This window comes from Maritalea myrionectae DSM 19524 (assembly GCF_000423365.1).
Lineage (GTDB): Bacteria > Pseudomonadota > Alphaproteobacteria > Rhizobiales > Devosiaceae > Maritalea > Maritalea myrionectae.
Genome location: NZ_AUHV01000003.1, coordinates 1 through 111,245, shown reverse-complemented (window position 1 = coordinate 111,245; position 111,245 = coordinate 1). Strand labels below are relative to the sequence as shown.

At 52.3% G+C, this 111,245-nt stretch carries 122 protein-coding genes and 4 tRNA genes (1 of these 126 running past the window's edge); 64 read left to right on the top strand and 62 right to left on the bottom strand.

Annotated features, from left to right (window positions below; all coding sequences use genetic code 11):
• Both G549_RS0106485 and G549_RS0106480 read right to left on the bottom strand, forming a co-directional pair.
• Nucleotides 1–387: the 5' portion of a VOC family protein gene (locus G549_RS0106485; RefSeq protein ID WP_027834346.1), read on the bottom strand. 60 nt of this gene lie to the left of the window's left edge; only the first 387 of its 447 coding nucleotides appear in the window; it begins with the start codon at nt 385–387; the stop codon falls past the left edge of the window.
• Nucleotides 388–389: 2 nt separating this feature from the next.
• Nucleotides 390–899, bottom strand: a complete 510-nt coding sequence (locus tag G549_RS0106480; protein WP_027834345.1) for a MarR family winged helix-turn-helix transcriptional regulator — start codon at nt 897–899, stop codon at nt 390–392.
• Between the two features lie 71 nt (nt 900–970).
• Between G549_RS0106480 and G549_RS0106475 the strand changes: the two genes are divergently transcribed.
• Nucleotides 971–1,924 carry a DMT family transporter gene (locus G549_RS0106475; RefSeq protein WP_051213504.1) on the top strand — a complete coding sequence of 318 codons (954 nt, stop codon included), beginning with the start codon at nt 971–973 and terminating at the stop codon, nt 1,922–1,924.
• Between the two features lie 100 nt (nt 1,925–2,024).
• On the opposite strand, the gene flgH is transcribed toward G549_RS0106475, so the two are convergent.
• From flgH to flgF, 4 genes are read right to left on the bottom strand one after another with little or no spacing between them, the layout of a single operon-like run.
• Nucleotides 2,025–2,759 carry a flagellar basal body L-ring protein FlgH gene (gene flgH, locus G549_RS0106470; protein ID WP_027834343.1) on the bottom strand — a complete coding sequence of 245 codons (735 nt, stop codon included), beginning with the start codon at nt 2,757–2,759 and terminating at the stop codon, nt 2,025–2,027.
• Nucleotides 2,760–2,769: 10 nt separating this feature from the next.
• Nucleotides 2,770–3,726 (bottom strand): flagellar basal body P-ring formation chaperone FlgA, encoded by a 957-nt coding sequence (gene flgA / locus G549_RS0106465; RefSeq protein WP_027834342.1) that lies wholly within the window; start codon nt 3,724–3,726, stop codon nt 2,770–2,772.
• Nucleotides 3,727–3,741: 15 nt separating this feature from the next.
• A complete protein-coding gene (flgG, locus tag G549_RS0106460; protein ID WP_027834341.1) occupies nt 3,742–4,527 on the bottom strand; it encodes a flagellar basal-body rod protein FlgG in 786 nt (261 codons plus the stop codon).
• Nucleotides 4,528–4,550: 23 nt separating this feature from the next.
• Nucleotides 4,551–5,288, bottom strand: a complete 738-nt coding sequence (gene flgF / locus G549_RS0106455) for a flagellar basal-body rod protein FlgF (RefSeq protein ID WP_027834340.1) — start codon at nt 5,286–5,288, stop codon at nt 4,551–4,553.
• A 292-nt stretch (nt 5,289–5,580) separates the two neighbouring features.
• Between flgF and G549_RS0106450 the strand changes: the two genes are divergently transcribed.
• The 5 genes from G549_RS0106450 to G549_RS0106430 all read left to right on the top strand — a co-directional run bounded on the left by G549_RS0106450 (nt 5,581) and on the right by G549_RS0106430 (nt 11,886).
• The gene (locus tag G549_RS0106450; protein WP_027834339.1) at nt 5,581–6,075 is read left to right on the top strand and encodes a flagellar basal body-associated FliL family protein; all 495 of its coding nucleotides are present in this window, start codon (nt 5,581–5,583) and stop codon (nt 6,073–6,075) included.
• Nucleotides 6,076–6,084: 9 nt separating this feature from the next.
• Nucleotides 6,085–7,215 (top strand): flagellar motor switch protein FliM, encoded by a 1,131-nt coding sequence (fliM, locus tag G549_RS0106445; RefSeq protein WP_036221614.1) that lies wholly within the window; start codon nt 6,085–6,087, stop codon nt 7,213–7,215.
• Nucleotide 7,216: 1 nt separating this feature from the next.
• Nucleotides 7,217–7,675 (top strand): DUF6468 domain-containing protein, encoded by a 459-nt coding sequence (locus G549_RS0106440; RefSeq protein ID WP_027834337.1) that lies wholly within the window; start codon nt 7,217–7,219, stop codon nt 7,673–7,675.
• Entirely contained in the window at nt 7,672–8,442 is a 771-nt protein-coding gene (locus G549_RS0106435) for a MotE family protein (protein ID WP_027834336.1), read from the top strand. The genes G549_RS0106440 and G549_RS0106435 overlap by 4 nt, the downstream gene beginning before the upstream one ends.
• Nucleotides 8,443–8,607: 165 nt before the next feature.
• A complete protein-coding gene (locus tag G549_RS0106430) occupies nt 8,608–11,886 on the top strand; it encodes an ATP-binding protein (RefSeq protein WP_156905501.1) in 3,279 nt (1,092 codons plus the stop codon).
• A 13-nt stretch (nt 11,887–11,899) separates the two neighbouring features.
• Here G549_RS0106430 and fliP read toward each other — a convergent pair whose 3' ends face one another.
• Both fliP and G549_RS21245 read right to left on the bottom strand, forming a co-directional pair.
• Entirely contained in the window at nt 11,900–12,601 is a 702-nt protein-coding gene (gene fliP, locus G549_RS0106425; RefSeq protein WP_036221987.1) for a flagellar type III secretion system pore protein FliP, read from the bottom strand.
• Between the two features lie 112 nt (nt 12,602–12,713).
• Complete coding sequence (locus tag G549_RS21245) at nt 12,714–13,487, bottom strand: flagellar biosynthetic protein FliO (protein WP_051213503.1); 774 nt, start codon at nt 13,485–13,487, stop codon at nt 12,714–12,716.
• Between the two features lie 234 nt (nt 13,488–13,721).
• On the opposite strand from G549_RS21245, the gene flgB reads away from it, so the two are divergent.
• The 9 genes from flgB (at nt 13,722) to alaS (ending at nt 24,007) form a co-directional block, all read left to right on the top strand.
• Complete coding sequence (flgB, locus tag G549_RS0106410; protein WP_027834333.1) at nt 13,722–14,123, top strand: flagellar basal body rod protein FlgB; 402 nt, start codon at nt 13,722–13,724, stop codon at nt 14,121–14,123.
• Nucleotides 14,124–14,138: 15 nt separating this feature from the next.
• Nucleotides 14,139–14,558 carry a flagellar basal body rod protein FlgC gene (gene flgC / locus G549_RS0106405; protein WP_036221611.1) on the top strand — a complete coding sequence of 140 codons (420 nt, stop codon included), beginning with the start codon at nt 14,139–14,141 and terminating at the stop codon, nt 14,556–14,558.
• A 74-nt stretch (nt 14,559–14,632) separates the two neighbouring features.
• The gene (gene fliE, locus G549_RS0106400; RefSeq protein ID WP_027834331.1) at nt 14,633–14,953 is read left to right on the top strand and encodes a flagellar hook-basal body complex protein FliE; all 321 of its coding nucleotides are present in this window, start codon (nt 14,633–14,635) and stop codon (nt 14,951–14,953) included.
• A gap of 22 nt (nt 14,954–14,975) precedes the next feature.
• On the top strand, nt 14,976–15,242 hold the full coding sequence (gene fliQ, locus G549_RS0106395; protein WP_027834330.1) for a flagellar biosynthesis protein FliQ: 267 nt from the start codon (nt 14,976–14,978) through the stop codon (nt 15,240–15,242).
• A gap of 2 nt (nt 15,243–15,244) precedes the next feature.
• A complete protein-coding gene (gene fliR, locus G549_RS0106390; protein WP_027834329.1) occupies nt 15,245–16,018 on the top strand; it encodes a flagellar biosynthetic protein FliR in 774 nt (257 codons plus the stop codon).
• Nucleotides 16,018–17,103 (top strand): flagellar biosynthesis protein FlhB, encoded by a 1,086-nt coding sequence (gene flhB / locus G549_RS0106385; RefSeq protein WP_027834328.1) that lies wholly within the window; start codon nt 16,018–16,020, stop codon nt 17,101–17,103. The genes fliR and flhB overlap by 1 nt, the downstream gene beginning before the upstream one ends.
• A 146-nt stretch (nt 17,104–17,249) precedes the next feature.
• Nucleotides 17,250–19,814 carry a cell cycle histidine kinase CckA gene (gene cckA / locus G549_RS0106380; protein ID WP_027834327.1) on the top strand — a complete coding sequence of 855 codons (2,565 nt, stop codon included), beginning with the start codon at nt 17,250–17,252 and terminating at the stop codon, nt 19,812–19,814.
• Between the two features lie 268 nt (nt 19,815–20,082).
• The gene (recA, locus tag G549_RS0106375) at nt 20,083–21,186 is read left to right on the top strand and encodes a recombinase RecA (protein WP_027834326.1); all 1,104 of its coding nucleotides are present in this window, start codon (nt 20,083–20,085) and stop codon (nt 21,184–21,186) included.
• A 166-nt stretch (nt 21,187–21,352) separates the two neighbouring features.
• Nucleotides 21,353–24,007, top strand: a complete 2,655-nt coding sequence (alaS, locus tag G549_RS0106370; RefSeq protein ID WP_027834325.1) for an alanine--tRNA ligase — start codon at nt 21,353–21,355, stop codon at nt 24,005–24,007.
• Nucleotides 24,008–24,066: 59 nt separating this feature from the next.
• Here the strand turns inward: alaS and G549_RS19300 are convergent, their stop codons facing one another.
• From G549_RS19300 to G549_RS0106350, 4 genes are all read right to left on the bottom strand, one after another.
• Nucleotides 24,067–25,320 carry a DUF2254 domain-containing protein gene (locus G549_RS19300; RefSeq protein ID WP_051213502.1) on the bottom strand — a complete coding sequence of 418 codons (1,254 nt, stop codon included), beginning with the start codon at nt 25,318–25,320 and terminating at the stop codon, nt 24,067–24,069.
• Nucleotides 25,321–25,457: 137 nt separating this feature from the next.
• A complete protein-coding gene (locus G549_RS0106360) occupies nt 25,458–26,234 on the bottom strand; it encodes a head GIN domain-containing protein (RefSeq protein WP_027834324.1) in 777 nt (258 codons plus the stop codon).
• Nucleotides 26,235–26,343: 109 nt separating this feature from the next.
• The gene (locus G549_RS19295; protein ID WP_051213501.1) at nt 26,344–26,835 is read right to left on the bottom strand and encodes a GFA family protein; all 492 of its coding nucleotides are present in this window, start codon (nt 26,833–26,835) and stop codon (nt 26,344–26,346) included.
• Between the two features lie 137 nt (nt 26,836–26,972).
• On the bottom strand, nt 26,973–28,184 hold the full coding sequence (locus G549_RS0106350; protein ID WP_027834323.1) for an NADP-dependent isocitrate dehydrogenase: 1,212 nt from the start codon (nt 28,182–28,184) through the stop codon (nt 26,973–26,975).
• 107 nt (nt 28,185–28,291) lie between these two features.
• Between G549_RS0106350 and G549_RS0106345 the strand changes: the two genes are divergently transcribed.
• Together G549_RS0106345 and fabF are read left to right on the top strand one after the other, a co-directional pair.
• Nucleotides 28,292–28,804 (top strand): MarR family winged helix-turn-helix transcriptional regulator, encoded by a 513-nt coding sequence (locus G549_RS0106345; RefSeq protein ID WP_027834322.1) that lies wholly within the window; start codon nt 28,292–28,294, stop codon nt 28,802–28,804.
• Between the two features lie 313 nt (nt 28,805–29,117).
• A complete protein-coding gene (gene fabF / locus G549_RS0106340; protein WP_027834321.1) occupies nt 29,118–30,395 on the top strand; it encodes a beta-ketoacyl-ACP synthase II in 1,278 nt (425 codons plus the stop codon).
• A gap of 115 nt (nt 30,396–30,510) precedes the next feature.
• Here fabF and G549_RS0106335 read toward each other — a convergent pair whose 3' ends face one another.
• Nucleotides 30,511–30,939, bottom strand: coding sequence for a GFA family protein (locus G549_RS0106335; RefSeq protein WP_027834320.1), 429 nt, complete (start codon nt 30,937–30,939; stop codon nt 30,511–30,513).
• A 152-nt stretch (nt 30,940–31,091) separates the two neighbouring features.
• On the opposite strand from G549_RS0106335, the gene hpt reads away from it, so the two are divergent.
• Entirely contained in the window at nt 31,092–31,631 is a 540-nt protein-coding gene (gene hpt, locus G549_RS0106330) for a hypoxanthine phosphoribosyltransferase (RefSeq protein WP_027834319.1), read from the top strand.
• Here the strand turns inward: hpt and G549_RS19290 are convergent.
• The 5 genes from G549_RS19290 to G549_RS21240 form a co-directional block, all read right to left on the bottom strand.
• The gene (locus G549_RS19290) at nt 31,621–32,028 is read right to left on the bottom strand and encodes a ribbon-helix-helix domain-containing protein (protein ID WP_051213500.1); all 408 of its coding nucleotides are present in this window, start codon (nt 32,026–32,028) and stop codon (nt 31,621–31,623) included. The genes hpt and G549_RS19290 overlap by 11 nt on opposite strands.
• 71 nt (nt 32,029–32,099) lie before the next feature.
• The gene (locus G549_RS0106320) at nt 32,100–32,684 is read right to left on the bottom strand and encodes a DJ-1/PfpI family protein (protein WP_027834318.1); all 585 of its coding nucleotides are present in this window, start codon (nt 32,682–32,684) and stop codon (nt 32,100–32,102) included.
• A gap of 80 nt (nt 32,685–32,764) precedes the next feature.
• Nucleotides 32,765–33,100, bottom strand: coding sequence for a TfoX/Sxy family protein (locus G549_RS0106315; protein ID WP_027834317.1), 336 nt, complete (start codon nt 33,098–33,100; stop codon nt 32,765–32,767).
• Complete coding sequence (locus tag G549_RS19285) at nt 33,097–33,498, bottom strand: GFA family protein (RefSeq protein WP_036221607.1); 402 nt, start codon at nt 33,496–33,498, stop codon at nt 33,097–33,099. The genes G549_RS0106315 and G549_RS19285 overlap by 4 nt, the downstream gene beginning before the upstream one ends.
• A 20-nt stretch (nt 33,499–33,518) precedes the next feature.
• Nucleotides 33,519–33,938, bottom strand: coding sequence for a GFA family protein (locus G549_RS21240; protein ID WP_027834316.1), 420 nt, complete (start codon nt 33,936–33,938; stop codon nt 33,519–33,521).
• A gap of 65 nt (nt 33,939–34,003) precedes the next feature.
• Here G549_RS21240 and G549_RS0106300 point away from each other — a divergent pair, with 65 nt between their 5' ends.
• Both G549_RS0106300 and G549_RS0106295 read left to right on the top strand, forming a co-directional pair.
• The gene (locus tag G549_RS0106300; protein ID WP_027834315.1) at nt 34,004–34,567 is read left to right on the top strand and encodes a GNAT family N-acetyltransferase; all 564 of its coding nucleotides are present in this window, start codon (nt 34,004–34,006) and stop codon (nt 34,565–34,567) included.
• Between the two features lie 61 nt (nt 34,568–34,628).
• Complete coding sequence (locus tag G549_RS0106295; protein WP_027834314.1) at nt 34,629–35,441, top strand: RNA methyltransferase; 813 nt, start codon at nt 34,629–34,631, stop codon at nt 35,439–35,441.
• Between the two features lie 32 nt (nt 35,442–35,473).
• On the opposite strand, the gene G549_RS0106290 is transcribed toward G549_RS0106295, so the two are convergent.
• From G549_RS0106290 to G549_RS0106280, 3 genes are read right to left on the bottom strand one after another with little or no spacing between them, the layout of a single operon-like run.
• The gene (locus G549_RS0106290) at nt 35,474–36,361 is read right to left on the bottom strand and encodes a hypothetical protein (protein ID WP_027834313.1); all 888 of its coding nucleotides are present in this window, start codon (nt 36,359–36,361) and stop codon (nt 35,474–35,476) included.
• Nucleotides 36,358–37,245 carry an ABC transporter ATP-binding protein gene (locus G549_RS0106285; protein WP_027834312.1) on the bottom strand — a complete coding sequence of 296 codons (888 nt, stop codon included), beginning with the start codon at nt 37,243–37,245 and terminating at the stop codon, nt 36,358–36,360. The genes G549_RS0106290 and G549_RS0106285 overlap by 4 nt, the downstream gene beginning before the upstream one ends.
• A gap of 9 nt (nt 37,246–37,254) precedes the next feature.
• Nucleotides 37,255–37,608, bottom strand: a complete 354-nt coding sequence (locus G549_RS0106280) for a GntR family transcriptional regulator (RefSeq protein WP_027834311.1) — start codon at nt 37,606–37,608, stop codon at nt 37,255–37,257.
• Between the two features lie 330 nt (nt 37,609–37,938).
• Here G549_RS0106280 and rpsD point away from each other — a divergent pair, with 330 nt between their 5' ends.
• Nucleotides 37,939–38,556, top strand: coding sequence for a 30S ribosomal protein S4 (gene rpsD / locus G549_RS0106270; protein WP_027834310.1), 618 nt, complete (start codon nt 37,939–37,941; stop codon nt 38,554–38,556).
• Nucleotides 38,557–38,628: 72 nt separating this feature from the next.
• On the opposite strand, the gene sbmA is transcribed toward rpsD, so the two are convergent.
• On the bottom strand, nt 38,629–39,852 hold the full coding sequence (sbmA, locus tag G549_RS0106265) for a peptide antibiotic transporter SbmA (protein ID WP_027834309.1): 1,224 nt from the start codon (nt 39,850–39,852) through the stop codon (nt 38,629–38,631).
• A 197-nt stretch (nt 39,853–40,049) separates the two neighbouring features.
• Here sbmA and G549_RS21235 point away from each other — a divergent pair, with 197 nt between their 5' ends.
• Together G549_RS21235 and ttcA are read left to right on the top strand one after the other, a co-directional pair.
• On the top strand, nt 40,050–40,439 hold the full coding sequence (locus G549_RS21235) for a cupin domain-containing protein (RefSeq protein ID WP_051213499.1): 390 nt from the start codon (nt 40,050–40,052) through the stop codon (nt 40,437–40,439).
• Between the two features lie 65 nt (nt 40,440–40,504).
• Nucleotides 40,505–41,329 (top strand): tRNA 2-thiocytidine(32) synthetase TtcA, encoded by an 825-nt coding sequence (ttcA, locus tag G549_RS0106255; RefSeq protein ID WP_027834308.1) that lies wholly within the window; start codon nt 40,505–40,507, stop codon nt 41,327–41,329.
• Here ttcA and G549_RS19265 read toward each other — a convergent pair whose 3' ends face one another.
• Both G549_RS19265 and G549_RS0106245 read right to left on the bottom strand, forming a co-directional pair.
• Nucleotides 41,330–42,571, bottom strand: coding sequence for an MFS transporter (locus tag G549_RS19265; RefSeq protein ID WP_036221599.1), 1,242 nt, complete (start codon nt 42,569–42,571; stop codon nt 41,330–41,332). It lies immediately after the preceding gene.
• Nucleotides 42,572–42,680: 109 nt separating this feature from the next.
• A complete protein-coding gene (locus G549_RS0106245; protein ID WP_027834307.1) occupies nt 42,681–43,910 on the bottom strand; it encodes a multidrug effflux MFS transporter in 1,230 nt (409 codons plus the stop codon).
• Nucleotides 43,911–44,081: 171 nt separating this feature from the next.
• Between G549_RS0106245 and G549_RS0106240 the strand changes: the two genes are divergently transcribed.
• Complete coding sequence (locus G549_RS0106240) at nt 44,082–45,023, top strand: AEC family transporter (protein WP_027834306.1); 942 nt, start codon at nt 44,082–44,084, stop codon at nt 45,021–45,023.
• Here the strand turns inward: G549_RS0106240 and G549_RS19260 are convergent.
• From G549_RS19260 to purC, 11 genes are all read right to left on the bottom strand, one after another.
• Nucleotides 44,989–46,224, bottom strand: a complete 1,236-nt coding sequence (locus G549_RS19260; protein WP_051213498.1) for a multidrug effflux MFS transporter — start codon at nt 46,222–46,224, stop codon at nt 44,989–44,991. The two genes, G549_RS0106240 and G549_RS19260, sit on opposite strands and share 35 nt — an antisense overlap.
• 95 nt (nt 46,225–46,319) lie before the next feature.
• Nucleotides 46,320–46,781, bottom strand: coding sequence for a YtoQ family protein (locus G549_RS0106230; RefSeq protein WP_027834305.1), 462 nt, complete (start codon nt 46,779–46,781; stop codon nt 46,320–46,322).
• Complete coding sequence (gene grxD / locus G549_RS0106225; RefSeq protein ID WP_027834304.1) at nt 46,781–47,116, bottom strand: Grx4 family monothiol glutaredoxin; 336 nt, start codon at nt 47,114–47,116, stop codon at nt 46,781–46,783. Before grxD ends, G549_RS0106230 begins: the two co-directional genes overlap by 1 nt.
• A 97-nt stretch (nt 47,117–47,213) precedes the next feature.
• The gene (locus G549_RS19255; RefSeq protein WP_036221596.1) at nt 47,214–48,074 is read right to left on the bottom strand and encodes a GNAT family N-acetyltransferase; all 861 of its coding nucleotides are present in this window, start codon (nt 48,072–48,074) and stop codon (nt 47,214–47,216) included.
• Nucleotides 48,071–48,700 carry an HAD-IA family hydrolase gene (locus tag G549_RS19250; protein ID WP_051213497.1) on the bottom strand — a complete coding sequence of 210 codons (630 nt, stop codon included), beginning with the start codon at nt 48,698–48,700 and terminating at the stop codon, nt 48,071–48,073. Before G549_RS19250 ends, G549_RS19255 begins: the two co-directional genes overlap by 4 nt.
• 5 nt (nt 48,701–48,705) lie before the next feature.
• Nucleotides 48,706–48,936: a BolA family protein gene (locus G549_RS0106210; RefSeq protein WP_027834303.1), complete on the bottom strand. Its 231-nt coding sequence runs from the start codon at nt 48,934–48,936 to the stop codon at nt 48,706–48,708.
• A gap of 24 nt (nt 48,937–48,960) precedes the next feature.
• Entirely contained in the window at nt 48,961–51,168 is a 2,208-nt protein-coding gene (gene purL / locus G549_RS0106205) for a phosphoribosylformylglycinamidine synthase subunit PurL (RefSeq protein WP_027834302.1), read from the bottom strand.
• Nucleotides 51,169–51,858 (bottom strand): phosphoribosylformylglycinamidine synthase subunit PurQ, encoded by a 690-nt coding sequence (gene purQ / locus G549_RS0106200; RefSeq protein WP_027834301.1) that lies wholly within the window; start codon nt 51,856–51,858, stop codon nt 51,169–51,171.
• A 168-nt stretch (nt 51,859–52,026) separates the two neighbouring features.
• Complete coding sequence (locus tag G549_RS19245) at nt 52,027–53,106, bottom strand: acyltransferase family protein (RefSeq protein WP_036221593.1); 1,080 nt, start codon at nt 53,104–53,106, stop codon at nt 52,027–52,029.
• Nucleotides 53,107–53,546: 440 nt separating this feature from the next.
• Nucleotides 53,547–53,789, bottom strand: a complete 243-nt coding sequence (gene purS, locus G549_RS0106190; RefSeq protein WP_027834300.1) for a phosphoribosylformylglycinamidine synthase subunit PurS — start codon at nt 53,787–53,789, stop codon at nt 53,547–53,549.
• A gap of 22 nt (nt 53,790–53,811) precedes the next feature.
• Nucleotides 53,812–54,576, bottom strand: a complete 765-nt coding sequence (purC, locus tag G549_RS0106185; protein ID WP_027834299.1) for a phosphoribosylaminoimidazolesuccinocarboxamide synthase — start codon at nt 54,574–54,576, stop codon at nt 53,812–53,814.
• A gap of 262 nt (nt 54,577–54,838) precedes the next feature.
• Between purC and G549_RS0106180 the strand changes: the two genes are divergently transcribed.
• Both G549_RS0106180 and G549_RS0106175 read left to right on the top strand, forming a co-directional pair.
• A complete protein-coding gene (locus tag G549_RS0106180; RefSeq protein WP_027834298.1) occupies nt 54,839–55,165 on the top strand; it encodes a DUF1476 domain-containing protein in 327 nt (108 codons plus the stop codon).
• Nucleotides 55,166–55,265: 100 nt separating this feature from the next.
• Entirely contained in the window at nt 55,266–56,666 is a 1,401-nt protein-coding gene (locus tag G549_RS0106175) for an MFS transporter (RefSeq protein WP_027834297.1), read from the top strand.
• A gap of 6 nt (nt 56,667–56,672) precedes the next feature.
• Here G549_RS0106175 and G549_RS0106170 read toward each other — a convergent pair whose 3' ends face one another.
• Complete coding sequence (locus G549_RS0106170; RefSeq protein ID WP_027834296.1) at nt 56,673–57,224, bottom strand: RBBP9/YdeN family alpha/beta hydrolase; 552 nt, start codon at nt 57,222–57,224, stop codon at nt 56,673–56,675.
• Between the two features lie 129 nt (nt 57,225–57,353).
• Here G549_RS0106170 and G549_RS0106165 point away from each other — a divergent pair, with 129 nt between their 5' ends.
• Nucleotides 57,354–57,659: an ArsR/SmtB family transcription factor gene (locus G549_RS0106165; RefSeq protein WP_027834295.1), complete on the top strand. Its 306-nt coding sequence runs from the start codon at nt 57,354–57,356 to the stop codon at nt 57,657–57,659.
• Nucleotides 57,652–58,122, top strand: a complete 471-nt coding sequence (locus G549_RS0106160) for an SRPBCC domain-containing protein (protein WP_027834294.1) — start codon at nt 57,652–57,654, stop codon at nt 58,120–58,122. The genes G549_RS0106165 and G549_RS0106160 overlap by 8 nt, the downstream gene beginning before the upstream one ends.
• On the opposite strand, the gene G549_RS0106155 is transcribed toward G549_RS0106160, so the two are convergent.
• From G549_RS0106155 to rpe, 4 genes are all read right to left on the bottom strand, one after another.
• Nucleotides 58,119–58,997: an EamA family transporter gene (locus G549_RS0106155; RefSeq protein WP_027834293.1), complete on the bottom strand. Its 879-nt coding sequence runs from the start codon at nt 58,995–58,997 to the stop codon at nt 58,119–58,121. The two genes, G549_RS0106160 and G549_RS0106155, sit on opposite strands and share 4 nt — an antisense overlap.
• 256 nt (nt 58,998–59,253) lie before the next feature.
• The gene (gene purB, locus G549_RS0106150) at nt 59,254–60,558 is read right to left on the bottom strand and encodes an adenylosuccinate lyase (protein ID WP_027834292.1); all 1,305 of its coding nucleotides are present in this window, start codon (nt 60,556–60,558) and stop codon (nt 59,254–59,256) included.
• Complete coding sequence (locus G549_RS19240) at nt 60,555–61,727, bottom strand: MFS transporter (RefSeq protein WP_051213495.1); 1,173 nt, start codon at nt 61,725–61,727, stop codon at nt 60,555–60,557. Before G549_RS19240 ends, purB begins: the two co-directional genes overlap by 4 nt.
• 19 nt (nt 61,728–61,746) lie before the next feature.
• Nucleotides 61,747–62,433, bottom strand: coding sequence for a ribulose-phosphate 3-epimerase (gene rpe / locus G549_RS0106140; protein ID WP_027834291.1), 687 nt, complete (start codon nt 62,431–62,433; stop codon nt 61,747–61,749).
• Nucleotides 62,434–62,634: 201 nt separating this feature from the next.
• On the opposite strand from rpe, the gene G549_RS0106135 reads away from it, so the two are divergent.
• Complete coding sequence (locus tag G549_RS0106135; protein WP_027834290.1) at nt 62,635–63,372, top strand: cytochrome c biogenesis CcdA family protein; 738 nt, start codon at nt 62,635–62,637, stop codon at nt 63,370–63,372.
• 41 nt (nt 63,373–63,413) lie between these two features.
• On the opposite strand, the gene radC is transcribed toward G549_RS0106135, so the two are convergent.
• From radC to sfsA, 3 genes are read right to left on the bottom strand one after another with little or no spacing between them, the layout of a single operon-like run.
• A complete protein-coding gene (radC, locus tag G549_RS0106130; RefSeq protein ID WP_027834289.1) occupies nt 63,414–64,139 on the bottom strand; it encodes a RadC family protein in 726 nt (241 codons plus the stop codon).
• Nucleotides 64,140–64,970, bottom strand: coding sequence for a type I methionyl aminopeptidase (gene map / locus G549_RS0106125; RefSeq protein WP_027834288.1), 831 nt, complete (start codon nt 64,968–64,970; stop codon nt 64,140–64,142).
• Nucleotides 64,971–65,003: 33 nt separating this feature from the next.
• Complete coding sequence (gene sfsA / locus G549_RS19235; RefSeq protein ID WP_036221589.1) at nt 65,004–65,714, bottom strand: DNA/RNA nuclease SfsA; 711 nt, start codon at nt 65,712–65,714, stop codon at nt 65,004–65,006.
• Between the two features lie 62 nt (nt 65,715–65,776).
• On the opposite strand from sfsA, the gene G549_RS0106115 reads away from it, so the two are divergent.
• From G549_RS0106115 to G549_RS0106100, 4 genes are read left to right on the top strand one after another with little or no spacing between them, the layout of a single operon-like run.
• Nucleotides 65,777–66,550, top strand: coding sequence for a competence/damage-inducible protein A (locus G549_RS0106115; protein WP_027834287.1), 774 nt, complete (start codon nt 65,777–65,779; stop codon nt 66,548–66,550).
• Nucleotides 66,547–67,044 (top strand): xanthine phosphoribosyltransferase, encoded by a 498-nt coding sequence (gpt, locus tag G549_RS0106110; RefSeq protein WP_027834286.1) that lies wholly within the window; start codon nt 66,547–66,549, stop codon nt 67,042–67,044. The genes G549_RS0106115 and gpt overlap by 4 nt, the downstream gene beginning before the upstream one ends.
• 32 nt (nt 67,045–67,076) lie before the next feature.
• Nucleotides 67,077–67,505 (top strand): DUF2721 domain-containing protein, encoded by a 429-nt coding sequence (locus G549_RS0106105; protein ID WP_027834285.1) that lies wholly within the window; start codon nt 67,077–67,079, stop codon nt 67,503–67,505.
• Nucleotides 67,492–68,568, top strand: a complete 1,077-nt coding sequence (locus G549_RS0106100) for a hypothetical protein (protein ID WP_027834284.1) — start codon at nt 67,492–67,494, stop codon at nt 68,566–68,568. The genes G549_RS0106105 and G549_RS0106100 overlap by 14 nt, the downstream gene beginning before the upstream one ends.
• Nucleotides 68,569–68,666: 98 nt before the next feature.
• Here G549_RS0106100 and G549_RS0106095 read toward each other — a convergent pair whose 3' ends face one another.
• Both G549_RS0106095 and G549_RS0106090 read right to left on the bottom strand, forming a co-directional pair.
• Nucleotides 68,667–69,023 (bottom strand): hypothetical protein, encoded by a 357-nt coding sequence (locus G549_RS0106095; RefSeq protein ID WP_027834283.1) that lies wholly within the window; start codon nt 69,021–69,023, stop codon nt 68,667–68,669.
• Between the two features lie 40 nt (nt 69,024–69,063).
• Nucleotides 69,064–69,150 (bottom strand) — tRNA-Leu (locus G549_RS0106090).
• Nucleotides 69,151–69,294: 144 nt separating this feature from the next.
• Here G549_RS0106090 and G549_RS0106085 point away from each other — a divergent pair.
• Complete coding sequence (locus G549_RS0106085; protein WP_084634034.1) at nt 69,295–70,761, top strand: mannose-1-phosphate guanylyltransferase/mannose-6-phosphate isomerase; 1,467 nt, start codon at nt 69,295–69,297, stop codon at nt 70,759–70,761.
• Here the strand turns inward: G549_RS0106085 and G549_RS0106080 are convergent.
• Nucleotides 70,758–72,086 carry a UDP-glucose dehydrogenase family protein gene (locus tag G549_RS0106080; protein WP_027834281.1) on the bottom strand — a complete coding sequence of 443 codons (1,329 nt, stop codon included), beginning with the start codon at nt 72,084–72,086 and terminating at the stop codon, nt 70,758–70,760. The two genes, G549_RS0106085 and G549_RS0106080, sit on opposite strands and share 4 nt — an antisense overlap.
• 144 nt (nt 72,087–72,230) lie before the next feature.
• On the opposite strand from G549_RS0106080, the gene G549_RS0106075 reads away from it, so the two are divergent.
• Nucleotides 72,231–73,169: an ornithine cyclodeaminase family protein gene (locus G549_RS0106075; RefSeq protein WP_027834280.1), complete on the top strand. Its 939-nt coding sequence runs from the start codon at nt 72,231–72,233 to the stop codon at nt 73,167–73,169.
• Nucleotides 73,170–73,171: 2 nt separating this feature from the next.
• On the opposite strand, the gene G549_RS19230 is transcribed toward G549_RS0106075, so the two are convergent.
• Nucleotides 73,172–74,452, bottom strand: coding sequence for a TCR/Tet family MFS transporter (locus G549_RS19230; protein ID WP_084634033.1), 1,281 nt, complete (start codon nt 74,450–74,452; stop codon nt 73,172–73,174).
• A 191-nt stretch (nt 74,453–74,643) separates the two neighbouring features.
• Between G549_RS19230 and G549_RS19225 the strand changes: the two genes are divergently transcribed.
• Nucleotides 74,644–75,510, top strand: a complete 867-nt coding sequence (locus tag G549_RS19225) for a pirin family protein (RefSeq protein WP_036221954.1) — start codon at nt 74,644–74,646, stop codon at nt 75,508–75,510.
• Here G549_RS19225 and G549_RS19220 read toward each other — a convergent pair.
• Complete coding sequence (locus tag G549_RS19220) at nt 75,502–76,704, bottom strand: FAD-dependent monooxygenase (protein WP_051213493.1); 1,203 nt, start codon at nt 76,702–76,704, stop codon at nt 75,502–75,504. The two genes, G549_RS19225 and G549_RS19220, sit on opposite strands and share 9 nt — an antisense overlap.
• Nucleotides 76,705–76,730: 26 nt before the next feature.
• Nucleotides 76,731–76,976, bottom strand: coding sequence for a zinc-finger domain-containing protein (locus tag G549_RS0106055; RefSeq protein ID WP_027834279.1), 246 nt, complete (start codon nt 76,974–76,976; stop codon nt 76,731–76,733).
• Nucleotides 76,977–77,118: 142 nt separating this feature from the next.
• Here G549_RS0106055 and G549_RS0106050 point away from each other — a divergent pair, with 142 nt between their 5' ends.
• Genes G549_RS0106050 through G549_RS0106035 form a run of 4 tightly spaced genes read left to right on the top strand, consistent with a single transcriptional unit; the run spans nt 77,119 to nt 79,403 of the window.
• Nucleotides 77,119–77,880 carry an alpha/beta fold hydrolase gene (locus G549_RS0106050; RefSeq protein WP_027834278.1) on the top strand — a complete coding sequence of 254 codons (762 nt, stop codon included), beginning with the start codon at nt 77,119–77,121 and terminating at the stop codon, nt 77,878–77,880.
• 29 nt (nt 77,881–77,909) lie between these two features.
• Nucleotides 77,910–78,737: a serine O-acetyltransferase gene (gene cysE, locus G549_RS0106045; protein ID WP_036221583.1), complete on the top strand. Its 828-nt coding sequence runs from the start codon at nt 77,910–77,912 to the stop codon at nt 78,735–78,737.
• A gap of 12 nt (nt 78,738–78,749) precedes the next feature.
• Complete coding sequence (locus G549_RS0106040) at nt 78,750–79,127, top strand: hypothetical protein (protein ID WP_027834276.1); 378 nt, start codon at nt 78,750–78,752, stop codon at nt 79,125–79,127.
• A 54-nt stretch (nt 79,128–79,181) separates the two neighbouring features.
• The gene (locus G549_RS0106035; protein WP_027834275.1) at nt 79,182–79,403 is read left to right on the top strand and encodes a DUF3126 family protein; all 222 of its coding nucleotides are present in this window, start codon (nt 79,182–79,184) and stop codon (nt 79,401–79,403) included.
• Here G549_RS0106035 and G549_RS0106030 read toward each other — a convergent pair.
• On the bottom strand, nt 79,400–80,020 hold the full coding sequence (locus G549_RS0106030) for a hypothetical protein (RefSeq protein ID WP_036221580.1): 621 nt from the start codon (nt 80,018–80,020) through the stop codon (nt 79,400–79,402). The genes G549_RS0106035 and G549_RS0106030 overlap by 4 nt on opposite strands.
• Before the next feature lie 159 nt (nt 80,021–80,179).
• On the opposite strand from G549_RS0106030, the gene G549_RS0106025 reads away from it, so the two are divergent.
• Nucleotides 80,180–80,503, top strand: coding sequence for a DUF6949 family protein (locus G549_RS0106025; protein ID WP_027834273.1), 324 nt, complete (start codon nt 80,180–80,182; stop codon nt 80,501–80,503).
• 4 nt (nt 80,504–80,507) lie between these two features.
• Complete coding sequence (locus G549_RS0106020; RefSeq protein WP_036221574.1) at nt 80,508–81,029, top strand: gamma carbonic anhydrase family protein; 522 nt, start codon at nt 80,508–80,510, stop codon at nt 81,027–81,029.
• A gap of 72 nt (nt 81,030–81,101) precedes the next feature.
• Here the strand turns inward: G549_RS0106020 and G549_RS0106015 are convergent, their stop codons facing one another.
• From G549_RS0106015 to G549_RS0106005, 3 genes are all read right to left on the bottom strand, one after another.
• Nucleotides 81,102–81,719: a transglutaminase-like cysteine peptidase gene (locus G549_RS0106015; RefSeq protein WP_027834271.1), complete on the bottom strand. Its 618-nt coding sequence runs from the start codon at nt 81,717–81,719 to the stop codon at nt 81,102–81,104.
• Nucleotides 81,720–81,893: 174 nt separating this feature from the next.
• The gene (locus G549_RS0106010) at nt 81,894–82,520 is read right to left on the bottom strand and encodes a PilZ domain-containing protein (protein ID WP_051213492.1); all 627 of its coding nucleotides are present in this window, start codon (nt 82,518–82,520) and stop codon (nt 81,894–81,896) included.
• A 92-nt stretch (nt 82,521–82,612) separates the two neighbouring features.
• Complete coding sequence (locus G549_RS0106005; protein ID WP_027834269.1) at nt 82,613–83,269, bottom strand: PAS domain-containing protein; 657 nt, start codon at nt 83,267–83,269, stop codon at nt 82,613–82,615.
• A gap of 202 nt (nt 83,270–83,471) precedes the next feature.
• On the opposite strand from G549_RS0106005, the gene G549_RS19215 reads away from it, so the two are divergent.
• Nucleotides 83,472–84,212 carry a rhomboid family intramembrane serine protease gene (locus G549_RS19215; protein ID WP_051213491.1) on the top strand — a complete coding sequence of 247 codons (741 nt, stop codon included), beginning with the start codon at nt 83,472–83,474 and terminating at the stop codon, nt 84,210–84,212.
• Between the two features lie 3 nt (nt 84,213–84,215).
• Here the strand turns inward: G549_RS19215 and hisI are convergent, their stop codons facing one another.
• Both hisI and folE read right to left on the bottom strand, forming a co-directional pair.
• Complete coding sequence (gene hisI, locus G549_RS0105995) at nt 84,216–84,662, bottom strand: phosphoribosyl-AMP cyclohydrolase (RefSeq protein ID WP_027834268.1); 447 nt, start codon at nt 84,660–84,662, stop codon at nt 84,216–84,218.
• A gap of 48 nt (nt 84,663–84,710) precedes the next feature.
• Nucleotides 84,711–85,337 (bottom strand): GTP cyclohydrolase I FolE, encoded by a 627-nt coding sequence (gene folE / locus G549_RS0105990; protein WP_027834267.1) that lies wholly within the window; start codon nt 85,335–85,337, stop codon nt 84,711–84,713.
• A gap of 169 nt (nt 85,338–85,506) precedes the next feature.
• On the opposite strand from folE, the gene G549_RS0105985 reads away from it, so the two are divergent.
• The 3 genes from G549_RS0105985 to thrS all read left to right on the top strand — a co-directional run bounded on the left by G549_RS0105985 (nt 85,507) and on the right by thrS (nt 88,304).
• Nucleotides 85,507–85,950 (top strand): iron-sulfur cluster assembly scaffold protein, encoded by a 444-nt coding sequence (locus G549_RS0105985; RefSeq protein ID WP_027834266.1) that lies wholly within the window; start codon nt 85,507–85,509, stop codon nt 85,948–85,950.
• A complete protein-coding gene (gene yidD / locus G549_RS0105980; RefSeq protein ID WP_156905499.1) occupies nt 85,947–86,255 on the top strand; it encodes a membrane protein insertion efficiency factor YidD in 309 nt (102 codons plus the stop codon). Before G549_RS0105985 ends, yidD begins: the two co-directional genes overlap by 4 nt.
• A 90-nt stretch (nt 86,256–86,345) precedes the next feature.
• Nucleotides 86,346–88,304 carry a threonine--tRNA ligase gene (gene thrS, locus G549_RS0105975; RefSeq protein WP_027834264.1) on the top strand — a complete coding sequence of 653 codons (1,959 nt, stop codon included), beginning with the start codon at nt 86,346–86,348 and terminating at the stop codon, nt 88,302–88,304.
• 2 nt (nt 88,305–88,306) lie between these two features.
• Here thrS and G549_RS0105970 read toward each other — a convergent pair whose 3' ends face one another.
• Both G549_RS0105970 and G549_RS19210 read right to left on the bottom strand, forming a co-directional pair.
• Nucleotides 88,307–88,816, bottom strand: coding sequence for a hypothetical protein (locus tag G549_RS0105970; protein ID WP_027834263.1), 510 nt, complete (start codon nt 88,814–88,816; stop codon nt 88,307–88,309).
• Between the two features lie 52 nt (nt 88,817–88,868).
• A complete protein-coding gene (locus tag G549_RS19210) occupies nt 88,869–89,843 on the bottom strand; it encodes a hypothetical protein (RefSeq protein WP_169449615.1) in 975 nt (324 codons plus the stop codon).
• Between the two features lie 109 nt (nt 89,844–89,952).
• Here G549_RS19210 and G549_RS0105960 point away from each other — a divergent pair, with 109 nt between their 5' ends.
• The 3 genes from G549_RS0105960 to G549_RS0105950 all read left to right on the top strand — a co-directional run bounded on the left by G549_RS0105960 (nt 89,953) and on the right by G549_RS0105950 (nt 92,725).
• A complete protein-coding gene (locus tag G549_RS0105960; RefSeq protein WP_027834262.1) occupies nt 89,953–90,531 on the top strand; it encodes a nitroreductase family protein in 579 nt (192 codons plus the stop codon).
• Between the two features lie 65 nt (nt 90,532–90,596).
• Nucleotides 90,597–91,421 carry a lysozyme family protein gene (locus G549_RS19205; protein ID WP_051213489.1) on the top strand — a complete coding sequence of 275 codons (825 nt, stop codon included), beginning with the start codon at nt 90,597–90,599 and terminating at the stop codon, nt 91,419–91,421.
• A gap of 95 nt (nt 91,422–91,516) precedes the next feature.
• Nucleotides 91,517–92,725 carry a DUF2336 domain-containing protein gene (locus G549_RS0105950; protein ID WP_027834261.1) on the top strand — a complete coding sequence of 403 codons (1,209 nt, stop codon included), beginning with the start codon at nt 91,517–91,519 and terminating at the stop codon, nt 92,723–92,725.
• 4 nt (nt 92,726–92,729) lie between these two features.
• Here G549_RS0105950 and G549_RS0105945 read toward each other — a convergent pair whose 3' ends face one another.
• On the bottom strand, nt 92,730–93,506 hold the full coding sequence (locus G549_RS0105945; protein WP_027834260.1) for an NAD kinase: 777 nt from the start codon (nt 93,504–93,506) through the stop codon (nt 92,730–92,732).
• Between the two features lie 181 nt (nt 93,507–93,687).
• Here G549_RS0105945 and G549_RS0105940 point away from each other — a divergent pair.
• The 3 genes from G549_RS0105940 to G549_RS0105930 all read left to right on the top strand — a co-directional run bounded on the left by G549_RS0105940 (nt 93,688) and on the right by G549_RS0105930 (nt 96,750).
• Nucleotides 93,688–93,763, top strand: a tRNA-Thr gene (locus tag G549_RS0105940).
• Nucleotides 93,764–94,030: 267 nt separating this feature from the next.
• Nucleotides 94,031–95,392, top strand: coding sequence for a carboxylate--amine ligase (locus G549_RS0105935; RefSeq protein ID WP_027834259.1), 1,362 nt, complete (start codon nt 94,031–94,033; stop codon nt 95,390–95,392).
• A 14-nt stretch (nt 95,393–95,406) separates the two neighbouring features.
• Nucleotides 95,407–96,750, top strand: coding sequence for an oligosaccharide flippase family protein (locus G549_RS0105930; RefSeq protein WP_084634029.1), 1,344 nt, complete (start codon nt 95,407–95,409; stop codon nt 96,748–96,750).
• Between the two features lie 59 nt (nt 96,751–96,809).
• On the opposite strand, the gene G549_RS0105925 is transcribed toward G549_RS0105930, so the two are convergent.
• The 3 genes from G549_RS0105925 to rlmB form a co-directional block, all read right to left on the bottom strand.
• On the bottom strand, nt 96,810–97,529 hold the full coding sequence (locus tag G549_RS0105925) for a polyamine aminopropyltransferase (protein WP_027834257.1): 720 nt from the start codon (nt 97,527–97,529) through the stop codon (nt 96,810–96,812).
• 87 nt (nt 97,530–97,616) lie between these two features.
• Complete coding sequence (locus G549_RS0105920) at nt 97,617–98,687, bottom strand: serine hydrolase domain-containing protein (protein WP_036221571.1); 1,071 nt, start codon at nt 98,685–98,687, stop codon at nt 97,617–97,619.
• Between the two features lie 41 nt (nt 98,688–98,728).
• Nucleotides 98,729–99,496 (bottom strand): 23S rRNA (guanosine(2251)-2'-O)-methyltransferase RlmB, encoded by a 768-nt coding sequence (gene rlmB, locus G549_RS0105915; protein WP_051213649.1) that lies wholly within the window; start codon nt 99,494–99,496, stop codon nt 98,729–98,731.
• A 209-nt stretch (nt 99,497–99,705) separates the two neighbouring features.
• On the opposite strand from rlmB, the gene G549_RS0105910 reads away from it, so the two are divergent.
• The 8 genes from G549_RS0105910 (at nt 99,706) to G549_RS0105870 (ending at nt 107,123) form a co-directional block, all read left to right on the top strand.
• Nucleotides 99,706–99,790: transfer RNA gene (locus G549_RS0105910), tRNA-Tyr, on the top strand.
• Nucleotides 99,791–99,803: 13 nt separating this feature from the next.
• A tRNA-Gly gene (locus tag G549_RS0105905) sits at nt 99,804–99,877 on the top strand.
• Nucleotides 99,878–100,099: 222 nt separating this feature from the next.
• Nucleotides 100,100–101,560 carry a GGDEF domain-containing protein gene (locus G549_RS0105900; RefSeq protein WP_027834254.1) on the top strand — a complete coding sequence of 487 codons (1,461 nt, stop codon included), beginning with the start codon at nt 100,100–100,102 and terminating at the stop codon, nt 101,558–101,560.
• A gap of 301 nt (nt 101,561–101,861) precedes the next feature.
• Nucleotides 101,862–103,508, top strand: coding sequence for a tetratricopeptide repeat-containing diguanylate cyclase (locus G549_RS0105895; RefSeq protein WP_027834253.1), 1,647 nt, complete (start codon nt 101,862–101,864; stop codon nt 103,506–103,508).
• Nucleotides 103,509–103,581: 73 nt separating this feature from the next.
• Nucleotides 103,582–104,592, top strand: coding sequence for an alpha/beta hydrolase (locus tag G549_RS0105890; protein WP_027834252.1), 1,011 nt, complete (start codon nt 103,582–103,584; stop codon nt 104,590–104,592).
• A gap of 126 nt (nt 104,593–104,718) precedes the next feature.
• On the top strand, nt 104,719–105,342 hold the full coding sequence (locus G549_RS0105885; RefSeq protein WP_027834251.1) for a DUF2239 family protein: 624 nt from the start codon (nt 104,719–104,721) through the stop codon (nt 105,340–105,342).
• The gene (locus tag G549_RS0105880; protein ID WP_027834250.1) at nt 105,339–106,727 is read left to right on the top strand and encodes an MATE family efflux transporter; all 1,389 of its coding nucleotides are present in this window, start codon (nt 105,339–105,341) and stop codon (nt 106,725–106,727) included. The genes G549_RS0105885 and G549_RS0105880 overlap by 4 nt, the downstream gene beginning before the upstream one ends.
• Before the next feature lie 81 nt (nt 106,728–106,808).
• Nucleotides 106,809–107,123 carry a TraR/DksA family transcriptional regulator gene (locus G549_RS0105870; RefSeq protein ID WP_027834249.1) on the top strand — a complete coding sequence of 105 codons (315 nt, stop codon included), beginning with the start codon at nt 106,809–106,811 and terminating at the stop codon, nt 107,121–107,123.
• Between the two features lie 4 nt (nt 107,124–107,127).
• Here G549_RS0105870 and G549_RS0105865 read toward each other — a convergent pair whose 3' ends face one another.
• The gene (locus tag G549_RS0105865; protein WP_027834248.1) at nt 107,128–107,730 is read right to left on the bottom strand and encodes a recombinase family protein; all 603 of its coding nucleotides are present in this window, start codon (nt 107,728–107,730) and stop codon (nt 107,128–107,130) included.
• A gap of 284 nt (nt 107,731–108,014) precedes the next feature.
• On the opposite strand from G549_RS0105865, the gene G549_RS0105860 reads away from it, so the two are divergent.
• The 4 genes from G549_RS0105860 to G549_RS19200 all read left to right on the top strand — a co-directional run.
• Nucleotides 108,015–108,704 carry a hypothetical protein gene (locus G549_RS0105860; protein WP_027834247.1) on the top strand — a complete coding sequence of 230 codons (690 nt, stop codon included), beginning with the start codon at nt 108,015–108,017 and terminating at the stop codon, nt 108,702–108,704.
• A 134-nt stretch (nt 108,705–108,838) separates the two neighbouring features.
• Nucleotides 108,839–109,660, top strand: a complete 822-nt coding sequence (locus tag G549_RS0105855) for an RNase A-like domain-containing protein (RefSeq protein ID WP_027834246.1) — start codon at nt 108,839–108,841, stop codon at nt 109,658–109,660.
• A 155-nt stretch (nt 109,661–109,815) separates the two neighbouring features.
• Nucleotides 109,816–110,760, top strand: a complete 945-nt coding sequence (locus G549_RS0105850) for a nucleoside hydrolase (RefSeq protein WP_027834245.1) — start codon at nt 109,816–109,818, stop codon at nt 110,758–110,760.
• 184 nt (nt 110,761–110,944) lie between these two features.
• Nucleotides 110,945–111,245 (top strand): GTP-binding protein (locus tag G549_RS19200; RefSeq protein WP_036221567.1); only part of this gene is annotated, 301 nt, incomplete at its 3' end.

The following is a 111,245-nucleotide window of genomic DNA, read 5'->3' as shown; positions in this document are numbered from 1 at the left end:
GGCGAGTTCCCAGATATGGCCATCTGGGTCGGCAATATAGCCCGAATAACCACCCCAGAATGCTTTTTCAGGCTTCTTTATCGTTGTCGCTCCTGCGGCAATCGCCCTTTCAAATGACGCGTCCACTTCAGCTTCGCTATCAAAATTTTGCGCCAAGGTTATCGCGCCTGTGCCAATTGCTGTCACGGGGCGCTTTTGGTCATCGGCTAGAGCGTTGATTTCATAGAGGGCCAGGGCAAAGCCGTTCATTTGGAAAAGACATATATCGTCCAGGCTGCGTGCATGTGGGGACCAGCCGAGATCCCGGTAAAATTGGATCGATCGCGCCAAATTTGCAACGCCCAATGTGATCAGGGAAACGCGCTGATTGGGGGCAGGGTTGGACATTTTTAAACCTTTGGCTTTGCTTCGAGCTTATCTAAGCGGGCGATTAGCTTTTTTGAAATGGCGTTGAGTTGCTCAATCTCTTCATCATTCAGGGCGGCGAGGATGTTTTGTTCGTTGCTGATATGTTGCGGCAGGATTTGATCGATCTTTGCCAACCCATCGCTGGTGAGCGCCACCAAGTTTGACCGTCGGTCATTCGGGTTGGCGCGGCGCTCAATCAGGCCCGCCTTTTCCAGCTTATCAATTCGGTTGGTCATGCCGCCCGAAGATACCATCGTTGCTTCATAAAGCGCGGTGGGGGACAGGGCAAAGGGCGCACCAGATCGCCGCAAAGTGGCCAAAACGTCAAATTCGCCTGGCTGCAATCCATGTTTTGCAAAAAGTTGATCAATGTGATCGCGCTGCGCCCGTAGCGCTAATTCCGCAATGCGCCCAAGGGTTTCCATGGGGACTGTGTCCAAATCCGGACGTTCATTTTGCCATTGTTGGGCGGCCAGCGAAGCGCGATCCATATTTTTCCTCTTTATCTTAATGTTAAGATACTTTATATCAAGATAAATTCTATTTCAAACGGATAACGAGTATGACTGACCTGTCGAAAATGCCAACCATTGATGTAAATTCATCCCCAAAGCCGAGATTTTGGCACAATCTGGATCTTGGCATGCTGGCGTTGCTCTTCATTGTCGGGTCCTTTTTGGGACTGACCGCGGTGTTGGGCAAGGTCGCCATTAACACAGGATGGTCGCCAACGATCTATCTGGCGCACACCACTTTGGGCGGTGGTTTGCTGATGTTGGCGGCGACGGCGCTGTTTGGCTATCGCGCCAAATTTGATGCTGCCATGTGGCGCTATAATCTGATGTCGGGACTGCTCTTTGTGGTGCCCAATCTTATGTTCTTTTTTGCGGTGCGGTATGTGGGGGCAGGGTTTATCGCCTTTGCCACCGCGTTCGCACCTGTCCTGACCTTTTTTGTCGCCGTTGCGATTGGTGAGGACAGGTTTTCGCGGGGAAAAGTGCTGGGCGTTGCGATGGCTCTATCGGGTGCCATGTTTTTGGCAGCGGGCAAAATGATGGACGCGACAATTGATCCGGTGTGGATATTTGTCAGTCTGCTGGGGCCAGTATTTTTGGCGTTCGGCAATATTTTCCGTTCACGCTTTTGGCCAGCTGGGGCCGCACCATTGGCCTTGGCGCCGTGGATGCTGATCTTTGCCGGGCTGATAAGCTATGCAATTGCGCTTTTGACAGGTGAAGTTATTCCAGCTGACTTGCAGCCGATTGGCTTTGTGGTGATGGGCGCGCAAATGCTGTGCTTTGCCGCAGGGTTCGGGTTTTACTTTGTGCTGCAAAAGCGCGGCGGCCCCGTCTATTTGAGCCAAATCGGACCCGTGATTGCTTTGGTTGGTGCGCTATTGGCGGCCACCTTCTTGCGGGAACAGTTGACCTTGTTGGTGGTGCTGGGTGGCATCGCCGTGATTGCCGGGGTGGTAATCTTCAATGCTGCCAACTTTGGCAATAAGTCAAAGGCTTAGCCCAACAAAAAGGGCGCGACCAAATTGGGGAAAGTCGCGCCCTTTGGGGAAGGGCTGATCGCAAATTGGGGAAAGCGATCAACCGATATTATGGCTTGCCTTAGAAGGGGAGAATGGCGTCCATAAATTGCTGGCCATAGCGTGGCTGTTGAACATCTGTGATTTGGCCGCGGCCACCGTATGAAATGCGGGCCTGGGCGATCTTTTCAGATGGGATGGTGTTGTTGGCGCCAATATCTTCTGGGCGAACAACCCCGGCCAGGATCAGGTCGCGTACTTCAAAATTGACCCGCACTTCCTGACGCCCTTCAATCACAAGGTTGCCATTGGGCAGAACCTGCACCACAACTGCGGCGATTGACGTATCCAGAGTTTCCGAACGATTGACCGAACCATCGCCCGTGTCGGCAGAGCCGGAGCTGAGTTCGATTGCGCCGTTGGCTGAGACATCAGGCACAACTGAGTTGAAGATAGAGCCGACGACACCGCCTGCGCCTGCATCATTTGTGCTTGTGCGTGCGCGGGATGTTTTGTTGGCAATCTGCGCCTTATCCGCAATGGTCACATCTACAGTAAGAATGTCACCCACTTTGCGGGCGCGTTGATCTTTAAAGAAGCCGCGCTTGCCGGAAATGAACAGCGAGTTTGGCTGGTAGGCCACTTTCTCGGGCTCCGGCATAGGCAGGGAAACCGGCTTGTAGCCTGCTTGTGCCTGCGGGTTCTCAATTGCTGTTAGCGATGGCGCCTGGCCAATGTTGGCGATACGGTTGGCGGTGGTGCACGCAGTCAGAGATGCGCCAAGAGCAATGAGGGTGATGAGCTGGATGAGTTTCATTTTTCTGCTCCTAATTCGCTGCTGCTATTTTGGCCGGACCACTCGGAATGGTCACAGTGCCAGCGCCCGAAACGATGCCCTGAATTGGCTTGTTGGACATCAGATTGAGAACGGTGACAGGCTCGTCGATGGCTGCTGATTGCAAGGCCTTGGCCTTCACGGTGAGGGTGAGCGCACCCTTTTTGAAATAAAGGGTCACAAGGTCATTGCGGTTGATCACATCTGGCTCGGCCACATCAGAGATGCGGATCGGGCTGCCACTGCGCAAAGAACGGGTAAGGCTTTTGCCAACCAAATCTTCAAGCAGCACAGGGCCTTGTGCCCGGATCACTTGTTCTGAAGCGGGGCGCATTTCAATATCGCTTAGCTTCAGGATTTCACCCTTGGAAATTGACTGGGTGATGAATGGCGCTTGCACCATAATATCGATCCGGCCATCGACCCGAAGGGGTTGCTTGTGACCTGAAAGGGCCAGACGGGCGGCGAATGTGCGTGTTTCGGGCCCAACTTCAAAGTCGAGCACCATCACTGGATTGTCAGATGCGCCGTCGGCAAAAAGGCCTTTAAGCGCTGTGTTGAGACGGATTTTTGCCGTTTCGCCTTCCAGCAGCAATTGGCGGTTGATCAACTCGTCATTGACCAGCTGGTTGACGAAGTTGGCGTCAATTTTCACGCCAGCGCGTTCCACCCGCACCTGGGAAAGACCCGCTGTATCATAATTCGTGAAGCCTGCGCGTTGCGCGGCCAAATGAACAGAGGTGAGGGGCACCGCGCCGACCGTGCCTGGTGCAGGGCTGCGGAACAAAGCTGTTTCCGCATGAATGCCCGCATTGTCGAACATATCGCCAACGGTGACCACTTTTGTGTCCACCACGATGGACGGCTTAAGAACAGGCATCGCCAGAGCCGCGTGGGCCATAAGGCTTGCACTGAGAATAAGCGCTGTTTTGGTGAGTGTTTTAAACATGATGTCAGCCTACCCCTAGCGGATTTGCGATGTGGCTTGCAGCATCTGGTCAGCCCCGGAAATAACGCGTGCGTTCATTTCGTAGGCGCGCTGCGCGGCGATCAAATCTGCAATCTCGGTTACGGCATTAACGTTGGCCAGCTCGAGGTGAGCTTGCAGCATGTTGCCGAAGCCATCCTGGTTGGCTACGCCGTTTTGTGCCGGGCCGGATGCTGCGGTTTCGACATAAGTGTTGTCGCCCGCACTCTCCAAACCTGCTTTGTTGGCAAAGCGGCTCAGTTGGATCTGACCTAAGGCTGTTGGTGTTGATTCATTGTCCAAAAAGGCTTCAACGGTGCCATCGGCTGAAATCGAGACGGCGCGCGCATTGGCGGGAATGTTGATACCGGGCTGGACCAAATAGCCTTCAATGGTGACCAACTGGCCATTTGAATCGCGTTCGAACGAGCCGTCACGGGTGTAGCCGGTGCGGCCGTCAGGCAGATCAACAGAGAAGAACCCTTCGCCACGAATGGCGATATCGAGCTCTTTTTCCGTCGGTTGAATATTGCCCTGGCTCATAATGCGCGGTGTGGCGCCGGTTTTAACACCAGAGCCGATCTCAACGCCTGTAGGCAACTGGGTGCCTGCAGCGGAGGTTTGCGACCCCGCACGGCGATAAACCTGGTAGAGCAAATCCTGAAAATCGGCACGTTGGCGTTTAAAGCCGGTTGTGCGCATGTTGGCGATGTTGTTGGAGATGATCTCCACGTTCCGCTCTTGCGCCGACATGCCTGTGGAAGCGATATAGAGTGCCTTCATGATTTAGTTCCTTTCGCTTTCACTTAAGCTTTAGTGTCGCCGAGCTTACGAATGGCGGTGCGCCGCAACTCGTCCTGGCGTTGTTGCATGCCCGAGATGGATTCATAGGCCTTGGTGACGCGGATCATTTCTGTCATCTCGGAGACGCCGGAAACGTTGGAGCGTTCGATGGCCATTTGCACAAAACGGGATGGATTATCAAAAATGGGATTTTCGCCCGAAAACATGGTGTCGCCTTCGCGGCGCAGGCTTTGAGGATTTTCAAACTCTGCGACCCGCAAGATGCCCTTATCGCCAGCAGAAGAACTGACACGTCCGTCTTCGGTGATGGTGATGCCGGTTTCGCCCGGGTTGAAGGTTAAAAAACCACCATCTGCGAGCACGTTGTAGCCTTCAGACGTAACCAGCTCGCCGCGCTCATTCAGTTGAAAGGCGCCGTTGCGGGTGTAGCGTTCGCCACCTGGTGTGTCGATCACGAAGAAGCCGTCGCCTTGGATGGCGATGTCTAGTGGGTTGCCCGTTTGCGTGATGCTGCCGGAAGCAAAATCATGAATGGTGGCCCAATCCTGCGTATAAGAAAGCGGCTGGTCCATCATTTCGAAATCTTTATGACGGGCGACCGGCATGACATACTCTTCGAAAAGGATGTCCATATTTTTGTAACCGGCTGTGTTCAAGTTGGCCATATTGTTGGCCACAACGTCCATTTGACGCCGCAATGCGATTTGTCTTGATAGGCCGATGAGCTGTGCGTTTTCCATGGCACCTGTCTCCCCAATTTAATTGTTGGCCGTTTAACTTCCCCAAGTCAGCGGGCCTGCCAATAACAATGCGAGGATCGTGCCAGTTTTCTAAGTTATTGATTTGTCACAATTATTGATAAAGTTTTATTCAAAATCGCAAATCAATATTTTCTAGGTGGCAAAAATTACCGGGCAAAAATTGCCGCAAAATGCAAAAAGTAACTCTTCGTTAACCTTCTCGACCTTACCACTAGTATGTATAGGCAATGTGCGCCCAGCGCCTATGATTCTTGAATAATTGAGGTTTGGCATGGCCAACGAAGACGCAAATACCGCCCCCGAAGATGGCGAAGAAGGCGAAGCCGGAAAAAAGAAACCACCATTGATGGTGATTATCGGTGCTGTTGTTGCCCTTTTGGCGGCAGCTGGTGGCGGCGCATACTTCTTTTTCTTTGCCGGCAATGGCAGCGACAAGCCCGAACTTGCCGAAGTGCGGACCAGCGTTTTTTATGATTTGCCGACCATCACCGTGAATTTGAATGATGATGCGGACAATGATGAAGTGTTTCTCAAGCTCGCCATCGCGCTGGAGCTATCTGATGAAGCACTGATCGACATAGTGGAGCCACGCATGCCGCGTGTGTTGGACACGTTTCAGGTTTATCTGCGCGAGTTACGTCGCTCCGACCTTGAAGGGTCTGCCGGCATTTATCGCTTGAAAGAAGAGTTGCGGCGCCGGGTGAACCTCGCGGTGTTTCCTGCACAAGTGGACAGCATTCTGTTCAAAGAAATTCTGGTTCAATAAGGTTACATCATGGCTGATGAAAATGACGATCTAATGAGCGCCCTGGACGAAGAACAGTCCAAGAGTGACGATGATATGGCGTCTGAATGGGCCTCGATGATTGAAGGTGAGGGCGACGGTGACGGCGATAGTCATGCCGACCGTATCCTCAACCAAGATGAAATCGATAATTTGCTGGGCTTCGATCAGGCTGACTTGAGCGAAGGCGAAATGTCTGGCGTGCAAGCGCTGATCAACTCGGCGCTTGTTTCATATGAACGCCTGCCCATGTTGGAGATTGTGTTTGACCGCTTGGTGCGGTTGACCACAACATCATTGCGCAATTTCACATCTGACAATGTTGAAGTTTCACTCGACAGCATCACCTCGGTGCGGTTTGGGGACTATCTAAACTCAGTGCCGTTGCCTGCCATTCTGACCGTGCTAAAGGCCGAAGAGTGGGACAATTTTGGTTTGATGACGGTTGAAAGTAACCTCATCTATTCCATGATTGATGTGCTGCTCGGCGGGCGTCGGGGCAACAACACCATTCGGGTTGAAGGGCGTCCCTATACGACCATCGAGATGAGCCTGACCCAGCGCATGATCGAGTTGATCCTTGATGATATGATGAAGGCATTTGAGCCGCTAACGCCGGTGACCTTCAACGTTGAACGCATGGAGACCAACCCGCGCTTTGCCGCGATTGCGCGCCCTGCCAATGCCGCCATTCTGATCGAGCTGCGCATTGATATGGATGATCGCGGCGGCAAAGTTGAGATTTTGCTGCCTTACGCGACCATCGAACCCATTCGTGAGCAATTGTTGCAAATGTTCATGGGGGAGAAGTTTGGCCGTGACCCGATTTGGGAAGGCCACTTGGCTTCTGAAATCTATCGGGCAGACTCTGAGTTAGAAGCGGTGCTGCATGAGTGGGAAATCCCGCTGTCGCAGGCGATGAATATTTCTGAAGGCGACACGCTGATGTTTGAGCGCACGCCGACGGATCCGGTAACATTGCGTTGTGGTGATGTGAAATTGACCGAAGCGCAAATGGGCCATATTGGCAAAAATGTTTCAGTACGTGTAACCCGTCCGCTCAATCCACCAAAGGTGACGATGGCTGTTTTTGAGGCGATGGACGAGCAGGGGAGTGACTAATATGGGTGGTTTGGCTTTTGGATTGATCGTGGAAGGCGCCGTGGCCATTTTGCTGATGCTGACCATCGGCTATTGCTATGTGCTTAATGTTCGTTTGAAGCGGCTGCATGCAGACCGGGATGCGCTGCGGGCGATGATCACTGATTTGGTGCGGGCTACGGATATGGCGAATGGCGCCATTCAAGGCATGAAGCAAACAGCGGCTGAGGCGGATGCACAATTGCAAGCGCGGCTTCAGGAAGCTGAAGGCTTCAACACTTCAATTGCCCAACACGTACATGCTGGCAACAATTTGCTGGAAAAAATCAGCCAGATTGCGAAAACTGCACGCGAAGCAGAAGCCGAGAAGGGCTTGCCCGCGCGCGAACAATATACGCCCGAAGCACCGCGCCAGCCCAAAGCGCGCAATGCCTTGTCGCAATTGGATAGATACACCCGCTCAAAAGGTGAAGCCGCATGAATTCTGTCCGCCTGCTGCCTGTGGTGATCGTCGCTGCAAGTGCGTTGTTTTTGTTTAAAGTTCTGGGCGTTGTGTCAGGTGATGGATATACCCTTGGCGGTGCCCAAACGGTTATTGCGCAGGAAGCCCCGGCGGAGCCTCAGGATGCCGAGGTTCAAGAAGACGACATGGCGAAGGAATCCGGCAACAGCTTGGCTGATGATGCCAGCATGACCGAGGAAGAAATGGCGGCGGAGGAAAAGCCCACTGATGCTGCGCCAATCACCTTGATGAAAAATGGCGACATTGTTGCGTGGGAGTCCGAAGATGATCTTGCCGACACGGAACGTGCAATTCTTGCGCGCTTGAGCGAGCGCCGCAAAGAGTTGGATACGCTTGAAGCGCAACTGCGTGTGCAAGAAGATATTGTGCGGGCGGCAGAAATTCGGCTGGAAACCAGAGCCGCAGAATTGAAAGAAATTGAAGCACGTATTCAGCAGCTTGTTGACCGGAAAGAAGGCTTGGAAGATGAGCAATTCCAATCGCTTGTTTCGATGTATGAAAACATGAAGCCTAAGGATGCAGCCCGCATTTTCGATCGCTTGGATATGTTGGTTCTGGTGCGGATGGTCGAGCAGATGAATCCGCGTAAAATGGCCTCAATTTTGGCGAGCATGGATGGCGAGAAGGCCGAAGCATTGACCATCAACCTCGCCAACCCCAATCTCCAGCAGATGGAAACGGTGCCCAATCAAGATGGTGGCCTGCCACAAATTGTGGGGCAATAAGGGCTGAAACGCTGGTTTGGTAAGTAAAGTATTAATCGCTAGGCGTTAGATTTGTCCCGACGATTAATCGTGAAGAGGCCCATCCCGCAAATGGTGTTGATAAAAGCCATGCAAAAAGCGTTGTGCCGAGCGTTGGTGCTATCCGCGCTCGCAGGCGGGATTGCTATGTCTTTTGCGCCGACCTTTGCCTTGGCGCAAAATCAACAAGAGAAGCAGCGACTTGAACTTGTGGCGCAGGGCCAGCCGGGCTTTGGGCGCATTATTCTTAAATTTGTTGATCGGCTAAATCTGCCGTCATACTCCATTTCGACCAGCGGTGGGGTGATGAGCATTGAGTTTTCACAACCCATCGATGTGCAATTGCCTGATGTGACAGAGCAATTGGGCGAATATGTTGCTGTTGCCCGGGTCGATCCGGATTTAAAAGGCATTCGTTTTGGTCTGAAACAGGACTATCGCATCAACCGGATTGAAGCCGGTGAACGTTTGTTTGTTGATTTTATCCCCCGTGATTGGCAAGGGCTTGACCCTGCGTTGCCCGAGGATGTGGTGGCGGAGCTGGCTTTGCGCGCCGAGCAGGCGGCCAAGTTGGCGGAGCAGCGGCGCAAAGAACGGATCGCGCGCGAAACCAAGCCGAACGCCATTGTGCGCGTTGGCCGACATCCCACATTCACGCGCGTCAAATTCGAGTGGACAATCGATACTGAAGCCAGCTGGACCGAGACCGTCAAGGGCGGCGCGCTAAAGTTTGAGTGGCCGGTGGATGTTGATCTCTATCCGATTCAAACTGAATTACCAGAGGAAATTGAAAGCGTTAGCAAGGAAGTAACGCGCGATGGATTGATCGTGCGTTTCGAGCTGACTGAGAATGTTGAACCGCGCTTTTTCCAAGAGGATAAGAGAAATTACACGCTCGATTTGGATTTCTCGACGCGTGAGGACGTTGGGGTGCCGATCACCGAGGTTGCGCCAGAGCAGCTGCCGGAAGAGATCGCCGATAAGGATGAAGTGGCAGCACAAGAAGAGGAAATAGATCCGCTGTTGCGCAAGACACCTTCCTTGTCGCGCCAAGTGCGGATCACGCCGTTTGTGAACAAAATTGGTGGTACGGTTCGCCTGATATTCCCATTTGAGCAAGACACACCAGCAGCCGTTTTTAAGCGGGGCGAGACCGTTTGGATGGTTTTTGATACCCATGTGGCGATTGATCCGCCTGCGGACACGGAACTGCTGGGGGGGATTGCCCAATCTATCGACGTTGATCAAGCGGGGGAAACCCAGATTGTGCAAATGACCATGAATGCGGATCGTTTGGCGACATTGGGCGCTGAAGGTCGATCATGGGTGTTATCGTTGGGTGATATTTTGATTGCACCAACTGAGCCGATGACTTTGACACAGGCGCAACAAAGCAATGGGCGCACTGTTTTGGTGGCGGACATTTTGCGACCTGGCCGGGTTCACCAGTTACGCGATCCCAATGTGGGCGATATGTTGCAGGTGGTTACGGCTTACCCGCCGTCACGCGCGATCGTACGCGACCTCGAATATGTGGATTTTAAAGCATTGCGGGCGGTCCACGGCCTGGTCATCAAGCCTTACCATTCAGATGTTCGGCTGGAAATTGACGGGTCGGAGGTTATCATCGATGCCGAGGGACAGCTGATGCTGTCGTCTGCCACAGACATCAATCGTGAAGCGCCTGAACAAGTTGGCGAACGCGTTGGGTATATCGATTTGACGGCAAGCGAAACGCGGCCGAATGAATATGTCAAGAAGCGTGAGGAAATTTTGGCCCGTGCGGCTGAGGCTGAAGGCGCGGCACGAGAGAGCGCGCGGGTTGAGTTGGCACGATATTATCTGGCAAACCAGCTCACACATGAAGCACTCGGCGTATTGCAGGTTTGGGAAGAAGACACCAAACGGCCAAAGCTTTATGAGGAAGCCAAGACTGTGCAGGCCGCGGCCAACGTGTTGGCCCATCGCTATGAAGAAGCGCTGGAAATACTGCTTGAGGATGAGTTTTTAGAGGCTGCTGATGCCATTATTTGGCGCACCATTGCCCGTGCCAAACGCGGTGAATATGAAATTGCGCGTAATGATGCTTTGTTGGCCGAACAGGCGGTTGAGGCTTATCCCCTTTGGGTGGCCAATGAGTTTTTCTTTTCTGCGGCGCGGGCGGCGCTTGAGCTGGGCGATTCCACTTCGGCCATCCGCTATTTGGGTGGGATTGATTTTAGCACACTGAGCAGAGAGGATTTGTCGCGATATGATCTGCTTGCAGGCCGCGTAGATGAAGTCGATGGTGAATATGCAGACGCGCTGGACACTTATGGCGGCGTGCTGAATATGGATATTCGCCCCACATATGCAGAAGCTGTGTATCGCACTTTGCTCGTGTTGGAAAAGCAAGGCAATATCGATCTCGATAAAGCGGTGGCGACCTTGTCCATCCAATCGCTGGCGTGGCGCGGTGGCGAACTGGGCGCCAACATCCAAGAGCTTTACGGGCGCTTGCAGTTCAAAAATCAGGACTATCGCGGTGGTTTCGAGACGCTGGAGCGCATGCAAGTTGTGCACCAGGATACGCCTCAGGAAACGCGTCATTTTGAGCTTTCGCGCCAGATTTTTGAAAATCTGTTTTTGAATGGTGAAGCGGATCGGTTGGAACCCATCCGGGCGTTGGGGCTTTATTATGACTTCCGTCGCTTAACCCCAGCTGGCGCCAAGGGCGATGAAATGATCCGTAATTTGGCGCGGCGTTTGGTGCGCGTGGATCTGCTCGACCAGGCTGCGGAGTTGCTTGATTATCAAGTTGAAAACCGGCTGGAAGGGGTGGCACGCGCCAAGATTGCCGCTGACCTCGCCATTATCCACATTGCCAATCGGCGGGCCGACTTGGCGCTTAAAGCGCTGTACAAAACGCGTCTTGCCAATTTGGTGCCGCAACTGGAACGTCAACGTCGGATATTGGAAGCAAAAGCATTGATCGATGCGGGCCGTGATGAGCTGGCTGTCGACATATTGCGGAAAATTGAGGGCTTTGATGCGCGGTTGTTGGAGGTGGATGCCCATTGGGCAGGGCGCCGTTATCGGGAAGCGGGCGAGCTGATTGAGCGCATTTATGCGGACCAATACACGGATGGCGGCTCATTGCCCACAAGCGTGCGTAATGACCTCGTGAAAGCGGCGGTCGCTTACACATTGGGTGGTGATGAGATCGGCCTCACGCGATTGCGGGCCAAGTTCTCTAATCGCATGGCATCGACACCAGAGTGGCCCGTGTTTGAGTTTGTGACAAGCAAGACAGCCTTCGGCACATCTGAATTTAAGGCCTTGGCAAAAGAGATTGCTGATGTGGATTCGCTCAATTCATTCCTGGCCGCCTACAAGGAGCGATACGGCACCACAGGGGCGTTGGCGCCTGATCAGGACATTTTGTAGGGCAGGTGCTTGGTCAGCCTATATAGCTGCGGATCAATGAACCTGCGACCAGGTTCCAGCCATCGACCAGCACAAAGAAAATCAGTTTAAACGGCAATGAAATCACGATGGGCGGCAGCATCATCATGCCCATGGACATGAGCACTGACGCGACGACCATGTCGATCACGATGAAGGGCACGAAGAGCAAAAAGCCGATTTCGAATGCCCGGCGCAGTTCTGAGATCATAAAGGCCGGCACCAGTACGGTGATGCTCAGCTCTTCCGGGGCTTCCGGAATAGGCGTTTCTGTCAGGTCCAAAAACAGCTGCACATCTTTGTCCCGCACATGGGCGCGCATGAATTCGTGTAGCGGGGCGATGGCCTCCGGCACGGCTTCTTCAATCAACATGTCGCCAGCTACCAATGGCGCAATGCCTTGATCGTAGGATTGTTGCAGCGTGGGGGCCATGACGAAAGCGGTGAGGAACAGCGCCAAGGAAATCATCACTGAGTTTGGCGGCGCGGTTTGCAGGCCAATCGCTGTGCGCAAAAGGGACAACACCACCACAATCCGTGTGAATGAGGTGACCATCACCAGAATAGACGGCGCAAGCGACAGAATCGTGATGATCCCGATGAGCTGAACGGCCCGCTCGGTCAGGGTGGTTTGGTCGTCAAAATCAATGGAGATATCTTGGGCGAAACTGGGGAACACAAATAGTGCCCCCAGCATCAGAATCGCAAAGCAGAATGTGAAAGATTTTGCGCTGAACCAGCCGAAGGATTTTAGCCGTTCAGCCGTGAACAATTGCGCCGGGGACATTGTCGCCGGCGCGAGGCGCAAACTAATCTTGTTTGGCTTTGTCTTTCCCATGGTCTGACGCTGTGTCGGCTCCTTCGTGCTCGCTGGGAGCGTTTTCAGCGTTCAATTTATCTGAGTCGGCTTTCGCTTCTTGATTTTTATTGTCAGAAACCAGGCTATCCACGTCTTTTTGCTTGCTGCCGCCGCGCAAGAGGCCCGGATATTTGAGGGTTTTGGCGCCTGACTCAGGTGTGGACCGCGCCAGCTCTTGCAGCTTTTCAATCGGTGCGAGGTTTGGCATTGGGGTGACATTGGCGCCTTTATTGGCTTGGGGCTCACGCAGCGGTGGTTCAACCCGATCTTCGAGCGGCGATACAGGTGTTGTGCGTGAAGGGCCTGCTGGGCGCGGCTTTGCGACAATTGGCGGTGCGGTTTGCACGCTCTCGCTTGTCTCAACTTCAGCCTTCATATTTTCATTTTTGGGTGGGTCCAGCTTAGACGTGGCGACCGATTGCTGCGTGTCGGTTGGGCTTTGGAACCCGCTTTCGATGAGCACGTCATTGGGGCCGCCGATCATCAACAAATGTTCGACATCGTCGCGGCGGATAATTACCAATTGACGCTTATTGTCCACGGGTGCGGATTGCAGCACCGCCAGGCGACGCAGTTTGGAGCGCATGCCATCGCGGCTGGCGCGAAAAACCACCTTGATCAGCCAAACGACCAGAATGATGGCCAGTACGGTGATAAACAGCCCACCAATCACAATGGCAATATTGCCCAAATCTTCGCCTAAAATCTCAGTTAAAAAACCCATTGTCGCCTCTATGTTCGTCTCTTGTGATGTGTGGCATAAGAAACCTATCTGGTCAAAATGTGGTGATCACATAAAAAATGATGCTGGCAAAAAATGCCTAGCGCAAGGGTCAATCGGGGCCCTGATGCATTTTGAAACATTATTGCCCGGCATTTATTGAAAATTGCACAGATTATTAACGCCGCGTTAACCATTTGCCCGGCAATATCTGCCTAGCATTAAAGCGAGGTAGGTATGTCGATTACAAAGATGCCACTTTTCGATGCATTGACGCAGAAGATGAAGTGGCACCAGACACGGCAAACATTGTTGGCAGAGAATATTGCCAACGCAGATACGCCTGATTTCCGCGGGCGGGATCTGAAAGAGTTCGACTTTGCCACCCACCAGTCCGACTTGAAGATGAGTACGGTTTCGACTCGCGTGACCAATGTGAACCACATCTCTGTGGTGGGGCAAGGCGCGGACGGATTCGGCGCACGGCAAATGAATAACTTTGAGATTACGCCTGAAGGCAATGGTGTGGTGCTTGAAGATGAAATGATGAAGGTGTCCACCAACCAAATGGACTACCAAGCGGCAACTGCCGTTTATAAACGCTCATTGCGGTTGATTAGAACTGCGCTGGGTCGCTAGTAGAAATAGAGGTGAATGATGTCTTCTGATTTTATGAATTCGCTGAAAATTGCGGCCACTGGCTTGCACGCTCAATCGGCGCGGATGCGGATTATCGCTGAAAACATGGCGAACTCCAGCTCTGCGGCGAAGGAGCCGGGGCAGGACCCGTATCGGCGTAAGGTGCCGACATTCGAGGCGGTTTATAACAATGAATTGTCGGCGAATGAGGTGAAGATTGGGCGCGTTGCCTATGATCAAAGCGACTTCCAATCGCGTTATGAGCCGGGCCACCCGGCAGCGGATGAGCGCGGCTATGTGCTTTATCCAAACGTGAACAGCTTGATTGAAACAATGGATATGCGGGAAGCCCAGCGCACTTATGAAGCCAACTTGAACGTGGTGAGCGTCACCCGGCAAATGTTGGGCGGCACGCTGGACATTTTGCGCGGATAATTACGGGAAGGGCTGAGCAGCGCAAAATTGGGGAATGGCGCGCTGCTTAATGCCAAACAAAATTGGGGAATGATATGAGCGTACCATTTGCAGCAGCGTCCAACGCATATGCGAGCGCAGCACAGCTGGGCAACACCGGGCAGCAGGGCGCACAACTGGCGCAAAAGCCGAGCAACGGCCCAGACTTTGGCGAAATGCTGACCCAATCTTTGACAGAAGTGGTCGAAACTGGCCGTGTGGCCGACCAAAAGGCCATGGATCTTGTGAATGGCGATTCAAACGTGGTTGATGTTGTGACCGCGATCTCCGAGACTGAGATTGCGATGGAAACGGTGGTGACGATTCGTGACCGGGTGATCACCGCCTATGAATCAATCATGCAGATGCCGATCTGATTGGCATAATTAGGAGGCGTTGTTGACCGGCGCACAAGTTCTCGACGTTGCACAAGACGGTATTTGGACACTGATTTATGTGTCGGCTCCCTTGATGATTGTTGGGCTTGTGGTGGGCGTTGTGATCGCGTTGTTCCAGGCCCTGACCCAAATTCAGGAAATGACTTTGGTGTTTGTGCCAAAAATTTTGGCCATTTTCATCACGATGCTGTTGATGCTACCTTTTATGGGCGCGCAACTCTCAGGGTATATGGACAGGGTGGTTGATCTGATCATCACCGGTGGGTAGCCATGGATCTCAGCATCAATTGGTTGCCGCAAACCGTTTTGCTCTATTTTTTGATCTTTGCGCGCTTAGGCACGTTGATCATGTTGATGCCGGGGTTTTCATCAAGCCGCCTGTCTATTCGGATGCGATTGACGCTGGCGCTGACCTTCACATTTATTATGTATCCCTTGATTTCAACGACCTATCCGCAAACGAGTTTGGCTTTTTATCCGATTATTGCCTTGCTTGCTTCCGAACTTGCCGTTGGTTTGGTGCTTGGGGGGACCGCGCGGTTGTTGACCTCTGCGGCGCAGGTGGCCGGTTCAACAATTGCGTTTCAGACCGGTTTGTCTTTCGCCCAAACATCTGACCCCACACAGGGCGGTTTGCAGGGGGCGATTTTTGGTAACTTCATCGCCGTTTTGGGGGTGACGCTGATCTTTTCGATGGATTTGCACCATCTTGTGTTGGCAGGGATTTATCATAGCTATGAGATTTTTACGCCGGGGGCGCCAATCCTTTTGGAAGATGCGGCGACCATGGCGTTGGAGGTGATTTCCTCTAGCTTTGTAGTTGGGGTGCAAATGTCTGCACCGTTTATTGTTTTTGGCTTGGTGTTCTATTTCGGCTTAGGGCTTTTGGCCCGTTTGATGCCGCAATTGCAGGTGTTCTTTATCGCCATGCCGGCCAATATTGCGTTGGGGCTGTTGCTGTTCGCTTTGCTGCTCAGCGTGATGATGGTGCTCTATGTCGAACATCTTGAGCAATTCTTTATGGCACTTGTTGGGGTGAGATAATGGCTGACGAACCGGATAAGTCCGAGAAAACCGAGGACCCCTCCGAGAAAAAGCTGCAAGACGCGCACAAACGGGGTGATGTGGCGAAAAGCCAAGAGCTGACCACCTGGTTTATGCTGCTCGGCACGGCGTTGATCTTTTCACTCATGGCACCGTTTACGGCTGGCACGCTGACCGGGATGTTGAAAAACGTCATGGCGAATGCGGACCAATATGAAATTGGCGAAGCTGGGTTTGCCGGATTTTGGAATGAAATCGCCGGTACCGTTTTGTTGGTGGCGCTGGTGCCATTGTTGATCCTGGCAGGTTTCGCGCTCGCTGCAAATCTGGTGCAACATGCGCCGGTTTGGTCGCTCGATCCGCTCAAGCCGAAATGGTCGAAAGTGTCGCCGTTGAGTGGTGCTAAGCGTTTGTTTTCCAAAGATGCATTGGTGAATTTTGCCAAAGGTTTGGCCAAGCTTTCGATCGTGTCTTTCATCATGTTTTTGGTGATGTGGCCGGAGCGTGATCGGCTGGACACGTTGGTGACGGCAGACCCCGCCACTTTGATGCTCACCTTTCAGGAAATGGGCATCAAAATTATTCTGGCGACGTTGGCCGTTGTGACGGTAGTCGCTGGACTAGACTTTATGTATCAGCGCAACAAATGGTTTGAAAAACAAAAGATGACCATGAAAGAGGTGCGCGACGAATATAAGCAAATGGAAGGTGACCCGAAGGTCAAAGCCAAATTGCGGCAAATCCGGGCTGAACGGGGGCGCCAGCGCATGATGCAGAATGTGCCCGATGCCAGCGTGGTGATCACCAACCCGACCCACTATGCGGTGGCATTGAAATATGAAGCGGGCATGTCTGCGCCGATCTGCATGGCCAAGGGCGTGGATCAGGTCGCACTTAAGATTCGGGAGTTGGCCACGGAACACGATATTCCAATTGTGGAAAATCCGCCGCTGGCGCGGGCGCTGCACGCCACGGTTGAAATTGAAGAGGCGATACCTGTGCAGCACTTTAAAGCGGTGGCGGAAGTGATCGGCTATGTGATGCGCTTGCGTCGTGTGCGCTCCTGGAGTGCAAAATCGTCATAAAAATACATCTCCTTCGGGCAAAAGCCCAAATAAATCGCCACATTCACTTGTGGTTGGACGCAATTGGCGCAAAGATTTATGAAGGGTTAACTTTGGTGATTCTCAATGCCGAAGTAGAGTAGTGTGAGAGGGCATGGACGATGGCGGTGACCCCGCTCCAAGAGGACACATATCCGCAACCAGCTGTGAAAAAGCCCCTGGGGAATCCCGGGCTGTGGCGCGTGCTGGTCTTGACACTCTTTTTTATCGGCTTGGCCGTTGTTTATGCCGTCTATGGCGATCAGATATCTGCCGACATTTTGATGCTGGTGCTTGGCCTTTTGGCTGTGCTCGGCGTGTTCAGCCTATTCGGGTTGGCGGCCGGGCTGTTTCGCCTGTCGCATCATGATGATGGCCCCGCGCTGCAAAACGCGATTGTGGACAGTCTCGATTATGGCGCTGTGGTGTCGGATCGGGATGGCCGGTTGGTTTATGCCAATGCCGCTTATGGCGAGCTGGTGGCCGGGTTGGACCGGACCGCATTGGCCAGCGTGCCGCGGCTTTTTGCCAGCGCGCCTGAGGCCGCAGAGCCGATCTATCGTTTGTCGCGCGCTGCACAAGAAGGGCGTCGGGCGGTCGAAGATATTCGTTTGACCACGTCGCTTACTGGTGAAAACCCAGAAATGCCCATTTGGTATCGTGTGCGCGTTCAATCGCTGCCTGCTGTGGACCAAGCAGGGGGGCGGGCGCTCGTCATGTGGAGTGTTGAGGACATTTCGCGCGACCGTGCCAAACAAGAAAACATCTTTTTGGAACTGCAACGCGCGATTGATTATCTTGATCATGCGCCTGCCGGGTTCTTTTCCACCAATGGAAATGGCCAAATCCAATATTTAAACGCCACTTTGGCCAATTGGTTGGGTTATGATTTGGCGGAGTTCGATACGGGCTCCATTCAGCTTTCTGAAATTGTGCGCGGCGATGGCTCTGGCCTGTTGCTGGGGGGCAGTGCTGACGGGCAAATCAAAACCGAAATCATTGATATTGATCTGGTCAAGCGCGATGGCACCAATTTGCCTGTGCGGTTGCTGCATCGGGCTGCCCGCTTGGCCGAAGGTGATTTGGGCGAAACACGCACGCTGGTGCTGGACCGTTCCAAAGGCGCGGATCTTTCGGAAGAATTGCGCACGGCTGAAGTCAAGTTCTCACGCTTTTTCAACGACACCCCATTTGCGATTGCTGCGGTGGATTCACAGGGCCGTATTTTACGCACCAACGCGCCCTTTATGCGCACATTTGACAATGAGCGCGGCGAGCGACCGATTGATCATTTGCCGTTGTCCGACTTCGTTTCTGACGATGCGAAAGCGAATTTGTTGACCGCTTTGGAGCAGGCCAACGCCAACCACTCCACAATCGAGCCGGTGGATGCGGTGCTGAAAAGTGACGATGAACGCAGTGTGCGGCTTTATGTTTCCGGCATTGAAGACCCGGATGAGCAGGGCGAAAGCGCAATTGTTTATGCGCTGGACACCACGCAACAGCGGGTGCTGGAACAGCAATTTGCACAAAGTCAGAAAATGCAGGCTGTTGGCCAGTTGGCGGGCGGTATTGCTCACGATTTGAACAATATTCTGACGGCCGTTATTGGCTTCTCGGATTTGTTGTTGCTCAATTTGCGCCCGAACGACCCTTCGTTCAAAGATACGATGGAAATCAAGCAGAATGCCAACCGCGCTGCTGGGTTGGTGCGCCAATTGCTGGCGTTCTCACGGCGGCAAACTTTGCGCCTTGAAGTGCTGGAAGTGTCGCTGTTGGTGGATGATCTGACGGTGCTGTTCAAGCGGTTGATTGGCGATAGCATTAGCCTAAGCGTTGATCATGAAGCCGAGCTTTGGGCCGTGCGGGCCGACCATGTGCAGCTTGAGCAGGTGGTGATCAATCTTGTGGTCAACGCCCGTGATGCGATGCCCGACGGCGGGTCTGTCGATATCCGCACGCGCAATGTGACAGAAGCCGAAGCGGCAACCTTTAATTATCGCGGCATGCCAGCGGCTGACTATGTCTTGATTGAAGTAGCCGATACTGGCACCGGCATGAGCCAAGAGGTGCAGGACAAGATTTTTGAACCCTTCTTCACCACCAAAGATATTGGCAAGGGAACTGGGCTTGGGCTGTCGACCGTTTACGGCATTGTGAAGCAGACAGGTGGCTTCATTTACGCGGATAGCGAATTGGGCCGGGGAACAACTTTCCGTATCTTCTTGCCTAAATATGCGCATGTGCCACGCGAAGCCGCTGATCGGGCCATCACGCAGAAAGCGCGCGATCTTACGGGCAAAGAGCGCATCTTGATCGTGGAAGATGAAGATAGCGTACGGGCCTTCTCCGCACGGGCATTGTCGTCAGCGGGCTATGTGGTGCACGAGGCCGATAGCGGCGTGGCTGCACTTGAAGTGCTGGAAGAAATTGACGGCGAGATTGAACTGTTGATTTCCGATGTTGTCATGCCAGAGATGGACGGACCAACCTTGTTGGGTGAAATGCGCCAGCGTTATCCGGATATCAAAGTGATCTTTGTTTCGGGCTATGCGGAAGAAAATGTGCGCAAGGGCCTTGAGGATGATGTGAGCGTCGAATTCCTGCCAAAGCCATTCTCGCTCAAACAATTGGCCGCCAAAGTGAAGACTGTTTTGGAAGGTGAGACCGAAGATCAGGCTGATTTGGATTAAGCGGGTTCGTGGCGAATCTGATTCTTTGGCGGTTTTCTGGTTTCCGAACAATCCTAAGTTGCGACAGTTGTAACTAACGCAAATGGTTAATTTGCATGTGTTTTTGGATCAAAAATAGAACAAATATTTAAACTGATGTTATTTCAATTACTTAATTAGATTGACAACGCTCTCAAAATATGAGAACAAATATAGTACAAACTGTATTTTTCCCTTGGTCCGAATAAATTTGCATGGACCTCAGGACTTTGGAATAAGGAGAGGGCATATGGCAAATTCACAACTTCGCGTCGTCGAAGGGGGATCTATGGATAAGAAGAAGGCTCTTGAGGCCGCGCTCTCTCAGATTGAGCGAAATTTCGGTAAGGGCTCTGTTATGCGCCTGGGGGAGAATTCTGCTGTTGAAGTGGAATCGATTCCTACAGGTTCGTTGGGGTTGGACATTGCGCTGGGCATTGGCGGTTTACCACGTGGTCGGGTTATCGAGGTTTTTGGACCCGAAAGCTCAGGTAAAACCACGCTGACCTTGCATGCGATTGCAGAAGCGCAACGGGCTGGTGGCATTTGTGCCTTTGTTGATGCTGAACACGCGCTGGACCCGATTTATGCTCGTAAGCTTGGCGTGAATATTGATGATTTACTCATCTCACAACCAGATACAGGCGAGCAAGCGTTGGAGATTGCCGATACGCTGGTGCGTTCTGGCGCCATTGATTTGCTGGTGGTCGACTCCGTTGCGGCATTGACGCCAAAGGCTGAATTGGAAGGCGAAATGGGCGACAGTTTGCCCGGCTTGCAAGCGCGCTTGATGAGCCAGGCCATGCGTAAATTGACCGCCTCTATCTCACGGTCGAAAACCATGGTGATTTTCATCAACCAAATTCGGATGAAGATTGGTGTGATGTTTGGGTCGCCGGAGACCACAACAGGTGGTAACGCGCTGAAGTTTTATTCATCTGTGCGCTTGGATATTCGCCGCATCGGCGCGATTAAAGATCGTGACGAAGTGGTGGGCAACCAGACACGGGTGAAAGTGGTGAAGAACAAGTTGGCACCACCATTCCGCCAGGTTGAGTTCGATATTATTTACGGCGAAGGCATTTCCAAAACTGGCGAGTTGCTTGATTTGGGTGTGAAAGCCGGATTGGTGGAGAAATCTGGGTCTTGGTTCTCTTACAATAGCGAGCGCTTGGGCCAAGGGCGTGAGAATGCTCGTCAGTTCCTGAAGGACAATCCACAAATTGCTTATGAAATTGAAAGCGGCGTGCGCGAGAGCGCCGGCCTTTTGACCGAAAATATGATTGCCCCACCGCAACCAGACAAAACCGAGGCTGATGATAGTCTTGAGATTGTCGATAAGTCCGACAAATAGATGTTGGATTAATTTGTCCTTGCTGACATTTAGGCGCCGAAATTTTTCGGCGCCTTTTTTGTTTGTATTGTCGAACTTTAACCGCCACTCAATTGCTGGACAGGGCGAGTTGTGGCGTGTAAAACCGCCTGAAGTTCTGACTTTTGTGCAAGGCCGACAGAGATTTATGACCAGCGTAAACGATATTCGATCGAAGTTTCTTGATTACTTCCAATCACATGATCATGAATTGGTCGAAAGCGCGCCATTGGTGCCGCGCAATGACCCGACCTTGATGTTTGTGAACTCCGGTATGGTGCCGTTTAAAAACGTGTTCACCGGGGTTGAAAAGCGCGACTATTCTCGGGCGACAAGCGCGCAAAAATGTGTGCGCGCAGGCGGCAAGCACAATGATTTGGACAATGTTGGCTTCACTGCACGCCACCACACATTCTTTGAAATGTTGGGCAACTTCTCATTTGGCGATTACTTCAAAGAGCAAGCCATCGAGCATGCCTGGCACATGGTGCATAAGGAATTTGGTCTTCCTAAAGACAAGCTATTGGTCACGGTTTATCACGAAGATGATGAAGCCTTTGATTTGTGGAAAAAGATTGCAGGTCTTAGTGATGATCGCATCATTCGCATCGCCACCAGTGACAATTTTTGGATGATGGGTGACACCGGACCATGTGGTCCATCATCAGAGATCTTTTATGACCATGGCGACCATATTTGGGGTGGCCCTCCGGGCAGCCCGGAAGAAGATGGTGACCGCTTCATCGAGATTTGGAATTTGGTGTTCATGCAATATGAGCAGCATGCCAATGGTGACCGCACCGATTTGCCACGGCCGTCAATTGACACGGGCATGGGGCTTGAGCGGATCGCCGCCGTTTTGCAAGGCACGCACGACAATTATCAAACCGATATGTTCAAAGCGCTTTTGGCTGGGGTTGCCGATGTCACTAACACGGATATTGGCGATAAGGGCGACCAAAGCCGCCGGGTAATTGCCGATCATTTGCGCTCCATGTCATTCTTGATTTCTGAGGGTGTTCTGCCGTCGAACGAGGGCCGCGGTTACGTGCTGCGGCGGATCATGCGTCGTGCCATGCGCCATGCGACTTTGTTGGGGGCCAATGAGCCTGTGATCAACAAATTGGTGGGCAGTTTGGTGCGGGAGATGGGCCAAGCCTATCCCGAATTGTCACGCGGCGAGGCGATGATCAAAGAAACGATCAAGCTTGAGGAAGAGCGGTTCTTGAAAACCTTGAGCCGTGGTTTGCAGATTTTGGAAGATGAGACTGAAGGCTTAAGCGAAGGGGCGACCCTTGAAGGGGCGACAGCGTTTAAGCTTTATGACACTTATGGCTTTCCGCTGGACCTGACCCAGGATGCATTGCGCCAGCGCGGCATTGATGTTGACCAAAAAGGCTTTGATGAGGCCATGGCAGCGCAAAAGGCTGAGGCTCGGAAAAACTGGTCAGGCTCCGGGGATGCAGCTTCTGAGGCGATCTGGTTCAAAATTGCGGATCAAAAAGGCGCCACTGAGTTTCTCGGATATGAAACCGAACAGGCGGATGGCGAAGTTCTTGCCATCATTAAAGATGGTGCCGAAGTTGAGAAACTGGCTGCCGGTGAAACCGGTGTTCTGGTGTTCAACCAAACGCCGTTTTATGGCGAAAGCGGCGGCCAGGTTGGTGATACCGGACGTGCCCATGAAGAGGGCGTTGATGTCACCATTTCCAACACCACCAAATCAGCCGGTGTGTTTGCGCATCATGCGACGGTGAATGAGGGAACGGTCAAGGTTGGGGATGCGCTGCATCTCAGCGTTGATGCGGTACGGCGTCAATCTATCCGTTCTAATCACTCGGCCACGCATTTGCTGCACGAGGCGCTGCGCGAGACTTTGGGTGACCATGTGGCCCAAAAAGGCTCAATGGTGTCGCCAGATCGGTTGCGTTTTGACTTCTCACACACCAAGGCGGTGGGTGCGGAAGAGATGAAGCAGATCGAGCAAATGGCCAACAGCATCGTGCTGCAAAACAGCCCCGTAGAAACACGTTTGATGGAAGTTGATGACGCCATAGAAGCGGGTGCAATGGCTCTGTTTGGCGAAAAATATGGTGATGAAGTGCGCGTGGTGTCGATGGGCAAACCGCTCAACGACAATAAGGGCAATCAGGCTTACTCGATGGAGTTGTGCGGTGGTACGCATGTGAAGGCGACTGGCGAGATTGGGGTTGTGGCTGTTGTTGGCGAAAGTGCGGTGGCCTCAGGTGTGCGCCGCATTGAAGCGCTGACGGGCGATGCTGCGCGGGCGTATTTCGCCGAGCAAGAGGCGCGGGTGCGCCAGATTGCTGATCGGTTGAAGGTGGCGCCAAAAGATATTGTTTCGCGCGTTGATGCGCTGCTGGACGAGCGCAAGCAACTTGAGCGGCAATTGGCAGATGCACGGCAAAAGCTGGCCATGGGCGGCGGCGCCGGTGGTGGCAGCGAAATTGAGAAGGTTGGCGAGGTCAACTTTATGGGGCGCGTAGCGGAAGGTTTGCCGTCAAAAGAATTGCGCGGACTGGTTGATCAGGGCAAAGAGCAGATCAAATCTGGTGTTGTTGCAATTGTTGGCATTGGCGACGACGGCAAAGTTGGCGTGGCCGTTGGGGTGACCGATGATTTGAAGGACAATCTGAGTGCCGTTGATTTTGTAAAGGTCGCGGTTGAAACCTTGGGCGGCAAAGGCGGCGGCGGTCGGCCTGACATGGCACAAGGTGGCGGCCCGGATGCGGACAAGGCGCAAGATGCGATTGATGCCGTGCGGGCCAAGCTGGCTGAATAAAGGCTGCAGACATCAAAGAGAATAAGGCCGCCTTCTGGGCGGCCTTTTTTTGCCGACATTTAGGCTTTTTGAAGTTTGTGAAGCCGAGCGGTCAGCACTTCAATCTCCTCAGAAAGCAAATTTCCGTTTTTTAGGTGGCTGATATGCTTTTTAATGATTGGTTGCAGCGGTTCGCTGAACAATTCTTTTCGTGCGGCGCTTAGATTTTCCAAACAATGCACGATTGTGCTTTGAATTTCAAAAATTTCGCCTCCATCCCGCATCATGGGCACAAAGAGCGTAGTCAAGATTTGGTCGAGCGGTAACGGGGCGATCCAAATATGTTCATAATCTGGAGTGTCAATTTCCTTTGGGGTGAAGCGAAGGAGTATCCTTAGGCCGCGCCGCAGGCAATCCGCGGCCGTGCCGGGGTCGTTGATGGCTTTGGAAAGCGCACGGGCGCCGGTTTCGGCCAAAACAACAAAGCCGAGCTCCGGGTCTTGTTCAAATGTACGTTCGTTCGCGAGGTGGAACATGCGGCGAATTTTCTTTTCTTGGTCTTCTTCCAGCTTTTTCGAGCACCATGCCAAGGGCAGGGTAGGGCACGCAAATGTGCCGGGCTGGGCAGTGAGGAAGATGCGGGCATCCAGTTCCTCCGCATATTCATTCAGCGCGTTCAAATCTACATGCTGCACATATTCAGGATGCTGTGCGTGGATGGGCGCCCAGTCGGCGGTCTTAAGCTCGCTCTCCCGATAGGGGTTGCACCCCAGATGCGGATCAATTTGCCAATTTTCCATTGTCGAAATGGTGGCTTTTTCAACCCGGTCGAGCGTGTCTGGAATGCGTCCAAATACACGCAGTAGATCGATCCATCTGATAAATGAAGTGAAGATGATGATCAGGATCACCAACGTCATCGCCAAGAGGATGACGCGGCCGCCTTGGTCGTAAACGCCCATGTGCAGCGCAATAATGCCAACCAGCGCGAAAATGAATGAGCCCAAAAACGTGGTCAGGACATTTTGAGATGTTTTGTCTTTAAGCAGGAGCTGCGTGGCGCGGGGCGTGGTGGATTGCGCGGCGCTCGACATGGCATTGGCCATGATCCCCAACGAGAACGTTGAAACGGCCAACATGGACGACGCAATGATGTTGAGAATGGGCTCAACAGATTGGCTGCCCATATTCCAGATCCATTGCTCTGGAATGAAGGGTTTGAGCGCGACGGCGGCAAGCGCTGTTAAAATGGCCAGCAGCGAGAAGGCGGTGAGCCTGATCCAAATTTCCGATAGCAGTTGTTTAAACAGGAAATAGAATTTGGAAATGAACATATCTGGCCACGCTACAATGAGATCGAGATCTCACTTTATAGCGGATAAATGAGCATGCCTATGGCCAATTCGCTCTGTGACCGCCACTTGCTGTCTACAATAAAAAGGGGAGGCGCGCATGTGGGCTCCGATGCCGGCTATTTCAGTTCGATTTCACCACCGCTTGAGGTGTTGGTTTGCGTCGTGCTGGGATTGCCGCGCACATTAATGTCCGCCCCGGAGCTGGCGTTCGCTTCCAGGTTGTCACTGGCAAATACGCTTGCGTCGGCGCCAGAGCTAGCGTCAACCAAAACGCTGTTGCACTCAAGAGAACCAGCATCGAGATCAGCGCCGGAGCTGGATGAAAATTCTGCTTGGTCGCAGGTGCCAGCAAGCTCAATATCGGCGCCAGAAGAACTGTCGGCCTTGACCGAAATCGCCGTGAGGCCTTTGGCGTCCAAATCCGCACCAGAACTGGCGAGAAGTTCAATATTTTCGGTTGAGAACGTTTCAATCATTAGTTCGGCGCCCGCGCTGGCATGTGCCGCGCTTAAAAAGGGCATGGTGACAACAACTTTGGGCGACTGACCTCCGAAGAGGCTGGTCAAGCTTTTGAGCAGGCTTTCCTCTTTGCGGTGGATTTTTAGCGTGGTGCCTGTTTTTTCGATGACCAGGCTATCCAGAAGCTCTTTATCTGCCGCAGTGGCTTGGATCGAAAAACTGTTCGACTGCACCAGAGAACCTTCAACAGATTCTGAAATTTCGATCTTAGAGAAGTCCGCGAAATCATACTCGCGCGTTTCATCAGCGAAGGCGGGATTGCTTGCCACAAAAAACGCGCCCAAAGCGAGCCCCAATGCGCCAACTGTTGCCAGAAGGCGAGTGGACTTAAAATGGGCGGTTTGGGTGGTTGCTCGAGAGGAAGTGTTGCGCATAAAAATACCCGTTGTTTGTGTACCACATATATTGGGTTCGAAAACTTTGAAACAAGGGGCGCAGGCATATATGTTTTGCGGATCAGGTGTCCGGAATATTGAGATTTTCTCAGGTCACCAGTTTATGCGCGGTGAGTATTTGATGCTCGTTGCTTTCCGTTTGGCCCAGCGTTCTGGTGTGCTCTTCGTAAATGGTGAAGTCTTTTGGCAGGACAGTGCCCTTGATGGCTGAACGGGTGAAGATATGTCTTGTGTTTTCGGGGCTGCGTTCAAACCAATCCGGGTTGTCAAATGTGCCAGCAAAAACGCCGATCACCTCGGGGAAGCGCTCAAATGTCTGGTATATTTTCGATCCGCAATTGCCGCAGAAATTGACATATAGGCTGAGGCCACTCTCATCAGATGTGTGCGTATATTGTTTCGGCTCGCCCGCAAGCAGTTCGATGCTGTCGCGCATAAATATCGGCTCGACGAGAAAGGCGGTGCCGGTGGAGCGCTGGCACATGCGGCAATGACAGATTGTGGTGTGGTTGGGCTGGGCGGTGGCGCGGTATTTAAGATCGCCACAAAGACATTGGCCCGTTTCCGAAATCGTGCTCATTGGGGTTCCATTTCAGTTTCGCATGAAGCGCTATATTAGCCTGAAACGGATCAGCCGCCTACGTCTTATATGGAACCAAACAAAAAGCCGCAAAGACAATGTCTTCGCGGCTTTTCTTGAATCAGTTTATGAGGCGATTACGCCAAAGCTTTTTGCAAGTTCTCGTCGATTGCTTCCAAGAAGCCAATGGTTGAGAGCCATTCTTGATCTGGGCCAACAAGCAGGGCCAAATCTTTGGTCATCTGGCCGTTTTCAATGGTGTCGATCACGGTCTTTTCCAAAGTGGCAGCGAAGTTGGCCAACTCTTCATTGTCGTCCAGCTTGGCGCGGTGGGCGAGGCCACGTGACCAGGCAAAGATTGACGCTGTGGAGTTGGTTGAAGTGGCTTCACCTTTTTGGTGCTGGCGGTAGTGACGTGTCACGGTACCGTGCGCCGCTTCGGCTTCAACAGTTCTGCCATCTGGTGACATCAAAACAGATGTCATCAGGCCGAGTGAACCAAAGCCCTGTGCAACTGTGTCTGACTGTACGTCGCCATCATAGTTTTTACAGGCCCAAACATAGCCACCTGACCATTTAAGGGCAGAGGCAACCATGTCGTCGATCAAGCGGTGTTCATAGGTGATCTTCGCTTCGTCGAATTTTTCTCTAAATTCTGCTTCAAAAACTTCTTGGAACAGATCTTTAAAACGACCGTCATATGCTTTCATGATGGTGTTTTTAGTCGACAAGTAGCAAGGCACTTTGCGGTTCAGCGCATAGTTCATGCTGGCGCGGGCGAAATCACGGATGGAATCGTCCAAGTTGTACATGGCCATTGCCACGCCTGAACTTGGCGCATCGTACACTTCGTGCTCGATTTCCTTGCCATCTTCACCAACAAATTTGATGGACAGCTTGCCTTTGCCTGGGAATCTGAAGTCGGTGGCGCGATATTGGTCACCAAAGGCGTGACGGCCGACGATGATCGGCTGAGTCCAGCCCGGTACCAAACGCGGCACGTTGCGACAAATGATCGGCTCACGGAAGATCACACCGCCCAAAATGTTACGGATGGTGCCATTTGGCGAGCGATACATGCGCTTCAAGCCAAATTCTTCAACGCGATCTTCGTCTGGCGTGATGGTGGCACATTTAACGCCAACACCGTGCTTTTTGATGGCGTTTGCGGCATCAACGGTGATTTGGTCATCGGTCGCGTCGCGCGCCTCAATGCCCAGATCGTAATATTCGAGATCGATATCGAGATAGGGGTGGATCAGTTTGTCTTTAATGAATTGCCAGATGATCCGTGTCATCTCGTCGCCGTCGAGTTCGACGACAGGATTGGTTACCTTAATTTTGCTCATGAGAACTCCGCAAAGCTAAAAGTTGGGAGGCCCGCCTTGCTTTAGACGGGTGTTCAGCGCCCCTATAGCATTTGTGGGGAAAAAGGCAAAGACTGATTGGTGCACAAATGGCATCATCATATGTGCTTGACGTGTGTGTAAATACACGGCAAAAGGGATTTATGAGCAAAACGGGCCAAATTCCGGACACACAAAGTCAGGAAGCGCAAAAAGAGTTGGAAAGATGTGTGCTGCGCAATACGCGCGCCGCATCACGCATGATGACGCGCAATTTTGCCAAGCGGCTTGGTCGGTTTGAAATCACGACTGAGCAGTTCTCGTTGATCGCGTCGCTGGCCGGGGCCGAGCATGATTCTGTTTCAGGCTTGGCCGATTATCTCGCGATTGAGCGGTCTACGCTGTCGCGCAATCTTTCCTTGTTGGAGCGCAAAGGCGTGGTGCAAAAACGCCGAGCGGACAAGGGCAATGGGGTGGTTTACAGCCTGACGCCAAAAGGGCAGGCGCTGTTTGAAAAGATGGTGCCCCATTGGCAGGCCGCGCAAGATGCGATTTTGGAGGTTGTAAGCCGTGAGGAGTTGGACGCGGCGCTGAACGTGTTGCAGCGCGTGGCCAAATTGTAGCCATATTTTTGGCCATTCAATGTGTATATACACGAATGGCGGGCGGCAGGTTTGAAGGTGCTGGGTTGCGATTGACGGTGCGTTTGTTGTTGGCGTGAGACGCTTTTGAGGCTGCCGCATTTGGCGAGCCTACAGTTTAGGTTTTAGCGCGGGTGCGGGAAGTAGAAACTTACCGGTTCGTGCGGCCCGAAACATGGGCTTGCTGGGCGTTCAAATGGTGACGTGTGGATAGGGCAGACACAAGTGTCGGCCAAGGGAATAGGGCGCCTGATTGGGTGTGCTTTAGTGTATATACACGAGAATGGAGAGCTATATGCGACCGAATAATGATGATCCGATTGTGGTGACAGGTATGGGGGCGGTATCGCCCCTGGGCGTTGGTGTTGAGACCAACTGGACGCGGCTATTGGCAGGGCAGAGCGGCATTGTGAAAAATGACCGGTTTGATGTGACCGATTATAGCTCAAAAGTGGCCGGGCTGGTGCCCAGCAAGGCAGATGATCCGCATGGATTTGACGCCAACGACTTTATCGACGCCAAAGACCAAAAGAAGATGGATTTGTTTATTCAATATTCCATGGCGGCAACGGAAGAAGCATTGCAGCAATCCAAGTGGGTGGCTGAAACCGAGGAGCAAAAAGAGCGGACGTCCACCATTATCGCCACCGGTGTGGGCGGGTTTCCGGCGATGACAAAGGCCACCGAGACCATTAGAGAACGTGGCCCGCGGCGCTTGTCACCGTTCACCGTGCCCTCCTTTCTGGGCAATATGGCGGCTGGACACATTTCTATCCGCTATGGCTTTAAAGGAGAGATCGGCTCGCCCATTACAGCTTGTGCCGCCTCGGCCCAAGCCATCGGCGATGGGGTGCGTCTTTTGCGGTCAGGCGCAGTGGATGTCGCCGTGTGTGGCGGATCTGACGCGTGCGTTGATCCAGTGGCGATTGGCGGGTTTGGCGCGGCGCGGGCGCTCTGCACGAAATATAATGATGAGCCCGGAAAGGCGTCACGTCCCTTTGATGAGGACCATGCGGGTTTCGTTTTGTCGGAAGGGGCTGCCACCTTGGTGCTGGAGCGCGAAAGCCATGCGCGAGCACGCGGCGCCAAGATTTTAGGCACGGTTGAGGGCTATGGCACATGTGCTGATGCCTATCACCTAACCGCGCTGGCCCCAGGTGGGGCCGGCGGTGTGCGCGCCATGGAACTTGCATTTAAGGATGCAGGCATGGTGCCGGACCAGATCGATTATGTGAATGCCCACAGCACGTCCACCCAAGTTGGCGACGAAGCGGAAATAGAGGCTATTCACACCGTGTTTGGTGATAGGGGTACCTCACTTGCAGTCAATTCGACAAAGGCCTCGGTGGGGCATTTGTTGGGGGCGGCTGGCGCGATTGAGGCGGTCTATTCCCTAATGGCGCTGCGGGAGCAAACGGTGCCGCCCGGGATCAATATTGACCGGCCGATGAAAGCAGCCGCGCAATATGAATTGGCCAAAGAAGGTCCGGTCAAGCGCGACATAGACTTTGTTTTGTCCAACGGTTTTGGCTTTGGCGGCGTGAATGCGACGCTTATCTTTGGTCGTGCATAGCAGCCTGTAAATCGGTGGCCACCTTGTTGAATTGCCGAAAAGCGGTGAGGTGGCCCTCGGCCTTAAAGACTTGCAATGTGCTGGCGCGAGTTGATCTTGTGCTGCTTCTTAAGTTTTACTTGGGGAGACGGCCTGTGATCACTGCCATCAATGTTCCCCAGCCGGTGAAGGCTTTTTGGCCTTTGTCGGCGAGGGCATAGTGATCGGGTTGATCATCGGCGCAGATTTCGCGGGTGAGGGTCCAGCCTTGTTGATCGTCAAACAGGCCTTGGCCGAACGTGAAGTTTGGTGATTGTTTTGGCTTATGCCAAACGGAGGAACCACATTCAGCGCAATAGCCCCGGCTGGCGATTTTTGATGATTCCCATTCCTGTACAGGGCCGTTCAATTCGATAATCTCGTCGCACACCACCCCCATCCAGAGGCCACCACACCACTGGCGGCACATCTTGCAATGGCAGGCGCCATAGGTGTCTGGGGCTTTCACTTTGAAGCTGACCGCGCCGCACGCGCATTTTCCGGTTTTTATCTTTTGATCTGACATAGTTTTTCTCGCGATAAGTATGTGGTCAGATTATCGGAATAAGCGGCAGGCGCAATAATTATCACCATCACTTGTTCTGCTTGTGGATCATGGCAATGGGAGGATGACAGGCGGGCATCGGCTGTTTAGATTGCCACTGAAGGTGAGGGCTTATGGACCATTCCAACTATGTGATCGATCAAATGATTTCCGCCAAGTCCATTGCGGCGCGGGTGGAAGAATTGGCCGATGAGATTTCGGCGAATTTCAAAGATTCTGACAAATTGATTGTGGTGGGCCTGTTGCGCGGGTCGTTCGTGTTCATCTCCGATCTGGTGCGCGAATTGGACTTGCCGGTAGAGGTCGATTTTTTGGAAACCTCATCTTACGGCAACAGCACGGAATCCTCGCGCGAAGTGCGGATTTTGAAAGATTTGCGCGGCGAAATTGAAGGGCGTGATGTGCTGGTGGTGGAAGATATTGTGGATACGGGCCACACGCTCAACCATGTGCTGCATATGCTGGAATCGCGCAAGCCGCACCGCCTTGAAGTCTGTGCGTTGCTCGATAAGCCCTCACGGCGGGAAGTGGATATTAGCGCCACGTGGACCGGGTTTGAAATTCCAGACGAGTTTGTGGTGGGCTACGGTATCGATTATGCCCAGCGCAATCGTAATCTGCCCTATATCGGCAAAGTGCGGTTTACAGAGTAGCTTTATCTAGGCTCATCATAAAATCGTAGGGCATATAGGGGTGAAGGGGGGAGCGTGCCGCACGCTCTTTTGCCAAAATGCTGGGTGCATCTAGCGAGGCTATTTCAGCACTTTTGTCTGTCGGAATGTCGCCAGAAAGCTGCAGCGCTAAGTAACGGCCACAGCAAACCCGCAAAAATGAAGCAAAGTTCTCTGGATCATGGCCTGCTTCTGTTGTTTCGCGGAACAGGCGGGTGACCAATTGGCCGACGGATAGTCCATCTCGAGCCCCGATTTCGGTGAGAACCTGCCAATAAAACGCCTCCAAACGCACGCTGGTGGACATGCCATCAATGCGCATTGACCGCGTTTGATTTTCCCAAAGATTTGTATCAGCCCCGACAAACAGTTGGCACATGTCATCCTCCCAATTCTGCGCGAGCGACCCGCGCAGAAACCAATTCAGCAAAAATTGCGTCTGTTGGCAAATCAGTTGTGAGTAATCTCAGTGCCGAGAACAGTGAGAAACTGTGCGATCCATGCTGGATGGGCAGGCCAGGCTGGAGCGGTGACAAAATTTCCGTCCGTTTTCGCGGCGGTGACGTCAATATCTGCAAAGGTCCCGCCGGCAAGTTTTACTTCAGGCGCGCACGCGGGATATGCGGAAATATTCTTATTTTTGATCACATCTGCTGCTGCCAATAGTTGCGCGCCGTGGCAAATGGCAGCGATTGGCTTGTTGGCATTGGCAAAGTGTTGGACCATCGCGATCACCTCGGCATTTAGGCGCAAATATTCTGGCGCACGTCCGCCGGGAATAACCAAAGCGTCATAGTCTTCAACGTTTACGTCTGTGAATGTCGTGTTCAGCGCAAACCGATGGCCGGGTTTTTCGGTGTAGGTTTGATCGCCTTCAAAGTCGTGTATGGCTGTTGCGACGCTGTCGTCTGCTGTTTTGTTCGGACAAACAGCATCAACATGGTGCCCAACGGCAAGAAGGCACTGGAACGGGACCATCACTTCGTAATCCTCAACGAAATCGCCCACGATCATAAGAATTTTTTTCGCACCCATCATATCCTCCTCAAGATTGGTGTGAGGAGAAAGCATAGTGAGCGCGGGCCTGTTGCGGGTGTTATCCCACTACTACAAACCTATTTCGGCGGCAGGGCGCCTACAAACTGTGTCGCCAAGGCGATCCATGTGCGCAACGCCTCGTCATCGGCTATTTTGTCCGGATGCACATGGACAAAACCTTTCATTGGTTTGCCTGTAAAATCCATTTCTTTTGCGCCGGGGCGTGAAAGCGCCTCGTCATAAAGTTCTGGCCCGACGCGCACCATCAGGGTGCCGTCTTTGTGCGGCCCCACAAGCATGTTGCCATTGAGCATAAAGGCGATGCCCCCGAACATTTTCCGCTCGGACACATTTGGGTCGTCGCCAATGACGGCGCGGATGCGGTCGGCTAGTTCTTCGCGTTCGGTGCTCATGTCATATGGTCCGCTGTTTTTAGCTCGGGGTCCATGTAATCCCAAATGGGGCGCTCAGAAGTGTAGAGCGCAATCTGCGGCTTGAACCAGTCTGAATTGTCGAAGGCACCGACGGCGATGCCGATGATGTCGGGCAATTTCTCATTTTCCGAAAAGAGCCGCGATCCACATTCAGGGCAAAAATGGCGGGTGCGCATATTTCCAGAGTCGGCGGGCGCATCAAAAGATTTGGTGTTGCCTTTGATGTGGACCTGGTCCTTTTTGTAAAAGGCCTGAACCAGATGGCCTGTGCCCGAAAGGCGGCGGCATGCATTGCAATGGCAAGCCGCCATGCGCACCGGTTCTCCGGTGACCGTGAAGGTGACTTGGCCGCAATAGCATTGTCCCTTATTTTCCATTGCCTTCTCCCCCTGAAGATCTAATTGTCGGGATAGGTGGGGTATTGCGCCAACCCATCACTTGTGTGGTCCCATTCGAATTTTGTACGGGAAAATATCATTGATTTCGGCGGCAGATCATTGGCGGCGTCACCCAACAGCCCGAGTGGGATAAGGCGGTGGCCCTTTAACCGACTTGACGTGCCAAAAACTGGTGTGCCGCAATGGGCGCAGCGGTGGCGATGCACCGTGGCGCCACTATCTGCCTCGGTGGCAAAAGAAGTTGTGTCGCCTTCAAATTCCAATTGCTCATCGGCCCAAAGGGCGAGCGCTGTATGGTCTGTGCCCGATGCCTTTTGGCAATCGCGGCAGGCGCAAAGCATTGTTGTTTTGGGTGCGCCAAAGAGGGTCAGTTTTGCTTGACCACATGCGCATTCCACGCGAATATCATTTTCTTCCATCAAATGAGTTTGGCGCAGTTTAAGCGCTGAATCAATTCACTAAATTGCGAGTTTAGTCCTTATTCATGAAGATTTTTGATTTGCCGATTGAAACGGAACGACTGATTTTGCGGCGTGTGCGCCATGATGACTTTGAGCAGTTATTTCCCATCCATTCCGATCCTGATGTCTGCCGTTATCTGCCTTATGAACCGCGCGATGAGGCCGGTATGCTTGAGGCGTTGGAAAAGCGGGTGGCGCTGGACAGGTTGGAGCCAGGCGGCGATCCGTTGTTTTTGGCCGTCGAGTTGAAGGCAACGGGCCAAGTGATCGGTGAAGTATTGCTGTTTTATCTCAATGAAGAAGCGCGGCAGGGCGAAGTGGGCTATGTGTTCTCCCCCGACTTTCAGGGCAAAGGGTACGCCATGGAGGCAACGCGCGCCTTTATGGATGCTTGTTTTAAGGAGTTTAATCTGCACCGCATTTGTGCGCGTTGTTCAGCCGCCAATACGCCATCTTGGCGATTGATGGAAAAGCTCAAAATGCGCCGCGAGGCCGATTTCCGAGAGCATGAGCTTTTTAAGGGCGAGTGGGACCACATGTATATTTATGCCATTTTGGAAGATGAATGGCGGGCGCATTTCAACTAGGCCTTGATTTTTAAGGCCTGTCCGCCCTATGTGTCTGCGACTTATTTAAAGGACAAGGACCATGGCAGGCACGGATAGCTCAAAAGGAATTGAGCTGAAACCCACCCCGGCGGTAATTTTGTGTGAACCGCAATTGGGGGAGAATATTGGCACGGCAGCGCGGGCCATGGCCAATTTTGGCCTGTGGGACTTGCGCATTGTCAATCCGCGCGATGGATGGCCCAACGAACGGGCGCGGAGTGCGGCGGCGAAGGCTGACCATGTGATCGATCGCGTGCAAGTGTTTGATCGGGTGGAAGACGCAATTTCGGATTTGAGCCTGGTTTATGCCACGACTGCACGTTCGCGCGATATGTATAAGCCTGTCATTGGGCCGGACGAAGCGGCCAATCACATGGTGCCGCATATTGGCGCTGGGCAAAAAGCGGGAATTCTGTTTGGCCGCGAACGGTGGGGGCTGAACAATGAGGAAGTGGCGCTTTGCGACACGATTGTCACCTTGCCCGTGGAGCCAGCGTTTGCATCACTGAACATTGCGCAGGCGGTTTTGGTTTTGGCTTATGAGTGGCGTCGGGCCGCGAATGGCGCGGCGGACTTGCCCTTTAGCGGTGACCTTGGCGAACCCGCGCCGCGCGAACAATTGGTTGGCTTATATGAGCATTTGGAAGACGCGCTGGATCGGGCGAACTATTTCAAAGTCGCCAATAAGCGTCCGTCCATGGTCAACAATATTCGGTCGATGCTGGGGCGTGCTAAATTCAACGTGCAGGAGATACGGACATTTCGGGGCATTATTGCTGCGCTGGATCGGCGACATGAGCGGCCCAATCCTTATCGGGAAAAACAAAGACAACAAAAAAAGGACGCCGAATAGGCGTCCTTTTCAGTTTTGAAGGTCGTTTTAGATTAGGCTTCAATCAGGCGGCGGCGATATTCGCTGGCGGCATAGACAAAGCCTGCTGTGATCACCAAGCCAATGAACATGTGTGTCCAATTGAACTGATTGAGCATGGCGATGATGAAGCTTGCCGCATTAAATGATTCTTGCGTCGCAACTTCTTCCAACAGGTCTTCATTGGCGAACATGTTTTCCAAGCGATAGGTGATGAAATTGCCAATATGGCTTTCAAAATTATCGGCGCTGAAGCGGAAGATGCGTTCGGCCAAGACCATCAGGCCAGGGACCACAAAGGCCAATGGAATGCTCCAACGTTTGAAAACGGTGGACAGCAGCGCCACCCAAGCGAAGAAGGGGGCATACCAAAGCAAGGCGAGCAACACCAAAACCGCAGCTGAAATGCTCATCTGGATATAGGTGCTGACAAAGCTGATTGGATCAGCCGTGCTGACACCAGGCACAAAGCCTGCAATCCAGATCGAAAACAGATAGGCCATAACACCGGCGATTAGCATCCAGACGCCAATGGCCATCGGGAAGATTGTGCCACCAGCCAGAACCTTTGATCCAAGGATCTTCAGGTCTGATTGCGGCATGCTTTTCCAAAACAGCAGGCCATTGTTTTTCCGGTCGGCGCTGAATGAATCAGCGTAGTAGAAGAACAGGGCAATCATTAAGTAGATCGTCCAAAGCACAATGGCGATGCCGTAAAATGCCGTGAACAATGTGGCCTTTGAATCCATTGTGGTGAATTCAGCCTGAATATCGCTATGGCCTAATATGATGGCGGAAGCGAAGACCGCAATTACGATCATCGTGATGACGGCCGGTGCAATCAAAAATGCACCGCGATGTTCTAAAAATTCCCGTTTTACGAGCGCGATATAGGGTCTCATATGATCTCTCCCTTACGGGTATCTTCACGCTGCATCAGCGCGACAAACAAATCTGAAATGGTTGGGGTGCTGACCTTGCCATAGGGTTCCAGCTGATCGGCGGCAACGCCGTCAAACACCATAATGGTCTGGCCAAACTTCTGCTCGACATAGATGGGTTTGAGCGCGTGCAGCGCGTCCAGTTCCTTCTCATCGGTGACAAGCTGGTGATAGCGGGTGCCCACATCTTCCATCGGGCAATCCAGCACCAGTTCGCCATCTTTGATGAACATAATGTCGGAGAGCATAAATTCGATCTCATCCACTTGGTGGGTTGTGATCAGCAATGTGCGCTCTTCGTGCATATAATCTTCCAACAGTCGCTTATAGAAGCGCTTGCGGTAAGTAATGTCCAAGCCAAGGGTTGGCTCGTCCAAGACTAGAAGTGAAGCGTCGATCGCCATGACGATAGCAAGGTGCAGCTGAGCGACCATACCTTTTGATAGAGCCTTGACCTTTGCATTAGCGCGGATGTCTGTGCCCTCAAGAAATCCATTTGCCTTCTCCCTGGAAAAGTTGGGGTGAATGTCTTCGACCAAGTCGAACAGTTCGCGCACTTTCAAAAAGCGCGGCAAGCTGGCCACATCTGAGATGAACGCAATGTCGTTCATCAATTCAGCACGGTTTTGATAGGGGTGTTGACCCAAAACGGTGATGTCGCCTTCACAGTCTGTAAGACCGAGGATGGCATTCAGCGTTGTGGTTTTACCCGCACCATTGTGCCCGACCAAACCGACAATACGGCCCTTTGGAATGGTGAAGTTCAGTCCGTGCAAAATTTCTTTTTTGTTGAAGCTCTTGCGTAAATTGCGGGCTTCGATAAGGGGCTTAGCTGTTGTTGTCATATTTCGCCTCTATTCCGTCTCGTGCCGCATAAGATCTTCAATATCGAGACCTAGTGCTTTGATTTGTTTAACGATGCGGGGCCATTCATTTTTCAAAAATGCCTCGCGTTCATGTGCCAAAAGCTGATTTTGTGCGCCATCTGCCACAAACATTCCCAAGCCTCGTCTTTTTTCGATTACGCCCAAATCCACAAGAGACTGATAGGCTTTGGTGACCGTGAGCGGGTTGACCGACAAGTCTGTCGCAATCTGCCGCACCGAGGGTAACGCTTCGCCTTCATTGACCGAACCTGAGATAATCATGTCGGTCAATCGCTCTCTGATTTGAACAAATATCGGCTGTGTTTCATTCCAATTGTTCATTGTGTCTCACTCATCTAGTGTATTAGAGTTGTAACACACTAAATGGGAGATGCAAGCGCTTTTTAAAGAGGCGGTGGCAAAAAAGTTGCACAATATGGCTCAAAGCCCGGAAATTGGCGGGTTTAGTGGTTGACTTTTTTGGGGGTGTGATCTACTTCAGCGCGATCAATTGGTTGTTTCAATCAATTGTGCACCCGGGATCTTCGGTTTTCATGCGCGGTTTATCCGCAGCAAGCGTGTTTTTCGCAAGGTCTGTCGGTTTCGACTCTATTATAGGGACGGAGCAGAGGAGGGCGCAGTCATTCATTACGATTTAAAGAAGGACGAGCGATGTCTAAACGCCATTCTGAGAAATATAAAATTGACCGCCGCTTGGGCGAAAATATCTGGGGCCGTCCAAAAAGCCCTGTAAACCGTCGTGAATACGGCCCAGGCCAGCACGGCCAGCGTCGCCGCGGCAAGCTTTCTGACTTTGGTCTGCAGTTGCGCGCCAAGCAAAAGCTTAAAGGCTATTACGGCAACCTTACAGAAAAATCATTTAAGCGTGTTTATAACGAAGCAACACGTTTGAAAGGTGACACTGGTGAATTGTTGATTGGTTTGCTTGAGCAACGTTTGGACGCATTGGTGTACCGCGCCAAGTTCGTGCCAACCGTGTTCGCTGCCCGTCAGTTCGTCAACCACGGCCACGTTTTGGTGAACGGCAAGCGTGTGAACATCCCTTCATACCGCCTGCAAGTTGGTGATGTGATTGAAATCCGCGAAAAATCAAAGCAAATCGCGATGGTTTTGGAAGCAACACAATTGGCTGAGCGCGATGTGCCTGATTATGTTGACGTTGATCACTCAAAGATGACCGCTTCTTTGACACGTATCCCAACATTGTCAGATGTGCCATATCCGGTTCAAATGGAACCAAACTTGGTTGTTGAATTTTACTCTCGTTAAGTCGAGACGAAGATCAAAGAAAAGGCCGCCCGTTTGGGCGGCCTTTTTTGTTTGTGGTTCTTTTTGCGAACCTTAGACTGGAGAATCTGGCAGGTCCGAGCCTTTAGGAATTTCAGCTTCAAATTTGCGCAGACGTTTATAGACTGACATCAGCTTGATAATCTGCGGCCAAGAATCTACCAAATATTGCAGCGAGCTTTCCACCCTGCCAAAAGCGTTCGCCACCTGCTGATAGATACCAAGAGTGATGGCGCCGGCCAGGATTGATGGGCCGAGGGCAATTAGCGTGATGAAATTTGACGCCTGATTGTAGGTTGAGCGCACGAGATTGAAATAGAGATAGTGGAAGAACAGGCGGAAATAGTTTTTCTGCACGTCCAAATACAGCTCTTTTACCGTTTGTGGCTGCGCACGGGTTTCATGGTCCTCGGCGTAAACAAGTTCCTTACGATAGGCGGCTTCAACTTTTTGGTTGTTAAACTCCAAGCCGGGAAGCTTGAAGCCAACAGCTGCAAGAACCACAGTGCCGAACGCGGCTGACGCGAGGGCCACCCAAATCAGGGAGCCGGGCACTTCGCCAATTAACGGCAGCGCTGTGATTTGTTGTGAGAGGCCCCATAGAATGGGCAGGAACACAGCCAATGTCATCAATGCATAAACAAAGTTCACGCCCAGAGATTCAACACCGTCAGCAAAGCGCATGGCATCTTCCTGCACACGCTGCGATGCCCCTTCGATGTGTCGAAGGTGTGGCCAAAAGCTCATATAATAAAAGTTCATTGCCGTGCGCCAGCGGAAGACATAATGGCTGGTGAAGAAGTTAATCAGCACGATCAACAAAATGTTGGGCGCGGCGACATAGGCAACGAAAATCAAATTACCCCAATATTCCTCTGGTGCGACACTGCCAGGATCTGAAAGAGCTGTTTGTAGGAGATTAAAGAAGTCGCCATACCAGTCGTTCAGCCACGCCTGTACCTGCACATTGGCAAACAGCATTAAGACAATGGTGGCCGAGCCAACCACTGACCACCAATACCAACGATGGCGCTGGACAAAAAACCACGGCAAACAGAACAGATAGACGGTCATGATCACATATTGATAGAGCCAGACTTTCTGGTTTGTCAGAAATGGCGTTGGGTCGTCTCCGGGGTTGGGTGTAATGATCGGGTCTAGGCTAATGGCGCTTTGCAGGGCCGAGCCGATGGTGAACCAAATCAAAAAGCACAGCGCGGTCCAGATAACGGCGCTACCAAAGAATAGTTTTGGCGTTGGAAAAAACGATCGGAACATATGAATCCCTCCCAAGATTTGTCACAATTAGATGCAAATATTCTGAGGTGTGCAAATGGAATTGGCCGATCTCATGAATTTATTAACGGCAATTGTGCTAATTTGATCAAATGGTGTAACATTAACGCCGTATTTTGAGTTTTTTGCTATTTTTTAGCGTTGCTAATGACCAGATTTAGCTTTTTTGTGGGGTTTTTATGCGCGTCAAGTTTGATGACTTGCTGGAGAAACTACCGGGACCGGCGACACGCAAGTGGCCGAACGGGGTGTGGTTTGCGCCTGCATTCAACTCCGATACCCTTTCTGTACAGCTTTATACGCCTAAAACTGGCACATACCCGACACCGCCCGGTGTGAATATCATTTATCTGGCGATCCGTGGCCGCGCGGATGTTTCCATCTCAGGTGTGCGGCACGACATGCAGATTGGTGATGTGGTGCCTGTTGAGGCTGATGTGCCCCACGAATTTGTGAGTTTTACCAGCGACTTTGCTGTTTATGTGGTTTTTTGGCGTTCGTTGGCGCAAATCAAGAAGCGCGAGAAAGCGAAAGCCGAAGCGAAGCGCAAAGCGGAAGAAAACGCTTAGCTGCGCCTTTATTCTATGTGAAAATGGGGCTAAGGGTGGCGCAGGTCACAATTAGAGCAAAGCCCATGGATCAAGCCACAACTCCAATTTCCCGAATATTTGCCGATATGCCGAAATCTGTGGAGTTCGGCAAATTGCGTAAGCGATTGCTGCGGCAGGTAGAAACTGCGCTCAACACCTATCATATGCATGAGGTGCGCGGGCGTTGGTTGGTGGCGCTATCGGGAGGCAAGGATTCCTATGGCCTTTTGGCGCTGTTGCTCGAGTTGCAAATGCGCGGGGTGATTGAGCAAGATATTCTCGTTTGCAATCTTGATCAGGGGCAGCCGCATTTCCCAAAAGACGTATTGCCCAACTATTTAAATGATTTAGGGGTGGCGCATCGCATAGAATATCGCGACACCTATTCCATCGTCACCGACAAGGTGCCGGAAGGAAACACTTATTGTGCCTTATGTTCCCGGTTGCGCCGGGGCCATCTTTATCGCATTGCGCGTGAGGAAGGGTGTTCGGCGTTGCTCTTAGGGCACCATCGCGACGATATGTTGGAAACCTTTTTGCTGAACATGTTTTTCGGCGGCAAAATGGCAACCATGCCGCCCAAGCTGGTAAATGATGAAGGTGACCTTGCGGTGCTGCGGCCTCTTGCCCTTTGCGAGGAGTCAGATCTGCAAAAATTTGCTGACGGTATGCAGTTCCCGATCATCCCGTGTGACCTTTGCGGGTCGCAGGATGGGCTGCAGCGGCAAATGATGAAGCAGATGCTGGCGGACATGGAAAAGAAATCGCCGGGACGCAAGGACCGCATGTTTGCGGCCCTGCAAAATGTGAATGCAAGCCATTTGTTGGATGCGGACCTCTTCGATTTTGGCCAAATCAATCCGCAATAATTATTCGCCTGGCGCGATGACCGCAAAGTGTGGCGCCCGCTTTTCGCGAATAGGCAGGTGCAGCGCTGCGGAAAGCAAGCCAATCATCATGCCCAAATACCAAACCAAATCATAATTGCCGGTCAGATCAAAGCTGACGCCGCCGAGCCAAACGCCGAAAAACGAGCCGATCTGGTGTGACAGGAAGGCGAACCCATATAGCATGCCCATATATTTCGGGCCGAAGAAATTAGTGACGAGGGCTGCTGTAGGCGGCACCGTGGCCAGCCACAAGAGGCCTGTAACGGCGGCAAAAACATATGTTGTCCACTCGGTGATGGGCAGCAAGAGGAACAGACCGGTGATGACAACGCGGCTGAGATAGATGCTGGCCAGCAAGAACTGCTTTGGCAGGCGCCCAGCGAGATAACCCGCGCCGAGTGATCCGACAATGTTGAACAAACCAATCAATGCCAGCGCCCAACTGCCCACGGTGGGGCTTAGCCCGCATTGCACCAAATAGGCCGGCATATGCACGGTGACAAAGGCCAAATGGAAGCCGCACACGAAAAAGCCTGCCACAAGCAGCACATAAGACCGATGCTTGAAGGCTTCGCGCAATGTTTCGAAAAGCGGCATGTCGCGCCCATCATCTGCCTGATGTTCAGTTTTGCCGCGCAAGAAGAACGATAGCGGGATGATGGCCAATAGGGTGATGGCAAAAATCAAAAGGGCGTTTTGCCAGCCAAAGCCGTTGATCAATTGTTGGCCCACGGGGGCGAATACAAATTGACCGGCGGAGGAGGCGGCTGTGGCAATGCCGAAGACAAAGCTGCGCTTTTCGGCCGGTACGGCGCGCCCAAATGCGGCCATGACCACGGCGAATGATGCTGTGCCGATACCAAGCCCCATCAACAAGCCAGCGCCTAGGAATAGGGTCAGTTCGGTGCCGCCATAGGCCAGCAGCAATACGCCCAACGCATAGATTATTGTACCGATGATCAGGGTTTTGGCGGTGCCGTGCTTATCCGCAAAGCCACCTGCGACGGGCTGGATCAAACCCCAAATCAGGTTTTGCACGGCAAAAGCCAGCCCCCAGGTTTCCCGCGACCAGCCAAACTCAGAGGTGAGGGGCAAGGTGAACAAGCCTGCCGTGGAACGCACGCCAAACGACATCATCGCGATCAAGCAGCCTGCAATGATGATAAAACTAAGCGGCGTACGGATCGCGCCGAGGGGGGTGGTGAGGTTTGTTGTGCTCATATTCGTGCTCGCAAGATTAATGCCGATAATTTGCCTTGATGCATTGAAATGGGCAAATCACAATTTTTGATCGCCCAAATCTATGTTTGGATTTTATCGATGGCGAGGTTCAGGTGATTGGATCAAATTGCGGTTTGAACAATTTTCCCTTTTCGGCAACAAGAACGAAGCACATGCTTATGCTGCCCAAAATGACATAGCCCAACGCGATTGGCAGTACCGAGCCATTGTAGGCCTGGCCGATAAATGTGCCGAGCAAGGCGCCGCCTACCGTTTGCATGAAGCCGAACACGGAGGCGGCTGTGCCAGCCACGCGGCCCAATGGCTCCATGGAGAGCGAATTGAAATTGGTGCCCATCAGGCCGAACAGGAACATGACGGGCGCTTGAATGGCCATAAAAGCCCATAGGGGCAGGGCATTGAGATAGGCAAGTATCGACCAGAGCAAGCTCAATGAAATAAAGCCGATCAGGGCGCTATGTGAGAGCTTGCGCATGCCAAAGCGGCCCACCATACGCGAGTTGGTGAATGAGGCGATCGACATGACCGTGGCGATGGCGGCAAATGCCGCTGGGAACCAAGGCCCCAGCCCATATAGTTCGCCGTAAATTTGCTGTGAGGGCGCCAAAAACCCAAATAGTGCGCCCAGCGCCACCATATTGGCCAGCCCGTATGAAAGTGCCATCCGGTTTGAGAAAACGATGGCAAATCCCTCAATGATGATTTTTGGACGGAATGCACGGCGGTTTTCAGGCGCCAAGGTTTCAGGCAGGCGCAAAATGGTCCAAATCGCGGCAAAAATCGCAATCAACGCCATGGCGAAATAGATGAACTGCCAGGGGCCGAAGAGGATAATCAGCTGGCCGAAAGTTGGGGCAAGCACGGGCATGATCATAAACACCATCATGATCAAGGACATGACTTCGGCCATGGCACGACCGCCGAAGCAATCTCGGACCATAGAAAGTGCCACAACGCGGGATGCGCCCGCACCCAGGCCTTGAATGACGCGCATGAACAGCATCGCGTTTAGATCGGTCGTCATCGCACCGCCAATCGCGGCAGCAATATAAATGGTCACGCCGATAAGGAACGTGGCGCGGCGGCCGATGGCGTCGCATAAGGGGCCAAAGAAAAGCTGAGAAAAGCCAAAGCCGATCAAAAAGAAAGTGACAATAAATTGGCGGTGATTTTCGGCCTCAACCTGCATCGCCTCGCCAATCATGGGCAAAGCGGGGAGCATCACGTCAATGGCCAGAGCGTTAAGGGCCATAATCAACGCAGCCAGACCGATAAACTCAATCCGGTTAATGGAAGGGTTTAGTTTTGCAATTTTCATTGATCACCTGAATAGGAGTTTGGCCGAACGAAGAGTTGGGAGGATTCGCGAAGCTGATTTAGGGAATTAGATTTAATCATGCCACCAGTGACAAAAAAGCGCAATAGGTTTGACCAATTGGTTGACCAGACGATCAAAGCGGCATAGTTCACTAGCAACCAAGGAGTGCCTATGCTGGGTGTGTTTGAAAGTATTCTGCCTGTTTTCGCGGTTATCGTGTTGGGCTTTTTGCTGCGTCGGTTCAATTTTGTTGAGGCGAGTAAATGGCAGGTGGTGGATGAGCTGTGCTTTTGGATTCTTTTCCCGTCGCTGCTGGCAAGCACCCTGATCAACACCGATTTGCGCACCATTGAGTTCGATAAAATCTTCTATGTGTTGCTGGGCATGATCCTGACAATCTCGGCCCTCATGCTCGTGCTCTACCCTTTTTTCCGCAAAACCATGCGGCTTGGTCGTCCGCAATATTCAACATTGTTCCAAACCGTGACCCGGTGGCACGGTTTTATCGCGATGGCATTGGTGCTGAAGTTTTTTGGTGAGCCAGGATTGGCGGTGATCGCTGTGGCATTCGTGGTGCTGGTGCCGGTGCTGCAATTGGTCAATGTAACCGTTTTATCTATCTTTTCAGACAAGCATAAATTTAGCTATTTCAACGTGTTGAAGCAAATTGCTCGCAATCCGATTCTGCTGGGTTGTGTTGTGGGCATGGTGGTCAATTTCGCGGGCATACCAGTGTGGGACCCTATATTGACGTTTCTTGATTTGCTGGGGCGTGCAGCATTGGGCATTTCCTTGCTGGCGTTGGGCGCGGGTTTGAGCCTGCGTGCGGCGTTGAAGCCGAGCCCCGTTGTTGGGGTTGCACTGGTGGGCAAGCTGGTTTTGGTGCCGTTGATCATGTTTGGCTTTGCCGTGCTGTTTGGGGTGACGGGCGATGCGTTTATCATTTTGATGATCAGTGCCGGGGTGCCGACGGCGATGAATGGTTATGTGTTGGCCAAAAAAATGGGCGGCGATGCTGAGCTTTATGCGTCAATCGCCACCGTGCAAACGGCCGCGTCATTTTTCACGCTGCCCTTGATTATTTTACTGGCACGTTGGTGGGTTGGGGCGTAGCGGGCTGTATGCGCGTACCCAACATGCTGGAAATGCAGGCAAGCACGCCGACGACCATAAAACCTGCTGCAATTGGCGCCACAGTGTCATTGTAAAAGCTGCCGATAATGGCGCCCACGACTGCGCCGCCGGCGCTGGAAATAAAACCCAGTACTGACGCTGCGGTTCCCGCAACCCGTTTCATCGGAATCATCGCCATGGTGTTTTGATTGATCCCTGCGAGGCCGAAACAGAAATTGATCGGTTGGTGCAGCAAAACCAGCAGCCACAGCGGCAAAACACCCATGGTCAGTGAAAAACCGAGCCATATGGCGCCCAGTGTGGCAAAAGCGGCGCTGGCGGCAAGGGCAACTTTATGGATTTCAAAGTGATCGAGCAGCCTTGAATTGATCAAAGATGCGATGCCGATATTTGTGGCGGTGAGGGCAATCATCAACGGATAGATTGGGCCAAGGTCGTAAATCTCTAAATAGATCTGCGGTGATGTGCCCAAAAAGCCGATAATGGCGCCAAGCAACAAAGCATGGGCCATGCCAAATAAAAGCGAAGAGGGGGTGGTGAAAACAATGCGGAACCCCTCATAGATAATTTTGGGCCGAAAGGCGCGCGTGTTTTCAATTGAAAGCGTTTCTGGCAGGCGCAAAAACACCCAAAGCAGCGTCACCACGGCCATGATCGCCATAAAGGCGAAAACGCTTTGCCATGGAAAAAACAAGATCAGCAATTGGCCCAAGCTGGGGGCAACGATGGGCATGGACATAAAGACCATGACGATCAGGGACATTGTTTTTGCCAGTTTTTTACCTTCAAACACATCGCGGACGACGGCAAAAGCGATCACGCGGGAAGCCCCCGCGCCGAGCCCTTGAATTAGCCGCAGCGCCAAAAGCGAATTATAGTCGCTGACAAAGGAGGCAAGGGCGACGGGGACGAAGAAGATGAGAATGCCAATAAAGGCGGTGTTGCGGCGACCAATCGCGTCTGACAGGGGGCCATAAAACAATTGGCTAATGCCAAAGCCGATCAGATAATAGGTGATGACCAATTGTTGCTGATTGTCGCCAATGGCACCCAGCGAGGTTGCGATTTCGGGCAAGGCGGGCAACATGATGTCGATGGCCACGGCGTTGAGCGCCATCAATGTGGCGGCCAGCAGCACAAACTCGATATAATTGGTATTTGGATTGAGTTTTAAACGCATCAAACATCGCAAATAAATGAACTGCTTTATTGATGCGATAGGTTTGACCAATTGGCAAGCCCTGACAGCACAATTGCCGTCAGGGCTAAGATTCTTTAAGCGGGCAATTTGCCATTAATGACGTAATCGAGAATTTGCACCACTTGAGCGGGTGTATCGATCACGGCAAGTGCCGCAGCGTCGACTTCTTTGAGCGCGTGCTGGTGCTCGTCACCATGCATCACGATCAACGGCAAGCCGAGTGCGGCCGCATAGCCAGCGTCGAACGCAGCGTTCCATTGCTTATATTTGTCGCCGAAGCGCACAACGACAATGTCTGCTTCGCCCAAAAGTGAGCGCGTGCGGATGGCGTTGAGCTTGGCGCCTTTATGGTCGTGCCAGAACTTGTTTGGCTCTTCGCCCATAATGGCGACGCCACAATCATCCGAAGCACCGTGATCCGTTACCGGGGCGGAAAACTCGACGGGCAGGCCCGCAGATTCGCAGCCTTTTTGGATTTCCGCACGCCAATCGGTGTGGATTTCGCCCGAAAGATAGACATTCCAAATACGGGTCATTAGCTGGCCTGTTTGGCTTTGATGCCTTTGTCGGCCAAAAGCTGCTGCAATTCGCCCTCTTGCGCCATTTCACGAATAATGTCGCAACCGCCAACAAACTCGCCTTTTACATAAAGCTGCGGAATGGTTGGCCAATTTGAGAATTGCTTGATTCCTTCGCGCAATTCGTCGCTTTCCAGCACGTTGGCGCTGGCATATTCAACTTCCAAATAGTTCAAAATTTGCGCAACTTGGCCAGAAAAACCGCACTGAGGAAAGTCAGGCGTGCCTTTCATAAACAAGAACACGTCATTGTTTTTGATTTGGGTGTCGATAAATGCGTTGATGTCGCTCATTTTTTGTTTCCTTTACATTCGGGGTTAAGGCCCGACAAGGTGACCAGTTCTGTGCCTAAATAGGACAGACAGGATTAAATGTCGAGGATCAGTCTCATCAATTTTGTCGCAGGGCGCGCATTCGCTCCATAAAGGCCTTAACGGCATAGGGCGGATAGTCCAGAAGCTCGCCCATCTCGCGCTCGTCTTTCACATCATGTTCGCCATAGATTTGATGCTTTGTGAGCAGCTCAACCAAGCGATCTTTCTCTGTCTCGGCGTGGGGCAAATAATAGATAATTGGCGTGACCGGCACAATGTCGATTTGCCCGCTTTCACGCATCCTCTTCTCCAAATGATCCGTATGTGCTTGCCACACATACCGCTTGATCCGGCCGCTCAAAACATAGGGGCGAAAAGTTTCTTCGGGATCATTGTCGGCGAAATAGGAGAGTTTTTTTGCCCCTGCCAGCATCAATTCGAGCTCGTGCCCCTCATGGGGCGGACGTTGGAGCAGGGCTTCCATATCATAAACGGGAATAAAGACCCCGCCACGTGTGATCTCTTCACGCTCTTTGACGACGTGAAAGCCTTCATTTTGAAAGAAGCTCAATGCGGGATGACTGGAGGTGAGGGTGATTTTTTCAGGCCGCCCCTTCAAAATCTCCTCAAGCGCCTTGTTGATCAACGCTGTGCCAACGCCTTTGTTTTGATGCGCGGGGTGGACGAACAGCGCCATAATTTCGTAGCCGCGATAGCCACAAAACCCCACAGGCACTTCATTTTCATCTATTGCGATATTGAAGATTTCGCCATCGTCTGCTGAATGTTTGTAGCCTTCAGGCTTGAGGCCGTGCGCCCAGCTTTCTAGGGCTTTTTGGTCGTAATAATCGTCCTTCACAGCAAAAATAGCGGCCCGGTGAATTTCGGGTAGTTGGGCCCAATGATTTTCGCCAATAGGGACGATTTTGTATTTCATACAATCAACTGGTCTTTCACCCACGGGTGATTGAAAAAGTCATCTTCCGACACAAAAAGGGCGGCATCCCAATTTTGCGCTACCCCAGCATCTACGTTTTTTTGCCCGTCGTCAAAAAATAATGGTTTTTCGGTTTGCGGGCCAAGCAGTTGATCTACCTTTTTGAAAAAGGCCGGATCGGGTTTTGCGACGCCGAGGCGGGCGGCGTAGAACATATCGTCAAAGATGTGCCCGAGTTTGAGATCGTGCCACAAATAGAAAGCGCGGAGGTGCTCCTGATTAGTGGCGAGGTAGAGTTTGACGTCGGCTTTTTGCTTGAGTTGTTTGATGCCGTCGAGGAGCTGACGGTTCACCGGGGTGTCGTTTTTGAACCAATATTCAAGCAGATCAAGGCTGTTGATGTGGCCTGCATTGATGGTCGGCAAGAAGGCATCCATTGCGGTGACGATGGAGGTTTTGCCGGTAACAATTTCAGCGTAATTCAGCCGGAAAAATTCATTGAATGAATCACGGCTGATGCCGAAATCCATTTCAATGTGCTGGCTCCACACCCGTTGACGCGCGGGGTCTTGGTGAAACAGGGAGTGGATGACCACGCCATCCACATCGAAAAGAATGGACCGCACCGGAACTATTCCGGTGCGTTTGTTTTCAAGGCAAGGGCGTGAAGTTCGCCGCTATCCAGCACTTGTTTTAGTGCTGCATTGACCATTTGGTGCTGTTGCACGCGGGATTTGCCGCGGAAGGCTTCTGCCACAACAATAGCGGTATAGTGATGGCCGTCATCTGTATCCGCATTCACTTCTGCGCCTGGAATGGCTTCAGTGATCAAACGTTCGATTTCAGCGGTACCAATAGACATAAACAACAATCTCCAATCAGGCGGCTATTGCGCCGCTTCTGCTGCCATATAGTCTGGGAACCAGCTTTCATGGAAATCACTAAGTTCCGCCACCGATACGGCAAATATATCTTTTGCTTCCAGCTTATCGCCACCTACGGTGCCCAATTGGGTCACCGGCACATTTTGTGCCTTGGCAGCGGCCAGAACCGACTCAAGATTATCAGATTTTACCGTCACGATATAGCGGGCTTGATCTTCACCGAACAATTCACCCAGATCATTTGAAAGCTCAAGCTGCGCGCCGATTTTGCCCTTCATGGCCATTTCAGCCAACGCCACCACAAGGCCACCATCCGAGAGATCGTGACACGCGGTGAGCTGTTCTTGATTGATCAGTTCCCGGATCAATGCGCCATGCTTGGCTTCTTTGTCGAGATCAACGGTTGGGGCATCGCCTTCAATGCGGTTGAAGCAATCGCGCAGCAGGGCAGATTGGCCAAGGTGGGTGCCTTTTTCGCCAATCAAAAGAATCACTTCGCCTTCTTCCTTGAAGGAAAGAGTCATCATTTTTGCCCAATCTTTCAGCAAGCCAACGCCGCCAATGGCGGGGGTGGGCAGAATGCCAATGCCGTTGGTTTCGTTGTAAAGCGACACGTTGCCAGAGACGATTGGAAACTCAAGCGCGCGACAGGCATCGCCAATGCCGAGAATGGCTTGCGAGAACTGTTCCATAATTTCTGGCTTTTCGGGGTTACCGAAATTCAGATTGTCGGTTGAGGCCAAGGGCAGTGCGCCAACGGCGGACAGGTTGCGCCAGCATTCGGCTACAGCCTGCTTGCCGCCCTCACGCGGGTTGGCTTCGCAATAGCGTGGCGTCACGTCTACGGAGAAAGCGAGGGCTTTTTTGCCGTCTGCACCTTCCACGCGCACCACGCCCGCGTCACCGCCGGGCACTTGCACAGAATTGCCTTGGATCAGATGATCATATTGTTCCCATACCCAGCGGCGCGATGCGCCGTTGGCGTTGCCGACAAGGGTCAATAGGGCTTGGGCGACATCGATATTGCTGTCGATTTCGCCAAGGGCTGACGGGGCAGGATAGGCTGCACGCGGCCGATCATATTCGGGGGCTTCGTCGCCCAGATCTTTAATCGGCAAGTTAGCAACTTCGGTGCCTTCATGGATGACACGGAAGCGCAGATCGTCGGTGGTTTTGCCGACGATGGCGAAGTCGAGATCCCATTTGTGGAAGATGGCTTTGGCCACATCTTCTTTTTCAGGGTCAAGCACCATCAACATGCGCTCTTGGCTTTCAGACAGCATCATTTCGTAAGCTGTCATCGCTTCTTCGCGGGTGGGCACATCGTCAAGATAAAGCTCCACGCCTAGATTGCCTTGTGCGCCCATTTCGACGGCAGAGCAGGTAAGGCCCGCTGCGCCCATATCCTGAATGGAAATCACGGCACCGGTTTGCATCAGCTCAAGACAGGCTTCGAGCAGGCATTTTTCGGTGAACGGATCACCGACCTGAACAGTGGGGCGCTTTTCGTCAATATCGTCGCCGAACTCGGCAGACGCCATCGTCGCGCCACCCACGCCATCGCGGCCGGTTTTGGCGCCGAGATAAACGATGGGCAAGCCAACGCCTTTGGCGGCGCAAAGGAAGATTTTATCGGCATCAGCAAGGCCCGCGGCGAACGCATTGACCAAGATGTTGCCATTGTAGCGTGGGTCGAACTCAACTTCACCGCCTACGGTGGGCACGCCGAAGGAGTTGCCATAGCCTCCAACGCCAGCCACAACGCCTGATACGAGGTGGCGGGTTTTTTCGTGATCCGGTGCGCCAAAACGCAGGGCGTTCATCGCCGCAATGGGGCGGGCACCCATGGTGAACACATCACGCAAAATGCCGCCAACGCCTGTGGCTGCGCCTTGATAAGGCTCAATGTAAGAGGGGTGGTTGTGGCTTTCCATTTTGAACACCACGGCCTGACCATCATCAATGTCCACAACGCCTGCATTTTCGCCGGGGCCATGGATTACACGGTCGCCAGTTGTTGGCAGTGTTTTCAGCCATTTCTTTGAGGATTTGTAAGAACAGTGCTCGTTCCACATGGCAGAGAAAATGCCCAACTCGGTGTAAGTGGGTTCGCGGCCAATCAGCTCAAGGATTTTGGCGTATTCTTCTTCATTGAGGCCATGGCTGGCGATCAATTCAGGGGTGATTTCGATATTCTGATTTTTCAACATTTACGCCACCGCTGCCACTAGGCTGTCAAAGATGTAGCGGCCTTCAATGCCGCCGTGGGCTGCTTCGATAAGGTTTTCTGGGTGGGGCATCATGCCCAACACATTGCCTTGCTTGTTGGTGATGCCTGCAATGTTTTCAATGGATCCGTTCGGATTGGCTTCAAGGGTGACATTGCCGTTTTCATCACAATAGCGGAAAGCGATCTGGCTGTTGTCTTCAAGGGCTTTCAGGCCGTCCGGATCGATGAAGTAATTGCCATCATGGTGGGCGATGGGGCATGGGAATGCCTCGTGGCCCTTATAGGCTGAGGTGAACGGTGAAGTTGTGTTTTCTGCTTTTAAATGAATCACTTTGCACAAAAACTTCAAATCCCGATTCCGCATCAAAGCGCCGGGCAGGAGGCCCGTTTCAGTGAGGATTTGGAAGCCATTACACACGCCCAAGGTCAACCCGCCGCGATCTGCATGTTCCTTTACCCGCTTCAGCATGGGCGAGCGAGCGGCAATGGCGCCAGCACGCAGATAATCGCCATAGGAGAAACCGCCGGGAACCACCACGAGATCAACGTCTGGTAAGTCGCTATCGCCGTGCCAAGCTAGATGTGGTTTTTCTCCCGTCACTTTTTCAAGTGCGGCGATCATGTCTCTGTCGCGGTTGAGGCCGGGGAAGACAATCACTGCAGACTTCATGAGCGTGATTCCTTTTCGGTGTGCAAAGGCACAATTTGCATCTGCGCTATGGGCGCGAAAAGATGCGGTTGGGTTTGGCTCTTAATGGTTCAAAAAGCCCCCAAAAAGCAAGAGGCGCGAGAGGTCTCGCGCCGCTTTTTTCAAAGAAATACTGGTTTTTTTGTAAAACTACTCAGCCGGAGCACTGTTTTTGATCGCTTGGTCAGGTTTTTCCCGGCCTGCCTCAAGTTTTGCCCATTCAGGACGGGTATACAAAAACTTGCCAAATCCGATTTTCTGGATGATCTCATAGACAATCAATGAAGATGTGGCCGCGGCGATAATGACCAGCAGACTGATCGCGCCGACATCGTTGATGACGCCGATTTTGAAGAGGATCGTGCGGACGATTGCCATTGGGATGACAAAGGCGACATAGACGGCCAATGAGCGTTCACCCACCCATGCGAGGGGCTTAGCCAAGTTAAACCGCGCCAACAATGCTGCAAACACGCAGATGGCGGTGGCGCCCATAAAGGCCAGGATCAAATGAATGCCGGGCCAGGAGGCGAAGCCAGGGGTGACATGGTCTGGTTGTATGTCGGCGGTTGGCCAGAAGACGAGGCCGAAATTGATGCCCGCCCAAGCGACAAGCCCAAGCGTGGCCAACAACGCATGATTCTGTGCCCAACCGGTCAGTTTGAAGATTTGTGGTGCCAGCGCATAACCCGCATAGAAGAACACGTAATATTCCGCAAAATAGGCGATGACAGCGCTATCGTTGGGTGTTGGCAGCATTTGCAGCACAGCGGCTACAGCAAGTACCAACCAGTGGGGGACATGATTATTGTACAGCCATTTGGTGGCGGCTGAGAAGAACGCCAGCATATAGATGAACCACAATACGGAGTAGGGTTCGAACAGCGCGAAGAAGATGCCAGAGAAAAAGCCTGCGATATCGCCCGATGCGATGACGGTTTTGAAAAACATCTGGATCAGGGCCCACAGCGCATAGAAATAGAGATAGTGAACCACGCGCCGATCGGCATAGCGCCCCCAAGAGCGCGCTATCACGTAAGACAGGAACAATCCTGAGATCAAAAAGAATTCAGGCATCCGGAAGGGGGCAGAGTAGGCAACTGCATAATGCATGAAGCCAATTTGCCCGGCATCTGCGCCCACGCCCAAAGTTGAGTGCAACATCACCACGAGGAGGATAGATATCCCCTTGGCTGCATCGACCCAATCTAAACGTTTTGTGTTTGTCATCTATTCCCGCCCTATCAAGTATAGTTGAAGGTGTTATACAATGGAGGGGTAAATAAAAAAACGAAAACTGTGTCGCGCGGTGATATTTATGAAATTTGAGGTTAATTTATCAGATTAAAAGTTAAAGTTTTACAGTATTTGTTAACGATAAAGGGGCCATTCGGCCCCTTATTTCTGTTCGCTAGAGGCGATGTGATCGCCCAAAAAATGGCTTAAGAGATCGGTACCGTTCCGTACGCGCCTGCCATGATTGCCAAAGCAAGAAAAAAGCCGGCAGTTAGTGAAAGCCGTTTAATCATAATGTCTTATCCATCCGGTCACGTAGAGTATCCGTGCCGTCCCTATCAACTGTTTGTGACGATTTGATTTGTCTTGTAGACGCGATTGTCGCCACATTGCTCGCACAATGCCGCTACAATCGTTAAAAAATGTTTGGTTAATTAGTCGACGATCTCGATTGAGTAGTTCTCAATTACTGTGTTGGCCAAGAGCTTTTCGCACATTTGGGCCAGCTTTTCTTTCGCCGCTTCGTGGTCTGTTTCTTCCAGCTTCACGTCAAAGATTTTGCCTTGGCGAACAGCGTCAACCCCTTCAAAGCCCAAGCTCGACAAAGAGCCTTCAATTGCTTGGCCCTGCGGGTCAAGTACGCCATTTTTAAGTGTTACAAAGATGCGTGCGTGCATGTATTCAAATCTCGATTTTTGACTATTTTACAAGGCGTGGGCCAGTGGCCAACGCGTTATCCGCTTCTGAAAGAATGCCCAATCGTTGAGCAACTTCGCGATAGGCATCCACAAGGCCACCCAGGTCTTGGCGGAACCGATCTTTATCCAGCTTATTCTGTGTTTTGATGTCCCACAGGCGACAGCTATCAGGCGAGATTTCATCCGCCAGAACGATGCGCATGGTGTCTTCTTCATAAAGACGGCCAAACTCGATCTTGAAATCAATAAGCTGGATGCCCGCGCTCATGAACAAGCCGCACAAAAAGTCGTTGATCCGCACGGCCATGGACATGATGTCATCAAGTTCTTGCGGGTTGGCCCAGCCAAAAGCAGTGATGTGTTCTTCAGCCACGATCGGATCGTTGAGCTTGTCGTCTTTATAATAAAACTCAATGATTGAGCGGGGCAGGCGGGTGCCGCTTTCAACGCCCAAACGCTTGCAAATTGACCCTGCAGCGACGTTGCGGACCACCACTTCCAGTGGAATGATTTCAACTTCGCGGATCAATTGTTCGCGCATATTCATGCGCTTAATGAAGTGTGTGGGGATGCCCAGCTCGTTCAGGTGGGTGAAGATGAATTCGGAAATGCGGTTGTTTAACACGCCTTTGCCGTCAATCACTTCGTGCTTTTCGCCATTGCCAGCTGTGGCATCATCTTTAAAATGCTGCACCAGGGTGCCAGGCTCTGGACCTTCATAGAGAACTTTCGCTTTGCCTTCATAGAGGCGACGCCGACGGCTCATGATTAATACCCACGATTCCTGAAATGTATGTATGGCCGCTTCATGTCCCTTTTTGGGGGTAAAAAGCAAGCCTTTAATCAATTTTCACCGCATTCTTTCAGTCTTTTGGTGTTTAATGTCAACTTTAAGCGGCCAATTGCCACGAAATTGAAGATTCATCGAAGATTGAGCTGCAGAATCGTTGATTTTCGGAGCTTTTGGCTTTATCTCGGTGCAAGAGATTTTGTTAAGGGGCAGTCCCTTTTATTTCACGGAGACCAAAATGGCCGGATTTGACGATCGCGAAAAGGCAGAAGAAGCCAAATATGCCCATGACGAGGCGCTGAAGTTTAGAATTGAAGCTCGTCGTAACAAGTTGCTGGGCCTTTGGGCCGCTGGCCTTTTGGGCAAAACTGACGATGCAGACGTGAGCGCCTATGTTACCGAAGTGGTGGCTTCTGATTTTGAAGAAGCAGGCGACGAAGACGTTTACCGCAAAGTAAGCGGCGACTTTAAAGCGGCTGGTGTGAATGTTTCCGAAGCAGATTTGCGCGAAAAGATGAGCACGCTCTATTTGAAAGCCGAAATGCAAGTTAAAGAATCCAGCTAGGCTTTTGCACGATTATTGAACGCTTTAGGGCCCGGACATCCGTTCGGGCCTTTTATTTTGCGTGATTTTCTGGAAACGTGCACGCTAAGGGAGATGAGTGATGCGAATTGGTTTTGGTGTGTTGTCGAATGTGAGCTACAGAAAGCTCTATAGTGCACAAGTGATCGCATTGGCAGGCACAGGTTTAACCACTATTGCCTTAGCACTTTTGGCATATGAATTGGCCGGTGAAGCCGCGGGGCAGGTGCTGGGCATCGCGCTCACCCTCAAGATGATCGCCTATATTTTTATCGCGCCGGTGATTTCGGCAATTATCCCCGGTGCGCTGCGCAAACAGGTGTTGATTGGGCTAGATGTGGTGCGGGCGCTTTGCGTGATGGCGCTGCCGTTCGTTACGGAGATTTGGCAGATTTATGTGTTGATGTTCTTGCTCAACGCTGCCTCTGCTGGCTTTACCCCCACTTTTCAGTCGATCATTCCGCAATTGTTTGACCACGACGATGATTATACCAAAGCCTTGAGCCTTTCGCGCGTCGCTTACGATCTAGAGAATTTGCTTAGCCCCACCATTGCGGCCATTTTGCTGTTGTTTGTGAGCTTTGAAAGCTTCTTTGCCGCCAATTCTATCGCGTTTTTGCTGTCGGCGCTGTTGGTGCTGAGTGCCTCGGTGCCGCCCTTGTTGCTGGAAGAAAAGCGCGACCCGTTTCGTCGCAAACTGACGCAAGGCTTTCAGATCTATTTAAAAACACCGCGATTGCGAGGCGTGTTGCTGCTCTATTTGGTGGTGGCGTTTGCCGGGGCGATGGTGATCGTGAACAGCGTTGTGTTGGTGCGGGAGCAGTTTGGCTTAGGCGAAAGTGCGTTGGCGTTGGCCATGGCGACATTTGGCGGTGGCTCGTTGTTGGCTGCATTTATGGTGCCGCCATTGGCGCGCAGGTTTGGTGACCGCAACGTGATGTTTTGGGGCGCAGTTACTTTGTTGGCGGGCATTGGCCTTGTGGCGCTCGGCTTCGGTTGGTTCAATTACGCTTTGATGCTGTTGGTGTGGCCGATATTGGGCTTGGGGTATAGTTTTGTGCAAACGCCTGCTGGGCGCGTGTTTAAACGCTCGGCCAATGAAGAAGATTTGCCCAAATTATTGTCTGCACAATTTGCTTTGTCGCACGCCTGTTGGCTGTTGGCCTACCCGACTGCCGGGTTTTTGCCAAACGTTGTGGGCATGGGCAATACATTGGTGTTGATCGCGGTCCTATGTGCCGCCGCGCTTTTGCTGGGCGCGCGGGTTTGGCCCAAGGAGAGTTATGCGCCGCTTGAGCATAAGCATGAAGAACTCTACCACGATCATGTGCATTTTCATGGGGAGCATCACCAGCATGAACATGAGGGATGGGAAGGGGAAGAGCCGCATGCACATCTGCATCGGCATGAGGAGATCGTGCACAGTCATGAAATCAAGATTGACCGGCACCATCCCGTGTGGCCCACCCGAAGTGCGGGCTAGCTCGGCCTAGATCCGCCGCATCAAATTTGCAAATGCCATCAAGCCTTCGGGCCAAGGGCCAAAGCCGGCTTTCGGGTTCACATGGCCGATTTCGCCTGCATTATTGAAATTGGCGCCCCATGCCGCTGCCATCTGCGCGGCCGCTTCCACATCGCAAAATGGATCATTGCTTGAGCCAATCATCAGCGAGGGAAAGGGCAATGGATCTTGCACGATTGGTGCGAATTTTTGCGACTTCTTAGAGACGTTCTTGTTGTTTTCAATATCTAGGGGCGCCACCAAAAAAGCCCCAGCGACTTTGGTGTCCGTTAGTTTTTGCGCGGTGCGTGAAATGGTGTGCACGCCAAGAGAATGCCCCACCAACACCACAGGACGAGTGCACATCATAATGGCATGATGCAGTTTATCGGCCCATTTTTCCGGGTCCGGATTGGTCCAGTTTTCTTGTTCCACCAATTGTGCGGTGGGCATCTTTTTCACCCAGTTGGTCTGCCAATGATCGGCACTGGCGCCGCCCAAACCGGGCACAATCAATATGTCTGCTTCAGCGATTTTCATATCTCTGTGATGCCGATTTTTATGTTGTGGCGCAAGGAAAAATCATCGTTTTAAGCGCTGGTATCGAAAAATATTGACAAATAGTAAGTTTACACTTACCGTAAGCAATAGCTAACTGAAGGTGTGAAGATGGAACAGCAGGCATGGGACGCATTGGCAGACCCGACACGACGACAGGTCTTTGAGTTGGTGGCGAGAACGCCAAGCCATGTACAACTTTTGGCCGACAGATTGCCTGTGAGCCGCCCGGCTGTGTCGCAACATTTAAAAGTGTTGCGGGATGCGGGGCTGGTGGGGGCCAAGAAGGAAGGGACCCGGCAAATCTATTTTGCCGATCAGCGCGGATTGGCAGGGTTGCGGCGTTGGATGGATCAATTCTGGGATGAGGCCTTGGCCAATTATCAAGCGGAATTCAGGGAGGGAGAAAATGACTGAGACGATGAGCGTTACCAAAACCGTTATGGTGCCCGCAGATGCGGGGAAGGCGTTTGACGTGTTTGTGGGGCGGATGGGCAAATGGTGGCCGAAGAGCCACTCCATCCTGCAAAATGAGGTGCAGGATGTGGTGGTGGAGCTTAAGCCCCAGGGGCGCTGGTTCGAGCATGATGGGCAGGGCAATGAGGCTGACTGGGGCTATGTGAAGAGTTTTGAACGGGGCGATCATTTGCTGTTGTGTTGGCAACTCACGGCTGACTGGGCGCGCGATGAGGCGCTGGATACCGAGGTCTATGTGACCTTTGAAAACAAAGGCGATATGACCGAAGTGACGCTGGCGCACCGTTTGTTGGAGAACTATGGCGATCGGGCGGCAGAGATGAAGGCGGCGTTCGAAGCGCCAAATGCCTGGGCCGATATGATGACGAGCTTTGCTGAGCGGTTTGACGCGCTGGCGGCTTAGACTGCGGCGCGTTTGGCCAACAGGCGGCCGCCAAACACATTCAGCATCAGCCCCAGCAAGATGATGGTGCCGCCAATAATGGCGGCGCTGTTCATGCTTTCGCCCAAAAAGATCGCCCCGGACAAGACGCCGAAGACCGGCACCATGAGCGAGAAGGGCGCGACCAGACTCGCTGGATGCTTTTTCAGCAACTGGTTCCAGATGCCAAAGCCCAAAATGGTTGAGGGGTAGGCCAGATAGAGGGCCGCGCCGATGGCGGTGAGCTTTGGTTCGGTCAAGCTGGTCCAAATCGCTGTGTGATCTTCCAGCATAAACGAGAGAATGAAAAGCGGGATGGGCGGCACGAGGCTGCCCCAGACCACGAAATTCAGCATGTCCACTTGACCTGCCTTTTTGGTCATGATGTTGGCCAGACCCCAGGATGAGGCAGCGGCAACGCACATCAAGAAGGGCACTAGGGCGCCGCCATTATAGCGCTCGGCGGCGATGATGCCGATGCCGGAAAAGGCGATAAAGGCGCCCATGATCTGCCAGCTTTTGGGTTTTTCGCCCAACAGCAGAAACGCAAACAGGATGGTGAAAAAGGCCTGCAACTGCAGCACAATAGAGGCCAGCGACGCGCTGACGCCCCATTTCATGGCGGTGAACAAAAGTCCAAATTGAATTACGCCCAGGAACATGCCGAACCCGATGATCAGCGACCAGCTTGCCTTGGGCTTTTTGATAAAAAATATCCAGGGCAGCACCACAAGCGAAAAGCGGATTCCGTTCAATAGCAGGGGCGGGACATCTTCCACACCGACCTTGATCACAACGAAGTTAAAGCCCCATATGGCCACAACCAGCAGGGCGAGGAAAAAGTCTTTCAGGGGCATCGAGGTCGGTCCGGGGATCAAGTTGGTGTTTGGCGGCGATTAGGACAGCGCCGACGAGTTTGGTCAAGCAGGCACATTTTCCATACGAAGAAGAAGTGGGCCAGTAATTCGTTTTATTGAATGTGAATTTGAAGGGGAATTGAATATATTTCAGACAGTTACGGTCTGATGTTTGGTGCATATCATAATTTGAAATGCCAAGATCAAAAGTGCTGATCGAAGAAAAGCCCGGCAAAAATGCCGGGCTTTGGAGTGCTTATTCGCCGAAGACGCGGGCGAAAATTGTGTCCACATGTTTGAGGTGGTAGCCATCATCAAACATATCATCGATTTGCGCATCGCTCAGGGCGTTGGCCACTTCCTCATCCGCTTTCAAGAAGGCGGCAAATTCGCCTTCGCCGCGCCACACCTTCATGGCGTTGCGTTGCACAGCGCGGTAGCTATCTTCGCGAGACAGGCCGGCTTGGGTGAGGGCCAACAAAACGCGTTGCGAATTGTGCAAGCCGCCCAGCTTGTCCATATTGGCTTTCATGTTTTCTGGGTACACGACCAGATTTTCGATCACGTTGGTCATGCGGGCCAATGCGAAGTCGAGCGTGACGGTCGCGTCTGGGCCGATCATGCGCTCAACAGAGGAGTGTGAGATGTCGCGCTCGTGCCAAAGGGCAACGTTTTCCAGCGCTGGGGTGACCATGCCACGCACGATGCGGGCCAAACCAGTCAGGTTTTCGGTCAAGACAGGGTTGCGCTTGTGCGGCATCGCGGAGGAGCCTTTTTGGCCTTTGGAGAAGAACTCTTCTGCTTCCAGCACTTCGGTGCGCTGCAAGTGACGCACTTCGGTGGCCAAACGTTCGATGGATGAGGCAACCACACCCAAAACGGCGAAGAACATGGCGTGACGGTCACGCGGGATCACCTGCGTGGACACAGGCTCGATGGCCAAGCCCAGCTTTTCAGCCACATATTGCTCTACTGACGGGTCGATGTTGGCGAAGGTGCCAACCGCGCCGGAAATGGCACAGGTGGCGATTTCTTCGCGGGCGATTTCGAGACGCTTTTTGCAGCGGTCAAATTCGGCATAGGCTTGGGCCAGTTTAACGCCGAATGTGGTTGGCTCAGCGTGGATGCCGTGTGAGCGACCAATGGTGATGGTGTCTTTTTGCTCGTAGGCGCGCTTTTTGAGGGCTGCGAGCAGCTTGTCCATATCGGCCAACAGCAAGTCTGCTGCGCGGGTCAATTGCACGGAAAGGCAAGTGTCCAACACGTCAGAAGAGGTCATGCCCTGGTGCACGAAGCGGGCTTCAGGGCCAACAATCTCAGCCAAGTGAGTAAGAAACGCGATCACGTCATGTTTGACTTCGCGTTCGATCTCATCAATGCGATCCACATCAAACTGAGCGTTTTCGCCCTTTTCCCAAACCACTTTTGCGGCATCATCGGGCACAATGCCGAGCTTGGCTTGGGCAGAGGCGGCGTGGGCTTCGATTTCGAACCAAATGCGGAATTTGGATTCTGGTGACCAGATGGACACCATTTCATCGCGTGAATAACGGGGGATCATGTGGTTTGGCTTTCGCTATTTTGGGATTTAGAGGAGGACGACTTTAGCGTGCTGGCAAGCACGGCGCTGAGGGCCAACATTGGGGTGATGACCATGAGGCCAATTTTGATGTTGGTCGCTTCGGCAACAAAGCCAATGGAAATGGGCCCCACCAAGAACCCGCTGAGGGCCAAAAAGGTGAGGACGGCAACATTGCTGGCAGAGCTTTTGCCCGGGGCGTTGGCCGCAGCGGTGACCGCCAGCGGAAAGCCAAGGGCAATGCCACAGCCCAGAAGGGCGAAGCCGAGCAGAGCGAGTAAGGCGTTGGGGGCAAAATAGATAATGCCCAAGCCGATGACGCCAATAATGGCCAAGGTGCGGGCCAGATCGCTGGTGGCAAAATGCTCGCGCAATTTATCGCCAGTGAGGCGGGTGAGGGCTGCAGCCAGCGTAAATACGGTGAGCGACAAACCTGCAAAACCGGGTGAAGCGCTGTGCACGTCGCGCATAAAGATCGCGGCCCAATCGGCCACGGCACCTTCAGTCAATGTGGTGCCAAAGGTGAACAAGCATATGCCGAGCAGCAAAATATGCGGCATGGTGAAGCCCGATTTGCGGCTTTGCACTGTTTTTGGGTCGAGCACTGGCTGGTCCAGATTGACCTGCTTGACCGCATAAAGGCTGGGCAATACCAAGACCGCAAATATGGCAATTTCCATCAGGAACGGGTCAAAGCGGACCGCTGCAGATGCGGAACCGACAAGCGTGCCCGTCATCAAGCCAAGGCTCCACAGGCCGTGAGCGCGGCTCATCACCAGCTTTTTGCGTTGCTTTTCATAAAGATCTGCGGAGACGTTCATGCCCAGCTCAAGAATGGACAGCGTGGCCCCCATGATCGCGAGTGAGATGAACAGGCTGACTTGAGAATTGGCCAAAAACGGCAAGGCCATCGCCAGGAAAAACAGCGGATAGAAAATCAGCATCGTTTTTTGTGCGCCGAGCAAATCGCCGATGCGGCCAGCCACCAGCAAGGCGCTGAGCGTGCCAATGGGGGCGCCGATAAGCGCCACGGCCAATTCAGCCGGGCTGAGGGCCAGTTTCTCCTGCACTTCAGGAATACGTGGGAGCCAGGCGCCAAGGGCAACGGGCTGAGAGAAGAAGACAAAGAAGAGCCAATTTCTCATGGACATAATATAATAAGCCTTTTTACTATCGGCTTTGCAGACCTAATTCAGCTGCGCGCCGGATGTCGTTGATACGCGGCGCATAAGTGGCAGGGTCGTTTCCTTTATAGATCGCAGAGCCAGCAACAAGAGCATTGGCACCTGCACGGGCGATTTCTTCCGCATTATCCGCGGTCACGCCACCATCAACTTCAAGATCGATCGGGCGATCGCCAATCAAAGCTTTGGCCTGCATGATTTTTTCAAGCGCTTGAGGAATGAAAGACTGGCCACCAAAGCCCGGATTTACACTCATAATAAGAATAAGGTCGAGACGGTCAATCACGTTCTCAATCACCGAGACAGGGGTCGATGGATTGAGGGAGACGCCGGCCTTTTTGCCCATGGATTTGATGGCCTGCAATGAGCGATCAAGGTGTGGGCCCGCTTCTGCATGCACTGTGATGATGTCTGACCCAGCCTTGGCAAATGCTTCCAGATAAGGATCTGCAGGGGCGATCATCAAATGCACATCCAAGATTTTCTTGGTCACGGGGCGAATGGCCTCCACAATCATGGGGCCGATGGAGATGTTGGGCACGAAGTGGCCGTCCATCACATCCACATGCACCCATTCGGCGCCGCCTTCATCAATGGCGCGCACTTCATCGCCCAAACGCGCGAAATCAGCGGAAAGAATGGAGGGGGAAATCTTGATTGGCAATTGGCTCATTTGGGGGCTCCCCTGATCTTTAGCCATCTATATTTGGGATATGGCAAGCGAGGTAGCACACTGCTTGTCAAAAGCCAATTGCCTAAAGGGTGAAATATCACCTCTTCTCACAATTGCGTTAAAGCGACATTCGGTCGCTTGCAAAGATGGACTAACAGGTACAAAAGAGCATAGTTTTGAATCTCGCCGAAGGACTTTGCGATGATTTCCATAAGCCTACCCGTTGTGTTTGGTGCGGGCGTTTTGAGTTTTTTGTCCCCTTGCGTGTTGCCGCTGGTGCCACCTTATCTGTCTTATATGGCGGGCACGACATTTGAGCAGCTGCAGGATGAGGGCAACACGGGCAGCAAGGTCTGGTGGCGGACAGTCACCACATCGCTTTTCTTTATCATGGGCTTTTCAACCATCTTCATTTTGATGGGCGCGTCAGCCACCTTTTTGGGCAGCGCGTTGCGGTCTGCGCTGGATTGGTTGGTGCCGTTGGCAGGTATCGTCATCATCGTGATGGGTTTGCATTTTCTCGGTCTTTTGCGGATCAATATGCTTTACCGCCAAGCGCGGATGAGCGGACCAACTACGGCCACTGGGCCGCTGGGTGGCTATGGGCTCGGCTTGGCCTTTGCCCTTGGCTGGACGCCATGTATTGGGCCAATTTTGGCGGCAATCCTGCCTATTGCGGGCACATCAGAAACCGCGTGGCAAGGCGCAGGGCTGTTGGCTGTTTATTCCGCGGGATTGGGGCTGCCGTTTTTGGCTGCCGCTTTGGCCATCCGACCTTTTATGAACTTCTTCCAGAATTTCAAAAAGCATCTCGGGACGGTGGAAAAAGTGATGGGCGTGTTCCTGATCATCACGGGTATTTTGTTCCTGACAGGCGATTTTACCCGGATCAGCTTTTGGTTGCTTGAGACGTTCCCCGTTCTCCAGAACTTCGGCTAATTCTGTGCCCATTTCGCGTTGAGCCTTGGCGTCGGCGCGGCCTAGAACAGCTTCAGCGCCCGCAGGGAGGCGTGGCCATCTTTGGCGATGATGATGTGGTCGTGCAAGGTGATGCCGAGGGGCTTGGCGATGTCGGCGATGGCGCGGGTCATTTGAATGTCGGCGTTGGACGGTGTTGGATCGCCAGAGGGGTGATTATGCACCAAAATCATCGCGGTGGCTGACAGTTCCAGGCAGCGTTTGATCACTTCGCGCGGATAAACTGGGGTGTGGTCCACGGTGCCGATCTGCTGCACTTCATCGGCGATGAGTTTGTTGCGCTTGTCCAAAAAGAGCAGCCGGAACTGCTCTTTATCCTCAAAGGCCATCTCCGATTTGCAATAGTCGATCAGCGCGTCCCATGAATTGAGGATTGGCCGTTCCGGCAGCGTGTCCTTGGCGTAGCGCTTGGCGGCGGCATGCATGATTTTGATTTCCATGGCAGCCGTGGGGCCGATGCCGTCGACTTCACACAACAATTTCACCGGGGCCGAAAGCGCTTGCGAGAAGCTGCCGAAACGGTCAATCAATTGTTTGGCGATGGGCTTGGTGTCACGACGGGGCAAAATGCGGAAGAGCAACAGCTCCAGCAATTCATAATCCTCAAAAGAGGAGCCCAGGTCTTTTTCAAAGCGTTGGCGCAAACGGTCGCGATGGCCGTGATAATGCAGCTTGGGCTTTTTGCCCGGCGCTGGTTTATCGGCTTGAGACTCGTCCGCGTCGCTCATCTACCGCCGCGCTTCAAGGGGATTGAACAGGCCATTGGGTGATTGCGTGAAGATTTCGCATCCATGCTCGGTGATGCCAATGGAATGTTCGCATTGGGCCGAAAGGGTGCGGTCACGGGTGACCGCTGTCCAGCCATCGCCCAGCACTTTCACGTCGGGGCGACCCAAATTGATCATGGGCTCGATGGTGAAAATCATGCCCGCTTTCAGTTCGGGGCCAGTGCCGGGATCGCCAAAGTGCAAAATGTTGGGCTCGTCATGGAAAAGGCGACCAAGGCCGTGGCCAACAAAATCACGTACAACGCCGCAGCGTTCGGCTTCGGCAAAACTTTGGATGGCGTGGCCAATGTCACCAGTGGTGTTGCCGGGTTTGGCGATGGCAAGCGCACGATCCAGGCTTTCATAGGTTACTTCGATCAGTCGCTCGGCCTTGCGCGAAATGTCGCCAATCGGGAACATGCGCGAGGTGTCGCCGTGCCAGCCATCAACGATCAGCGTAATATCGATATTGACGATATCGCCGTTCTTCAGTGGTTTTTCGTTTGGAATGCCATGGCAAACCACATGGTTGATGCTGGTGCAAATTGAATGGCGGTAGCCGCGATAGTTTAACGTGGCTGGCACTGCATTGTTGTCCAACGCGAATTCGAGGGCGCGGCGGTCCAGCTCAGCTGTTGTCACACCGGGTTGCGCAAATTCATAGAGCATATCCAGCGCTTGCGCGGCCAAAGCACCTGCTTTGCGCATTCCTTCAAAGCCATCTTCTCCGTGCAACGGAATGATGCCGGGGGTGCGTTTTGGATCGGGTTTTGCTGCAGCGTAGGTGACCATGTGTTGCTCTTAATATTGGAATTTTTGACGAACCTACCGCTTCACTGGCAAAATTGGAAGAGGATGGTTGAGGCAAATTTTCGTCTGATTAATTGTACAATCATAACATAGAAATTCCACGCCCGCATTCAAGGCAGTTTCGGCGCCTTTGGCATATGCCGGGTCTAAATCGCTTGCGAAGCTGAATTGGGTGCAATCGGTGCGCTGGACGAGATAAAGGTTCACCGCGCGGTGACCTTGCGCCACCATATTGCCAAGCTCCATCAAATGTTTCGCGCCGCGCGCCGTTTTACTGTCAGGAAACTCGGCCAAGCTGCCCTCGCGGAGGAGGTGAACGTTTTTCACTTCCACATAGCAATCCGGCAGGCCATCACCCGTCAGCAAGAAGTCAATCCGGGATTTCTCCCCATATTTCACTTCCGGGCGGATCTCGTCATAAGCGGCCAGCTCTTTGATCTGTTTGCTGTGCAGCGCTTCGGCAACAATGCGGTTGGGTAGGGCCGTGTTAATGCCCACGAGATGGCCGTCGACTTTGGTCAACTCCCACGAATATTTCAGCTTGCGCTTTGGGTTGTCCGATTTTGACAACCAGACCGGTAACCCGGGTTCTTTCAATCCCAGCATGGCGCCGGGGTTGGCACAATGGGCGGTGATGATCTCGCCATTGTCCAGCCGAATATCGGCCAAAAACCGCTTGTAGCGTTTGATGAGCGTGCCCTGCAAAAGGGGAGAAGGGAAATCCAAAGCGGTCGATCCAACGTTAAAATGATTGCAATTCAAGTTCGATCCTTTATTTCAAAGAGATGATGACAAAACAAGCTCAAGCAAAAACCGTCACTGCTGGCATGCTGGTGGTGGGCGATGAAATCCTATCCGGTCGCACCAAAGACAAGAACATTGGCACGATTGCCGATTTTTGTGCCGATCTCAGCATTGATCTGAGCGAGGCACGCATTGTGGCCGATGAGATCGATGAAATTGTTGAGGCGCTGAATGCGCTGCGCGCCAAATATGACTATGTATTCACCAGCGGTGGTATTGGCCCCACCCATGACGACATCACGGCCGATGCGGTGGCGAAAGCCTTTGGCGTTGAACTGAAGGTAGATCAGCGGGCCATTGATGCGATGCAGGCGCGGTTTGTTGATTATGAGATGACACCGGGACGTTTGCGCATGGCACGGATTCCCGAGGGTGGCGAACTGATCGATAATCCTGTGTCGGGCGCACCGGGCATCAACATTGAAAATGTGTTTGTTATGGCAGGGGTGCCGAAGATTTTGCAGGCGATGTTGGAGAGCATTGCGCCCACATTGCAAACCGGTGTGCGGCAATATTCCGTGTCTGTGAACTCACAAGTTGGGGAAGGTGTGCTTTCAGAGCCACTTGCGGCATTGCAATCTTCATACCAAACGGTAAAAATCGGCTCTTACCCACAATTGGGGTCAAAAGAATATATGACCCAAATTGTGATGCGCTCGAGCGATGAAAAAATATTGGAGCAGGTGCGCCACGAAGCCCAGGCGATTGTGGACGATCTGTTTGAAAAAGCAAAAAAGGGACAGGGACCCACAATATGACCGCACCGCAGAATAAATCATTCCCGGTTTCTTGGGATCAATTCCACCGCGATAGCCGCGCTCTGGCTTGGCGCTTGATGAATGAAGAACCGTTTGATGCCATCGTGTGCATTACCCGTGGTGGCCTAGTGCCCGCGGCGATCATCGCACGTGAGCTTGGTATTCGGGTGATCGAAAGCGTTTCAGTCAAATCATATGACTATAAAGATCAGGGCGAATTGGAAGTTGTGAAACCGATCTGCCAGGAAATCGTCGATCTCGACAAAAATGGTCGCGTGTTGATCATTGATGATTTGGTGGACACAGGCAAAACTGGCCGCGCCGTGCAGGCCATGTTGCCCAATGCGCATTTCTCTACCGTTTATGCCAAGCCTTTGGCGCGGGATTTGGTCAACAGCTTTGTGACCGAAGTGTCGCAAGATACGTGGATCTATTTCCCTTGGGATATGGATGTGTCTTATGCACCGCCGATCCGCGATGGAGTGGGCGACTAAACCCTTTTTGATCAAATAAGGCCAGCAGGCTCATGGATACAATCATTTTAACATCCACGATCGCCGAGGAGATACAGCTTTCGATCGCGCCTGTATTTTTGTTGACGGCGATTGCTGGCTTTTTGAACGTGCTGGGTGCCCATCTTTCGCGGGCGGTTGATCAACTTACTCTGGACGAGGGTTCGGCTGCGGGCAGTGCACGTGATGTGCGGCGCATACATTATATCATTTGGTCGAGCCGCCTTAGTGTCATGACCGCCATTTTGGTGTGTCTTGTTGTAATTTTGATTTTCCTCGGTGACCATGTGGAGCCAGACCTGACCGGCTTCATCTCGTTTAGCTTTGTTGCTGCCATGTCCTTGTTGACTGTCGCACTTATACTGTTTTTGATGCAGTTAACGGTTGCGCGGGAACGGGCATTGATCATAGCAAAGGCTGGAAAGAGAGATGTCAAAAAATGACGAGCACACAGATAGGAAATTAGAGCGCGCGCAACAGCTTGCCTTCCTGGAAAGCAATTGTGGTGTCACCATCAAGAACTTGTTGTTCAAGCAGCAGGGAGATGAGGGTAGCAGCGCGTTTAAGCAAAACTATGCTGAGCTTCTAAATCTCCCGGAAGTTGCTTATTGGAAGAACAAAATTCCCAGCACCGCTGATATGACATCGATCCTGGGGAGCAGTGACGCGTGCTTTGAGAACAGTTTCGGTCGGCTCCTGTCCTTTGGGTTGTCCACCAAAGATATTCTCTCATCTGATTTGCGGAAGATTTATCTCGACTTTGTCGCTGATGACAATGACACGAGTGTTTATGGCACTTTAGCGCGCTATCTTGTGGCTGGTTATCTTTTTATCGGTGGAGATGCAGATAAGACCGCCCGCAAGGTGGTGTTGGATCGGATTGACGCGCTTTTTGAATTTGTCGTCAATTCGCCTTTGAAATTCGATATTTATGTAGAACCTGATGGGTTCTCTATTCCGAAAGCCTACCGTTCCAAGCAGCTGATTAATCCGGCTTTATATGAAGATGGGGCCTTTGCGCTTCCGCTTGTCCATGACATCTTTATTTTCGCGCATACCCATCACAAGCTGCCAGACGCCTATCAGAGGAAAATCAAGGTGATTGTGGATTATGTCGCGGATCCGCAATATCAGGATTTCGATTATGGCTATGGGCTTGTGAAATATGGGCAGAACAAGTTCCACTTTATGGGATGGAGCGCCCATATGCCACTTTTCAACGATACGCTCTCCGTTGATTATTTTAAAAAAGGGCTCGTGTTCAGGATGCCGCTTTTCTCAACATTCGAGAATCCGAACATCCGTGCTTGGCGCACGAAGGTGCGCGATCATTTTGATGAGTTTCGGAATGAAGATGGCCTTTATAGCTTTTCAAACGATCATTTACCTGAAGTCAAAAATTCGTACTTTTTGAACGGTCGCCATACGTCCCTGAACGAGAACAGAAGACGCAAAGCTGGCAAGATTGTTGAATCAACTTTTTATGCCTATTGGGCGGGGCTTTGATCAGGTTGATCTAAGACAGGTTGGGAAATAGAGCCGCGATTTGGACGGCGCACCTAATTTATAACCTGTTGGATCAACGCCACCTTGGTGGGGACAAACTATTGTTTAGCCCAAAGCCGCGCATGCTCAATTTCTTCGAAAAAGGCCACTTTGCCGCCATTCTCAGCCGGGCGCACAAATTGTGCGAGGGTAACGAAAGCGATGCGGGAAATCGGTTTGTCTTCGCCTGCAAATTCGCCAAGCATTTGTCGCATCACACCTAAAAGCGTGGCGCTTTCAAATTCATGTTGATCTGTATCCAATATGAGCGTGATTTCGTGCTTGGTCGGATGCGCAGCTATTTTTTTGGCCAGCGTATCGCGCAATGCCATCAGGCTTTGCATCGTGATGAGGCCTTCGACACTTGCTTCAATGACTTGCGATTTGTTTTTCGAATGCGAAGGTGCGTTGGTCATTTAATGTGCCGAAATAAAATAAAGAATAATAGAAAAGCTTTGGTGCGGACGACGGGACTTGAACCCGTAAGCCGGTTAGGGCGAGGGATTTTAAGTCCCTTGTGTTTACCAATTTCACCACGTCCGCAATGTCGGGTGACCCCGAGAGTGGCATTTTCATAGTCGAAAAAAAATCACATTGCAAATAGGAATCGCCGCCGTGGAGGAAATGGGTTGGCGTGGCGATTGATCACCCGCGGGCTTCGGTATAGTGTCTTGACTTTATTCGACAATGTCTAACCGCACCAACGGAAAAATCCTTATGGTTGATCAGCTTTCAAAAATTGTTCCAGTGATTATGGCTGGTGGACGTGGGACGCGGTTATGGCCGATTTCGCGGTCGTCTCGGCCCAAGCAATTTTTGGCGCTGGCGGGGCGGGATAGCCTGTTTCAAGAGACATTGCAGCGGGTGGCTGATTCTGACCAGTTTGCTGCGCCAGTGATCGTGACAAATGAAGAATATCGGTTTCTTGTGGCAGAACAAGCGCAGGAAGTGGGCGTTGAGCTTGGCGCGATTTTGCTGGAGCCAGCGGCGCGCAACACAACGGCTGCGATTTTGGCGGCGGCCCTCTACCTTAAAGATAAAACTGATGATGATCAGGTGCTTTACGTGCTGGCGTCTGATCATAAGGTGACCGCCGATGCCGGATACACCGATGCCGTGGTGCAAGCGACGGCGTGTGCAGAGGCGGGGGAGCTGGTGACTTTTGGTATTGCGCCGACCGAACCTGCAACTGGATATGGCTATATCAAGCAGGGTGAAAAACTGGAATCTGGCGGACATCGGGTGGCTGAGTTTGTTGAGAAGCCGCAGCTTGAGCGGGCGCAGGAGATGCTGGATGCGGGCGGGTATTATTGGAATTCCGGCACCTTTATGATGCCACGCGACGTATTCATTGCTGAATGCGAGCGGTTGGCGCCGGAAACCAGCGCTGCTGTTGGCGACGCCGTTGCCAAGGCGACAGCCGATTTGGATTTTGTGCGCCTCGACAAGCAGAGCTTTGAACAAGCGCCCGACATTTCTGTCGACTATGCCATCTTTGAGAAAACTGATCGTGCGGCCGTTGTGCCGAGTGCGTTTTCCTGGTCAGACCTTGGAAGTTGGGACGCGGTTTGGAAGGTCGGCGACATGGATGCCGGCGGCAATGTGGCGCGGGGGCAGGTGACGCTTTCAGAAACGGAAGACAGCCTTGTTTATTCGGATTCCGCACATGTCGCGGTCCATGGGTTGAAGAATATCGCTGTTGTCGTGAGTGAAGACGCTGTGTTTGTCGGTGATCTGAATGCGACGCAGCGGGTGGGAGATATCGTTAAACGGCTCAAAAGCAGTGATGAGACCATGGCGCTTACTGAGACCCACAAAACCAGCTATCGCCCCTGGGGCGGCTATTCTTCGCTGGTGCTGGGCGAGCGGTTTCAGGTGAAGCGCTTGTTTGTCAAACCGGGCAAGCAATTGAGTTTGCAAAAACACCATCATAGATCTGAGCATTGGGTTGTGGTGACCGGTACAGCGGAAGTCACGGTGGGCGATAAGGTGGAGCTTTTGGGTGAAAACCAATCCGTCTACATCCCACAAGGCGAGGTGCACCGCCTGGCCAATCCGGGCAAGATCATGCTTGAGTTGATTGAAGTGCAAACCGGTTCTTATTTCGGCGAAGACGACATCATTCGGCTTGAGGACGAATTTGGGCGGAGCTAAGCGCCGTTGATCACTGTTTCTAGCGGTCGACCCACACATTGGTAGTCAAAGCCGTGTGCCTTGAGGGTCGGCCCGTCATAAAGATTGCGCAAATCCACCAGAACGGGTTTGCGCATTTTCTTTTTGATCTCGGCAAAGGGCAAGTCGCGGAATTCGTCCCATTCGGTCACGATGACCACAGCGTCGGTGTTTTCGACGCAGGATAGGGCACTGTCGCAATAGGTTATATTGCTCAAATGGTGTTTGGCATTGTCCATGCCTTTGGGATCGTAAGCGCGGATATTTGCGCCCATATCTTGCAGCCCTTGAATGATTGAAATGGCGGGCGCTTCGCGCATATCGTCTGTGTTGGGCTTAAAGGTCAGGCCCAGAATGGCGATGGTTTTCCCGTTGACTTCATCTTCGCACATTTGCGCAATTTTGCGGGACATGGCGCGTTTGCGATATTCATTGATCGAGACGATCATCTCGATCAGACGCAAAGGGCGATCATGGTCTTGTGCGGTGCGAACAAGGGCCAAGGTGTCCTTTGGAAAACATGATCCGCCATAGCCGGGGCCGGCATTGAGGAACTTTTCGCCAATGCGCGGATCAAGGCCGATGCCTGTGGAGACACCCTTAATATCCGCGCCGACCACTTCGCACAGTTCGGCCACCTCATTGATATAAGCGAGTTTGAGCGCCAAGAATGAGTTGGCGGCATATTTGGTCAGTTCACTGGTGCGGCGATTGACATAAAGGGTGGGAAATCCCTTTTGCTCAAAGGGCGCGTAAATCTCGGCCATAATTGATTTGGCTTGATCGCTTTCGACACCAATAACGATGCGGTCGGGTTCCATGAAGTCTTTGATGGCGGCGCCTTCGCGCAAAAATTCCGGGTTGGAAACGATGTGGAAGTCCATGTCGGGCCGAGACGTCTCGGCGATTTCCTGAACCTTATCGCCAGTGCCCACAGGTACTGTGGATTTGTTGATGATCACCAAAGGGCCGCTGGCGTGTTCCGCGATATTTTGGGCCGCGGCATAAACATAGCTTAAATCGGCATGGCCGTCGCCTTCGCGCGAAGGGGTGCCCACGGCGATAAAGGCTGCGTCGGCACCTAAGAGCGCTTGAGCAAGATTTGTGGTGAAGTGCAAATTGCCTGCCTCACGATTGGCCGCCACCATGGCGCTGAGGCCCGGCTCGTAGATGGGCACATTGTTTTGATTGAGTTGCTCAATCTTGGCTGCATCAAGGTCGACACAAATTACTTCATGGCCGACCTCTGCCAAACAAACGCCAGACACCAAGCCCACATAACCAACGCCAACAACCGCAATTTTCATATATCACTCCCGTGCCTCGTCGGTTCTAGCCACTCTTTCATGGAATTTATACGACAATGTCGGGCAAATGGTCGATTTTTGTCGCATCCGCTTTGAAATTAGGGGCGAATTTTTGCACTATGGCGCAAAAAAAAGGGGATCGATATGAGCATTCCATTTATCGGACGCGCTGAAATTGAAGACAAGCTGAGTTGGTCGAAAGTCGCAGATGCAATCTTTGACGGGCATAAGCGAAGCAAAGCACGCTTGGGCGATCTGTTCCTCAACCGGGAAGAAGATCAATCAACCATGCTCAATCGTGCCGCGTGGATCGATGATCTAGGCTTGGCGATGAAAGCGGTGACGGTTTATCCGAAGAACGCGCAACGTGAGCCAGCCATCCCCACCATCCACGGCGTCGTTATCCTGTTCGATGATGAAAGCGGGCAGGTGAAAGCACTCGTCGACGGGCAGCTTGTGACCAAGTGGAAAACGGCAGCCGATTCCGTGTTAGGCGCCCGCCTTTTGGCGCGTCCGGATTCGCGCAAACTACTTGTTGTCGGTTCTGGCGTGGTGGCTGAATCTTTGGTGGATGCCTATCGTGATGTTTTTCCAGATCTGAGCCAAATCCAGATTTGGAGCCGCACCCATGCGAACGCGCAAGATTTGGCGGCGAAAAAGGGCTGTGAAGCCGTTGAGGATTTGGCGGCAGCGGTAGGGGATGCGGATATTGTGACCAGCGCGACGATGGCGCGAGAGCCCTTTATTCAGGGTGCGTGGGCGCAGAGCGGCACCCACTTCGACTTGATCGGCGCCTTCAAGGACGGCATGCGAGAAGCGGACGATGCACTGCTGCAAAAGGCCAAAATCTTTGTCGATTCGCGCGAAACCACCATCGATCACATTGGCGAGTTGAAAGACCCAATTGCGCGGGGCGTGATCAGCGAAAAAGACGTGCTGGCGGACTATTACGATATGGTGCAGCCAGATTGCGTTATGCGCACTGATGCAAGTGACATCACATTGTTCAAAAATGGTGGCGGGGCGCATTTGGACTTAATGGTCACCAACGCGATCTACGACATTTGGAGCGCGACGCAATAGCGTTATTCGTCAGGCTCTTTGGTGGTCGTTTGTTGGCCAAATAGCTGCTTTCGCCGGAACAGAAGGCCGGCCTTGATTGCTGTGTAGGTAAACCAAATGGCGCCGAAGGTCACAGCAATGCCCGCTGCAAAGAAGGGCACGCCGGGGAAATAAGTGAACGCCTTGGGCGATGTGGTGAAGTATGAGAAGAGCTGCGTCGCCGCCAAGGGGCCAATAATGGACGTGATGGAGTTGATCGCGTTTATGCCGCCTTGCAATTCGCCTTGCGCATTGTCGTCAACGCGGTTGGCCATCAGACCAGTGAGGCCGGGGACCACAAGCCCGCCCATTGCGCCCATGGCGAGGAAGAAATAAAGCCCCATCGGCGTGTCGATAAAGGCCATGCCGAAAAAGGCGAATACCGCGAAGCTCATGCCCACAAGAACCGTTTTGACTTCGCCTAAATACCGCATGGATGGCCGGATAACTGCTGCCTGCACGATGGCAAACATGACGCCGAATGCGCCAAGCGAATAGCCCACTTGCGACGGTGACCATTCAAACCGCTCGATGGTGAAAAAGTTCCAGATGCTGGGATAAGTCTGGGCGGCGAGTGAGAAGAAAAACAGCACTGCAATAAAAGACAGCACATAAGGATATTTGCGTAGGGACATCAGCGTGCCCAGCGGGTTGGCGCGCTTGATCTCAAAGCGGCGACGCTTGCGCATGGTCAGGCTTTCGGGCAGCACGAAATAGCCATAGACCAGATTGACAAAAGCTAAGGCTGCTGCGGCAAAGAAAGGAACACGGGGGCCGAATTCGCCCAATTGCCCGCCGATGACGGGGCCGATGATAAAGCCAGCGCCGAAGGCCGCGCCGATGAGGCCAAAGTTTTGCGCGCGTTTCTCACGGGTGGAGATGTCGGCAATATAGGCTGTTGCCGTTGATACAGCCGCGCCCATGATGCCTGAGAGCACCCGCCCGACGAACAGCCAAGCAATGGTGGGCGCAAATCCCATCAAAATATAATCCAATGTAAGGCCAAGCAGCGAAAACAAAAGGACGGGTCTGCGGCCAAATCGATCGCTCAAATTGCCGAGAATGGGTGAGAAAACAAACTGCATCAATGCGTATACAAATAGCAGGAACCCGCCATAAACCGCAGCTTCAGCAACGGTGCCGCCGGTTAGGTCTTCGATCAAGTGCGGCAAGACAGGAATAATGATCCCCAGCCCGATGATATCGATGAGCACAGTGATCAGAATAAAGGCAAGCGCCAGCTTTGAATTCTTAGCAGCTGTCATGATGTTCCTTTAGGCGGGCATTTCGCGTCAGTAGACATGCTGCATATAGGTGACGCGAGTCAATTTTGAAACCGCGGTGAACAAGAAAACTATCAACTATATATGGTTTTGTGAACAATCCATTGCCCGTTTGGGGCTTTTTGTAAATCAAAATGAGACTATTTCTACTTCAAACGTAAATGGAGGCGAAAATGACGTCGAACCTAAAATATGCCGCGCAAACGAGTCGGGGACATTATGTGCAAGAAGGTGAAGGGATAATGGTGCATCGCTATATCGGTACACCCGATATTGATGTGATCAATCCCTTTTTGATGTTGGACTGGTTCAAGGTTGAAAGCCCAAAAGGACCAATTCCAGGATTTCCCCCGCATCCGCACCGCGGTTTTGAAACAATCACGCTGATGCTGAGCGGCAATATGGGACACCGCGATAATATCGGCAATGTTGCTGAAGTGGGCCCGGGCGGCGTGCAATGGATGAAAGCAGCTGGCGGCATCATTCACTCGGAAATGCCGCGTGTTGACGGTGATGAAGATTTGTCGGGCTTGCAGTTCTGGCTCAATCTGCCTGCCGCGCAAAAAGGCGATACGCCCGAATATACAAACTTGGATGTTTCCAAGCTGGAGGTGGAAAAGCGCGACAAAGCAAACATGCGCGTGATCGCGGGTGAAACCAGCCAGGGCACCAAGGGGCACTTTTTAGATCGGGCCACGCGACCATTCATTTTGGATGTCAGTTTGCAAGCCGGTGGCCAACTTGCCGAACCGCTTGAGGGCCGCCAAGGCTTCTTGCTGGTGGTTGAAGGCACGATCAGCATGAAGGATGGCAGTGGCGACAATGCTTTGTTCGGCGAGGGGAGCTTGATTGAGCTCAGCACGTCCGGCGACGCCATCGACGTGGTGAGTGACAGTGGTGGCCGATTTGTTCTCGCCACAGGTGAAGCGTTGAACGAGCCGATTGCAAAAGGCGGACCTTTTGTCATGAACACCAAGTCTGAGATTTACCACGCGTTTCAAGATTTTTCGGCTGGGAAATTCGGGCCAGCTTTAGAGTAGGCCCTCAAACGGATCGTGCTTATAAATCCAATCTATGCGTTTGAGTTGCGCGTCAGGCGACTGACGTGCAACCACCAAATCCCGCGCCCAAGATTTGGGCGGGCGCATATGGAAGATTTTACCATTTTGCGCTGATTGCTTTTGTACCTTGTCCACACGCGATTTGCGCAAGGATTGATATTGCGCGAACGCCTTCGCATTGTCCGGCTCCGCCGCCAATAACACAGCCAACAATCCAGCATCTTCCATGCCCATGGCGGCGCCTTGCGCTTGAAACGGCAGCATGGCGTGGGCCGCATCGCCGATAAGCGCCACGTTATCCTTGTACCAATGCTCGCAGGTCACGCCGAAAAGTGGCCATGGGGTAAACTGATCATAAAGTGAATCCAGAATCGGCGCTAACACGCTGTTTTCTTTAATCGATAATCGATTGGGTTCGAGCTTAAGCTCTGCGCCACGTTCGATGGATTTATGTTTATGTCGCGAAAACAGCGCGATGTTGACCTTGCGCTGATGCGGCAATGGATAGAGCACCACATGATAGTCTGGTCCCCAAAATAGGGATGTGTGGTTCATGGGCAGCTGCTTTGCCACATCGTCAATATCTGCCAAGGCGCGCCATGCAACATAGCCTGTGAATTGCGGCTTTGGGCCGCCAAGCAAGTTTATCCGTGTTTCAGAACGAACGCCATCAGCACCGATATGGGCGCGGGCGGTCACCGGAAAGGGGGGGCTGTTTCTATCTTTGAGAAGAATCGATACACCGCCATTTGCTTGGGTCGCGTCGATTTCTTCCACACCGAAATGTATCTCGATATTGGCAAACTTTTTGGCCGCGCGATAAAGGCAATCAAGCAAATCTGCGCGATGGGCAACAGCATAAGGCACGCCATCATAGCGTTTGGTGGCAAAGTCACCCAGTTGGACGCTCTTGATTGGTGATGTGCGTTTGTGCGGGTAGATGTCAATTGCATCCGGTGCAAAGCTGTTGGCTGCGAAATCGTCGCCCAATCCTAACGTGTCGAGCACGCGGCGGGCATTGGGGCTGATTTGCAAGCCTGCACCAAATTCACTGGGCGCGTCTTGCCGTTCTGCCACCACGACACGAAAGCCAAATTTGGCCAACGCAATGGCCAGGGTCAAACCGGCAATGCCAGCGCCCGCAATGGAAATGGTTTTACTGCTGTTGGCCATGTGGCGATCCAGCTTATTTTTGTGGGTTAGGCCGACTTCTTATTGTAAGCCGCTTCTGCGGGTGACGCCGCAGCGCTATCCAGTTCAGCATTGAACACATAGTGGGTGGAGCAATAAGGACACACGATTTCAGTTTCGTTGCCCATGTCCAAATAAACATGCGGGTGGTCAAAAGGTGGCAGCGCGCCGATGCACTTAAACTCTTTGGTGCCGATCTCGATTTTAGCGACGCCCATGCTGTTCTGAAAATGTGGTGTGATTTGATTTGCCATTGTCTTACAGACTCATTGCCCAATTGAATGCGAGAGGTTAAGTGTGGCGGACATTAACGAACTCGTTTGAAAAAAACCAGTGCAAAGACGGTGAGAAATCACAAAGTTTTGCTTGGGCTGGACGAATAAGGATTGAAGCGGGATGCCGACATTTACATCTGAGGGCTACGAGATTGCATTTTCCATCTATGGGGAAGGACCAACGGTGCTTTTGGTGCACGGCTTTGCCTCCAATGGCAAAGTGAATTGGGTTGATACCGGTTGGGTCGAAGAACTGGTGGATGCAGGATACCGCGTTGTCACCATCGACAATCGTGGACATGGCAAATCTGAAAAAATCTATGATACAGCGGCTTATCCCTCAAGTGAGATGGCGAAAGATTCTATCAATTTGATCGACTATCTGGGTGTGAAGCAAGTTGCGATTATGGGCTATTCCATGGGCGCGCGCATTTCAGCCTATGTGTCGATGACAGCGCCGGATAAAATCGCCTGTGCCGTGTTTGGTGGTTTGGGTGAGCGCATGACCGTGGGTATGAGTAATTCAACCACGATTGTTGATGCTTTGCTCGCTCCAACCTTGGATGAAGTGAAAGACCGCACGGGACGTACGTTTCGGATTTTCGCTGAGCATACCAAGAGCGATTTGAAGGCGTTGGCGGCTTGCATGGGCTCGTCGCGGCAAAAGATTTCACAAGAAGATGTGGCTAAAATCGATGTGCCCGTTTTGGTTGCTGTGGGCAGTGATGACGAAGTGGGCGGACGCCCCGAACCATTGGCCGCGTTGATGGACAAAGGCGAAAGTCTTGTGATTGAAGGGCGCGATCACATGCGCGCGACTGGGGATAAACAGTTTAAAGAAGGTGTGCTAAACTTCTTTTCTCGGGTCTACCCAGTTGGGTAAGACCAACGATTGTGCATAACGAATTGGAAATGGCTATGGCTGGTAAATTAAACCGCGATGAGAAACCCAGAATTGTTGACCCGGTGTGGCACGATGTGTGCGCCGAAGCGCGACAAATCATGGCCGATGAGCCCGCCTTCTCAAACTTTGTGATTTCCAATGTGCTGAACCACAATAGTCTTGAAGAAGCAATGGCTTATCGCCTTTCAGAGCTGTTGGAACATGCCGATGTTTCGTCGTCGATCATCCATCGAGCGTTTCAGGATATGCTGCAGGCAGAGCCAAAGCTGGCGCATTATTTCCGGACGGATTTGGCCGCTACGCTTGAGCGTGATCCCGCCACGCATCGTGCTGTAGAGCCTTTGCTTTATTTCAAAGGGTTTCACGCCATTCAGTCTTACCGTTTTGTGCATGAGCTTTGGAAAGTAGGGCGCAAAGATTTCGCCCAATATTTGCAAAGCCGCATATCACAAGTGTTTCAGGTGGATATTCACCCGGCGGCCCGCATTGGTGCCGGCATCATGGTTGACCACGCCACGGGCCTTGTGATCGGCGAAACGGCGGTTGTGGGCGACAATGTTTCGATCCTTCATGCGGTGACGTTGGGCGGCACGGGCAAAGAGGATGGCGACCGGCATCCGAAGATCGGTTCTGGCGTGATGATCGGGGCCGGGGCAAAAATTCTTGGCAACATCAAGATCGGTAATTGCGCACGGGTGGCGGCAGGTTCCGTCGTGCTTAAAGATGTGCCGAAATGCATGACAGTGGCGGGTGTGCCAGCGAAAGTGGTTGGCGAAGCCGGCTGCGCTGAGCCTGCCTTGCGCATGGATCAGATGCTAACAGATGGGCCCAACTAAGGATCAGTCTGGATGGACGCGCGTGTGAATGAGGGACCTGCACAGGCCGTGTGGGCCAAAGAGCAGGCATTTTTGACCCAAACAGACGCTGTTGCGGATCTGTTTGCGCCTGACTTTGTGAGCTTTGACACAAAAGGCGACGCGCTGGACGGTGCGGAATTTGCCGATCTTGTGCAAACACAAGGGGCGCAGGCTGATGCCGTCGAGCTCATGTGGTGTGAGCAGGGGGCGCCTGACAGTTTGTGCCTTGCCTTTAAAATGCCTAATCAGAATGGCCATGTCTCCACACATCTGTCACTTTGGCGGCAAACTGGTCCAAACTGGCAAAAACAATTCCATATATTTGTGGAAGGTGAGGATAGTTTGCAAAAAAGCGCGCCCACAGGTTGAGGCGCGGGCAAAACTGGCTATCTTGCCCATCGAAATGAACAAGCGGAGTGCATCATGACAAAAGAAGAGTTGGAAAACCTGCAAAAATATCTGCGGGTGAAATTTGGCAATCCGCAATTGCTGGTAAAAGCGCGTCCGAAAAAGACAGATTCAGCCGAAGTTTATCTCGGTGAAGAGTTTATCGGCGTTATGTATTTGGATGAAGATGAGGGCGAGCGCTCGTTCAATTTCCAAATGGCAATTCTGGACATCGATTTGGACGAAGTCGCAGGCTAATCTGCCTTTGTCAGTATTTTCAGTTTGGCGCGCATTTGTGCGTCAAACTCTTTCCACTGGGGCAGATATTGCTCTGGGAACTTGATGATCGCGGCGACCCGTTTGTTCACAAGTTTTGTTTCCAAACAATTTGGCGCTTTGAACTCTTCCGCTAGTGGTTCCACACATTTGGCGACAAAGGGTTGTGGCCGCAATGGATCATACCACACGCTTTCATTCTTATAGCCCTCACCATCTTTTAGGCGTCTGCCGACGAGGCCGTATTGGTACGTGGCCGGATCAGATGAAAAGCGGTGGATATACAGCGCATCAAGCAAATAGGCGCTGGGGGTGGTGCGGCTGGCGGGCACCAAATCGACATTGATCTCGGCCACTTCAGTCTCAAGCTGGATGGGAATCAGCAGTTCCAGGCTCTCTAACGCACGCTGCGTGTCGTCCAATGTGGACGCCAGCCAATTTTGCGGCACGTAAACTTCACCAAAGCCCAAGGTGACCTGACGTTTTTCTGCAATAAAGTTGGGATCAACCCGCTCTTTTTCGGGTTCCAGGGCATCAATCGCGTAAATTATCCCCAGGCCTAAAATCGACAATAGAGCCATCAAGAACAAGGTGTTCATGACAACGCTTTGGTTTTGCTGCTGTTTTTTACTATTCTTGCGAGCCAACTTCCATCTTTCGGCATTAACCATGCGCGTGTTTGAGACGTGACTTTTGATGTAGGCGGAAATATGTTTAATAAAACGTTAAGAAATTGCCAAAATGCAAGCGGGGAAGCGATGTCCATTGAGTTTTTAATTGCACTTTACATTGTTGGTGTCGGGTTGGCGGTTTCTGGTATTGGCACCTATTTGTACCAGCTTGTGTTCAAGCAAGAGGCGATATTGCGGTTCGATGGTGAAAGCTATCTGGGCGCATTTGGCCATCTGGCGATGAGCTTTTTTTGCGGCCCGATGATCATGCTGCATATGGGTTGGCGTAGTGAAGGGCAGAGCTCTTTGTCGATGAGCGGCGTTTTGCTCTCAGCGTTTATCGCGTTTGGATGGAGCTTTATTACTGGCTTGTTGGCGCTCAGCGTGTTTTTGAGTGTTATCGGGGCTTAAGCCCATGGCGCCCATCTATCAATTGGGTGCAGACAGCCCCACGATCAACTCCGTATTTGTTGCGCCCAGCGCCAGCGTGATCGGCAAGGTCACCGCGGCGACAAATTCGAGCATTTGGTTTGGCGCTGTGTTGCGCGGCGATGCGGACCAGATCACGATCGGTGAGGGCAGCAATGTGCAGGACAATGCTGTCGTGCATTGCGATCCCGGTTTTCCAGCCATCATTGGCGATTATTGTACGGTGGGCCATAGCGCCATCGTACACGGCTGCACGCTCGCGCGTGGTGTTTTGGTTGGCATGGGGGCCATTGTGATGAATGGGGCTGAAATCGGTGAGGGGAGCATCATCGGGGCCGGGGCCATTGTAACTGAAGGCACAAAGGTGCCGCCCTTTTCCGTTGTGCTGGGGCAACCGGGGCGGGTGAAAAAGACGCTTGAACCTTCCAGCATGGCGGACCGTCTTGATCAGGCGGAGCGCTATATTGAACGTGCAACGCTCTTTGCCAGCGATTTGACCTCAGAATAGGCGAAGGGCCAGCTCGGGGAAGCTGACCCTTCTATTCGGCCGAGAGTGTCAGGGGTTGGAAGGGTGGCCGAATTAGCGTGACGCGAGGATAACCTCACGATTGTCTGCAAGCTCCATCCAGCGGCCCTGATGCTGCTGAGATTGACGCTTGATGTAGGTGTAATTTGTTTGGCTCCAGACTTTGATCAAGCCTTCTTGGTTATCCAAGATAAGGTCGCCGCGATCTGTGCGCACGGTGAGCACCGCATGGCCTTCGCCATTGGCTTGCTTCACCACAGTGATCAACAAGGTGCTCGGGGCCCAGCCGCGCTCAATCAAGCTGCGGCGTTTGGCCAGGACATAATCTTCACAATCGCCATATTCGCGTGGATATGTCCAAAACTCTTCGGTTTGGTAGAGATCAATATCGTTGATCGGGCGGATTGCGTTGTTCCAGTGCGCGTTGACCTGCAACAGCTCATCCCATTTGGATTGGCTTAGATTTTCATAAGTGACCAAATTTGAATTTTGACCGCACTCGTTTGGACGGGATTGGCAAAATTGAGCATGTCCGATTGGAATTGTGGTTTCGCGTACATCAAGCACAAATGCCTGGTCTTCGCTGATGGCCAGTGCGGGTGCCGCCCACAAGGTCGGCAAGACGCTAATGGCCAATAATAGGTTTCGCGCGGTGGCGTAAAAGTTCTTCATTTCAAATCTCCCTGACAGAGAGCAGAATGAAGAAGAGACTTTTCGGCCTCGCGAAAAAAAACGTTGGGTTTTAAATCAAGGTTGAACCATTAGATTCAACGCTTGTTAATCATGAAAAAGCCCCGATCAGCGGGGGCTGCGGGGCATGGTCGAAAAACTGAGTTTTGATCTTTGTTAGTTGGTGTGCAAGTTCCGCTGCACAACGGTGAAGACTTCTTGCACGGAAGAGAATTCTACCGCGATGCCATCATCAAAGTGACGCACCACGCGGGCGCGCATCCGGCCCAATGTGACCGGCGTGCCCATTTGCGGGCGCACATCGATTTCAATCGCCGCACCGGACAATGAAATATCGATGATTTTACAATTGTACTTGCGGCCATCGTCCAAAATGATGCTGGAATGGCGAATATCCGGCACCTGTCGATCATGCCGACGATCTTCTGGCAGGTTGAGAATGTCTTTGTTGGCAAACCAGGTGAGCTGCGCGGCAATGTTGTCACGTTTACGGGCCGAAACGTTGACTTCCATATGAAAGCCCCCGTCAATCAGCTCAATGATTGTGCCTTCGATGCGACCAATGTGATCGAGATAAGCGATGATTTTTTCGCCGACATTGCCGCTGGCCGGGGCAATGACATGGGCATCGCCAGGTGACATCTCGATGATTTGACATGGGAATTCGCGCCGGTCTTCCAGCATATAGCGCCCCAAAAGCGATACCTTTACGCTTTGAAAGCGAGATGCATCAAAGCTGTTGGCTATATGAGTGTCCAGATTTTGAGCGGTCGCGTTCAACATACTCACAAGATTATCCACAAAAGTACGACTGTGGATAAACCATACCGGTTTTAAGTTAACCGAGTGTTAGTGAGTTGAATTTGTTCGAAAAACTATTGCTTGCCGCCGTCGATCACCGCGAGGTGCTGATATCGGCGTGCTGAACGACCGAATACAGACACTGAGCCGCCATAATTTTCCTGCAAATCGACAAGATCATTTTCAGGCGCCACGTCAGCTTGCATATCGCGGCCGGAGAGATCAGTTGGATGATCGTCTGGCCAAATCAGGCGCAAGCCTGTGATTTTTTGATCCATGATGGGATGGGTACCAAACCAATATGGTTCTTCAACAGCGGTAATGGCGCCGATGATGCGGGTGTTTGTGGCCCCATTGTGCCGCAATGGCAGCAAAATGCTCTCAAAGGAGAGGGGATGATTATGTTGGCTGGTGCCGGTGAAGGTCACAAGCGCTGCAGCGTGATCATCTGTCACAGCTTTAATCAATGTCTCAATAGCATCGCGGTCTTTGCGGCGCCACAAATCGAGGAAAGGACGTGTTTTCAACTCGCGATTGTAAGCAGAGCAAATGTGGGAACCAGCCAGACGGAAATTGAACGCAGTGCCCAATTTGTCGGCTTCCAGAATAAAGGTATTGGCCAGCGCATGACGAATCTTAGTAGGGTCCACGTCGCGACGCTCAGGTGCGCTGCGGGTTCCCCGTAGATTGTTCCAGTAATTATAAAGTGTGCGCGTGCTTAGCTTTTGCATGGTCTCGTTTCGCCCCACTGGTTCGTCAAATCTGATGAGAATTTAGACGCCGCTTTTTTTGGTTTGTAAGTTGAGGCCAATGTGACTCAAACAAACGGAAAAATCGCCCTTAAACGTTTATTAAGGTTAACGCGGTGGGCAAGGTGTGGAAAAATTCGAAAATAGCGGGCATAAACGGGCAGTTACACGGTTTGGAGTCGACATGAACAATCCACAAGATGATCAAAACCCGCAGGAATCAGGCGGAAATCCCCCAATAGTGAATTTACCGCCCACGGTCACGGCACTGATCATCTTTCTGGTTCTGTTGCATCTAAGCGCCAACCTGATTCTGTCCGAGGAGTCATTTTACCGGTTTTTGTTAACATTTGGCTTTGCGCCGTTGCGGCTGCAATTTGCGCCGGAAATGCCCGGTGGCGTTGGCGCATTGTTCTGGACACCGTTCACGCACGGCTTTCTTCACGCAGACTGGATGCACCTCATATTCAACGTATTATGGCTGGCGGTTTTCGGGACACCAATTGCGCGTCGATATGGCCCGTTTGGCTTTGCTGTCGTGTTTGGGTTGGGGCTCGTTGGCGGTGTGATCGGTTATTTGCTGGTGCACTATAATTCTGTCGCGATTCTGATTGGCGCGTCTGGTGCCGTATCCGCCCTAATGGGGGGCGCGTTGCGCTTTATGTATCAACCGCTGATCAAGGAAGTGGATGAAGAAACAGGCGAGGTGCGTATTTTGGGGCGTCGGCTGGCCACACCTTCAGAATTGTTGAAAGACCAACGCGCAGTTGGGTTCACTGCTGTGTGGATGGGCGTGAATGTTTTGTTTGGCGTGTTTCCGCAATTGATGGGCATGGAAGGCGCCAATGTGGCCTGGGAAGCGCACATCTCAGGCTTTGTTGCCGGATTTTTTGCCGTGGCGTGGTTAGAGCGGCGATTGTTCTAACGGTTATTTGTAGCGTTCATTGGGGTCAAAGAGCGGTTTGATGCCCAAATCTTTGACCGAAAAACCATCATCGTCCATGGCGACCGCACGATAAAAACAAGTTTTGCGGCCCGTGTGGCAGGCGGCCCCAGCGCCGCGCTGGGTGGCACGCACTTGCAATATATCCTGATCGCAGTCGACACGCATTTCCACGAATTCGAGCAGTTCGCCTGATGATTCGCCTTTTTTCCATAAGCTATTGCGCGATCTGGAGAAAAAGTGAACGAAGCCTGTGTTGAAGGTGAGGCGCAGCGCCTCTTCATTCATATAGGCGGCCATCAGAATCGCATCTGATTCAGCATCAGTCACAACGGCAAGAATTAGTCCGTTCGCGTCGAAACGGGGCGCGAAAGAGGTGCCTGCTTCAAGTTCGGTTTTGGAAAGGTTTTTTGGATCGGTCAGTTTGCTCATAGGCACGTTATAAACAGCGCCTATGAGGAATGCCAGACTTGATCGCGCTTATTTTTGCATCGCCAAGAGGTGGAAAAAGCGATCCTGCTCTTTCGGTTCTTCGGCAAAAACGCCGGTAAAGCGTTGCGTCAGGGTTGTCGCGCCGTGCTTTTTCACGCCGCGCAGGGACATGCACATATGCTCTGCCTCAAGCATCACAGCGGCGCCCCGAGGATTGAGATTATCATTGATCGCATCGATAATTTGCTGGGTCAGGTTTTCCTGGGTTTGAAAACGCTTGGCGAACACGTCGGTGACGCGGCCAAGTTTGGACAACCCAACGACGGCGTCCGTTGGCAGATAGGCAATGTGTGCTTTGCCGACGAAGGGCACCATATGGTGCTCACAGTGTGAAAAGAATGGAATGTCCTTCACCAGCACCATGTCATCATAGCCGCCAACATCGCGGAATGTTTTGTTGAGCACTTCTTCCGCATCCAAAGTGTAGCCTTCGAAGAATTCTTCATAGGCTTTTGCCACACGTTTTGGGGTTTCCAACAAACCTTCGCGCGTTACATCTTCGCCAGCCCATGCCAGCAGGGTACGCACGGCTTGCTCTGCCTCATCGCGGGTGGGGCGAACAACTGATTTGGTTGTCGGGAGGTCTTTTCTTATAGATTTTATGGTCGCATCCATGATCATCTCCTGATGGCGTCGACCTTATATACGGGACCAGAGACTGAACGGTTTACTCATTTCACACGCCAAAGTGAAAGACCGGGCACTGGCTTGGTTTTGCTTGAAGCGCAATATATGATGCTTATCTTATAAGAAACAAGTGTTCTAGCGCGCGAATAGGTTCACAATGTCGTTTGGCGATATCTACAATCAAAAAATTCTCGAATATGCAGGCAATCTGCCGGACTTGCCACGTCTGGACGCACCGGACGCGAGCGCGCGTCGGCACTCACGCGTGTGTGGATCCACGATTGAGATTGATTTGAGTGTGCGCGATGGGGTTGTTGCGGCTTATGGTCATGAGGTTGCAACTTGTGCGTTGGGCCAAACAGCCGCGTCAATTATGGCGCGTCATATTCTGGGGGCCACGGCAGATGAGTTGCGCTTGGTGCGCACTGAAATGCTTTCGATGCTGAAGGAAGATGGACCGCCGCCCAGCGGTCGGTTTGCCGACCTGAAATATTTGCAACCCGTCAAAGATTTTCCGCAGCGGCACGCCTCTGTAATGCTGGTGTTTGACGCGATTTGTGACGCGCTGGATCAAATTGAATTACAGGCGAAAAGCGCGTGAGCATTTTGAGGCTGATCGGTCGGATTATTGATTTCCCTTTTCGCTGGCTCGCGATTGGCTTGATTACACTTTACCGCTATACGCTTTCCGCTTTTATGGGTCGAACGTGCCGCCATGCGCCGTCTTGCTCCGAATTTACGCTGTTGGCGATCAAGCAATATGGATTTTGGCCCGGCGGCTGGATGGGCGCGGCGCGCATCTATCGCTGCCGACCCGGCGGTACGGATGGATTTGATCCTGTGCCCGAATCTTTGCCAAAAAAGGCAAAATGGTATGCCCCTTGGCGCTTTGGGCGCTGGAAATAATTTCAAAACATGCTAAAGCAACCTCTTTGACGGATCATGCCGCATGATGTGGCATGGCAATTTGACTTATATGAAGTGGAGAAAATGATCATGGTCAATGTGTCGTTTCCTGATGGTGCAGTTCGAGAATATCCTCGCGGTACCACCGGCACCACGATTGTTGAATCTATTTCAAAGTCATTGGCGAAAAAAACCGTTGCCATGCGCGTCGATGGCGTGCTGACCGATCTTTCTGACCCGTTTGAGCAGGATGGGGCGATTGAGTTTGTGCAGCGCGATGATGAAGCTGCGCTGGAATTGATCCGCCACGATTGTGCACACGTGTTGGCTGAGGCCGTGCAAGAGCTGTGGCCGGACACTCAAGTGACCATCGGCCCGGTAATTGAAAATGGCTTTTATTACGACTTTGCACGTGATCAGCATTTTACCGAGCAAGATTTTGAAGCCATTGAGAAGAAAATGGCTCAAATTATCGAGCGCGGTGCGGAGTTCACCAAGGAAGTTTGGGACCGCGAGGAAGCCAAGCGCGTTTTTGCGGCCAAAGGCGAAGATTATAAAGTCGAGCTGATCGATGCCATTCCTGGCGATGAAGACCTGAAAATCTATAAGCAAGGTCAATGGTTTGACTTGTGCCGTGGTCCGCATATGCGCAGCACCAAAGATGTTGGTGTGGCCTTTAAACTGACCAAAGTGGCTGGTGCCTATTGGCGCGGGGACAGCAACAACAAGATGTTGTCGCGCATTTATGGCACTGCTTGGGCCAACCCAAAGCAACTCAAAGCCTATTTGCACATGATCGAAGAAGCTGAAAAGCGCGATCACCGCAAGCTGGGTAAAGAGCTTGACCTTTTCCATTTGCAGGAAGAGGCGCAGGGGTCGGTGTTCTGGCATCCAAAAGGCTTTAACATCTATAATCAGATGGAAAGCTATATTCGTCGCAAGGTGAATGCTGCTGGTTATAAAGAGATCAAGACCCCGCAGCTGATGGACAGCAAATTGTGGGAAAAATCTGGCCACTGGAGCAAGTTCCGTGAGGACATGTTTGTGGTGCCGGATTTGGAATTTGCCTCTGATGCTGAACAGTTGGATGTGGCGCCTGATTCCAAACTGATGGCGTTGAAGCCGATGAACTGCCCTGCGCATATTCAGGTCTTCAATCAGGGCATCAAATCCTATCGCGATTTGCCATTGCGTTTTGCTGAGTTTGGCTGCTGCCACCGGAATGAAGCGCATGGTGCGTTGCACGGGCTGATGCGCGTGCGGCAAATGACGCAAGATGATGGTCATGTGTTCTGTCGTGAAGATCAAATCACTTCAGAAACTGAAGCCTTTTGTGCGTTGCTCGATTCTGTCTATGAGGATTTGGGCTTTACCGAAGTCAAAATCTTGTTGGCGACACGCCCTGACACGCGGGCGGGTAGCGATGAGACCTGGGATCAAGCTGAAAAAGGCCTGGGCGATGCGTTGCGGGCAACTGGCCGCGAGTTTGAGATCGCCGAAGGTGAGGGCGCCTTTTATGGACCTAAGCTCGAGTTCCATTTGAAAGATGCTATTGGTCGGTCTTGGCAGTGTGGCACCTTGCAGCTCGACTTCGTTCTGCCTGAGCGTTTGGACGCCTCTTACATAGCTGAAGATGGCTCGCGCCAACGCCCGGTGATGTTGCACCGCGCAGTGCTTGGCACGTTGGAGCGCTTTATCGGCATTTTGATCGAAAACCATGCTGGCCGTATGCCGATGTGGTTGGCCCCGACCCAGGCGGTTGTTGCGACCATCATCTCAGATGTTGATCCTGCGGCCATGAAGGTTGTTGAAAAGCTGAAAGCGGCGGGCCTTCGGGTTGAGACCGATTTCCGCAATGAAAAGATCAACTATAAGGTGCGCGAGCATTCGACCCAGAAAGTGCCAGCCATTCTTGTGCTTGGTGAGCGCGAAGCCGAAGAAGGCACGGTCTCCATTCGTCGCCTCGGCGAAAAAGGGCAAAAGGTCGTCAGCGTCGACGAGGCGGTCGCGGCCCTGGCCAAAGAGGCAACGCCGCCTGATTTGGCATAGTTTTATAGAGCGGCGCGTAGTTTTTGAGCTTTTGCTTCAGAATATGCGCCGCTTTCTACAGCCAAAACTTTCCCCGTACGATCGATCACCACAGCATAGATTTGATTGGTTGGCCCCAATCCCAGATTTGCTCTAAACCGCGACACATTTGTGTAAAGTGTGATGGTTTTGGCGCGCGTTGCTTGTGATGGAATGCCAGAGCGCATGCCATTTTGAATAAAGCCACCAGCAAGACGCAGTGCCGAAGGCAAAACTGGCAATTCATAAAACTTTGCTTGACCATTTTGCTCCAGTTGCTCCGCAAAAGGCAGCCATGTGTTGACGTCGGTTTGCTGCTCCTGCTCGAAAGCAATGAACAGCAGGGAGCGGTTCGCGGCGAAATCCTGCGGCAGGGTAACAGCCCGCTCATTCAGGTCTTTGGATGCGATGGTCGGGAATTGTTGCGCCAGAACAGGTGTGGCGATCGCAAAGAAACTGAGCAGGGTTGCTAGAAACAGGTGGCGTGTGCGCATTGTCTTCTCCATAGGTTGAGAAGGATACGCACATGCATCGATCTTGGATCGACTATTGCGTTATAATTTCGATTTCGCGCGGCAGGCCAGGCAACACTTCGAATTCGCGGTTGAACACTCGGTCGCCCAGTCGGGCCAGCAAAATATATTCACCTTGCGCCAAAACGGTGGCCGGAAATGCAGTTGCTTCCTCATAAACGGTTTCGCCCGAAGGGGTTTTCACAATCCAGCTTGTATCAGCAATCGCCTCGCCACCTGGCTCTGAGACCAGCTTAAAGGTGACTTGGGCGGCTTTGTGATAAAGCGTAGCTTCGGTGAGCTGGCCGGGGCGGACCTGCAAATCAGCCTTAGCAGTGGCATTGATGCTGCCGAAATAAGAGGTGACCGAATAGGTGCCGGAGTTCAGGTGCAAAAGTTGATTTGGCTGGACGGCTCGGGCAACCAGCACGGATTGTCCTTCGGCGTCACGGGTGTGGACGTTGAAGCGCAAAAAACGGTCCGGGATATTGATGTCGCCAGAAATGGCGGCATTCAGCTTTAAACCACCGACATCGAGGATGATATCGAGTTGATTCGGGCCGGGCTCTACAGTCACCGTGTCTGAGGCTTGGGCACGCCCATAGGCGGCGTGCACCACATATTGCCCAGGGGACAGGCTAAAGATTGCAGGGGTTTCTTCCGACTTGTCGAGAAGCTCCAACTCCCCATTTGCGTTGGGTGTTGTGCTGTAGACCCGCCACACGATCCCTTGCGGAATGATTTCACCATCTTCCGCGATTTTCGCGGCGATGGTGACGGGTTGCGGTTTGCCGGGTTTTGGCACGTTGGTGACGACCGGAACTGATGTGCCCGTTGCCGCGGGCTGCTCGTCAGGTGTTGTTTCACCGCTGTCGCCAATGTCTGCAGGGCGAGGGGGAGGCACTGGCGCACTCTCCTGGCCGAATGCGGGCGCAGTTGATCCTAACAGACCGATGGCAAGGAGCATTGAGGCTGCCCAATGGGCGGGGAGGCGATGAATCGTGACCATAAGTGCACTTTAGCTCAGATTTCGTTCAAATTTTGGCAATGCATATTCAGATTAGGCATTAGCTATGACATAAGTGCAATTGGTTTACAAAGACACTAAGGAAAAGCCGATGCCGCAACATGACGCGCTGATTGATTATTTGAAAAACCGTCGTTCTGTCACCGCCCCATTTTTGACCAATCCCGGCCCAACCGTGGCCGAGTTGGACCAGATCGTGGAAATAGGTGCACGTGTGCCGGATCATGGCAAGATCGTGCCGTGGCGAATGGTGGTTTATCAAGGTGCAATGCGCGAGATCGTTGGGGAAAAGCTGGCGGATATTTGGCAGCAGAAGCACCCTGAAGCTGATGATGAAACTCTAGAGGTTGAACGTAAGCGATTTTTGCCTGCGCCGCTGACGATTGGGGTTTTGGCGCGACCACAAAAACACCCAAAAGTGCCCGAGTTGGAGCAATTGCTCTCCGCAGGTTGCGTGTGCTTCAATTTGGTTCATGCCGCACACGCCCATGGCTATGCGGCACATTGGGTGACGCGCTGGTTTAGTTTTGACGCGGATGCCGCGACCATGTTGGGCGCTGGGGCCGATGAGCAGTTTGTTGGATTTGTACACATTGGTACGCCAGAGGTGGCACCGCAGGAGCGTGATCGCCCAAGATTGAAGGATGTGGTGAGCTATTGGCACGAATAATTGGGCAAATGGCAGCAAGTTTGCTATGATTAATGTGTTGTAAATATTCGTTTTAGGGGGCGAACATGCCCAAAGTTGACGCAAATAGCCTGCCGCCGGAGCTGACCCGTGCGTTGACGCGCGCTGGCGACAAAAACGGCGTTGATTTCGGCTATTTGCTTCAAACGGCCATGCGTGAGAGCTCCCTCAATCCAGAAGCGCGCGCCGCAACATCATCGGCTGTGGGGCTATTCCAGTTCTTGGAAGGCACTTGGCTGGAGGTGATTAAGGAAGAAGGGCCCAAGCTGGGCTATGGCGATCTGGCTGAAAAGATCGCCCGCACAGATCGCGGGTATGAGGTGAAAAATCCGCAGGAAAAAGCCGGGATTTTGGCGCTGCGCGAAGATCCGGAAATGGCTGCCGATTTGGCTGCGGCCTTTACCCGCCGCAATGGGGAATATCTCAAAGACAAATTTGGCCGAATGCCCAGCCCCGGTGAATTATATATCGCCCACTTTTTGGGTGCAGGCGGGGCACAGAAGCTATTTGAACTCGGGTTGGAACAACCAAACGCGATTGCGGCTGAGCATTTTCAAGCACAGGCAAAAGCAAATCGTCCAATCTTTTATAATGGCGACCAGCCGCGCACCATTAAGCAGGTTTATCAAGTGTTGGTGCGACACCACGCGCCGGAAAATGCGGACCAAGCCGCCGCGACCCAATTCGCGGCGCAGCAGATGGCGCTGGATAATCAGGGGCCATTTTCTGTACGGCAACCCGCCAGCCTGGTGAACCCGTTTGAATCGCTTTATCGCGCCACAGGGGTGCCCTCAACCAATGCATATGCACCCACCGAAGCGGGGGCAGGCAAGGGAAAGCAGAGCTTTTTCAGCTCGTTCTATAAGAAATAGCCGTTGAAAGCCGTCACCTTATTTATGGTGAACGGTTCTTTAATTCTTGCACGATATTTTGATCTCCAGTGTATGAGTTCATAAGGGTAAGTTGCGTGCTTGGTTATCAAGATTATCTTGATCTTTCTCAATCACCCCATGCTGAAGAGCGGGGGCAGGCGGCGCGCATTGCCGCGCGTGCCTATCTTGATCACGACGGGCCGGCAGATGAACATGCGGCCCTATACGCGGCTGTGCTGAGCTTTCTTGATGATACTAGTGTGAAGGTGCGTGCGGCACTGGCTTATGAGTTGCTGCATTCAGATTATGCGCCACGACCTGTGATGTTTGCGCTGGCCCAGGATGACCCGATCATCGCCACGGCGATTGTTCAATATTCGCCCGTGCTGCGCGAAGTGGATTTGAATGTATTGGTCAAAGCCGGGGATGAGGCGGTTTTGCTGTCAATTGCCGGGCGCGCCAGCCTTTCACCAAGATTGATTGCCGAACTTTTGGCAAAACATTGCCGTGCGGTTGATCTGCGGTTGATTGAAAGCAATGGTGAGTTGCTCTCTGAGAGCAGCATGTTGGAACTTTGTGACCGATGGGCTGACGATGCGGAAATGCGTGGTGCCTTGCTCCGTCATGTCGATTTGCCTGCTGCTGGTCGATATTTATTGACCGAACAGGTGGCAGAGGATCTCGCTGCCTCTCGCTATGTGAAGGGTGCGATACAGCCTGTGCGCTTGGCCCGGCTGATGCGCGATCTGGTGGATGATGCGACCACTTATATCGGTGATGATATCGCTGATAAGAGCGCATATGCCTATATTGAGGCTCTTGTGGAGAGTGGTCGCCTTACACCGCGACTATTGATCCAATCCTATTTGGTTGGTCGACACATGTTCTTCTCGTCATGTTTGGCACAATTGGCGAAGATGCCTGCGCATAAGGCCAGCTCAATTTTAGCGAAGGGCTCTCGCCGCGGGATGTTTGCCCTGTTCATGAAATGCGGATTTGAAGCGCCGTTGAGCAATTTGATGTGCCGTCTGGTGACGGTTGGGCGTGCGCATGATCTGGCTGTCGATCAGGCCGCGCGACACTTTGTTGTGTCGCAACTGATCACGGCGCTGATCGATGAACATGATGGTGACTTACCTGATGTGTTGGTGCCGCTCTTCGCATATCTCAATGAAATGAACGTGACGCTGGCCCGCAATGCGGCCCGCGGTGTCATGGCCACATTCTGTGATCGGGCGCCACAAGAGGCGCGCTTGGCCGTGACACGATTAAGAGGTGAGGCCCTCGCGTTACCCGCGGCCTAAACTGCTAATAGCCAAACTGTTCGTTCAACACTCGTTCGTCCAAGCTGTGGCCTGGATCGAACAGGAGAGTGACCTTGTGGCTGCGGTCTTCTTTGATGGACACTTTCGTGATCTTTTTAAACGGCTTGCTGTCGGCCACCGCGTTGACCGGGCGTTTATCCACTTCGTGAGGAATAAGGGTCACTTCCGCACGATTTGACAGAATCGCGCCGCGCCAGCGCCGTGGGCGGAATGGCGAAATGGGGGTGAGGGCCAATAGCGGAGAATCGATGGGCAGAATTGGACCGTGAGCTGACAGATTGTAAGCTGTAGACCCGGCAGGGGTTGCGACAAGAATGCCATCGCAGACCAACTCGTCCAACCGTGTTTTGCCATCAATAAGAATTTGCAATTTGGCCGCCTGGTAAGATGAGCGCAACAGCGACACTTCGTTTAAGGCCAGCGCTTCGTGGGTTTCGCCTTCTTTGGTGGTGACCTGCATGCGCAAAGGGTGGATGTCCGATTGCTCGGCGGCATGGAGTCTATCGCGCAAATTTTCTGTATGAAATTCGTTCATCAAAAAGCCGATGGAGCCAAAATTCATGCCATAGACGGGGATATTACGGTCCATCACCCGGTGCAAAGTTTCCAGCATCAAGCCATCGCCACCCAAAGCGACAATGATATCGGCGTCGTCAAATTCGCAATTGCCATAAAGAACAACCAGTTCCTGCAAGGCGGCCTTGGATTGATCAGAGCCGTTGGAAATAAAGCAGATCTTTTCAAATTTATTTCGGGTCACGGCTGATGATCCTTGCCAGTGCTGTTCAGAAGCTGACCTATTGATTGCATACTCTTGGGACCAAGTGGAAGTCCAATTCGGTGAAAAACACATTGTTTCTCTTAGACTTCTGAAATTTCGAAAAATTTTTGAAAAATCAGTCTTGCGCAAACTAAAATTGGGTGCTAGCAAGCGCCTCGGAGCCGGTTTAGCTCAGTTGGTAGAGCAACTGATTTGTAATCAGTGGGTCGGGAGTTCAAGTCTCTCAACCGGCACCATTTTCTCCACATTGATCATATTCAGTTCCAGCGTGAATGCGTCGTGCTTTGTCCGACATTTTTGTGTGTTGCTTCGGTGTGTGCGTTCTTAACCTTAATCGTCAATATTTAATGCTTTCCTTTGCTTCAAAGGCTAGATTGTAACTGGTTTTCGCTCCATCTGTGGACTGGGTGGCGTGAAATCGAGCTAGAACAAGTAGTTGTTCTTTCTAGTTATTTAACTCGTTTGTGATCTTTTGGTCGCGAGCGTGGACAGAGGTGTGTTGGATGTCAGGGAATAAAGTGCCGCAAAAAGGAAAAAGGCAAACGCGTGTGTTGCTGATTGGCGATGATATGCGCTCCTTTTTGGCGAGCGCACGTTCACTTGGCCGCCTTGGCGTGGAGATACATGCCGCACCTTTTGACTGGCACGCGCCAGCTTTGGCGTCGAAATACATCAAGCAAGTGCACTATTTGCCGCGCGTGGGCAGTTGGACCAAAAGCTGGTTGAGTTCCATTCAGGGACTGCAAGAAAAGCACAAATATGACCTGGTCATTCCATGTTGTGAACGATCATTGCTGCCGCTTTATGCGCAGCGCGACAGGCTGTCGGGCGTGAAGATTGCTCACCCCGGTGATCTGGCGATGACCCAATTCTTCGACAAAATCGAAACCCGTGATCTGGCGAACAGCCTCGATATCGCGGTGGCAAAGGGCGAGGCCGTAGATTCGGGCAGCCGTGCGGACTTGTTGGTTGAGCGATATGGCTTGCCGCTAATGCTGAAGGCGCGTCGTTCTTATTCCGCGCAGAGCCTTGAGGTGCGGGGCGATGTGGTGGCGATTAAGTCCAAGGCCGCGCTTGAACGTGCGCTTGCGGCGATCGACGATGAGAACGCCTACTTTGTTGAGCAAATTTTCCCACAAGCTGGAGAGGCGTCTGGCCTAGGGGTGTCCGTGGCAGCGCGCGACGGGAAAATTATCAGTGCATTCCAGCATCGGCGCATTACAGAAAAGCCAGGTGGTGGTTCCAGTTCAGTGCGCATCAGTGAGGCGCTGGACGCTGACCTGTTGGATGCAGTTACGCGCCTTTCTGAGGCTGTGCGTTTAAATGGCTTGGCAATGTATGAATTTCGGCAGTCTGTCGATAGTGGCGAATGGGTGCTGCTTGAGGTGAATGCGCGGCCATGGGGGTCAATGCCTTTACCACTGGCGCTCGGCATTGATTTTCCTGCGATGTTTTTGGATGTCAATTTGCCGGAGAATCGCGTTTTTAAAACTGATTACCGGGAAGGTATTGTTGGCCGAAACCTGATGTTGTCGTTGATCCATTATATGGAAGACAAAGAGCGGTCGAATCGATATTTCCCCTTGTTCGCCATTTCAGAAACGCTCAAACATATGTGGCGTTGTGCACGTCGTGTTGAGGTCTCTGATAGTTTTGTTTGGGATGATTTGCGGCCAGCACTATTTGAATATGTGGCGTTGGGCGGTCGGTTTTTGCGGCGCAGCAAATGGTTTAAACAAGGCAAGCCTGAGCGGCGGGTTTTGCCATCGCGGCGTGACGACCAACAATATGTTAGCCTTGGTGTTGAGCATCAACTTGATTCTCAATTTGACAAACAGCCGGAAAAAGACCGCAAGGTTAGCTAAAGGGCGATAGTTTATTGGCACTCGCGCGCGCCTTTTCAAAATTTAGAACAACATCCGGATTTGCTTCGATTGCGACCCTTGGGGTGCGCTTGGGTGGGGCAGGGATCGGATTCTTGTCGCACATTGCTTTGGCGCGCTTGATCGAGCCAGCTCAGTATGGCGTTTACGTTTTTGCTTGGACCATCATCGTGCTGCTGGGGACGTTCTCTGGCATTGGGTTGCCTGTTGCGGCAACCAAATTTGTCGCGACATACCAAGATCAGCAAAAGCAAAGCCATCTCAGTCTTTTTACCCGTTATGCCGCTATTGTAGGCTTGCTTGTGGCGTTTTTAGCGACTTGCCTCATGTTTGCGGTTAGTTTTTTTGCGCCTGAGCATATTGTTGAACCTATCTTCCGCCCAGCCTTATTGATTGGCGCATTTTGCATTCCGCTCTTCACATTGACAGAAGTTGGGAAGGGCGTTGCGCGTGGATTTGGCCGAAATGTTGTCGCTTATGCGCCAGCATATCTATTTCGTCCGATTCTCATCCTTCTAGGGGTAGCCGTACTGATATTAAGCGGGTGGACGCTAAATGCTGTGCATCTGGTCTACATTTCCCTCATTGCGCTTTTGCTGCCGCTTTTATGGCAATGGTCATTTATGCGCGGCACGCTTAGCGCGTGCACCGAGCAGGCGCCGCGTGAAGTGGGGTTAAACCGGGTTTGGTTGATGACGGCGCTGCCGCTGACGGCGGTTGAGGCCTATAATCTATTGCTGGCCAACACAGATATACTGGTGCTCAAATTCTATGTGACGCCTGCGGATTTGGCGGTCTATTTTGTGGGCACCAAAATCGCTGCTTTGCTCAGTTTTGTGACATTTGCGATCAGCGCCAGTGCTGGAAAACCTATCGCCGCCGCTTTTGGACGGGGCGATATGGATAAGGTGCGCCAGTTGACGCACCATTTTGCCAATCTCGCCTTTTGGCCGACATTAGCCGGCTTCGTTGTTTTGCTTATCGGCGGTGGGGTGCTGCTCTCTTTGTTTGGCCCGGTATATGCGGATGCCTATTTGCCCATGATCATTTTGGCATTTGGCGTGTTGCTGCAAAGTTTCACCGCGGCAGCCAAATATTGCATGGCGATGACCGGGGGGCAAAAACAGATGTCAGTCGTTTTGGTCGCGACGCTCGGCCTCAATTTATTGCTCAATCTTGCGCTTGTGCCGCCCTTCGGCATTGTTGGGGCCGCGACAGCAACGGTGTTGGCAACATTGGTGTCGATCATTGCCTTGTTGGTCTTGATTAAGAGGCAGATGGGGTTCTGGGCGATCTCAAATGGTGTGCCGACAAAACTGAACCTTACGTCAGACGCCTAGCTTCACGCTGCGTTGAATCAATACATGAAAATATTCGAATAAGAGATTGTGTATAAATCTTATTCCGCGGCTGTGCGTGCCAGATAAACGGTCTGCTCAAAAGCCTGGCCGGTGACTTTGTTGCTAAAGTGCACAGGCTCTGCCCAGACTGAGGCGAAGACAGTGCTTAAGCGATCAACGAACCGCTGGTCGGTTGCATCGTTTGACCAAAGGCCGAATATGCCGCCAGGTTTGATGTGTCTCGAGAGGGCGCGTAGACCCTCGGGTTGGTAAAAGCTGTCGCTGCGGTCATCAAGCAAATTGTCGGGCGCATGATCAATATCCGCAAGGATTGCATCAAAGCGGCGATTGAGCTGTTCGGGGTCAAAACCGTTGCCTGCGGCCATGGCGAAAAAGTCGCCTGCGATCAGCCTTGTGCGGGTATCACCGGACACTCTCCTGCCCATCGGTAGGATGCCTGATTTGTGCCACTCAATGACGGGCGGCAAATAGTCGACCACCAACAGGTTCGCCACATTCTCGTTCTCTAAAACCGCTTCAGCCGTATAGCCGAGCCCCAAACCGCCCACCACGATGTCGAGTTTCTCGCCCTCACAAGCCGCCGTGCCTTGGGCGCCCAGTGCAACTTCTGAATCGGTGAAAAGGCTGGTCATCAGATATTCGTCGCCCAGCATGATCTCATACACATCGATATTGAGCGCAGGGTCGTGGCGTCGTCGTAGGCTAAGCGGGCCGATGGGGGTGGGGCAGTAGTCTAGTTCTTCGAAAAGTCGGCTCATATCATGGTCGCTATTGGCGCGACCGCCTTTCAGCTTCGGTACACGTCTGGCGATAAGCCAAGTGTGTGTTTGATGGGTAGGTATAGCCTACCGGGAGGTGATTTCAAAAAGCATATCCGCTGCCACGCCCAAAAAATAAGATTCGTTGATGGGATTTCCATTGATCAGCAAGACCAAGGTCGCGTCGTGTTCTGGATCATGACGCTCAAAAGATTCGTACCCCTCATAGGCACCAGAATGACCAAGCCAAACGCCCCATCTATCGCTTTCTATGCCTATACCCAGCCCATAGCTGGGATTTGATGGTGAGCCGGTGCGCATTTGAGCCAGCATGTCTGGCGTCAATATGGATTGTGATTCAAACAATACCCGCAAAAATCGCCCCAAATCTGCAGCAGTGGTGACCACGGGGCCATCGCCAAGTGTGCTGGCCCAAGCCATCTGGCTCGCATCGGCGCCAGAGATGTCATAGCCGTGCGCTAGGTTCTTTTCCCTCGCATTGGCGCCAACCGTGCTTGCCGTCATCCCGGCGTTGCGAAAGATATGTTTTTCTAACGACTGTTCGAGGCTGCCATCCAGCTGAGCTAAAATATGGCCCAGCAATACATAGTTGGTGTTGGTATACTCAAAATCTGTACCCGGCGCGAATGCGGCAGGCTCGTCATAAGCAAATGTAAGCGCTTCGGCTGGTGACCAGCGTTTGATGGGGATGGCCATGCTCTCGTCAATAAAATCATCGGTCAAATATTCGGCCAAACCAGATGTATGTTGGAGCAACTGGCGGATGGTAACCTGATCCGCATTCTCGAGTTGTTCAATGTTGTCCAAGTCTTTGATGTGGGGCCAGGCGCGGCCATCCAACTGTAATTTGCCCCGCTCTGCGTGGCGCAGAATGGCCGCTGCGGTCATCATTTTGCCGGAAGAGGCAATATAGAATCGCGTTTTAGCCGTGGTTTCAATCTGCTTGTCCCGATCCGCATACCCAACCGATACTTCGAAGGTTGTCCCGTCCACATGGGCCCAGAATGCGGCGCCTTCGACCTGTTGCTCGGCCAAGAACTGGTTCAGTTTTTCCTCGATCAGTTCCGATTGTGCGAAAGCGGGAAATGCTAGAAGGAGAGCCACAAGGGCAAGAAGCAATCGTCCAAATGCAGCCATTGGCTTTTCGCCTTTGCTTTGTTTGCGCCTCAACGTGTTTATTATGAAGTTGCGGCAAACAAGGCGATTGCCGCTGCATTTGAAACGTTGAGCGATTTGATCGGCCCGGGCATATCCAGCTTGACCATTTGGTCGCACAGGTCGCGCGTACGCTGGCGCAGGCCCTTATTTTCAGCGCCCAGGACAATCGCAAGTTTCTCTGACTTAAGGTCTGGGGTGAGGGCGGTTTCTGCCTCCGAATCGAACCCAAGGCAGGTGAAACCATGATTTTGAAGTTCTTGGATGGCGTTGCCGAGATTTTTCACCTCAATCAGTGAGGTGTAATCAAGGGCGCCGGATGCGGACTTGGCCAAAACACCGGTTTCCTGCGGCGCAAAGCGCATAGTGGTGATCACCGCGTCTGCCCCGAAGGCGCAGGCTGTACGCAGGATGGCGCCAACATTGTGCGGATCGGTGATTTGGTCCAGCACCACAACCAGTGATTTTTCGTGCAAATCCTTTAGTGCATCGCGCTCAATCGGTTTGACGTGCAGGGCAACGCCTTGGTGCACCGCGTCAGTGCCCAGCATTTCATCCAGCTTTTTCGGTGTGACGTCTTTGACCTTGACCGAAATGTTCGCGCCCGCCTCTTCCAATTTGGAAATGGCATTGGGTGTCGCATAAAGCGTGTGTTTGAAGCGATTGGTGTTGGCCAGCGCGGCGATAACCGGGTGCAGCCCATAAATGTAGAGCTGCCCATCATCAGCGGGGAGGCGCTTGTTGGGGCGTTTCTTATAAGTTTTCGGGTCAAAGCGTTTTTTCTGGTTCATAAATATGGCGTAGCGATTTTGTGGCTTTGGGTCCAGCAACAATCGCACAGATTGGGCGAGGGGAAGAGGAAAACTTCACTTAAGTGGAAAGAACCATAAAAAAACAACAGATTGGGTGTTGACAGAAGCGGGCTTGGTGACCATAAATCGCGCCGTTGGTTTCGTCACGAAATTGACAAGACTCTTTCTTCAAGAGTGCTGAAATGCTTGGAGGGGTGGGTGAGTGGTTAATACCACCAGACTGTAAATCTGGCGCCTTAGGCTACACTGGTTCGAATCCAGTCCCCTCCACCATTCAGCTTGCGTTGCGGGTATAGCACAATGGTAGTGCAGCAGCCTTCCAAGCTGAATATGCGGGTTCGATTCCCGCTACCCGCTCCAAACTCCCTTACAGATGTAGTGCTGCTTTTGTGCCGTTCAGTTTTCGTTGAAACGCTTGTTGCGTTCGCGCCGCGTCAAATATTTGTTGGACGTTTATGCGCAAGTGCACCAGTCGGCACCGCGCATGTCCAGCTATTGTTAAGTCTTTAACAACCAGTTTGCTTAGCCAAAGATTCAAGGTTGCCACCCTATAGTGCCGCCAAATTGGTATCGGGGGTGAGCATGTTTATTGGTAATCTTGTGCGGAAGTTTAATCTTGCGATGGGTATTTATGCCATCAGCGGATTGATTGTCTTGGCGTTCGCCTTTTCCAACTTTTACATTTTGAATGTTGCTGGAAACGTTGCCAATAAGGTGCAGTGGGATGGCGAAAGCCACCTTGTGCGCAATGAAGTGCTCTTACAAGAACAGTATAGCGCATCGGTGCAAGCTGAGGTCTCTTACTGGGATGACGCTGTTGAGGCGGTTTATGGTGACGAAATTGACTTGGAATTCGTCGAGGACGAAATGCAGGAATGGTTTTGGGAAGACAATGATGTGCCTCAAGCCGCGCTGGTTGATGAAAATGGGATGCCGCAACTGTTCATTTTTGAAGGGGAGCTGATGGCGCCAACCGACGCGCAAGCATTGATTGACGCCCAGCAAGATTTGATCGTTGAGGCGCGTGACCGCTATTTTGCGTTGCGGAAGGCGCGTGGTGACGGTTTTGCCACCTTTGGTGACCCGATCTATGGGGACAAGCCGCTTTACGCCGCAGATTACCGTATTGTTGAGGGACAGGTCGGCATTGTTGTGGCGCAGGCTGTTGTGCCAGATTTTGAGCTTGCTGTTCCCGACGGCAACCCTAGAATTCTGTTGACCTTTGATACGCTATCTACTGAGCTATTTGGTGATATTTCCGCGCAACTCGGATTGAATGACTTTAACATTCAGCCTGCGAGCAGCGCTTCGCCGCAGGCGACGGCGCTTGTGATTGGGGGATCAGCTGAAACGCCGATGGTGGCCACCTGGAATGTGGCCCAACCGTCACAAACCATTTGGAACCATGTTTTGCCTGTTTTCTTGTCTATCCTGGGTGCGATTGCGGTGGGGCTAGGTGCGATCGCGCTGCTCTATGGGCGTGTGGCACACCAAGTGCAGACAAGCGAGGCTAAGAACCGTTTTCTGGCCCAGCATGATGCATTGACTGGTTTGCCCAACCGTTTGCAGTTCGACAATGAGTTGGATGTGATCATTGCGGAAGGGGCATTAGATCGTTGTGCGATTTTGTGCATGGATCTGGATAAGTTCAAACTTGTAAACGACACCTACGGACATCCGGCCGGTGATGCGGTGATTCGAACGGTTGCAGGACGAGTTGCAGATATTATCGGTGATAAAGGCATGGCCGCACGCGTGGGCGGTGACGAGTTCATTATTCTTTTGCGCGATGGCTTGGACGAAGAAAGCGTGATGATGCTTTGTGACAACCTTATCGATAGCGTTTGTCAGGATGTAGTGTTCGACAATGGCCGAGCAGCGGTTGGCGCCAGCATTGGCGTTGCGTGGTGGCCCGATGATGCAATGACGGCGAAGACCGTGATCCGCAGTGCGGACGAGGCGCTCTATCGGGCGAAGTCCAATGGTCGTGGCCAAGCTTGCCACGCTGCTCGCAAGGATGATGATTTGGCGGCAACCGCCTAAATCACGACTTGGTGTTGGCGTGTTAAGTTGTATGTGGGTTAATTAATCCTTTCAGATTTTTTCGCCCACCATTGATCGAGTGCGCTTTTCTAACCCATTGTAATATATGGTAGAAAAGAAATTGCCATTGTGACTATTCCATTTTTAATAACTGGGTTTATTAAAAATGGAGGTTCTTGGCCTATCCCATCACTTCAGAACGAGAAGAGCGCGGCGATGTACCGTGCCATAGGCGTATTTTTAAGCAGTTGTTTATTGACATGCGATACGTTTAAGGGAGTGAAATTGGAGCAATTATCTCATGAGTGCACAGCGGACTACTCAGGTTGAGATTGATCAAATACTTGCAGATGCACTTGAATACGGCCAGATAGGCGATTTTCAAAACGCGCTTGAGCTGGCGCAGCAAGCTTTTGCGATGGCAGCAGACGGTGCCCATGAAGACGCATTTTGCGATGCGGGCATCCAGTGCGCGATGGCGCTCGGCTGGCTTGGACGTTCCGAAGAAGCGATTGAATATGTTCAGCGCATTTTGCAGCGCGTTGTGAAGCGTGGCGATCAGGTGCGGGAAGCGCGGGCGCGTGCCGTTTACGCCAACGTGTTGATTGAGATGGGCCTGGATTCCGAGTGTTATGAAGAAGCGTCTCGGGCAGCGTCCATGGCAACCGAGCCGGAGCAGACAGATGTTTTGCTCAAGGCGATGGATTTACAAGCCATTACATTGATCTTCGGCGATAAATTTGAAGCGGCGGCAGCGATGCTCGACGAAGCGATCATGATTGCTGATCGGTTTAACTTGCCGCGCGTTACCGCAACATTGGTGCTTCACTTGGGTCTCTTAAATACCCGCATTGGCGAAATCATGCTGGAGCAGGGTGACACAGCGGGACATAAGGCGAAGCTCAAAAAAGGCCTCGAGCAGACAAGAGAATCGATCGAGTTGGCGCATGCCTCGGGCAATAAACGGGTTGAGCTTGTTGGCTCGGCCAATCTTGCTGAGTTCATGGCGGACTTTGGTCGCTTTGAGGAGGCGGATCGCTGGATCGAACACTGGTACAGCTTGAGCGATATTGCGACACCGGGGAACTGGGTGCATCTCTATTATACGGTGTGCGACCTTGAACAGAAGCGTGGCAATATTGAAGCCGCGTTGGAGGCTGGCCAAAAAGCCATTGAGACAGCCAAGAATATTTCGTCCGCAGACAATTATGCAAATGCAATGCGGCGATTGTGCAATGCGTATGAAGCAGCTGGGGACTTTAAGTCCGCTTTGGCGATGCATAAGACATTCCATAATGAATATCGGCGTCGCACGGCAGAAAAGGGCCATTGGCAGGGCAAGGTTGACGAGCTCAATCGAGAAATGGAGCGGGTTAAATCGCTGCTGCAAGATGCATCTAGCGATATGGAGCGGTTGAAAGAGGAAGCAATGACCGATCCGTTGACCGGGCTGTCCAACCGCCGCGCATTTGATCAGCATATGGATATGCTGTCGAACCGCCAAAATGCAAAATATGCCATTGCGGTGCTCGATCTGGACCATTTTAAAGCGGTAAATGACGCATTTTCGCATGTATTGGGCGATGAAGTGCTGCGCAATGTTGCAAAGTGCTTGATCAATGGCTGCCGCGGCACAGATCTTATTTGCCGCATCGGTGGCGAAGAATTTGCCTTGATCCTGAAAAGTTCCACGCCCACTCAGATTTATAATGTGTGCGAACGGTTGCGTGCCGCTGTTGAGCAGTTTGATTGGGCAGATTTGGCGCAAGGTTTGGAGATGACCGCAAGCATTGGTGTGGCGCATGCCGAGCCGGGTTTGTCCCCGGCAGAGGTGTTTGCGAAAGCGGATAACCGTTTGTTTTATGCAAAGGCAAAGGGCCGCAACCGGGTTGTCACCAGCATTTCAGCGCTTGAGCGCGATGTGCATGAGCTTAAAGTGGTGGGCTAAAACCGCCGCGGTGGTTGTAGTTTGACCTTGGATTGATAGGATTGCCTGAATTCTCTCAATCCAAGGTTTTTTTATGCCCTACAACAAGACGACACCAGACGGTAATTTCTTCCGTCTTACGATCCAGTCCGACGCATTAGCCGAGAACATGTTGGGCGATGCAGATCACCGCGATGTTCTGGTTTATGTGCCTTTTGGCCATGATGGCAAAGACCTCCCCTTACTCGTTGATTTGGCTGGCTTTACCGGCAGCGGTTTGGCGCACGCAAATTGGCGAAACTTTGGCGAGAGCCTCCCGCATCGATTGGATCGCTTGATTGCTGAAGGTGAATTGCCCCCGGTGGTCGTGGCCATGCCAGACGGTTTTACCGGGCTTGGTGGCAACCAGTATGTGAACTCCAAAGCGATGGGGCGCTGGGAAGACTTTTTGATCGAGAATATGTTGCCTGCAATTGAAGATAAGTTCGGATGCGGCGGGGAAGGTCGTCGCGGTCTGTTTGGTCGCTCGTCAGGCGGCTATGGGGCGATGTATCATGCGTTGAAATATCCTGATGTGTGGTCAGTGGCAGGGGTTTATTCGGCAGATATGGGGTTCGATCGGATATTCTTGCCGGATATGCCCAAAGTGTTGCGGGCGTTGGCACCACATGAGATGAGCTTTGAGAAGTTCCTGAAAAGCTTCGAGAAGGGGCCACATTATAAATCAGACGATATTCATGCGCTGATGTTGTTGGCCATGGGGGCAAGTTATGATCCTGATCCGGATGCGTATTGCGGGGTGAGCCTGCCTGTAGACCTGCATACCTGCGAGTTGGATTCTGAAAAGTGGGCCGCTTGGGCTGCTTACGATCCGATTGTGATGCTTGAGGAATATGGGAATAATCTGAAAAAGCTCAAAATGCTGTGGATCGAGTGTGGCGATCAGGATCGATTCAATATGGTCTATCCGGCACGGCAGATGCACAAATTGCTCAAGAAGGGTGGCATTAAGCACACCTATGAAGAATTCCCCGACGATCATTTTTCGCTCGATTATCGTTATGATAAATCGTTGCCGCAATTGGTGAAGGCGCTAAATAGCTGAGAAATATATATGAATTCATCAAGGTCGCTTCGGCGGCCTTGTTTTTTGCATTTTAAAATTTTACCCGGGTAATATTGACTCTTTTAAATTACCCGGGTAAAACGCTGCCAACGAAAGGAACATGTGATGTATTATTCACCTGACGAATTGTGCGCGGCTTTTGTCGGCTCGGAGCTGATTGCTACTGGCGAGTTTGCTGAAGTGGTGCACGAAGTGAAGCGCCACCATGATGCCCATCCAAATGATCTGATTTTGATCTTCGACCACAAGAATTCACGTCCGATTGAGGTGGATTTGCGTGGCAGCATGGAGGAGGTGTTTGAACGCCTCGAAAAGCAAAAAAAGCCGCTCGAGCCAAAAGTGAAGGTCAAAAAACCGGGGCGTCCGAAGTTGGGTGTGGTGAGCAAGGAAGTGACCTTACTGCCCAAACATTGGGAGTGGTTGGGGCAGCAACGGGGTGGGGCGTCTGTCACCCTTCGCCGGTTGGTGGGCGAGGCCATGAAAGCGGCTGACCCGCTTGCGGCCCAACGTAGCGCTCAACAATCGACCTATCGCTTGATGACAGCGGTGGCCGGGGACCTGCCGAATTATGAAGACGCCATTCGGGCGCTTTTCGCGGCCGAAAAGGACGATTTTTTCAATATTATTGCGGACTGGCCCGAAGGGTTGAAGCACCACATTGTGCAAATCTCTGAGGTGGCATTTGACCCTTCTTTGGCGTCCGAAACCCAAGAAAGTGAGTCAAAATGACTACGCAAGCTATTGAAGATAATAAATATTTGACGCAGCCGATGGGTAAGTTGTTTGTGGCAACAGCCGCGCCCATCGTTTTGATTATGGCGGTGAATGGGCTGTTTAACTTGGTGGATGCCTACTTTTTGGGCGTTTATGTCGGGGCGGCGGCGCTGACCGCGGTTACAATGATGTTTCCGCTGCAGATGCTGATTATTGCCATGAGCAATATGATCTCGAATGGCTTCGCTTCAATCGTGGCGCGTCGATTTGGTGCCAATGATTTGCACGGGGCAGCGCAGAGCTTTGCAGTTGCCATCATTCTGGGCATTGGCATGGCGGCTTTGTTGATGGCGTTCTTCGTGTTTGGCGGCGAGCGCTTGGTCGCTTGGGTCACCGAGGGCAATGATGAATTGGCCCGCATGGCGTGGACCTATATGTCGATCTTGATGTTCACCTCGCCTTTATTGTTCATCCTCTCCGTGCAATTTGATGCGTTGCGGAGTGAGGGCAAGATGGGCGTGATGGCACTGATGTCGATTGGTGTGACCCTATTCAACATGATCTTCAACTATATCTTCATTGCCCTTTGGGGCTGGGGTGTTGCGGGGTCTGCTTGGGGAACCGTGGCCGCGCAATTGCTGGCATTGGTGTTGCTGATGGGTTTTCGCTTGCGGGGCGGATCCAAGTTGGGCTTCAGCCTACCGCCGCGGTCGGTATTTGTGAAATTGGTCAAAGAAAATCTGGCCCTGGGCGCACCGCTCAGCTTGAATTTCCTTTCCATTTCGCTCGTCGCCGGCATGGTGGTGGCCATGTTGAAGGCCGTCGACACCGCCAATTATGAGGAATTGGTGGGGGCGTATGGGATCATTACCCGGTTGATGACCTTCTCATTCATGCCGCTGCTCGGGGTGTCTATGGCGTTCCAGTCTATTGTGGGCAACAATTATGGGGGGCAATTGCCAGAGCGGGTGAATGCGAGCATTCGCGTGGCTCTCACCATTGCGGTGCTATATGCCCTGACCATGGAAATCATCTTCATCACCCAGGCCAGCGCGATTGCGGATGTGTTTGTTGATGACGCGGCGATGATTGCGCAAGTTGCTCGGATTTTGCCGATCTTGGTGATGTTCTTTTTCATCGGGGCGCCGATCAATGTGCTCTCAGGCTATTTTCAGGCCATCGGCGATGCGAAGCGGGCTGCAATTTTGGGCCTCTCACGCAACTATTTGTTTGGCTTGCCGCTCCTGCTGATTATGCCGCGCTTTATGGGAGAATTGGGCGTTTGGGTGGCATCACCAGTGGGGGATGTGCTGATGTTTGGCTTGACCGTCATTGTGCTTCTTTCCATGCAACGCACACGCGGCTATCGCTTCGGCATGTTTTTACCTGTAAAAGCATAATGTATGCTGGGCTTGCGCCAGATCAATTTGGCGCAAGCCGTTTGATGGCAAACTTATTGTCATCCAAACAAGAGGTGACCTATGCGAGATATTGAGGCCTACAAACAAAAACTATTGGCGCGTCAAAGAGAGCTCGATGTGCGTTTGCACAATATCGAGGATCAATTGGACGACGAGCCGAGCCCTGATACAGAAGAGCGCGCGGTTGAGCGCGAGGATGATGAAATGCTCGAAGGGCTGGGCAATGCGGGCAAGGAAGAACTTGAACACATTGAACACGCGCTAACGCGCATTGAAAATGGCACCTTTGGCATTTGTGTCGAGTGTGGCGATGAGATTTCGGACGAGCGTCTCGAAGTCATCCCATACGCCACCAAATGCAAGAAATGCATGTAGGCAACTATCGGTCGGAAATGCCACCGGCTTTGTCCGCATGATTTTCATTTGCGGCATTGTGCTTCGCGATTGATCGATAGATGGTTGATCGACTGACGCCAAACTGGCGGGCGATTTTATGCATGGGCTGTCCCTCATTTGTTAGCTGTTGCGCCAACGCGATTTGCGCAGACGACAGCGATGAAGGGCGGCCCAAAGTTTTTCCGCGCAAATGTGCGACACGCATGCCTGCCTTTGTGCGTTCGGAGATGAGGGCGCGCTCAAACTCCGCCAATGCGCCCATCATATGAAACATCAAGGTTCCTGATGGAGTTGAAGTGTCAATCTGTTCGGTCAAGGATTGAAAGCCAGCGCCCAATGCCTCCAGCTCCTTGATCAATCCTAAGAGATCGGAGAGGGATCGGGATAATCGATCAAGCCGCCACACGATGATCTTGTCATCGCGGCGGAGCACGCTCAGCATCTGGTTGAGGGACGGGCGTGAAATCTCTTTTCCAGAAATACCTTCGTCCAAAAAAATGCGGTCACAGCCGCATTTCCTGAGTGCAGCAATTTGAAGATCTACGTTTTGCTCTCCGGTTGAAACGCGTGCATAGCCAAGCAGCATTGTGACCTCCCGTTAAGTATTGATTTTGCTTATAAAATGTTCTTGCTTTGTTCTAAAATGGTTCCCTTTTAAACCATGTGAACTGAACAATGTCAAGCGGCTAATAAGAATATTTTCCTATCAATTTTATCTATTTATGTGCGTGTTTGCTGGGTTAGCGAGGGCAGCTTGCGGCGTGCTTTATGCCTGTTTTCCTGCGGCGCCGTGTCGCGAAAAGGAACGCTTTAGAACAGTGAGTCGGTGGTCGGCTCACACTGAAGCGAAAAACCTTTAAGGAGACAATCATGTCTAACGATCCAGCCGCTCTCGGCACGCAATACTCACTGAAAGTGAACAACCAGAATTCGCTTCTGCAAACCTTTGTGCTGTTCCAAAAAATGCCCGTAACGTCGAAACCTTCAACGGACCCCATTTCCCTCGCATGGATTGTGGGCTCGGCAGCAGGCGGGAGCGTGAGCAACCCCAGCATCTCCCAGTTCAATTGGTTTATCGACTATTCAATCAATGCTGGCTATTTGCAGCAGGAAGGCACAAGCGCCAGTCCGCGTAAGTTCCAAACGGCAACCCAAATTCCGGTAAAGGTCGACGATACCAACCTTGTGAATGTGAGCTATGACGGGACGTTCCCGAACGGGGCGCCATATTTTGACGGCGTGCCGGGCAACACCACATCGGGCATCATCGCTGCCAATTCTGATGACAAAATTCCAACTAATGCGGCGGCAAGTTCCGCCCAAATGGATTTGGCATTGGGCATTGCAATGAACCGGAAGCCTGCTGTGTCCGTGCAGTTGCTGCCGAACATCGACTATGTGTTCACGCCGCACCCTGAATATTACATCATGTCCGCCAAATATAGCGAAGGCGATGTGATCGATATTGAGGAAACATCGCACGCTTACAAGGTGGAGTTTGATGGTGTTACCGACATCACGCTGAATTTCACCGAGCAGAACTTGTTCCAACAAGCATAGCGCGAGACGCAACGGCGGATTGCCATCCCAAGGTTAGACTCCTCCCCTGATCTAACACGGTGCGACCGCTGTGCAGGGTGGGGTGCGCGTGGCGCACCCCACTTTCTCCCCCAAACAAACTGAAGGACAGTAAAATGAAACATTTCATTCGTTTAAATCTGAGCGTTTTGATGCTCGCCTTGCTTGTGCCCTTGGCGCAGGCGCAATGCTTGCCCAACCCGTTTCCATTGGGCTGGCTGACTGCACAGGAGTTGGCTGGTGGGCATACGATTGCCCGCCATGTCGGCAAGACCGATGCGCAATTGGTCAATCGGCTAATTAACTCGCCCAATATCCAAAATGCCAGCACCTATACTGATCAACAAACAGCCGAACTGGCCATCACAGCCGGGCTGACGGGTGTGCGTGTTGCGGTCAATAATTGGGCCAACAATGCGCTGCATGGTCAGCGTCGGGTGGATAATTTTGTTGCAACAGCCATTGTTGGTCGTGTCGCCTATCGGCCAGCAAGTTTGCAAAATATTGTGAATTCGGATCGGTTGCGCACGGTGATCGAGGCTGATGGTCATGGGGGGTGTTTTCTTCTAACATCGTTTCCAACCATGCCACCCGCTGGTTCGAGCGCATTGAGTGAACATGAGGTTATGATGGGTAATGACGCAGCGCAGAAATATGCGGCATTGGCTGGATATTTGGCTGGGCAGTTTGCCGATAGCGATTTGGCGGGTCTTTCCGACGATGTCGCGGTGAAGTCTAGCCTGACCCATGTATCTGCCGAAGCGCATCGCTTGGTTTTGGCTCAAGGTGCCGATTTCCTGGCTGACCCAAAGCATGATCCACGACTAATTGAGGACTGGGCAAACCGTCGGTTCGGGACCCCAGATGGTGCCACACGTTGGCTTGCCTATGTGCTGGAAGAGCTCAGCGTCGCGTTGGATAGCATGTCGGCTGAGTAAGCTGAGTTGAGAAAAATGAATGGGCGGTCAAGCTGATTGGGTTGATCGCCCATTTTTATGATCATCGAAAGTGGGATTGCTGGGGGATATTGATAATCTGGCTTGACCGCAAATTATCTGCCGCGCATGGTCCGGGCGGCAATGGAGAATGATTTATGACTGATAAACGCCCTGTAATACTTGATTGTGATCCCGGACAAGACGATGCGCTGATGCTGTTTTTGGCGCTGAATGCGCCTGAGCTTGATGTGCTGGGCGTTGTAGCTGCCGGGGGCAATGTGCCGTTGACGCGCACGGAGATCAATTGCCGTATTCTGGTTGAAATGGCAGGCCGCAAGGATGTGCCGGTTTATGCTGGCTGCATGGGGCCGCTGGTGGAACCATTGTTCACGGCTGAATATGTTCATGGCGAGACAGGTATTGATGGCATCGAGTTTTTCGAGCCGAGCTTGCCAAAGCAAGACCAGCATGGCGTTGATTTTATCATCGATAGCTTGCGTGCGGCGGCGGATGACAGCGTTGAGATGGTGATCACCGGACCAATGACCAATTTGGCCATGGCGCTGAAAAAAGCACCGGATATTGCGAGCAAGATCATGCAGATTGCAATTATGGGCGGCGCCTCATTTGAAGCCGGGAACGTGACGCCGTCAGCTGAATTCAATATTTATGTGGATCCGCATGCGGCGGATATTGTGATGAAATGCGGTCGTCCGATCGCCATGTTTGGCTTGGACGTGACCCATAAAGTAATGACTAGCCCGGAAATTGTCGGCCGGTTGAATGCTTTGGGGAGCAGGGTCGCAAGATCTTGTGCCGGAATGCTTGAGTTTTTCGGGCAATATGATGCGGCGAAATATAGCGCTGAGGGCGGCCCATTGCATGATCCGTGCACGGTGGCTTGGATGTTGAAGCCGGATTTGTTCAAGTTAAAGCCCTGTCATATCGCCATTGAAACGCAAAGCGAATTGACCCGCGGCCACACGGCGGTTGATTTCTGGGGCGTGACGGGCAAGCCCGCAAATGCCCAATGGGCCTACGACGTGAACCGCGATCAATTCTTTGATTTTTTGATCGAACGCATCGGCAATTATAAGTAAAAAGCCGACGAAAACCCTGCGAAAATGGAGCAAAGTGGTTCGAATAGGCATTGGCGTTTAATAAGTTGAAAATTAGGGCTTTTGTCTTTGCAAAATTTGGGGTAATAGACGCAACGAATTCCGGCAGGGGACCTGTCCCGTGTTTATTAATTAGCCGGATGCTAAGCGAACGGAGATTATACGCATGGCGAAGGAAAAGTTTGAGCGGAACAAGCCGCACGTAAACATTGGGACTATTGGTCACGTTGACCATGGTAAGACGACCCTGACAGCAGCGATTACGAAAGTATTGTCTGAAGCGACAGGTGGTCAAGGCACAGCTTTTGACGAGATCGACAAAGCGCCAGAAGAAAAAGCACGTGGTATTACCATTTCCACAGCGCACGTTGAGTACGAAACAGACGGTCGCCACTATGCGCACGTTGATTGCCCAGGCCACGCTGACTATGTGAAAAACATGATCACTGGTGCGGCTCAGATGGATG

Coding starts and splice junctions, on each gene's coding strand:
- G549_RS0106165 (WP_027834295.1), top strand. CDS start 57,354: ATGGAACAGCAGGCATGGGACGCATTGGCAGACCCGACACGACGACAG.
- G549_RS0106480 (WP_027834345.1), bottom strand. CDS start 899: ATGGATCGCGCTTCGCTGGCCGCCCAACAATGGCAAAATGAACGTCCG.
- G549_RS0105895 (WP_027834253.1), top strand. CDS start 101,862: ATGAGTGCACAGCGGACTACTCAGGTTGAGATTGATCAAATACTTGCA.
- fabF (WP_027834321.1), top strand. CDS start 29,118: ATGCGACCGAATAATGATGATCCGATTGTGGTGACAGGTATGGGGGCG.
- G549_RS0106030 (WP_036221580.1), bottom strand. CDS start 80,020: ATGAACACCTTGTTCTTGATGGCTCTATTGTCGATTTTAGGCCTGGGG.
- purS (WP_027834300.1), bottom strand. CDS start 53,789: ATGCACGCACGCATCTTTGTAACACTTAAAAATGGCGTACTTGACCCG.
- G549_RS0106435 (WP_027834336.1), top strand. CDS start 7,672: ATGAATTCTGTCCGCCTGCTGCCTGTGGTGATCGTCGCTGCAAGTGCG.
- G549_RS0106350 (WP_027834323.1), bottom strand. CDS start 28,184: ATGAGCAAAATTAAGGTAACCAATCCTGTCGTCGAACTCGACGGCGAC.
- G549_RS0105880 (WP_027834250.1), top strand. CDS start 105,339: ATGACTACGCAAGCTATTGAAGATAATAAATATTTGACGCAGCCGATG.
- G549_RS19265 (WP_036221599.1), bottom strand. CDS start 42,571: ATGAGCACAACAAACCTCACCACCCCCCTCGGCGCGATCCGTACGCCG.
- flgC (WP_036221611.1), top strand. CDS start 14,139: ATGATGTCTTCTGATTTTATGAATTCGCTGAAAATTGCGGCCACTGGC.
- G549_RS0105865 (WP_027834248.1), bottom strand. CDS start 107,730: ATGCTGCTTGGCTATGCACGCGTTTCAACCGGAGAGCAAAACGTAGAT.
- G549_RS0106155 (WP_027834293.1), bottom strand. CDS start 58,997: ATGCCCCTGAAAGACTTTTTCCTCGCCCTGCTGGTTGTGGCCATATGG.
- folE (WP_027834267.1), bottom strand. CDS start 85,337: ATGGATGCGACCATAAAATCTATAAGAAAAGACCTCCCGACAACCAAA.
- G549_RS0106050 (WP_027834278.1), top strand. CDS start 77,119: ATGCCGACATTTACATCTGAGGGCTACGAGATTGCATTTTCCATCTAT.
- G549_RS0106210 (WP_027834303.1), bottom strand. CDS start 48,936: ATGTCTATTGGTACCGCTGAAATCGAACGTTTGATCACTGAAGCCATT.
- G549_RS0105985 (WP_027834266.1), top strand. CDS start 85,507: ATGTCGTTTGGCGATATCTACAATCAAAAAATTCTCGAATATGCAGGC.
- purQ (WP_027834301.1), bottom strand. CDS start 51,858: ATGAAGTCTGCAGTGATTGTCTTCCCCGGCCTCAACCGCGACAGAGAC.
- thrS (WP_027834264.1), top strand. CDS start 86,346: ATGGTCAATGTGTCGTTTCCTGATGGTGCAGTTCGAGAATATCCTCGC.
- G549_RS0106020 (WP_036221574.1), top strand. CDS start 80,508: ATGGCGCCCATCTATCAATTGGGTGCAGACAGCCCCACGATCAACTCC.
- flgH (WP_027834343.1), bottom strand. CDS start 2,759: ATGAAACTCATCCAGCTCATCACCCTCATTGCTCTTGGCGCATCTCTG.
- cysE (WP_036221583.1), top strand. CDS start 77,910: ATGGCTATGGCTGGTAAATTAAACCGCGATGAGAAACCCAGAATTGTT.
- G549_RS0106360 (WP_027834324.1), bottom strand. CDS start 26,234: ATGCGCAACACTTCCTCTCGAGCAACCACCCAAACCGCCCATTTTAAG.
- G549_RS0106335 (WP_027834320.1), bottom strand. CDS start 30,939: ATGTCAGATCAAAAGATAAAAACCGGAAAATGCGCGTGCGGCGCGGTC.
- G549_RS19230 (WP_084634033.1), bottom strand. CDS start 74,452: ATGACAGCTGCTAAGAATTCAAAGCTGGCGCTTGCCTTTATTCTGATC.
- G549_RS0106160 (WP_027834294.1), top strand. CDS start 57,652: ATGACTGAGACGATGAGCGTTACCAAAACCGTTATGGTGCCCGCAGAT.
- flgA (WP_027834342.1), bottom strand. CDS start 3,726: ATGTTTAAAACACTCACCAAAACAGCGCTTATTCTCAGTGCAAGCCTT.
- G549_RS0106245 (WP_027834307.1), bottom strand. CDS start 43,910: ATGAAAATTGCAAAACTAAACCCTTCCATTAACCGGATTGAGTTTATC.
- G549_RS0106010 (WP_051213492.1), bottom strand. CDS start 82,520: ATGTTGAACGCGACCGCTCAAAATCTGGACACTCATATAGCCAACAGC.
- grxD (WP_027834304.1), bottom strand. CDS start 47,116: ATGAGCGACATCAACGCATTTATCGACACCCAAATCAAAAACAATGAC.
- G549_RS0106450 (WP_027834339.1), top strand. CDS start 5,581: ATGGCCAACGAAGACGCAAATACCGCCCCCGAAGATGGCGAAGAAGGC.
- G549_RS21245 (WP_051213503.1), bottom strand. CDS start 13,487: ATGGGTTTTTTAACTGAGATTTTAGGCGAAGATTTGGGCAATATTGCC.
- G549_RS0105855 (WP_027834246.1), top strand. CDS start 108,839: ATGAAACATTTCATTCGTTTAAATCTGAGCGTTTTGATGCTCGCCTTG.
- G549_RS0105925 (WP_027834257.1), bottom strand. CDS start 97,529: ATGAGCCGACTTTTCGAAGAACTAGACTACTGCCCCACCCCCATCGGC.
- gpt (WP_027834286.1), top strand. CDS start 66,547: ATGACCGCACCGCAGAATAAATCATTCCCGGTTTCTTGGGATCAATTC.
- G549_RS0106025 (WP_027834273.1), top strand. CDS start 80,180: ATGTCCATTGAGTTTTTAATTGCACTTTACATTGTTGGTGTCGGGTTG.
- sbmA (WP_027834309.1), bottom strand. CDS start 39,852: ATGTTCCGATCGTTTTTTCCAACGCCAAAACTATTCTTTGGTAGCGCC.
- G549_RS0105970 (WP_027834263.1), bottom strand. CDS start 88,816: ATGCGCACACGCCACCTGTTTCTAGCAACCCTGCTCAGTTTCTTTGCG.
- flgF (WP_027834340.1), bottom strand. CDS start 5,288: ATGGAAAACGCACAGCTCATCGGCCTATCAAGACAAATCGCATTGCGG.
- G549_RS0106095 (WP_027834283.1), bottom strand. CDS start 69,023: ATGACCAACGCACCTTCGCATTCGAAAAACAAATCGCAAGTCATTGAA.
- G549_RS0106315 (WP_027834317.1), bottom strand. CDS start 33,100: ATGAGCACCGAACGCGAAGAACTAGCCGACCGCATCCGCGCCGTCATT.
- G549_RS0105885 (WP_027834251.1), top strand. CDS start 104,719: ATGTATTATTCACCTGACGAATTGTGCGCGGCTTTTGTCGGCTCGGAG.
- G549_RS21235 (WP_051213499.1), top strand. CDS start 40,050: ATGCGCGTCAAGTTTGATGACTTGCTGGAGAAACTACCGGGACCGGCG.
- G549_RS0106035 (WP_027834275.1), top strand. CDS start 79,182: ATGACAAAAGAAGAGTTGGAAAACCTGCAAAAATATCTGCGGGTGAAA.
- hisI (WP_027834268.1), bottom strand. CDS start 84,662: ATGAGCAAACTGACCGATCCAAAAAACCTTTCCAAAACCGAACTTGAA.
- G549_RS19240 (WP_051213495.1), bottom strand. CDS start 61,727: ATGTCCATGAGAAATTGGCTCTTCTTTGTCTTCTTCTCTCAGCCCGTT.
- G549_RS19215 (WP_051213491.1), top strand. CDS start 83,472: ATGAACAATCCACAAGATGATCAAAACCCGCAGGAATCAGGCGGAAAT.
- G549_RS19260 (WP_051213498.1), bottom strand. CDS start 46,224: ATGCGTTTAAAACTCAATCCAAATACCAATTATATCGAGTTTGTGCTG.
- G549_RS0106285 (WP_027834312.1), bottom strand. CDS start 37,245: ATGACAACAACAGCTAAGCCCCTTATCGAAGCCCGCAATTTACGCAAG.
- radC (WP_027834289.1), bottom strand. CDS start 64,139: ATGAGCGACGCGGACGAGTCTCAAGCCGATAAACCAGCGCCGGGCAAA.
- G549_RS0106345 (WP_027834322.1), top strand. CDS start 28,292: ATGGCATCATCATATGTGCTTGACGTGTGTGTAAATACACGGCAAAAG.
- map (WP_027834288.1), bottom strand. CDS start 64,970: ATGGTCACCTACGCTGCAGCAAAACCCGATCCAAAACGCACCCCCGGC.
- rpsD (WP_027834310.1), top strand. CDS start 37,939: ATGTCTAAACGCCATTCTGAGAAATATAAAATTGACCGCCGCTTGGGC.
- G549_RS19225 (WP_036221954.1), top strand. CDS start 74,644: ATGACGTCGAACCTAAAATATGCCGCGCAAACGAGTCGGGGACATTAT.
- G549_RS0106080 (WP_027834281.1), bottom strand. CDS start 72,086: ATGAAAATTGCGGTTGTTGGCGTTGGTTATGTGGGCTTGGTGTCTGGC.
- purL (WP_027834302.1), bottom strand. CDS start 51,168: ATGTTGAAAAATCAGAATATCGAAATCACCCCTGAATTGATCGCCAGC.
- G549_RS0106440 (WP_027834337.1), top strand. CDS start 7,217: ATGGGTGGTTTGGCTTTTGGATTGATCGTGGAAGGCGCCGTGGCCATT.
- purC (WP_027834299.1), bottom strand. CDS start 54,576: ATGAGCCGTCGGCGTCGCCTCTATGAAGGCAAAGCGAAAGTTCTCTAT.
- fliM (WP_036221614.1), top strand. CDS start 6,085: ATGGCTGATGAAAATGACGATCTAATGAGCGCCCTGGACGAAGAACAG.
- G549_RS0106175 (WP_027834297.1), top strand. CDS start 55,266: ATGCGAATTGGTTTTGGTGTGTTGTCGAATGTGAGCTACAGAAAGCTC.
- G549_RS0106055 (WP_027834279.1), bottom strand. CDS start 76,976: ATGGCAAATCAAATCACACCACATTTTCAGAACAGCATGGGCGTCGCT.
- G549_RS19295 (WP_051213501.1), bottom strand. CDS start 26,835: ATGAGCACGATTTCGGAAACGGGCCAATGTCTTTGTGGCGATCTTAAA.
- G549_RS0106280 (WP_027834311.1), bottom strand. CDS start 37,608: ATGAACAATTGGAATGAAACACAGCCGATATTTGTTCAAATCAGAGAG.
- recA (WP_027834326.1), top strand. CDS start 20,083: ATGGCAAATTCACAACTTCGCGTCGTCGAAGGGGGATCTATGGATAAG.
- rlmB (WP_051213649.1), bottom strand. CDS start 99,496: ATGAACCAGAAAAAACGCTTTGACCCGAAAACTTATAAGAAACGCCCC.
- G549_RS0106075 (WP_027834280.1), top strand. CDS start 72,231: ATGAGCATTCCATTTATCGGACGCGCTGAAATTGAAGACAAGCTGAGT.
- G549_RS0106115 (WP_027834287.1), top strand. CDS start 65,777: ATGACAAAACAAGCTCAAGCAAAAACCGTCACTGCTGGCATGCTGGTG.
- G549_RS19285 (WP_036221607.1), bottom strand. CDS start 33,498: ATGGAAAATAAGGGACAATGCTATTGCGGCCAAGTCACCTTCACGGTC.
- alaS (WP_027834325.1), top strand. CDS start 21,353: ATGACCAGCGTAAACGATATTCGATCGAAGTTTCTTGATTACTTCCAA.
- flgB (WP_027834333.1), top strand. CDS start 13,722: ATGTCGATTACAAAGATGCCACTTTTCGATGCATTGACGCAGAAGATG.
- G549_RS0106240 (WP_027834306.1), top strand. CDS start 44,082: ATGCTGGGTGTGTTTGAAAGTATTCTGCCTGTTTTCGCGGTTATCGTG.
- G549_RS0105935 (WP_027834259.1), top strand. CDS start 94,031: ATGTCAGGGAATAAAGTGCCGCAAAAAGGAAAAAGGCAAACGCGTGTG.
- G549_RS0106300 (WP_027834315.1), top strand. CDS start 34,004: ATGAAGATTTTTGATTTGCCGATTGAAACGGAACGACTGATTTTGCGG.
- G549_RS0106105 (WP_027834285.1), top strand. CDS start 67,077: ATGGATACAATCATTTTAACATCCACGATCGCCGAGGAGATACAGCTT.
- flhB (WP_027834328.1), top strand. CDS start 16,018: ATGGCTGACGAACCGGATAAGTCCGAGAAAACCGAGGACCCCTCCGAG.
- purB (WP_027834292.1), bottom strand. CDS start 60,558: ATGATCCCCCGTTATTCACGCGATGAAATGGTGTCCATCTGGTCACCA.
- fliE (WP_027834331.1), top strand. CDS start 14,633: ATGAGCGTACCATTTGCAGCAGCGTCCAACGCATATGCGAGCGCAGCA.
- G549_RS0106295 (WP_027834314.1), top strand. CDS start 34,629: ATGGCAGGCACGGATAGCTCAAAAGGAATTGAGCTGAAACCCACCCCG.
- G549_RS19245 (WP_036221593.1), bottom strand. CDS start 53,106: ATGACAAACACAAAACGTTTAGATTGGGTCGATGCAGCCAAGGGGATA.
- G549_RS19210 (WP_169449615.1), bottom strand. CDS start 89,843: ATGGTCACGATTCATCGCCTCCCCGCCCATTGGGCAGCCTCAATGCTC.
- fliR (WP_027834329.1), top strand. CDS start 15,245: ATGGATCTCAGCATCAATTGGTTGCCGCAAACCGTTTTGCTCTATTTT.
- fliP (WP_036221987.1), bottom strand. CDS start 12,601: ATGCTGGGGGCACTATTTGTGTTCCCCAGTTTCGCCCAAGATATCTCC.
- G549_RS19220 (WP_051213493.1), bottom strand. CDS start 76,704: ATGGCCAACAGCAGTAAAACCATTTCCATTGCGGGCGCTGGCATTGCC.
- G549_RS0106170 (WP_027834296.1), bottom strand. CDS start 57,224: ATGAAAATCGCTGAAGCAGACATATTGATTGTGCCCGGTTTGGGCGGC.
- G549_RS0105850 (WP_027834245.1), top strand. CDS start 109,816: ATGACTGATAAACGCCCTGTAATACTTGATTGTGATCCCGGACAAGAC.
- G549_RS0105890 (WP_027834252.1), top strand. CDS start 103,582: ATGCCCTACAACAAGACGACACCAGACGGTAATTTCTTCCGTCTTACG.
- G549_RS0106135 (WP_027834290.1), top strand. CDS start 62,635: ATGATTTCCATAAGCCTACCCGTTGTGTTTGGTGCGGGCGTTTTGAGT.
- G549_RS0106040 (WP_027834276.1), top strand. CDS start 78,750: ATGGACGCGCGTGTGAATGAGGGACCTGCACAGGCCGTGTGGGCCAAA.
- G549_RS21240 (WP_027834316.1), bottom strand. CDS start 33,938: ATGGAAGAAAATGATATTCGCGTGGAATGCGCATGTGGTCAAGCAAAA.
- G549_RS0106430 (WP_156905501.1), top strand. CDS start 8,608: ATGTCTTTTGCGCCGACCTTTGCCTTGGCGCAAAATCAACAAGAGAAG.
- G549_RS0106015 (WP_027834271.1), bottom strand. CDS start 81,719: ATGAAGAACTTTTACGCCACCGCGCGAAACCTATTATTGGCCATTAGC.
- G549_RS0106180 (WP_027834298.1), top strand. CDS start 54,839: ATGGCCGGATTTGACGATCGCGAAAAGGCAGAAGAAGCCAAATATGCC.
- G549_RS19290 (WP_051213500.1), bottom strand. CDS start 32,028: ATGTGCCAACTGTTTGTCGGGGCTGATACAAATCTTTGGGAAAATCAA.
- G549_RS0106320 (WP_027834318.1), bottom strand. CDS start 32,684: ATGGGTGCGAAAAAAATTCTTATGATCGTGGGCGATTTCGTTGAGGAT.
- flgG (WP_027834341.1), bottom strand. CDS start 4,527: ATGAAGGCACTCTATATCGCTTCCACAGGCATGTCGGCGCAAGAGCGG.
- G549_RS0105920 (WP_036221571.1), bottom strand. CDS start 98,687: ATGGCTGCATTTGGACGATTGCTTCTTGCCCTTGTGGCTCTCCTTCTA.
- G549_RS0106100 (WP_027834284.1), top strand. CDS start 67,492: ATGTCAAAAAATGACGAGCACACAGATAGGAAATTAGAGCGCGCGCAA.
- G549_RS19205 (WP_051213489.1), top strand. CDS start 90,597: ATGCCCAAAGTTGACGCAAATAGCCTGCCGCCGGAGCTGACCCGTGCG.
- G549_RS0106085 (WP_084634034.1), top strand. CDS start 69,295: ATGTCTAACCGCACCAACGGAAAAATCCTTATGGTTGATCAGCTTTCA.
- ttcA (WP_027834308.1), top strand. CDS start 40,505: ATGGATCAAGCCACAACTCCAATTTCCCGAATATTTGCCGATATGCCG.
- G549_RS0105900 (WP_027834254.1), top strand. CDS start 100,100: ATGTTTATTGGTAATCTTGTGCGGAAGTTTAATCTTGCGATGGGTATT.
- G549_RS0105960 (WP_027834262.1), top strand. CDS start 89,953: ATGCCGCAACATGACGCGCTGATTGATTATTTGAAAAACCGTCGTTCT.
- G549_RS0106005 (WP_027834269.1), bottom strand. CDS start 83,269: ATGCAAAAGCTAAGCACGCGCACACTTTATAATTACTGGAACAATCTA.
- G549_RS0105860 (WP_027834247.1), top strand. CDS start 108,015: ATGTCTAACGATCCAGCCGCTCTCGGCACGCAATACTCACTGAAAGTG.
- G549_RS0106230 (WP_027834305.1), bottom strand. CDS start 46,781: ATGACCCGTATTTGGAATGTCTATCTTTCGGGCGAAATCCACACCGAT.
- hpt (WP_027834319.1), top strand. CDS start 31,092: ATGGACCATTCCAACTATGTGATCGATCAAATGATTTCCGCCAAGTCC.
- G549_RS0105870 (WP_027834249.1), top strand. CDS start 106,809: ATGCGAGATATTGAGGCCTACAAACAAAAACTATTGGCGCGTCAAAGA.
- G549_RS19300 (WP_051213502.1), bottom strand. CDS start 25,320: ATGTTCATTTCCAAATTCTATTTCCTGTTTAAACAACTGCTATCGGAA.
- G549_RS19255 (WP_036221596.1), bottom strand. CDS start 48,074: ATGAAATACAAAATCGTCCCTATTGGCGAAAATCATTGGGCCCAACTA.
- G549_RS0106475 (WP_051213504.1), top strand. CDS start 971: ATGACTGACCTGTCGAAAATGCCAACCATTGATGTAAATTCATCCCCA.
- rpe (WP_027834291.1), bottom strand. CDS start 62,433: ATGAGCCAATTGCCAATCAAGATTTCCCCCTCCATTCTTTCCGCTGAT.
- G549_RS0106290 (WP_027834313.1), bottom strand. CDS start 36,361: ATGAGACCCTATATCGCGCTCGTAAAACGGGAATTTTTAGAACATCGC.